This is a genomic window from Micromonospora sp. NPDC049366, from assembly GCF_044466625.1.
Taxonomy (GTDB): domain Bacteria; phylum Actinomycetota; class Actinomycetes; order Mycobacteriales; family Micromonosporaceae; genus Micromonospora.
In genome coordinates this window covers 110,388-225,730 of record NZ_JBITMV010000003.1, presented here as the reverse complement: position 1 = coordinate 225,730, position 115,343 = coordinate 110,388, and the positions used below count along the sequence as shown (strand labels likewise).

The following is a 115,343-nucleotide window of genomic DNA, read 5'->3' as shown; positions in this document are numbered from 1 at the left end:
GACGTGGTAGCAGACCACGATCGCCAGAATCGCCAACGGCACGTTGATGTAAAAGATCCAGCGCCAGTTCGTCTCGGCGAAGTACCCGCCGACCAGCGGACCGGCCACCGAGGAGATGCCGAAGACCGCGCCGAACAGGCCCTGGTAGCGGCCACGTTCACGCGGTGAGACCACGTCGGAGATGATCGTGAAGGCCAGCGTCATCAGACCACCGGCACCCAGGCCCTGGATCCCGCGGGTGACGATCAGCTGGGTCATGTTCTGCGACAACCCGGCCAGCAGCGAACCCACCAGGAACGTGCCGATCGAGAACAGGAAGACCGGACGGCGGCCGTACAGGTCGGCCATCTTGCCGTACAGGGGCGTCGACGCGGTGGACGCCAGCAGGTAGGCGGTCACCACCCACGAGTAGTGGTTGATGCCGCCCAGTTCGCCGACGATGGTCGGCAGGGCCGTACCCACGATGGTCTGGTCCAGGGCCGCCAGCAGCATGCCGGTCATCAGACCGATCATGAGCAGACGTATCTGACGGCTGTTCAGCCTCGGCGCGGCGTGAGCTTCCGTGGTCATCACGCCCTCTTTCCCACCGCACGGGGAACATGCCCCGACCAGCCGAACTCGCCCGGACGATCACGGGGCTGGCGGTCGGGAGTCCGGCCACCAACCCCGTCCGGCGGCGCCGCTCAGTGCCGACCCTCGGCGAACTCCTCGACGATCTTGGTGCAGAAGGCGGGAAGGTCGTCCGGCTTACGGCTGCTGACCAGGCCGTTGTCGGTCACGCACTCCTCGTCGACCCAGGTCGCGCCCGCGTTGGTCAGGTCGGTGCGCAGGCTCGGCCAGGACGTGATCCGGCGACCCCGCACCACGTCCGCCTCGATCAGCGTCCACGGCCCGTGGCAGATCACCCCGACCGGCTTTCCGGCGTCGAAGAACGCCCGGACGAAGCGCACCGCGTCCGCGTCGGTACGCAGGAAGTCGGGGTTCGCCACGCCGCCGGGCAGCACCAGCGCGTCGTACGCCGCGGCGTCCGCCTCGGCCGTCGTCACGTCCACGTCGTACGGCTTGGCCGGGTCGAGGTGGTTGAAGGCGCGGACGGTGCCGGGCTTCGGCGAGACCAGCTCGACCAGGGCGCCCGCCTTCTCCACCGCCTCGCGGGGCTGCACGTACTCGACCTCCTCCACCCCGTCGGCGGCCAGGAAGGCGATCCGCTTGCCGTGAAGTGTCGTCTCTGCCATCTCGATGCATCTCCTCTCCGGGGTACGTCTGGTTCCTTCCCGGAGCACCCGGGGCGAAACCGGGCAGCCGGTGACGGCCGCCACGACCCGGCTCGCCCCACCCGGCGCATCGACGGAGGCCAGGTTTGACCCCATCGGCCGGGGGGATGCGGGGAGGCATGGCAGGAGCAGCAGCGGAACAGCGCCGGCTCGCCACGGTCGTGGACAGTTGGCGGGGCCGGCCGGTCCTGGTGATCGGCGACGCCATGCTCGACGACTGGCGCTTCGCGGAGTCCGACCGACTCTGCCGGGAGGCGCCCGCGCCGGTCCTCACCCTCCGGCGGCGGATCTCCGCGGCCGGCGGCGCGGCCAACACGGCGGTGAACGTCGCCGCGCTCGGCGGGCTGGCCGTGCTGGTCGCCCCGGTCGGCGCCGACGTGGCCGGCGACGAGCTGCACGACTGCCTGGACCGGGCGGGCGTCTGGGACCGGACGGTCAACCAGCCCGGCCGGCCCACGCCGGTGAAGCGGCGGATGCTGGCCGGCAACCAGATCCTGCTCCGCGAGGACTCCGGCGAACCGGAGGACGCGCTCGACCCGGACGGGGTGAACAACCTGCTCACCGCGCTGAGCTGTGCGACCGAGGAGCTGCGCGCCGCCGCCGGTGGCGAGGCACCGACCCTGGTGGTCTGCGACTACGGCCTCGGCGCGCTGCCCGCGCCGGTGCGCGCCTGGCTGGTCGCCAACCGGGAGCGGTACGCGACGGTGGCGCTCGACGCGCACGACCTCGCCGACTGGCGGGGCCTCGCCCCGACCGTGGTGACCCCGAGCTTCGCCGAGGCGACCCGCCTGCTGGCGCGGGCCGCCGGTGCCACGCCCCGGGCCGGGGGCACGGAGCTGCACCTGGCCCACCCGGACGTGGACCCGGCCGACGGCCCGTCCGAGCTGACCGTCGGCGCCGCACCCGGTGCCGCTCGCGCGCTGCGCGAAGCCACACCGGCCAACGGCGCGCCGGCCAGCCGGGCGCCGGCCAACCGAGCGGCGGGCGGCGGCCGCTCGCGGGCAGATGACGCCGCGTCCGGCCACGATCGGGTCGGGCCGACCGCCGACACCGCCGCGCCGCCGGAGCCGGTCCCGCCCGCGGAGCGCTTCGTGCCCACCGGCGAGCCGATCCCGGGCGAGGACCGGGTCGCGATGACCGGCGACGGGCTGAGCGTGACCGGCACCGGCGTGACGGTGAACGCCGAGGCCGGCGAGGGCGTGGACCGCGCCGTGCTGGCCGAGTCGCGCCTCGCCGAGCTGCGCGAGCACACCGGCGCGGACGTGGTGGCGGTGACCCTGGACACGGACGGCGCGGTGGTCGGCGGCGCGGACGGCGAGCCCCGACGCAGCCACAGCACACCGGTGCCGGCCAGCCACGCGGTGGGGGCGGGGGACGCGTACCTGGCGGCGATGACGCTGGCGCTGGCCGCCGACGCGCCGCTGCCGACCGCCGCGCAGCTCGCCCAGCTCGCAGCGACGATCACGGTCTCCGACACCGGCACCTGCGTGTGCCGTCGGGAGGACCTGCTGAGCGCGCTGGAGGTCCCGGTGCCCGACGGTGGGCACCCGCCCGTCATCGGCGTGGACGAGCTGGCCACGGTCGTCGACGCGCACCGACGCGACGGGCGGACGGTCGTCTTCACCAACGGCTGCTTCGACGTGCTGCACCGGGGGCACGTGCGCTACCTGGAGCAGGCCCGTACGCTCGGCGACCTGCTGGTGGTCGCGGTCAACTCGGACGGCAGCGTCCGCCGGCTGAAGGGCCCGGACCGCCCGGTCAACCCGGTGGAGGATCGGGCGGAGCTGCTCGCCGCGCTCTCCTGTGTGGACCATGTGGTCGTCTTCGAGGAGGACTCCCCGGCGACCCTGATCGAGGCGCTCCGACCCGACGTGTACGTCAAGGGCGGCGACTACCCGCCGGAGATGGTCCCGGAGGCCCCGCTGGTCCGCCGCCTGGGCGGCCAGGTCCGCACCCTCGGGTACGTGCCGGACCGGTCCACCTCGCGGATCATCGAGCGGATCCGGAGGCACAGCCAGGAGCGGGAGAACGACCTGACCACGAAGCCGTCGTGAACCGGCCGCTCGACCCGGGTGCCCCGGAGCAGTTCCGCGCCGACCGGCTGGTCGACGTGCTGATCCCGACCCGTAACCGTCCCGCCGAGCTGGCGGTCACCCTCTCCGGGCTGGCCGCCCAGGAGGGCGTGCCCGGCTTCGGGGTGGTGGTCAGCGACCAGTCCGACGGGGACGCGGCGTTCCGCCACCCGGCCGCCGCCACGATGGTCCGGACGCTGCGACACCGGGGGCACCCCGTGCTGCTCACCCGCCACCTGCCGCGGCGAGGGCTGGCCGAGCACCGCGCCTCCCTGCTGGCCGCGTCGGCCGCCCGGTACGTGCTCTGCCTCGACGACGACGTCTGGCTGGAACCGGGCACCCTGCGCCGCCTGGTGACCGCCCTGACCGAGCTGGGCTGCGGGTTCGTGGGCAACGCGGTCCACGGGCTGTCCTATCTGGACGATATTCGACCGGAGACGCACGGGCACTACGAGGAGTGGATCGGCCGGCCGGAGCCGGAGCGGATCCGGCCGGGCACGCCCGCATGGGACAGGGCGCGCATCCATCCGGCCGCGAACCTGCTGCACATCACCGAGAAGCTGGCCCTGCCGGCGGGCGCCTGGCGGGCGTACAAGGTGTCGTGGATCGGCGGCTGCGTGCTGTACGACCGGGCGAAGCTGGTCGACTCGGGCGGCTTCGAGTTCTGGCGTCGGGTGCAGGAGAAGCACCAGGGCGAGGACGTCGCCGCCCAGCTCGCCGTGCTCGCCCGCCACGGCGGCGCGGGAGTCCTGCCCAGCGGGGCCTACCACCTGGAGTCGCCGACCACGGTCACCGACCGCGAGGTGGAGGCGTGGGAGGTCGTGCTCGCCGACGAGGACGCCACCCAACCCGCCTGAGACGCCGCCCGCGACGGCGGCCGTGCTGCCGTCGACGCGAGCCGGCAGTCGGGGTCAGGGCGCGCCGGGCTCGGGTCGCAGCAGCTCCCGGGCGGCTTCCACGACCTCGGCCACCGGCACGTCCGTGACGAACGAGTCGCGGTGCGGGCACTCCCCGTCGCCCGGCCGGTGCGGGTAGATGCCGGGAGTGCAGTCCACCCCGCAGACCGGGCAGTGCACCGTCCACGAGGCGATCGGGCGGTGCCGGCCGCGCAGCGGGTTCGCCACGTTGATGAGGTTGCCGACCCAGAAGATGCCGACGGTGGCGGCGCCGACAGCCGCGGCCAGGTGCAGCGGCCCGGTGTCGTTGGAGATCACCAGCCGGGCGCCGGCGTAGCAACCGGCCAGGCCGCCGAGGCTGAGGGTGCCGACCTGCGGGCGGACGGGGACACCCGCCGCCGCGACCACCCGGTCCACCACCTCCTGCTCGGCGGGCGTGCCGGTGACCAGCACCTCGTACCCGTCGGCGACCAGCTCGCGCGCGACCTCGCCGAAGCGCTCGGCGGGCCAGCGGCGGCGGGTGTCGGTGGCTCCGGGGTGCAACGCGACCCGAGGCCGATCCTCCGGGCCCAGCACCTCGGCCGCCTCGGCCCGGTCGGCGTCGGTGACGGCCAGCGCCGGCATGATCGTGGTGGCCGGCGCGCCGAGCAGTGCGGCGACCTCCAGGTAGCGCATCACCTCGTGCTGGTAGTAGACGTACCGGAGCCAGCGGTCCAGTGGCGGTGCCCCCTCGGCGCGCAGCCCGGCGGTGACCCGGGCACCGAGCGCGGCGACGAACGGGTTGGAGTTGGCGCCGCCCCCGTGCACCTGCACGGCCACGTCGAAGCGTTCCCGGCGGGCCGCGGCCAGGAAGTCGTCCATCGACCCGGGCGTCTCGCCCGGCTCCGGGGCGCGGATGCCGTCCGCCGGCGGCACCACCAGCACCCGGTCCACCGGGCCGGGCCGGTCGCGCCACAGCTTCGCGTGCCACGGCGCGCCGAGCAGCACGATCTCCGCCTGGGGGTACGCGGCCCGCAGCGCGTCCAACGCCGGCAGCACGAAGATGAAGTCTCCCAACGCGTTGGCGCGCAGCACGGCGATCCGCTCGACGTCGGGCACGCGCTCGGCGACCGGGCCGAGCAGGGACGGGGCGACCACGCGGTCCCGCTACGGCCGGTCGATCTCGCCGGCCGTGGTGTCCGGGTGGTGCAGCTCCCGGTCCGCGGCCGGGTCGACCGGCATCGGCGTACCACCGGCGAGGCCGCCGGTGCGCGGCCCGGCGCGGCCGACGGTGATGGTGCGCGGCGTCGGCCGGGCGGCGCGCGGCAACCGTACGCGCAGCAGGCCGTGGTCCATGACGGCGTCGATGGCGTCCGGGTCCACCCGGGTCGGCAGGTCCACCCGGTACTCGAAGCCCCGCGTCTCGAAGCCACCGGGGATGCCCTGGTCGGCGTTGACCTCGGCCTCGGACCGGGCCCGTACGCAGAGCTCCCGGTCGTCCACCTCGACGGCCACCTCCTCCGGCGCGACACCCGGCAGCCGGACGATGACCTCCCAGCCGTCGGCGACCTCGCTGACCTCCACGTCGGGCTGGCTCGTGCGGGAGCCGACCAGCCGGCGCAGCTCGGCGCGCAGCGACTGCAGCTCGCCCATCGGGTCCCAGCCCTGCTGCCGGCCCCGCCAGCCCCGGCCGAACCCGCCGCCCTGCTCGCTCATGCCCACGCCTCTCCACTGGTCGGGTCCGGCCTTGTCGGGTTCGGCGGTACCCCCGCGTCCGGTCCGCAAACCTCACGCTCGCCGTGCCCGCCTAGGCTGGCGAGGCGAGGGCCACGACGTGGTGGTCCCACCCAACGGTGAAACGCCCCCGGGGAGGCTCGCGTGACGGTGGAGATCACGTCGGAAGAGGAACTGCGCGAACTGCTGGGCACGCCGCACGCCCGTGCCGCCAACAAGGACCGTCCCCGGCTGCACCAACGGGACCGCGACTGGCTGGCCGCCTCGCCGTTCTGCCTGGTGGCCACCGCGGGCGCGGACGGCAGCTGCGACGTGTCGCCGAAGGGCGACCCGCCTGGGTTCGCCCTGGTGCTCGACGACGAGACGATCGCGGTGCCCGAGCGCCCCGGCAACCGGCGGGCGGACGGCTACCGCAACATCCTCGCCAACCCACACGTCGGGCTGCTGTTCATGATTCCCGGTCGGACCGACACGCTGCGGATCAACGGGCGGGCCCGGCTGGTCCGGGACGCGCCCTGGTTCGACGACATGGTCGTCAAGGGCCACCGGCCGGTGCTCGCGGTGGTGGTGGAGATCGAGCAGATCTTCTACCACTGCGCGAAGGCGTTCCTCCGCTCCGAGCTGTGGCGGCCGGAGACCTGGCAGCCGGACGTGCTGCCCTCCCGGGCCCGCCTGATCAAGGAGGTCGAGGCCCCGACCGACAGCCTCGCCGACCTGGAACACCACTACGGCCCCAACTACCTAAAAACCATCTACACCTAACTAACCCCCAACCCCCGCCCCACCCCCCGCCCCGCCCCGCCCCGCCCCGCCCCGCCCCGCCCCGCCCCGCCCCGGCGATCTTGCACTTTCGGCCCTCCGTGGGGGCGATTTGTGCTGTTCGTCAGGGCGGAAAGTGCAAGATCGCGGAGGTCAGCCGGGGGTGGGGGCGGCGGGCGGGGGGCAGCGGGTGGGGGTTGCTAAAGGTAACTTTCTAAAGATAGCTTTAGGGTATGTCGCTGCCCCATGTGAAGCTGACCGATCCGAGGGCGTTGCGCGGCTACGCCCACCCGCTCCGGATGGCCCTGCTCGGGCTGCTCCGCCAGCAGGGCCCGATGACCGCCACCCGAGCCGCCGAACAGCTCGGTGAGAGCGTCGCGAGCTGCTCGTTCCACCTCCGCCAGCTCGCCAAGTACGGGCTCGCCGAGCGGGCGCCCGGCGCCGACGCCCGGGAGCGACCGTGGCGGGCCACGGCCCGTGTCACCTCCTGGGACGACGACTCGGACGACCCGCAGGTCCGCGCGGCCACCGACGAGCTGCACGCGGCCCAGCTCGCCCTCTACACGCGACAGGCCGAGGAGTTCCTCGCCCGGCGGGTCGACGAGCCGACGGAGTGGCGGGCGGTCACCGGCTTCAGCGACCAGTCCCTCTACGTCACGGCGGAGGAGCTGGCCGAATTGACGGGCCGCATCGACGCCCTGCTCGCCGAGTACGACGACCGCATCACCGACCCGTCCCGCCGGCCGGTCGGGTTCCGCCGGGTCAGCCTCATCCAACTCGCCGTGCTCTCCGCGTCATCCGGCGGTGGTCCGGCGACCGCGGAGGCCGCCGACGAGCCGGCCGCCGACCCCGCCGACCCCGCCCCCGCCGACCCCGCCCCCGCCGCTCCCGCCGGGGCCGGCGAGGCCGACGAGCCGGGTGCCGACCGATGAGCGTCGACCCGGGCGCGACATCGACGCCGCTCGCCGTCGGCGCCACCCCGCCCGCCCTCGGCGCCACCCCGCCCACCGTCACGCCGCGCGGCCCGGCCGAACAGGGCACGACCACCACGCCGCGCGTCCCGGCCGGACCCAGCCCGACCGACCCGCCGCACCGCCCGACCGTCACGGCTCGCGGTTCGGCCGACGCGAGCCCAACCGACCTGGCCAGCGGCCCGGTCGAAACCGCCGGCACCAACGCGGCGGGCAACGGTGTCGGCGTCGACAAGACCGTCGGCGTCGGGGTCCGGCACCGCCGGCTGCCCCGGTTGTTGCGGGAGCGGACGTTCCGCCGGTACTGGTCGGCGCAGACCGTCTCGTACTTCGGCGACGAGGTCTCCACGCTGGCCCTACCGCTGCTGGCCGTACTCGTCACCGACGCCGGCCCGGCGCAGATGGGCTACCTGACCGCGGCGCTGCTCGCGCCGAACCTCTTCTTCTCGCTGCTCGCCGGGGCATGGGTGGACCGGCTTCCACACAAACGACGGATCATGATCCTCAGCGACCTCGGCCGGGCGGTGCTGCTGGCCACCATCCCCGCCGCCTACCTGCTGGACCTGCTGACCCTGACCCAGCTCTACGCGGTGGCGTTCGCGATGGGCACCCTCGCCGTGCTCTTCGAGGTCGCCCGCGGCCCGCTCTTCGTGTCGGTGGTGCGGCGCCAGGACTACGTCGAGGCGAACACCCTGCTCAACGGCGCTCGGGCGATGTCCTTCGTCGCCGGGCCCAGCATCGGTGGCCTCCTGGTGCAGTTGCTCTCCGCGCCGATCGCCCTGGTCACCGACGCGCTGTCGTACGTCTGGTCCGCGTACTTCCTCGGGCGGATCCGGCCGACGGAGCCGCCGCCCGCCCGCGGACGCGGCCTGGGGATCGCCGAGGGGCTCCGGTTCATCGCCCGTACGCCGATGATGCGTGCGACCGTGCTCGGCACCACGACGCTCAACCTTTTCAACTTCATGTTCTCCGCGCTCTTCGTGCTCTACGCCACCCGGGAGCTGCACCTCTCACCCGGTCTGCTCGGTGCGGTGCTCGGTGCCGGCGCGGTCGGTGGCCTCTTCGGCGCGGCGATAACCGGTCGGCTGACCCGCCGGTTGGGTATCGGACCGACGATGGTGGCCGGGTTCGTGCTCTTCCCGGCGCCGCTGCTGCTCGTACCGCTGGCCGGCGGGCCCAAGCCGGTGGTGCTCGGGATGCTCTTCGCCGCCGAGTTCCTCTGCGCGGTCGGCGTGATGCTGCTCGACATCGTGACCAACTCGGTCCAGACCGCGCTCACCCCCGGATCGCTGCTGGCCCGGGCCAGCGGCGTGCGGCGCACCATCAACTACGGCATCCGGCCGATCGGCGCGCTGGCCGGTGGCGCGCTGGGCGCCGCCATCGGCGTACGCGAAGCGCTCTGGATCGCGACGGCGGGGGCGTTGACCGGCGCGCTCTGGGTGTTCTTCTCGCCGGCACGCCGCCTGCGTGACCTGCCGGAGCCCGCCGCCGGGTGACCGGAACGCTGGCCGGCACCCGGTACGCGGCCGGCCCCGCTACGGCTGGTCGGCCGGGTCGATCCCGAACAGCTCCCGGCAGGCGTCCAGCCCGTCGAGGCTCACCTGTGGACGATCCCCGGCCAGCCAGTCCTGTCGGGTCAGGCGCAGCCGCTGCGAGACCCGCACCTCGGCCCCGACCGCGTCCCGGCTGATCCCGTCCGGCCGGTAACCCAGCGCCCGGGAGACCGCGAGCGGCGCCGGGTTGTCGGCGAACGACTCGCTGACGGCGTGCTCGGCGCCGAGGCCCGCGAAGGCGAGGTGCAGCATCGCCGCCCGCATCTCCCGGCCGATGCCCCGGCCCTGGTGTTCCAGGCTCAGCCAGGACGCGCTGCGCACCTCCCGGAGCACGGCGAAGTCCCGCCCGCGCACCTGCTGCACACCCACCGGGCGGCCGTCCTCGAAAACGGCCAACTCCAGCGTCCACTGCTGCGGCGTCCACAGCCCGCGGTCCCGCCAGTGCCGCTGCACGACGCCCCGCGCCAGTTCGCGGGGCGGCAGATCCGTCCACGGGGTGAGGAACGGACGCTCGTTCGGTGGGTGGACGCCCCGGGCCGCCAGGTCGGCGAGGACCGCCAACTCGTCGTCGGTGGGTAGCCGCAGCTCCAGGCGTTCGGTGCGGACGCGGAGACCCAGCAGGGGCCAGTGGTCGACGATCACGGGCCATTCTGTGGACGCCGGGCCGCCCGCCGCACCCGGATTTCGCCGCGCACCCACCGACGCGCCGGGTTTAACGGACAGGCGGTCGGGCATGCCCGCCTGACTGCGAGATTCCCTGGGAGACAGCGATGCGCGGCTCGGCACTTCGCCCCCGTGAGGACGCGATCGAGGCACGGGTGACCATCGAACGCCCGGTGGCGGACGTCTTCGGCTTCTACCGGGACTTCCAGAACCTGCCCCGCTTCCTGGGGGACGTCCTGGCCGTCGATCGGATCGGGCCGACGACCCACCGGTGGACGATCGTCGCTCCGCTCGGCGTCCGCCTGGGCTCCACGATCAGGGTGACCCGGGCCCAGGCCGGGACACACCGACGTGCGGGAGGTGCTGGCGACGCCCCTCGGCGGGCTGGGGCGAGCCGCGCTGGCCCTGGTCGGCAGACCGCCCGCCGCCGAGGTGGCCGCGAACCTGCGCAGGCTCAAGCAGATCCTGGAGACGGGCCAGGTGACCGACACCGAACACGCGGTCGCCGGCAAGTTCGACGGACGACCTCGGTGATCCGATCCACCGGACGAACCCGCCCCGGAGCCGGCAGGCTGGCCCTCGTCGCCGGCGCTGCTCTTCGCGCGCCGCCGACTGTAGGCGGACGCGCCCGGTGAGCGGAACCCGGCCGGGCCGCACGACGTCAGACTCTCCATGCGGTACAGAGGATTCGGGGCGCTGGCCGTCACGCTCCTTCTCACCGGCTGCGTGGTCCAGACGACCCCGACGGCCGCACCAACGGGTCCGCCGGCCGCGCAGCCGGCCGAGCCCGGCTCCCACGACTGCGGCACGCTCCTCCTCCGCCAGGGCCAGACGGTGCCCACCGACGCGCTGCGGTGCGTCGTCGAGGCCGCCGAGAACCGGCAGCCGGCCCGCCTCGTCGTCACCCAGCCCACCACCGAGGGCGACCCCATCACCACCACCTACGCGGTTCACGGCGACGGACGGGTGGAAGTGATCACCGACGCCCGGGCCGACCGGTTCGGCTCCGGACGCGTGGAGCGCCAGACCTGCACCGGCCCGAGCATCGAAGACGGCAGCCGGTTGAGCTTCAACACCTGCTCCAGTCCGAAGCCCGCATGAGATGTTGGTCAGCACGTCGGCCGAGCCGCACGACCGGCCGGGCCGTGACTCCTCGACGCGTACCGTCAACCGCCCGTTCCACACCGAGATCCCGTCAATCCGGACGGAGTAGCCGCCGCTGGGTCTGTTCTCCAGCGCGTTCCGTCCGTTGATGTTTGCGGATGTTTCGCAGCGTCTTCAGTGCCTTCTTGGCAGCGGTACTCACGTGCCCGCCGGTCCGCACCGTGGCGTGGTCCTCGACGGCGAGGCGCGTCAGCAGCTTCTCGGCTCGTTCGTCGCCGGTGGCACCGAGCGCCCGTGCTGCCCAGAACCGCACTTCGGGATCGTCGTGTGAGGTCGCCTGGACCAGACGGTCGAAGGTTTTGATTGCAGGGTGCGCCAGCGCGGCCGACAGGTAGCCGGCACGTACGGGCCGGCGAGGCGACTCCAGCGCAGCCCACAAGTGCTCGATCGCCTCGTCGTCACCGATGTCGGCCAGGGCGTGGGCGGCAGCTGCTCTGACGTGCTCGGCTGGGTCGTCGAGCACCTGCGCGAGAGGCGTGACCGCAGTGGGATCACGTATCTCTCCCAGAGCTTCACAGGCGCTCTCGCGGGTGAGAGCCTCCGGGTGGCGAAGGAGGTCGATCAACAGCGGCGCGGCCGTCTGAAGGCGCAGGACGCCGCAGCCGATCGCCGCCCACCTCTGGCATCCGTACTCCTCGTCGGCAAGCGCAGCAAGGAGCGCTTCGGCCAGCGACTCATCACCGAACAACGCAAGGAGATTCAACGCGCGGGAGTAGATCTCGGGGTCGAAGTTGGGGTAACCGTTCACGATCTCCCTGAGGACCTCCTTCGCGGCCTCGTCCCCTTTCTCGGCTCCAGTCACGAGCGCACGCAGTGCCTCCAGCCGAACTTCACGGTCAGGGTCAGTCAGCTCACGACATCGGTCACGCATAGGAGACAACCTAGATCCGCCAATCAGCCCGTGAATCCCTCGCAGCGCTTGGACTCGGCCTGTTGTCAACATGCGTGCCTGGATGGCGGTCACGGCGCGGGATGCGGACCATTCGCGGACGGCACGGCTCGCGATGCTGTTGTCGACCGTGAGAACGGCGAAGCCCAGGTCGATGACCTGGGCTTCGGTACCGAGCCGCCGGCCAGCCACCGGCACTCAGCGTCCCGTCGCCGCTGCGCGCCGACCGCCGGCTCGGGCGGACGCGGCCGAACTGGCGATCCCATGGTTCACTGTCGCCCGTGACATGGCGAAGGATCACGCTGGTCGTGGCGGTCGTGCTCGCGCTGGTGGCTGTCGGCGGTTGGCGCTGGTGGCACAACCACCCGCCGTACGGGCCGGAGGCGCTGGCCGTCACCTCGTCACTCACGTTCGTCTCCCCGCAGGAGGCGCGGGCCGTGCTCGGCGATAACGTGCCGGCGCCCGTGCCCAACGAGGGCGACCAACTGGTGCTCGGCCGCGTGTCCTGGGAGGCTCCGCCCGAGCCGTTCGACGGCGGATACTTCGCGATCTTCCTCATCGACAAGCGGACCAACATCAAGGTGGGAAACTTCGCCGTCTCCTCGCCGCGGCCGGAGGCGATCAGCGCCGGGAGCGCCGGAGTGGAGAACCGGATCGCCGAGCGCTATCCCTGGCTGAAAGGCGCGGGCGACATCAAGGACGGCGACACCTGGTGGAGCCACGGCTCACGCCTTGCCGTCTCCGACGCCGAGGCCTCCCCGCTGACGTTCGTCGCGCAGATCCCGTACGTGAAGAGGCCCGGACTGGCGGCGGCCAGAACGGCCACCGCGCCCATCGCGCTGTCGGACCTGCTGTTGGCTCTGGCCTACCTGGGCCCCGACGGGCAGGTGTACTGGGCGCAGCGCCTCCAGGGCTAGCGAACCACTGGCACTGTCCCCGTGAGGCTCCGCTCATCACCGCAGCGGCGGTTCGCCGAAACGGCGGGCCCGGACGAGCGCATCGGTCATGATCTCTTCGGCTGTCCAAATGTGCTCTACGAAGTCGTCCACCGCCACACCGCCCGACTGCAACAGCGCGCGAGTCAGCGCCACCATCTCTTCCCGCCGCGAAACTCGGTAGTTGACCTGAACTGCCCAGGTAGGCCGCTGGTCGACCGCACGATCCAGCATCGCCACCATGTGCGCTTCCCAGTCGACGTACAGGTGACGGTCCTCCTCCACCAACCACACGAAGACCGGCCCCGGCGCGACCCACTGACCCGGCTGAGCGTGCGCAAGAGCGCCCAGGAGCCGCATCACATCGGCCTTGGTCATGGCCGGGAACACGAAGGCGTTCTCGCTCATGCGCAGACGATACGCACCGTCAGTGAGGATGAAAGCCCTTGAATACCGCGAGCGTGGCCGGCCCGGCCCGGCCCGGTTCTGGGATCAGAGTGCCCGTGCCATTTCGATCTCGGGGCCGAGGGATCCGTCGACACTCCTCCTGGTGGCCGTGAAGCCAATCTTCTCGTAAGCGCGTTGCGCGCGGATGTTGTCCGCATGCACATAGAGACGCGCCCTCGTAAGGTCCCGCTGACGCATCCAATCCAGTGCTGCGTCGAACAAGCGCCCGATCACACCCTGGCCGCGGTGCTCCGGCTGCAGGAAAACGCCCACCACATGCCCGCCGGACTGCTCGATCGTCTCGCCCTCGAAGTCCCGCTCGCCCGCCTTCTCGACCAGTGCGACCGACGTTCCCACCCAGGTGCCGTCATCGGCGATCGCGACGAACTGACATGCCCCCGCCTCTGGTCCAGCATCGCTGGAGGAACGCTGTGCGCGCCCCCGCCAGAACTCTTCCGGCTGGGCAGCACCTTCCTCATAGGACTCGACGAAGGCCAACGGGGCAGCCTCGTCCTTCAACGCCTTCAGACGCAGCGCCCGAACCTCACGCCACTCGTCGCCCCGGATCGGGCGGACCAGGTACTCGCTCACGTGCGGGGATTATGCCAGCGCTGCGCGCGGTAGCACCGGGCCAGAGAGCGGCCGTACTCCTGATCCGTAGATTCCCAAGACCACTCCGCAGCCGTGCGGCAACGTCCGCTTCGCCCTGGCCGCCACGCTCGCGGCAACCGGATCAGTCCGGGCTCGTCCGGCTCCGTTCGCCTCGGTGGCTCCCGGCCATGGCTTTCACCGTCAGGTAACCCATCAGCGGCAGGGTGTCCGTCGCAGTTGCTTTACAGGCCGCCGCTTACCAGTCACTATCATCTCGCACCTACTGACCCAGGGCCCCGCCGACCATAACCCTTCACCAACGCCTTTAGTTCGGTCATGGACTGACGGCTTCTGGAGGTAGAGCATGCTCTTCAAAGCCATCGTTACGGTGCTGATGATTATTGCGGGGTTGACTGCCATAATCTGGATGGCCAACTGGCCCTTCAACACCCCCTGGGAGAAGGACCTCACTGCCGAGCAACGTCGCATTCAAGCCATACACAATCGGCGTCATCATCGGGGTGTGGCGCGCATTTTGCTGCCCAGCCTTGCCGTCATTTTCGGAATTGCATCGGTGGAAATTCTGTCAGGGCCGAAAAGTGATCCGTTCGCAGCGGTAGTCATGGCCGTCTGTTCGGTTGTGTGCGTCGGCGTGTTCGGCGCTCTGATCAAGAGGGGGCGCAGGCGGCGCACCTCGACACGGCGATGAACTCTCTGGACGGGACAAGGCGGAGCGGTCGAGGGGCTGCGGCTGGAAGCCCGGTGGCTCATCGGCATCGCGCTCGGGCTTCGTCAAGGTGAGGTGCTGGGCTTGCGGTGGGAAGACGTTGACCTGACGGCGGGCACGCTTCGTGTTCGTGGCCAGTTGCAGCGCGATCCGGATTCAGGTGGGCTCGTGTTCGTCGAAACCAAGACGGCTCGGTCCCGCCGGACGTTGCCTCTACCCCCCACGGTGTTGGCGGCTCTGCGTCGTCATCGGGAGAGCCAGGCCGCAGAGCGTTTTGAGTCGGACCGTTGGGTAGACCCTGGCCTCGTCTTCGCGACGAGTGTCGGTACCCCGATCCATCCACTCAACGACTGCCGCTCATTCCGATAGATCATCCGGCAGGCTGGTCTGCGGCAAGTTCGTTTGCACGACCTCCGACACACGGCGGCAAGCGTCCTGCTCGCCCAGGGCGTACCCGCCCGCGTGGTCATGGAGATCCTCGGTCACTCGCAGATCAGCGTGACCCTCAACATCTACGCCCACGTCGCGCCCGAGATCGCACGGGAAGCCGCGTCCCGCATGGAAGGGGCGCTGTGGTCGGGTGAATAGGTTGGCTGCTCGCTTGGCTGCTCGGCCCTGCGAAGGCAAGCAAAAGGCCCAGGCCATGATCGGCGATCAAGCCGGTGACCTGGGCCTTTCTATGGAGCCGCCTGACGGAATCGAACCGTCGACCTACGCATTACGAGTGCGTCGCTCTAGCCGACTGAGCTAAGGCGGCAACGATCGCCAAGTGTACGGCACGCCTCCGCGCCCGCCGAACCGGATCCCCCGCTTCGGCGAGCGGTCGGGGCGGACATCCGACGCGTTCCGGTCGTTCCTCGGACAGCGTTCGCGGCAGGGCGGTACTACGCTGCGGCGGGTGACCGACGATCACCACCGCTCCGGTAACGCCGACCCGCGCGCGGACGACCTGACCAACGGCCCGGCCAGCGAGCCGGTCGGCGAGCGGGCCGCCCGTCGACCGCGGAGCATCGACCCGCTGGAGCTGGGCTTCACGCCCCGCAAGCCGGTGCCGTGGCTCGCGCCGCTTCTGCTGATCAGCACCGGCCTGCGTACGCTGCTGGCGATGCTCTTCGGGGCTTACCTCGACAAGCGGGAGCTGCAGAACTCCCTGGACGCCCGGATCGAGCGGCAGATCGGGCCGGACGGTGGGCTCTGGCTGGACTACGTGGCCGACCTGGGCGACGGCTTCAACGCCACCTACTCGGTGGCGTACCTGCTGGCGCAGCCGGAGCTGGAGGTCGACGGGCATCGACTGCCCCGCGCGCAGACCCTGGTGATGGGCGGGGACCAGGTCTATCCGTCGGCGGCCTACGAGGCGTACGAGGACCGGTGCAAGGGCCCCTACCAGGCCGCCCTGCCGGTGACTCCGCCCCAGCGGCCGACCCTGTTCGCGGTCCCGGGCAACCACGACTGGTACGACGGCTTGACCGCCTTCCTGCGGCTCTTCGTCCGCTCCCGGGACCGCCACTTCGGTGGCTGGGCCACCGGCCAGTCCCGCTCGTACTTCGCGGTGGAGCTGCCCGCGGACTGGTGGCTGCTCGGCCTGGACGACCAGTCGGGCTCGTACCTGGACGACCCGCAGCTCGCCTACTTCGACACGGTGGCGCAGCGGCTGGGACCGCACAGCCGGGTGATCCTGGCGGTGCCGGCGCCGACGTGGGTCAAGGCCGTCGACCACCCCACGGCGTACGACTCGATCGACTACTTCATCCGTACGATCATCTCGCCCACCGGCGCGCAGGTCCGGCTGCTGGTCTCCGGTGACCTGCACCACTACGCCCGGTACGCGGGCGACGATCGGCAGCTCGTCACGTGCGGTGGCGGCGGCGCCTACCTGTACCCGACGCACAAGCTGCCGGAGCGGATCGAGGTGCCCCCGAAGGACACCCTCGCCCGGCGGTCCAGCCGCACCCGCCCGTACGACCTGAAGGCCCGCTACCCGGAGGCGGCGCGCTCCCGGCGGTACGGCTGGGGCATCTTCCCCCGGCTGCCGCTGCGCAACCCGGGCTTCACGACGCTGCTCGGCACCCTGCACACGCTGCTGATGCTGGCGATGGCCGGTGTGGCGGCGAACCGGGTGGGCACCACCGAGCAGCGACTGTTCAGCGTGCCGCTGGTGCTGATGCTGGTGGTGACGCTGCTCGGCGCCGCCTTCTTCGCCAAGCCGCCCAGCGCCGGCGGCAAGCGGCACGCCCGACACTGGATCCTCGGTGTCGCGCACGGCCTCGCCCATGTGGGGCTGGGCGCGGCCGGCACGTGGGCCTGGCTGCACCTGCCGTTCTACGACTGGTCGTGGCCGCTGCCGGTGGTCGCTGCCGCCGTGCTGTACGGGCCGGTCAGCGGGCTGGTGGCCAGCCAGTTGGTGGCGGCGTACCTGCTGGTGGCCGGCGCGTTCGGGGTGAACCTCAACGAGCTCTTCGCCGGTCAGGGCATTGAGGACTCGAAGTCGTTCCTCCGGATGCGGATCGACCCGGACGGCACGCTGACCATCTATCCCGTGGCGGTCGACCGGGTGGCCCGCGACTGGCAACTCAACCCGGACCAGACCCCCACCGCCAGTTGGCTGACCCCGAAGTCGGCCCTGACCCCTCACCTGGCCGAACCCCCCATAACCCTGACCTGACCCAACCCCTCACCGGGACCCCGTTGGCGCAACGAGGGCGGCGCGGGTTAGGGGTTGTAGTGCTGGTCGTGGGCTTGGCGGGGGGCGCAGACGGAGGCTCGGGAGCAGGAGCAGCGGGAGCCGCCCGCGTCCAGCCGGACGGTGACCGAGTCGCGGGGGACGCTGTGGCCGACCACCCGGCCGTCGCCCTCGGGCGTCGTCACCCGGCTGCCCACCGCCGGGGCGGACTCCTGGAACCGCTGGTAGAGCGGATGTTCATACTTCAGGCAGCACATCAGCCGGCCGCACGCCCCGGAGATGCGCAGCGGGTTGAGCGGCAGGTCCTGGTCCTTGGCCATCCGGATGGTCACCGGCTCGAAGTCGGTGAGGAACGTCGCGCAGCACAGGTCACGGCCGCACGACCCGATGCCGCCCTGGACGCGGGCCGAGTCGCGCGCGGAGAGCTGGCGCAGCTCGACCCGGCAGTGCAGGGTGGCGCCGAGGTCGCGGACCAGTGAGCGGAAGTCCACCCGGTGGGGGGCGGTGAAGTAGACGGTGCTGCGCTCGCCGCCCTCACCGGAGCCGAGCACGTGGTCGACGGCCACCACCTTCATCGGCAGGCCGTGCGCCCGGATCAGCCGCTTCGCGGCCACCTTCGCCTCGGCCTTGCGCCGGCGCAGCGCCTCGTCGCGGCGCAGGTCCTCCTCGCCGGCCAGCCCGACCAGCTTGGGGAAGCCGTCGGTGTCCTCGCTGACCCACTGAGCCGCCCAGACGCACTCGGCCACCTCGGGCCCGTCGTCCGTGGGCACCAGCACCTTGTCGCCGACCTGCGGGGTCAGCGCCCCCGGATCGAGGTAGTAGAGGCGCCCGTACCGGTTGAAGCTGACCGCGCAGAGCATGCCCATCTCCCCACCCTACGACGGGCCGGCGGACGGCGGCGGGTGGGGCGTCGCCGGACGACTACACCGTGCAGCCATCCATGGCGGTCGACTCGACCGACCCGCCGCCCCACCCGTCGTGTTGTTGGTCCTCGCCCGGACGGCTGAATCCGCGCCGGCACGGGCGACAAACGACCGGTGGAGGCGTTGAGTGGAGGCAGACCTGCGGGGGGTGCAGGGGGAAGGCCACGGCGTCGCCGCCGGTGCCCGGTCGACCGGGCACCCGAGCGCGACGCCGTGGGCTGTTCGGGGTCAGCCGGCGAGGCGACGCCCGGCCCGCGGGTCCACGGGCCGGAAAAGGCGCCGGGGCCTACCAGCCGACCCGGGTCGGTGCGTCGTAGCGGACCCGCCCGGCCACCGGCGGTCGCCACGTCGACTCGGCCAGGCTCGGCGCCCACTCGCGCAGCAGGGTCTCGGCCCCGTCGTACGCGACGCAGAGCACCGCCAGCACCCGGACCGCGATCTCGGCCGCCTCGGTCACCCCCGGACCGGCGGGACCCGACCGGGCGGCCGACCCGGTGACCATCGAGGTGGCGGCGACCACCGCCACCGCCTCGGCGGATCTGAGCACGTCGGCGAGCGCACGGGCCAGGGCGAGCCGGCTGCCCTCCACCCAGTCGGCGAGCGCGTCGGCATAGCCGGCGGTCGACTCGAGCCGCCCGACCAGGCTGTCCGGGCCCTCGTCCAGGTGGTGCAGCAGCGCGGCGCGGGAATGCCCGTACGCCTCGGCGGCCGGCCCCGACCACAGCACCGCGTCGGTCAGCGTCGTCGACACGTCGTCGTAGCCCCGCACCAACCGGCGCACCCCGTGACCGGCGTCGGCCAGCGGCGCGGGCCGCAGGTCGAGGAACGCCCGCACCGCCTCGCCGGGGAGCACCTGCATGCGGCGCAGCAGCGGCCACACCGGGTGCGCGTCCGGCGCGCCGGCGGCGAGCAGCGTGTCGACCCGGCGCAGCAGGTCGAGGCCGGGCTCGGCGAGCCGGTCGAGGGTGTCCATCACGCCTCCCCGGCCAGCCGCAGCCGGGCGGCGCGATCGGCGTCGGTGTAGCCGTCGGCGGCTTCGCGGACGGCGGCCGCGGCGGCGCTGAGCCGGCCGGCGGCGGCCCGGGCCTCGCGGGCCCGGTGATCGGTGGCGGCCGTCCACTGCCGGTGCAGGGCACGGCCGACCTCCCCGGCACGGCCGGGTGCGTCGACGCCGAAGGCGGCCGACCCGGGATCGTTGGCCGGGACCGTGTGGGAGAGCGTGGTCAGCACGGTGCTCGCCTGGTCGAGGCGGGCGGCGAGGGCGCGCAGGGTGTCCATGTCAGGCTCCCGCCAACGGTCGGTAGGCGGTGAACGTCTCCTTGTGCAGCTTCTCCCGCGCCCACTCGGCGGCGTCGGCCGCCGCGCTGACCGCCGCCTGCACCGAACCGGCCACGTCGCGCGGGTTGCGGGCGTGCAGCGGGCCGAGGAAACGGACGTCGGTGATCCGCCCGCCGGCGGTCACGACGACCTCGACCAGGCCGTCCGGCGACCGCACCGTGACCTCCACCGTCGACACCGCCTGGTCGAACTCGGCCTGGAGGGACTCGATGCGGCGGTAGCGCCGCACCGCCTCCTCGATCCAGGCCTCGTCGATCTCCCCCCGTGGCATCGGCGGACTCCTCCCGGGCTGGCGTCACTGAGCGTGTCGTTGCCGTCACCACGGCAGCCTCCGGACCGTACCGCACGGGAATCGGGGCTGTCGATGCCTGTGGACAGCCGGTCCGCCGGGCGGGACGGTTCGACGCGCAGGGCGGCGGCCGGTGCCGCCGCCGGCCAGGAGACCGGGTCAGCCCCGCCAGAGGGCGAGCATCATCGCCTCGACGGCGATCCGGGGCTTCACGTTCGCCTCGATCGCGGCGCGGCACTCCAGCACCGCCTCCAGCCGGCGCAGTGCCCCCTCCGCGTCCCACTTCTGCGCGCCGGCCTCCGCCATCGCGGCGGTGTCGGTGTGCACCGGCGCAACCGGGGCGCGCAGCGCCATGGTGAGCGCGTCCCGGTAGAAGCCGGCGAGGTCGACCAGCGCCCGGTCCAGCGCGTCCCGCTGGGCCCGGGTGGCCCGCGACTTCTGCCGCTTCTCCAGGTCCTTGAGCTGCCCGGCGGCCCCTCGGATGGCGCCGGCGGCGCCCCGGCCGGTGCCGCCCGCGCCGAGGGCCGTCTCCAGCGCGGCACGCTCGGTGGCGTCGGCCTCCGCGACCGACGCCTCGGCCTCCGCCTCGGCGGCCTCGATCAGCGCGGACGCCGCGTCGAACGCCGCACCGACCCCGGTCAGCCGGCGGGGCACCGCGAGCACGGCCTCCCGCCGCGCGCGGGCCTCCGGGTCGCGGGCCAGCCGGCGGGCGCGTCCGACGTGCCCCTGAGCAGCGGCGGCCGCCCACTGCGCCACGTCGGGCGCCACGCCGTCGCGGCGGATCAGCACTTCGGCCACCGCGGTGGCCGGCGGCTGCCGCAGCGGTACGACCCGACAGCGCGACCGGATCGTCACCGACACGTCGTCCGGGTGGGTGGACGGGGCGCAGAGCAGGAAGACCGTACGCGGCGGCGGCTCCTCGATCGCCTTGAGCAGCGCGTTGCCGGCGGCCTCGGTGAGCCGGTCCGCGTCCTCGATGACCACCACCTGCCAGCGCCCACCGGACGGGGTGCTGGCGGCGCGGAGCACCAGCGCGCGCATCTCGCCGACGCCGATGGAGAGCCCCTCCGGCACCACCAGCCGGACGTCGGCGTGGGTGCCGGCCATCGTGGTGTGGCAGCCGGGGCACTCGCCGCAGCCCGTGCCGTGGGCGCACTGGAGGGCCGCGGCGAAGGCGCGCGCCGCGACCGACCGTCCCGAGCCGGGCGGCCCGGTGAAGATCCAGGCGTGGGTCATGCCGGCGCCCGGGTCGGGCGCACCGCCGGCCCGGCCGGTGCCGTCGGTGCCGGCCGTCGCGGTGCCGTCCACGCCGGCCGGGACGAGCGCGGGCGTACGGTCGGCGGCAGCGTGCCGGAGCACGGCCGCGGCCGCCTCGGCGGCCCGGCGCAGCGTGGCGACCGCGTCGTCCTGCCCGACCAGGTCGGCGAAGACGTCCGGCATCAGGTGCGCTGCTCCATCGTCACCAGCTCCGCGTCGGATAACTCGGGCTGCACCGAGGTGTCCGGTCCCTGCGCCGGCCGCGGGTGCACGATGCCGCCCGGGCTGCCGAGCATCTCGTCCACCCGGCGGGCGACCTGCTGGGAGATCTCCTCGGCCGGCCGGGAGGCGTCGAGCACCAGGTAGCGCTTCGGGTCGTTGGCGGCCAGGTCGAGGAAGGCGTAGCGGACGCGCTCGTGGAAGGCGACCGACTCGGCCTCCAGCCGGTCCGGGCCCTCGGTGCGCGCCGCCACCCGGGACAGGCCGGTGTGCGGATCGACGTCGAGCAGCACCACCAGGTCCGGCTTGAGCCCACCGGTGGCCCAGGAGGAGAGCCAGGAGACCTCGTCGACCGGGAGCGTACGGCCCGCGCCCTGGTAGGCCAGGGAGGAGTCGACGTACCGGTCACTGATCACCACGGCGCCCCGGACGAGCGCCGGGCGGACCACGGTGGCCACGTGGTGGGCGCGGTCGGCCGCGTAGAGCAGCGCCTCGGCGCGCGGCGACGGGGCCTCGGTACCGGAGGTCTCCAGCAGCAGCGACCGGATCCGCTGGCCGATCCCGGTGGCGCCCGGCTCGCGGGTGACCACCACGTCCCGGCCCTGGCCGCCCAGCCGCTCGGCGAGCGCGGCCAGCTGGGTGGACTTGCCCGCGCCCTCGCCGCCCTCGAAGACCACGAAGAGGCCGTTGGAGACGAACGGCTCGGCCGGCATCAGCGGGCGGCCCCGGATGGAGCCCCACAGGTCGGCGAGGACCGGCACGCCCTTCTTGTCGTCCATCTGGCCGAACGCGCTGATCCCGGCGAAGATGCCGGCCGCGCCCGCGGCGAGCAGCAGCAGCCGCGTGGACGAGATGGAGACGCCGAGGTCGGCGATCTCAAGCTTGCGGGAGCCGCCGACGCCCGCGAGGAGGCTGCTCAGCGCGATGGCGAGGATCAGCACCAGCCGCGTGCCGATCTGCACCACGGCGAAGACCCGGCCGCGGACCTCGTCCGCGATCTCGCCGCCGAGCAGCGTGGTGCCGGCCAGGAAGGCCATGCCGGCGCCCGCGCCGACCAGGACCGCGCCGACGATCGCCATCGACAGGTGGATGGCGAAGGCCAGCGTCATCACGGCCGCGCTGGCCAGGACGATGCTCATGCCGAACCAGCGCCGGCGGGACATGTCCTTGACGATCATCGGGCCGAGCCCGATGCCGGCCGCCAGACCGATGAAGATCGAGCCGAAGAGCAGGAAGAAGGCGGCGTCACCGGCGCCGAGCGAGTTGGCGAAGAACCGGGCGGTGCCGATCACGATGCCGCCGCCCGCGAACGCGCCGAAGATGCCCAGCACCAGGCCACGGACCAGCGGGGTCTGCGAGATGAACCGCCAGCCCTCGGCGAACTGCCGGGTCATGCTCTGCTCGGTGCGCTCCTGACCGCTCGCCCGCGTACGGCTGATCTCCTTGATGCCGAAGGCCACCACGATGGCGGTCGCCAGCCGGGAGAACGCGTTGAACCACAGCGCCAGCTGCGCCGGCTCCGCCCAGCCGGGCACCTCCCCGCCGGTGGTCGCGCGGACGCTGCGGTCCAGCACCGCGATGGCGACCGCGGCGAGGACCGGGGTCAGGCCGTACGTGGTGATGAGGGTGAGCTGGTTGGCCGTCTCCAGCCGGGCGCGCGGGATCAGGTTGGGGACCGCGGCCTCCTTGGCCGGGATCCACAGCAGGGTGATCGACTCGATGAGGAACGTGGCGATCGCCGCCCAGGTGACCACCAGGGCGCCGCTGGCGCCGCTGAGGGCGTAGAGCGGGATCGAGGCGAAGAGCACGAAGCGCAGCAGGTCGCAGATGACCATCGTCCAGCGCCGGTCGAACCGGTCGGCGAGGACGCCGGCGATCGGGCCGAGCACCAGCGCCGGCAACAGCCGGACCGCGATCAGGCCGCCGAAGGCGGCACCCTTGGCCGTGCTGCCCTGCACCTGGGCGGCGGCGAAGACGGAGGTCGCGAGCAGACCCAGCCAGTCACCGAAGGACGCGGCGCCGAGCACGATCCAGAGCCGGCGGAACGGACGGATGCGCAGCACGGACCGGATCGCGCCGTAGCCCGACCGGTCGGTCTGCGGCCCGGCCGCCTGGCCGGCGCCGCCGCCGGCGGGTGCGGCGCCACCGATCTGCCCCGCGGCGCTGCCGAGCGGGGCCGAGGTGCTGCCGACCTGACCGACCGACTCGGCGGACTGAGCGGGATCGGCGCGCGTGGCGGCGTCCCCGGCCTCGGTCGGCTGGGCGGCCTCGGGCGACACGCCGGGCTGGCCGCCTGTCGGCGACACGCCGGACGACTCGCCGTACTTCTCGCTTTCGATGGCCGTACCTCCACGTGCCGGCCCATCGCTGGGCATCCCCGGTGCAACACTCTAGACCCGGTGGGGAGCCACCCCACCCGTGACATTCTCCTGCTCGTCGAGCCTAGGTCGCCGGGACCATCCACCGCACCCAGGCAGACGCGAGGGTATTTCGCATTGACCGCCGGACAGTTAGCGTGCACACGTGGCCACCGAAAGCGACAAACTTCGCGAGCGCCTGAATCGGGCGACAGCCCACCTCGACCCGCCGTACGCGGTCGTCGACCTGACCGCCTTCGATGCCAACGCAGCCGCGCTGGCCGAACGCGCCGCCGGGAAACCGCTCCGGCTCGCCAGCAAGTCCGTCCGCAGCCGCGCACTGATCAGCCGCGCCCTGGGGCGACCCGGCTGGCACGGCGTGATGGCCTTCACCCTGCCTGAGGCGATCTGGCTGGTCCGGGCCGGAGTGAGCGACGACGTGCTGGTCGCGTACCCCACCGCCGACCGGGGAGCCCTCGCCGAACTGGCGGCCGACCCGACCCTCGCCGCGGCGGTCACCCTGATGATCGACGGCACCGATCAGCTCGAGCTGGTCGACGCCGTACGCGCCCCAGGCCAGCGTCCCGAGCTGCGGGTCTGCCTCGACCTGGACGCGTCGTGGCGACCGCTCGGCGGGCGGGTGCACGTCGGGGTGCGCCGCTCACCCGTGCACAGCGCGGGCGCGGCCGGCGCGCTGGCCGCCGCCGTCGCCGGTCGGCCGGGCTATCGGCTGGTGGGCCTGATGGCGTACGAGGCACAGATCGCCGGCCTCGGCGACGCGCCGCCCGGGCGCACGGGCCGGGCACTCGGGCAGGCGATCCGGCTCGCCCAGCGCGGTTCGTACCGTGAGCTGGTGGCCCGCCGGGGCGCGGCGGTGGCCGCCGTGCGGCAGCACGCCGACCTGGAGTTCGTCAACGGCGGCGGCACCGGCAGCGTGGCCGCGACCAGCGCCGATCCCGCGGTCACCGAGGTCACCGCGGGATCCGGCCTGTACGGCCCCACGCTCTTCGACGCGTACCGCGCGTGGCAGCCCGCCCCGGCGGCGTACTTCGCCTGCTCGGTGGTCCGCCGGCCGACGGCCGACCTGGCGACCGTGCTCGGCGGCGGCTGGATCGCCTCCGGCCCCGCCGCGACGAGCCGGCTGCCCCGGCCGGTCCTGCCGGCCGGGCTCACCCTGCTCGGCGCCGAGGGCGCCGGTGAGGTGCAGACACCGCTGGCCGGCGCGGCGGCGGCGACGCTGCGGGTCGGTGACCGGGTGTGGTTCCGGCACGCGAAGGCCGGCGAGTTGTGCGAACACGTCAACGACCTGCACCTCGTCGACGGCGACACCGTCGTGGCGACCGTGCCCACCTACCGGGGCGACGGGCACGCCTTCCTCTGAGCCACCGGCCCCGGGCCGCACCCCCGGGGCCGTCCGCTCTCCCACCGCTGCCCGCCGCACCTGCGGGCCTTCGACCGATCCCGCCCGCCGCACCGCGGGCTCTTCGCTCCGCCCGCCGCACCGCGGGCCGTTCACTCCGCCCGGCGCACCCCGGGTCTGCCGCTGCCGCCGCCTCCGGTTCGCCGCCCCACTCGGCGTGGACGGCGATCGTGTCGGCCGGTCAGCCGGCCTGCGTCGCGTCGGCCGGGGCGTCCACCTGGCGGTGGAGGTAATCCCGGATCAGCGCCTTGGCCTCGACCAGCACCCGGTCGTCGCCGTCCTGCTTGCGGCGGAACGCCAGCTTGATCAGCGCGTCCGCCACCTCGACCGCAATTTCCAGATGGAAACGCAGCTCGGGCACGTCGGTCAGCCCGAAGCGTTCGGTGAGCACGCGGGCGAGCTGGTCCGCGATCACCCCGTTGTTGTCCCGCTGCTCGTCGAGCAGGTGCAGGTCGACCACGTCGCCGAAGTGGAGGGTACGGAATCCGGGGACGGTGCGGTGCATCGTGATGTACTCGTCGATGCCCGCGTCGACGCCGTCCCACCAGTGGGTCAGGTCGTCCGAGGCGAACCGCTCGTCGAGCCGCTGGAGGTAGGACTCCATCGTGCGCAGGGTCAACGCCTGCACGATCGCCCGCTTGTCCGGAAAGAACTGGTAGACCGACCCGATGGCCACCTCGGCACGCTCGGCGAGCAAGGTCGTGGTCAGCCCTTCGTACCCCACCTCGTCGACGAGTTCGGCACAGGCGTCCAGCATTCGCTGGACACGCGCGACACTTCGACCCTGCACCGGTACGCGGCGCAGCGGCCCGGTCGTGGCGGCTGGTGTGGACACTGAGGTGCCACCCCCCTTCGACAGATGAACATATCTCCACGTCACGAGGTCGTGACTATCGGTACAACGAGCGGGACTCAGTTGCGGTATTTACCAGCGACAACGTTCCTGATATGAAGTCAGTTCATATTCATATCGAGGGAGCGCCATGGTCGGCACCGCACCTCCCACCGTCCAGTGGTCGAACTGGGCCGGCAACCAGCGTGGCACCGCCACCACCATCCTCCGCCCCACGAGCACGGCCGAGGTCGCCGAGGCGGTGCGGGCGGCCCGCGCCGACGGCGCCCGGATCCGGGTCGCCGGCAGTGGGCACTCCTTCACCGCGATCGCCCTCGCGGACGACCGGCGGATGGAGCTGACCGCGCTGGACACCGGCGTACAGGTGGACACCGAGCGTCGATTGGTCACCGTACCGGCCGGGATGACCCTGCGCGCGCTCAACGACCTGCTCGCGCGTCACGGCCTCGCGCTGCCCAACCTCGGTGACATCGACGCGCAGACCATCGCCGGCGCGATCTCCACCGGCACCCACGGCACCGGCGCGGCGTACGGCTGCCTGGCCACCTTCGTCGAGGCGCTCACCCTGGTCACCGGCACCGGCGACCTGCTGCACTGCTCCGCCGACGAGCACCCCGACGTGTTCGCCGCCGCGCGGGTCTCCCTCGGGGCGCTCGGCGTGCTGGTCGACGTGACACTGCGCTGCGTGGACGCGTTCGTCCTACACGCGCACGAGCGCCCCGCCCCGCTGGACGCGGTGCTCGCCGAACTCCCCGAACTGATCGAGGCGCACGACCACCTCGAGTTCTACTGGTTCCCGTACACGGCGCGGGTGCAGGTCAAGGCCAACGACCGGGTGCCCACCCACGACCGGCCGCTGTCCCGGCTGCGCGGCTGGCTCGACGACGAGTTCCTGTCCAACACCGTCTTCGCGGGCGCCTGCCGCCTCGGCCGGGCCGTGCCCGCCCTCGCCCCGCACATCAGCGCGGTCTCCGCGCGGGCCCTCACCGAACGCCGCTACACCGGCCGCTCCGACCAGGTCTTCTGCACCCCGCGCCGGGTCCGCTTCGTGGAGATGGAGTACGGGCTGCCGCGCGAAGCCCTCGGCGAGGCGCTGGGCGCACTGCGGCGCATCGTCGACGAACTGCCGTTCAAGGTGCTGTTCCCCGTGGAGGTGCGGTTCACCGCCGCTGACGACATCTGGCTGTCGCACGGCTACGGCCGCGACTCCGCGTACATCGCCGTCCACCAGTACGTCGGCATGCCGTACGAGCCGTACTTCCGGGCGTTCGAGCAGGTCGCCGCCGGTCTGGGCGGCCGCCCGCACTGGGGCAAGCTGCACTGGCGCGACGCGGTGACCCTTGCCCCCGCCTACCCCCGCTGGGCGGACTTCCTCGCCGTCCGCGACCGCCTCGACCCCGAGCGGGTCTTCACGAACCCCCACCAAACCCACCTCCTCGGCGCCTGAGCCCCGCCCCGCCCCGCCCCGCCCCGCCCCGAGATCTTGGAAGGAAAAGGCCCTTCCAGGGGCCATAGACTTCCAAGATCCTCAGGCCGGGCCGGGCCAACCAGCGGCGCGGAGCGCGGCGCGGAGTTGGGCGAGCACCTCGTCGGGACGGCTTCGCACCGCCCACGCGGGAAATCGGAGCACCCGGTCACCCTCGACCCAGAGGTCGTTCTCCCGGCGCATGTCCGCCCACGCCGCACGCGGATCGAAGTGCTGGGCACCGTCGATCTCGACGTGCACCCGCCACTGTTCGAAGTAGGCGTCCAGGTAGCGGCGGCGTCCAGAGGCGTCGTAGCGCATCTTCTGCCGGCTGGGCTCCGGCAGGCCGGCTCGACGGACAAGACGGAGGAAGTCCAGCTCGCTGAGCGAGTGGGAGCCACCGGCCCCGTCCGTCGCCGTCCGGAGGATCAGATTCCGGCGGCGGGCGCGGGGCATGTGATCGAGGACTCGGTGCAGCTCGTCGCCCCCGACCAGGCGCTGCTGGAAACCGGCTGCCACGATGGCCCGCGCCTCGTCGTCGGTGGCCGCCCACTGGGCCGCGTCGACGATTGACCGGGCGGGCATCGTCCGCGGCGGTTGCCCGATCGTGAGCACGTCCTCCGGCGGCAGGCGTGCCGTCCGGTGCGCCAGCACCCCCTGCGGCAGCGGCCCCCGCCGACAGGTATCCGGGAGCAGGAGGTGGATGCGGCGGGTGGGGAAGCCCCGGAGCCCTCCGGCCTGCGCCGCGGTCAGCCCGCCGAGCAGTGCGAGCGGGCCGGCGGCCAGCACCGCCGCCCAGCGCAGCTGCCCAGGACCGACGGGCCCGTTGTGGGTGACGAACACCGCGCGATGGATTCGGCGCCACCGGCCGCTCGCCACCCGGTGCCGCACCGACTTGCGGGACAGGTGCCGGAGGGCCTGCTCGAAGCTGATCACCTCTTCCTGACGGAAGAGCAGCCAGGTCAGTTCGTCGGCATCGTCGGCCGGCAGTGGCCGGCGCAGAGCCGCCAGAGAAGCTCCACCACTACTCACACCCCAACCCTGCCAAGCAGGAACGCCGCACCGCCGCGCCTGTGGACAACCCGCAGATCTTGGAAGCCTGAGGCCCCTCCAGGGGCTTCAATCTTCCAAGATTCCTTGAACGGGCCTACTCCGACGTGGTTGCGGCCTTGCGGGGGGCCGCCTTCTTGGCCGGGGTGGCCTTGGCCGTCGTGGTCTTCTTGGCCGCGGTGGACTTGGCGGCCGCCGCGGTCTTCTTGGTCGCCGTGGTCTTCTTGGTCGCCGTGGTCTTCTTGGCGGCCGTCGTCTTCTTGGCGGGAGCCTTCTTCGCCGCCGCCTTCTTGCGCGGCGCCGGGCCCTTCGCCCGCTTCTCGGCGAGCATCTCGGAGGCCTCTTCGAGGGTCAACGCCTCCGGGGTCTGCCCCCGCCGCAGCGACGCGTTGGTCTCGCCGTCCGTCACGTACGGCCCGAACCGGCCGTCCTTGATCACCAGCGGCTTCTCGGTCGCCGGGTCGTTGCCCATCTCGCGCAGCGGCGGGGCGGCGGCCCGGCGCTGGCGCGTCTTCGGGGCGGCCAGCAGGGCCAACGCCTCGTCGAGCGTGACCGTGAACATCTTCTCCTCGGAGTCCAGCGACCGGAACTCCTCGCCCCGCTTCACGTACGGGCCGTAGCGCCCGTTGTTGGCCAAGACCTCGACCCCGTCCGGGGCGACGCCGACCAGCCGGGGCAGGCTGAGCAGCTTCAGCGCGTCGTCGAAGGTGAGCGAGTCCGGCGACTGCGAGCGCAGCAGCGACGACTTCCGCTCACCGCTGGCCACGTACGGGCCGAAGCGGCCGGACTTGAGCAGGATCGGCTCACCGGTGGCCGGGTCGTCACCGAGCTTGCGCTCACCTCCGCCGCCGAGGAACAACTCGTGGACCTTCTCCGGGGTCAGCTCGTCCGGCGCCAGGCCCTCGGGGATCGGGGCGCGGTCGCCGTGGCTGCCGCCCTCCTCGCCCTCGCCGGACGGCGCGGCCTGCTCGCCGGCCGGGGTCGGCTGCCCAGCGGACGGCGCGGCCCCACCGGACGGCGCGGGCTGCTCGCCCGGCAGCGCCCGCTGCAGGTAGGGGCCGTAACGGCCGACCCGGACGACGACCTCGCGGCCCTCGTCGTCGGTGAAGAGCGGGATCGAGTTGACGCTGCGCGCGTCGATCTCGCTGAGGTTCTCGGTGACCAGCTTCTTGAGGCCGCCGGCGTGGGCGATCGCCTGGTCGCCGGTGCCGTTGCTGCTGCCGAAGTAGAAGGAGGTGAGGAAGTCGACCGCGGCGTGGTCGCCGCCGGCGATCTCGTCGAGCTCGTTCTCCATGCTGGCGGTGAAGTCGTAGTCGATCAGGCGCGGGTAGTGCCGCTCCATCAGCCCGATCACCGCGAACGCCAGGAACGACGGGATCATGGCTTGGCCGCGCTTGAAGACGTAGCCGCGGTCCTGGATGGTCTGCATGATCGACGCATACGTGGAGGGGCGGCCGATGCCCAACTCCTCCAGGGCCTTGACCAGCGACGCCTCGGTGTAGCGGGACGGCGGCTGGGTGTGGTGCCCCTGCGCGGCCAGCTCATCGGCGGTCAGCGGCTGGTCCTTGACCAGGGTGGGCAGGCGACGCTCGGCGTCCTCGGCCTCGGCGTTCTCGTCGTCGCTCGACTCGACGTACGCCCGCAGGAAGCCCGGGTCGGTGATGGTCTTGCCGGTCGCGCCGAAGTCGACCTCCTCGCTGGTGGAGGAGATCGCCCGGATGCGGACCGAGACGCTGGAGCCGACCGCGTCGGTCATCTGTGAGGCGATGGTGCGCCGCCAGATCAGCTCGTAGAGCTTGAACTCCTCGGCGGAGAGCTCCTTGGCGACCTCGCCCGGGGTGCGGAAGTTGTCGCCGGCGGGGCGGATCGCCTCGTGCGCCTCCTGCGCGTTCTTGACCTTGCCGGTGTAGCGGCGGGGCTCCGGCGGCACGCTCCGCTCGCCGTAGAGCTCGACGATCTGCCGGCGGGCCGCCGCGATGGCGGTCTCCGACAGGTTCACCGAGTCGGTACGCATATAGGTGATGTAGCCGTTCTCGTAGAGGCGCTGCGCGGTGCGCATCGTCTGCTGCGACGAGAACCGCAGCTTGCGGGCCGCCTCCTGCTGGAGCGTGGAGGTGATGAACGGCGCGTACGGGCGGCGGCGGTAGGGCTTCTCCTCGACCCGGGTGACCGCGAACGGCCGCCCTTCCAGACGGGCCGCCAGCCCTCGGGCCCCACCCTCGTCGAGGTGCACCACGCCCGCCCCGGGGCGGACCCTGCCCGTGGTCGGCTCGAAGTCCTTGCCGGTGGCGATCCGGTCGCCGTTGAGGGCGACCAGGGTGGCGTTGAACGTGCGCGGCCCCTCGCCGGCGTCGGCGACGGCCAGGGTGGCCAGGATGTCCCAGTATTCGGCGGTGCGGAACGCCATCCGCTGCCGCTCCCGCTCGACCACGATCCGGGTCGCCACGGACTGCACCCGGCCGGCCGAGAGCTTCGGCATGACCTTCTTCCACAGCACGGGGGAGACCTCGTAGCCGTAGAGCCGGTCGAGGATGCGCCGGGCCTCCTGGGCGTCCACCAGGTCGCGGTCGATCTCACGCGGGTTGGCCACGGCCGCCTGGATCGCCGGCTTGGTGATCTCGTGGAAGACCATCCGCTTGACCGGCACCTTGGGCTTGAGCGTCTCCACCAGGTGCCAGGCGATGGCCTCGCCCTCGCGGTCCTCATCCGTCGCCAGGAAGATCTCGTCGACCTCCTTGGCCAGCTTCACCAGCTTGCTGATCTGCTGCTTACGGTCGGCGGAGACCACGTAGAGGGCGTGGAAGCCGTTGTCGACGTCCACCCCCAGCCGGGCCCACGGCTCACCCTTGTACTTGGCCGGCACGTCGGCGGCGTTGCGCGGCAGGTCGCGGACATGCCCGAAGCTGGCCTCCACGACGTACCCCGGGCCGAGGTAGCCCGAGATCGTCTTGGCCTTCGCCGGTGACTCGACGATGACCAGACGGGTGGTTCCAGCGTTGCTCGGCACGTCTCTCCCCGACCTCACTCCTGCTCATGGCCGCTCGCGCCCGATTCGGGCCGTGTGCGGCCCGCCGGACCCGGTGGTCCCGGATGTCCAACGTAACGCGCCGTCCACGTTTCGGGTTTCGCGGGCGGCAAACCGCACCGGCAGGGGTGGACCTGCCGGTCGGCGCCACCGTACACCGTGAGTAGGCCCCGTAGCGGGACACTGTGATGATGGCGGACCGTCGGCCGAGGCCCCACCCGCCGTTTTCCGCCCGGATCGTCCCCCCGGCTGTCCGCGACCGGACACGCGACGACGCCGGCCCGGCCGCCGCGCGCCCGCCGGTCAGGGCAGTCGGGTCGGCCAGGCGGTCTCCGGGGCGGCGGGCGGCCGGTCGCCGACCATCTCGGCGAGGCGACGCAGGCGTCGGCGTCCTGTGATCAGATACGCGGGCCCGCCCGCCTCCGCCGTGACCAGGTCACCGGCGACGCCGACCGCGGCGAGCGCCCGGCCCACCACCGCCCGGCCCTCCTCGTCCACCGGACCGAGCCGGAGCAGGAGGCCGGGCGGTTCGGGCGTCCCGGCCGCGGCCAGCCAGAGCCGTAGCCGTCGGCCGTTGAGGTGGAAGTTCGCCGGGGGCCGCTGCGCCTCCCCGCGCAGCCAGGCGGCCGCGAGCGGTTTCAGCGTCCGGGCGTACGACGTGCGGACGGCGTGTCGCTCGTCCTCGGTCGGTTCCCAGCTCGCCGCGAGCCCCCGTTGGGCCAGCTCGGCCACCAGGACGTGCACCCGCCAGGCGGCGTCGACCACGACCGAGACGCGGGCCGTCCCGCCCATTCGGACCACCTCCGCCGGGCCGGCGAGCAGCCCGGCGAGGTCGGCCAGGGTCGGCTCCGCTGTCTCGGCGCCGAAGAAGACCAGTTGCTTCCCGGCCTCCTCGGCGGCCATCCGGCGGGCCGGCGCGGCCGGGTCGGACGGGTCAGCCGGGGTAGCCGGGGTAGCCGAGGCGGCGGCAGCCGCGTCGGGCATCGGGAAGAGCGTCGGGAGCAGTTCCGCCCCCGACGTGTCGCCGCTTCCCTTCAGCGGCACTCCGGCACCTCGTCGAAGGCCCGTTTCAGCTCCTCGGAGTTGAGCTGGCTGGTGTCCAGCGCGCTGGCGTCGTACTCCTTGTTGAGGGTGTCCACGGCGGCCCGGACGCCGTCGTAGAAGGCACCTGCCTCACCGGTGCCGAGGCCGTCGATGGTGCCGCGCGCCCGGCCGTACGCGTCCCTGATCTTCGCGAGGGAGCTGCGGAAGCCGGCGGAAATCTCGTCGCCGTGCTCGGTCTCCGGCACGCCGGCCTGCTCGACCTTGCGCCGAGCCGTCTCGCTGGCCTGCTCGGCCCCGGCGAAGAGGCGGACCAGGTTCTCCTTGGCCTGCGCCGGGGTGGTCTGCGCGGTCATCTGCTGGTCGGTGCTGCTGGTCAACCTGCTGATCTCCGAACGCCACGGGGCGAGCGCGGTGCAGACCGAGGCCGCCCAGGCCTGCGGGCTGGGGCCGCCGCCGCAGCCGGAGGCGAGCAGGGCGAGCGTGGCCAGGACCACCGTGAGCTTTCCGGCGGCAGTCGCCCGGCACGTACGCATGCGTTGCAGCGTACGACCTTCGTCCAGCGCCGGCACCGCTCAGGTTTGCCGGTCCGGACGGGCGGGACCCCCGGTCGGCGACGGGCGCCGGCCGGGGGGCCACGGTGCGGTACGGGTCAGGCCGGAACGGTCTCCGACCGCTGGTCGGCGCTGCCCGAGCCGGTGCCGTCGCCGGCGTCCGAGTCGGACATGGCCACACCCTTGCGCTTGCTGAACACCACCGCCGCCACGACGATCAGCGCGGCCACCACGGCCACGGCGACCCGCAGCCCGGTGTTCTTGTCGTCGCCCACGCTCCAGGCCACCACGGCCGGCGCGATCAGCAGCGAGACCAGGTTCATCACCTTGATCAGCGGGTTGATCGCCGGACCGGCGGTGTCCTTGAACGGGTCGCCGACGGTGTCGCCGATGACGGTCGCGGCGTGCGACTCGGAGCCCTTGCCGCCGTACGCGCCGTCCTCGACCAGCTTCTTGGCGTTGTCCCAGGCACCGCCCGAGTTGGCCAGGAAGACCGCCATCAGGGTGCCGGCCCCGATCGCGCCGGCCAGGTACGCGGCCAGCGCGCCCGGGCCGAGGCCGAAGCCCACCGCGATCGGCGCCAGGATGGCCAGCAGACCGGGGGTCATCAGCTCGCGCTGCGCGTCCCGGGTGCAGATGTCGACCACCTTGCCGTACTCCGGCCGCTGGGTGCGGTCCATGATGCCGGGCAGCTCACGGAACTGCCGGCGGACCTCCATGACGACCGCGCCGGCCGAGCGGGAGACCGCGTTGATGGCCAGCCCGGAGAAGAGGAAGACCACCGCCGCGCCGATGATGAGACCGACGAGGTTGCGCGGGTTGGACAGGTTCAGCGCGTTGAGGATCTCGTTGTCGACGTTGCCGATGTTGGCGTCCGCGTACGCGGTACGCAGCGTGTCGGTGTACGAGCCGAACAGCGCGGTCGCGGCGAGCACCGCCGTGGCGATCGCGATGCCCTTGGTGATCGCCTTGGTGGTGTTGCCGACCGCGTCCAGCTCGGTCAGCGTGCGGGCGCCGTGCTCGTCGATGTCGCCGGACATCTCGGCCACGCCCTGCGCGTTATCGGAGATGGGGCCGAAGGTGTCCATCGCGACGATCACACCGACCGTGGTGAGCAGACCCGTGCCGGCCAGCGCGACCGCGAACAGCGACAGCGTGATGGAGCTGCCACCGAGCAGGAACGCGCCGAACACGCCGGCGCCGATGAGCAGCGCCGAGTAGACCGCCGACTCCAGGCCGACGCTGATGCCGGCGAGGATGACGGTGGCCGGGCCGGTCTGGGAGCTCTTGCCGATGTCCTGCACCGGGCGCCGGTTGGTCTCGGTGAAGTAGCCGGTGAGCGCCTGGATCGCGGCGGCCAGCACGATGCCGATGACCACCGCGCCGATCGCGACGACCCGCGGGTTCTCGTTGATGCCGGTGAGGCCACCCTCCAGCTCGGCGAAGGTCGCCGGCAGGTAGGCGTACGCGGCGATCGCCACCAGCACCGCGGAGATCACCGCGGAGAGGTAGAAGGCCCGGTTGATCGCGACCAGCCCGTTGCGGTCGGACGCGCGCAGCCGCGTGATGAAGACACCGACGATCGCGACGAGCACACCGATCGTGGAGATGATCAGCGGGAAGACGAGACCATCCTCGCCGAACGCGGCCCGGCCGAGGATCAGCGCGGCGACCAGCGTCACCGCGTACGACTCGAACAGGTCGGCGGCCATGCCGGCGCAGTCACCGACGTTGTCGCCCACGTTGTCGGCGATGGTGGCGGCGTTGCGCGGGTCGTCCTCGGGGATGCCCTGCTCGACCTTGCCCACCAGGTCGGCGCCGACGTCGGCGGCCTTGGTGAAGATGCCGCCGCCGACCCGCATGAACATCGCGAGCAGCGCGGCACCGAATCCGAAGCCCTCCAGCACGGTCGGCGCGTCACCCCGGAAGATCATGACGACCAGCGCGGCACCGAAGAGGCCGAGGCCGACGGTGAGGAAGCCGACCACGCCGCCGGTCCGGAAGGCGATCTTCATGGCGGACTCGCGGCCGCCCTGTCGCTCCCGGGCCGCGGCGGCCACCCGCAGGTTGGCCCGGGTGGCGAGCCACATGCCGGCGCCGCCGATGAACGCGCTGAACAGCGCGCCGACGACGAAGAAGGCCGACCGGCCGATCTTCACGGCGATCTCGCTGCCGTCGGTGTCGTGCACCGGCAGCAGGAAGAGCAGGATCACCGCGATGACGACGAAGATCGCCAGGGTGCGGAACTGTCGGAGCAGGTAGGCCGAGGCGCCCTCCTGGACGGCCCCGGAGATCTCCTGCATGTTGGTGGTGCCCTTGCCGGCCGCCAGGACCGCCCGGGTGAGGGCGGCGGCGAAGACGAGCGCCACCAGCGCGATCACCGCGGCGATGACGACGTACGTGACATTGGCTCCGGTAAGGGAAAGCCCGCCGCCGTCGGCGGCCAAGGTCTCGGACATCTGTGTCCTCCTGTACCGAACACGCGCCCGGCCGGTGGAGACGCACCGGCCGGCGCCTGGATGCGGACTCGCAAGCGCCCGCCGAGCCCACCCCTGCGGACCAGCGATGGACTCCCGTTCCCGCTGGGTGCGGGATGGATCACTTGCTGACAACCCGGGTACTGTAGCCCTCCGCAGTGTCCGAGGTCACACCGAGGGTGCACCCCCGGCCGATGATCTTCATCGCTGTGTTATGAGCGGAAATCTGATATAGGGCTAGACCCATACAACGCAGGCCGCGTTCCCTGGCGGGAACGCGGCCTAATGGTTCGCGGCACGGGTCGGCGCCCGCGGCGGACGCGGTCGCACGCGACCGGCCCGCGGCTCGGATCAGCGGCCGACCGGCCAGACCATCCGCACCTCGGTGCCGATGCCCTCGTCGACCGGGCGCACCTGGAGGTCCTCGACGAACCCGGCGAGCAGGGCGAAGCCCACACCGGTGGTGAGCGCCTCGTCGGTGAGCGACTCGTCGGCCAGCTCGTCCGGGGGCAGGGCGGCGAGACCGATGCTCGCCTCGATCGGCGCCCGGTCGATCACGCGCACCGCGTACTGCCCGGCGTCGGACATCTCGACCAGCACCGGGTCGGGCAGGCCGTACTGACGGTGCAGGGCGACCGCGCGGGTGCACGCCTCACCGATCGCCAGGCGTACCTCGTCGAGCAGGTCCTCGCGGACGCCGGCGCGGCGGGCGACCGCGACGCCGACCAGACGGGCGGTGCGAACGTGCACCGGCGCCGGCGAGAACGAGAGCCGGACCGTCGCCATCACGCGCCGGCGCCGGTCGCGGCCACCGCCGCGTCGACTGTGGGATGCAGCGGGAAGACCTGGTCCAACGCGGTGATCCGGAAGATCTTGAGCAGCGGCTCCTTGTCGCAGACCAGGGCGAACGTGCCCTCGGCCGACCGCAGCCGCTTGAGGGCGCCCACCAGCACACCGAGCCCGGTGGAGTCGAGGAAGTCGACCCGACCGAGGTCGACCACCACGTGCCGCGCGCCGCCGTCGATGAGTTCGAGGAGCCGCTCGCGCAGACGGGGGGCGGTGTAGACGTCCACCTCACCGCCGACCTCGAGCACCGTGTGCTCCCCCACGGTGCGGGTCGCCAGCGACAGCTCCATCGGTCCCTCCTCGCAAGAGCCGTAAACTCTCCTGGGCATCTAACCACTACCGCCGGAAGACGCAGTGGTCCACCGGCGGCGGCTCCCTCTTACCCCGGAGCCCGGCTTTTCATCTCCGAACACCAGTGCGAGAGTGCAGGACGTGACTTCCGACGGCTTCAGCTCGGCGCGCCTGGCGCCGCGCCACGCCCCGGAGCCGTCCCCGGTCCACCGCCGGCGTTCGCCGGCGGACCTGCTGGTCCGGCTACGGGGTCGCGGCGACGCCGACCCGGTGACCCACGTCGAGCGCGTGCCCGCCCGGGCGGGTGTGCCGGCGCCGTGGCCGCAGTGGGCCCCGGAGGAGCTGCGGGCGGCGTTCGCCCGGCGCGGGGTGGTCGCGCCGTGGCGGCACCAGGCCGAAGCGGCCAGCCTGGCGTACGACGGCCAGCACGTCGTGGTCGCCACCGGCACCGCGTCCGGCAAGTCGCTCGCGTACCAGATGCCGGCGCTGGCGACCCTCCTCACCGACCCCCGGGCCACGGTGCTCTACCTCGCGCCGACCAAGGCGCTCGCCGCCGACCAGCTGCGCGCCGTCGCCGAACTGGAGCTGGAGGGCGTACGCCCCGCCTGCTACGACGGCGACACCCCGCGCGCCGAGCGGGAGTGGATCCGCCGGCACTCACGGTTCGTGCTGACCAACCCGGACATGCTCCACCACGGCATCCTGCCCGGGCACGCGCAGTGGACGGGCTTCCTGCGCCGGCTGACGTACGTGGTGATCGACGAGTGCCACACCTACCGGGGCGTGTTCGGGTCGCACGTCGCGCACGTGCTGCGCCGGCTGCGCCGCCAGTGCGCCCGCTACGGCAGTTCGCCGGTGTTCGTCCTGGCCTCGGCGACGTCGGGGGACCCGGCCACCACCGCCGGTCGGCTCACCGGGCTGCCCGTGGCGGCGGTGACCGAGGACACGTCGCCCCGGGGCGGGGTGACCTTCGCGCTGTGGGAGCCGCCGCTGCTGCCCTCGGCCGACACCTCGTCCGACGCCGTGGACCTCGCGCCGGTCCGCCGGTCCGCGCTGCGCGAGACGGCGGACCTGCTCGCCGACACGGTCGCCGAGGGCGTACGCACCCTCGCCTTCGTCCGCTCCCGCAAGGGCGCCGAGGTGGTGGCGGCCAACGCCCGCCGGGCGCTCGACGAGGCGGTGCCCGGGCTGGGCGAGCGGGTGGCCGCCTACCGCGCCGGCTACCTGCGCGAGGAGCGCCGGGAGCTGGAACGGGCGCTGCTGCACGGCGATCTGCTCGGGCTGGCCTCCACCAACGCGCTGGAGTTGGGTGTCGACCTCGTCGGCCTGGACGCGGTGCTGATCTGCGGCTACCCGGGCACCCGGGCGTCGCTGTGGCAGCAGGCCGGCCGGGCCGGGCGCTCCGGGCAGGAGGCGCTCGCCGTGCTGGTGGCCCGGGACGACCCGCTCGACACCTACCTGGTGCACCACCCGGAGGCGGTCTTCGGGCGGCCCGTCGAGGCGACGGTGCTCGACCCGGCCAACCCGTACGTGCTGGCCCCGCAGTTGGCCTGCGCCGCCGTCGAGGCGCCGCTCACCCCCGCCGACCTGGCGCTCTTCGGTGACGGGGCGAAGGAGGCGGTGCAGGAGCTGGTCGAGGCGGGCGCGCTGCGGCAGCGGCCCACCGGCTGGTACTGGCGACACCGGGAGCGACCCGAGGTGGACCTGCGCGGCGAGGGCGGCGCACCGGTCGTCGTGGTCGAGTCGGCCACCGGGCGGCTGCTCGGCACGGTCGACGGCGGCTCCTCGCACTTCCTGCTCCACCCCGGCGCGGTCTACCTGCACCAGGGCGTCTCGTACGTGGTGGACGACCTGGACCTCGCCGACGGCTGCGCGCTGGTGCACGCCGAGGAGCCGGACTGGTCCACCCACGCCCGGGACGTCACCAACGTCTCGGTGGCGTCGGTCCGCTCGTACGTCGACGCCGGACCGGTCGGCATGTTCCTCGGTGAGGTGGACGTGACCAGCCAGGTCGTGTCGTACCAGCGGCGACGCATCGCCACCGGCGAGGTCATCGACACCCGGCCGCTGGACCTGCCGGTGCGGGAGCTGCGGACCGTGGCCGTCTGGTTCACCCTCTCCCCCGAGTCGCTCACCGCCGCCGGCGTGGAGACGGCCGACGTGCCCGGGGGTCTGCACGCCGCCGAACACGCGGCGATCGGGCTGCTGCCACTCATCGCGACCTGCGACCGCTGGGACATCGGCGGGCTCTCCACCGCCCTGCACCCGGACACCGAGGCGCCGACCGTCTTCGTCTACGACGGCCACCCGGGCGGGGCAGGGTTCGCCGAGCGGGCGTACGGCACGGCGGGCGCCTGGCTGAAGGCCACTCGGGACGCGATCGCCGAGTGCGGCTGCGAGAGCGGCTGCCCGTCCTGCGTGCAGTCGCCGAAGTGCGGCAACGGCAACAATCCCCTCTCCAAGCCGGACGCGATCCGGGTGCTGGACGTGGTGCTGGCGAACCTGCCGGCCTGACCGCCGGCCCGGTGGTCGGTCCGGATGGACAGGCATGGGAGGCGGCTCGGCCGGGAACGATATGGGAGCGCTTCCATCGAAGGTTGCGCATGTCCTCGCCGCTGCCACCCCGAGGAGGAAGTCGTGGCCGACACCATCGCCGAGACCGTCGACCTGCTCTACAACCTCGACCAGGAGAAGCTCACCGTCGACCAGCAGATCGCATTCGCGTCCGCGCTGGCCGCCCTCGCGCAGGCGGAGCGGCTGGACCGGATCGACGAGCGGTTGCGGGCCATTCACCAGGTGCTGCACACCTGGGGGCTGCGCGCCACGGCCGACATCGGCCGATGAGCTGGTCTCGGCTGTGCGAGACTCCGGCGCACACGTCCCCCAAGGAGAACGACAGATGCAACCTGACAACCTGCAGGCTCAGCAGCGGTTCCACATCCGCCAGCGACTGCGCATGATGGTCAACCAGTACGAGGTCCACTCGGTGGCTCCCGACGGCTCCGAGGGTGGGCTGCTGGCCTTCGCCCAGCAGAAGCGGCTCGCCTTCAAGGAGCAGGTGACCATTTACACCGACGACACCAAGCAGCAGCCGCTGCTCGGCTTCAAGGCGCGTCAGCGCCTCGACCTCGGCGCGACGTACGACGTCACCGACGCCGCCGGCAACCCGATCGGCCTGTTCCGTAAGGACTTCGCCCAGTCGCTGCTCCGCTCCACCTGGCACGTCGAGCAGAACGGCCTGCCGCAGGTGACCGGCCAGGAGCGCAGCCTCCCGGTGGCGCTGCTGCGCCGCTTCGTCGACTCGCTGTCCTGGCTGCCGTACCACTTCGACTTCACCGCCGGCGGCCAGCCGGTCTTCTCGGTGGTGAAGAAGTGGGGTCTCCGCGACCGGTACGTCGTCGAGATCCACCAGCCGCAGATCGACCGCCGACTGGTCATCGCGATGTCCGTCGCCCTCGACGCCCTCCAGGCCCGCTGAGGCCACTGTCGACCGATCCGCCCGGGACGCCGCCCCGACCCGCGTCCCGGGCGCGTCCGGCATCGTCGCCACGGGCGGTCGGCATTCTCGCCACGGGCGGTTCGGGACGCGTCGCCCCGCGACGGTCATCCGGTCACCGGGCCAGCGCGGGCGCTGACCGTCGCGACACGGACCAGACCGGGCAGCGGGGCGATCGTCACCTCGACCGTGACCAGCGCGTCGAGGCCGTCCAGCCGACAGGTGACCAGCCGGCCGCCGTTGCCGGCCACAAGGTCGGCGGCCCGGGCGCAGGCGATCGGCTCGCCCTCGATCGCCCGGCCCGCCCCGGCGAGCGCGCCGAAGTCCGCCGCCACCGCCGCCCGCTGGCGGGCCAACTGTGCGGCCGTGACAGCCGCCCCGAAGATCCCGAACAGCACGAACACCAACCCGACGGCGAGCACCAGGACGGTGGCTCCGCCCCGTTCCGTCTCCGCACCGGCGCCACCCGCACCGAAGTCGCACGCAGGTGTCCGGGCTGCGACGAGCCGGCCTGTCGTGCGGCCCCCGGCACGTCGGCTCATCCCCCAACCCTCGGCGCGTCGGCTCATCCCCCAACCCTCGGTACGTCGGCTCATCGTTCGGCCCTCGGCGCGTCGGTTCATCCCCCGTCCCCCGGCGTGTCGGCTCATCGTTCGATTTGCTGGGCGCCGGGCTCGACGGCGGCCACCGCCGACGCGGACACACTGAGGCGGGGCAGTCGCGCACCGAGCGTCCGCACCGGGGCTCGTACGGTGGCGCGGACCTGCTCGCCCTCCACCGAGACCGAGACCTCGGCGCCGGGCGGTGCGCCACGGCCGCCCGCGGAGCCGCCGTCGCCGCCCCGGGAGGCGGCCAGTGCCGCCTCCCGGGCCGCGTGCAGGCAGCCGGCCCGGACCCCGACCGCGTTCACCGCGGTCAGGCCGGTGAGCAGGAGCAGGAGCAGCGCCGGCAGGCCGGCCGCCAGCTCGGCGGTGAACGACCCCCGGTCACGACCGGCCAGCCGGCGCCGGATCACTTCAGCGCCCGGTCGATGACGGCGGTCAACGCGGACTGGACGTTGCCGGAGGTCAGCACCTTCAGCAGGATGCCCGCGAAGGCGACCGCCGCGAGCGTGCCGACGGCGTACTCGGCTGTGTTCATCCCCGCGTCCCCACGCAGGCGGGCGAGCAGTTTGCGCACGTCGTACCCCTTCCTCGATGGTTGTCAGAGCACGTCGCCGAGCACGGCGACGATCACCGGCACCAGGCCGGCGAGAATGAACGCCGGCAGGAAGCAGAGCCCCAGCGGCAGCACGATCAGCACTCCGGCGCGGCGGGCCGACGCCTCGGCGGCGGTGGCACGGTCGGCGCGCAGGTCGTCGGCGAGCCGGGTCAGCGCGCCCGCGAGCGCCGCGCCGCTGTTCGACGACCGGTAGGCGGCGGCCGTCAGCCGCTCCGCCGCCGGCACCCCGTTCAGCGCCGACCACGCCTCCTCGGGCCCGCCGCCGAGCCGCAGCGTGCGGCCGACCCGGCCGAGTCGATCGGCGAGCGGGCCGTCCAGGGCCTCGGCAACCGCCAGCACCGAGCGGTCCACCGGCGCGCCCGCCCGCATGGCCGCCGCCAGCAGGTCTGCCGCGAGTGGCAGGTCGGCCACCTCACGCAGGCGCCGATCCCGGACGGCGGGTGGCTCGACCCGACGGAGCAGGTGGTCGAGCACGGGCGCGGTCGGCGCGGCGGCGAGCAGGCCGACCCACCCGCCGACGACCACCGCCACGGCGATGCCCGCCAGCATCGCCGCGAGGCGGATCACGTCCGGACGCCCGAGCCATCCCGGGCGCGGCGGGTCGGCCGGTTCCCGCTCGAGACGGCGGCCGGGGCGGGTGCCGTGGAGCCGGAGTCGCGCCGGCCGGCTCTCCGCGCCCCGTCCGAGCGCGCGGAGCCGGCGCGCCGGTCGGCGCCGGGCGACGACGAGGAGCAGGGCCGCCGCCACGAGGCAACTCGCGGTGACCGCCGAGGCGGCCATCAGGCGCCCCGGCCGGGCGCGGCGGTGAGCCGTTCGGTCCAGAACAGCCCGGCCGCCTGGAGCACGAGGGTGAGCACCGCGCAGACCGCGCCGACCGGCGTGTGCAGCAGCACCGCCAGCGGATCCACCCCGATGCCGTAGCCGAGCGCGATCCCGCCGAGCGGCAGCGCCGCCAGCAGCCACGCGGTGGCGCGCGCCCCCGCCGCCTGCGCCGTCGCCGCCGCCATCCCCCGGGCGGTCGAGCGGGCATCCGCCTCGATCCGCTCCACCAACTCGGCGAGCGGCGCGCCGGTGCGGTCGGCGAGTCGTACGGCGGCGGACACCAGCCGGTCGAGCCGGTCCGTGCCCTCGGGTGGCTCGGCCGACGACTCGTTCGCCGGCACGGGCGCGGGCAGCCCGGCGCGCAGATCGGCGGCGAGTCCACAGAGCTCGTCCAACCGATGGCGTCTGATCCGCTCGGTGTGCCGGCTCGCCCGCCAGCGGAGCGCCGCCCGGACGCCCAGTGCGCCGTACCCGCCGAGCGCCGCCGCCCCCACCGGGCCGGCGACCAGCCCGCCGATCCCGGCACAGCCCAGGGCCGCCAGGACGAGCATCCGCCGGGGTGACCGGGACAGCCGCACGGACCATCGAGGTCGATCGGACGACGCCGGGCGGGCCTCGTTGCGTTGCCGCTGCACTGTGACGCGCCCGAACGGCGTCCCGCCCAACCCTGCCGGGCCACGCCTGTCGCGTCGACGAGGGGGACGCGTGGGACCCGCTGGACGCGACGGCTGGGTGGGTCCGCCCGCCGGCGCCCCGGGCCACGATGACCGAGAGCCGACGTCCCGTCCGGCCGAGACGTCCCGAGCCACCGCCTCGACGACGCTGTCCGAGGCGGACGCGCGGCTGACGGACGCGCGGCTGACGGACGCGCCGTCGAAGGCGGACCGGTGCGCGGTGGTGGCCGCCTCCGTACGCCCGCCGAGCAGCTCGGACCTCGGCCCGGCGGGACCGCCCGGGGCCCGCCCCAGCCCCAGGACCCATTCGATGAGCGCGTCGTCCGTGGACGCGGCCGGGGAGCCGCCCGAACCCACCGTCACGCGGCGGCGGACCCGGGCGGCGCGCAGCGGCCAGCCGATCAGGACGGCGGCACCGAGCAGCGAGGCGGCCGACAGCCAGATCCCGGTGGTCATGCCGGGCCCGCCGATCCGGGCCACGGCTCGCAGAGGATCGGCGGCACCGTCACACCTCGCTCGGCCAGCAGGGCGGCCAACGGGCGGGCGGCGAGGCCGAGCCCTCGTCCGCGTACCCAGGCGGGCACCACTGTGACCAGCCGCTCGGGCCCTTCGGGGAGCAACAGGCACACCGATTCGAGCACCCGACCCCGGTCGCTGCGGCGCACCTGCACCAGCACCTGGAGAGCGGCCACCACCTGGGCGTGCAACGCGGCCCGGGGCAGCCCGCCGAGCATCCCCAGCGCCTCCAGCCGGGCCGGCACGTCGGACGGGGCGTTGGCGTGCAGGGTCCCGGCACCGCCGTCATGGCCGGTGTTCAACGCGGCGAGCAGGTCCACCACCTCCGCGCCCCGACATTCACCGATCACCAGCCGGTCGGGTCGCATCCGCAGCGCCTGCCGCACGAGGTCGGAGAGCCCGACCACACCCGAACCCTCCACGTTGGCCGTCCGCGCCTGCAACCCGACGACGTGCGGATGCCGTGGCTGCAACTCGGCCGCGTCCTCCACCAGCACGATCCGCTCGGTCGACGGGACCAGCCCGAGCAACGTGTTGAGCAGCGTCGTCTTGCCCGAGCCGGTGCCGCCCGTCACCAGGTACGCGAGCCGCGCCGCCACCACGGCGGACAGCACCGGCGCCACCGGCCGCGGCACCGTCCCGTGCCGCACCAATTCGTCGAGGGTGAACGGCCGCTGCCGGAAGGTCCGCAGCGACAGGTACGGCCCGTCGGTCGCCACCGGTGGCAGCACCGCGTGCAGCCGGGTCCCGTCGGCGAGCCGCGCGTCGGCGTACGGGGAGGCGTCGTCCAGCCGCCGGCCGGCGCTCGCGGTCAGCCGCTGCGCCAACCGGCGCACCTCGTCGACCGAGCCCAGCGGCACCGCCACCTGCTGTAGACCCTGACCCCGGTCGACCCACACGCGGACACCGTTGACCAGCACATCGGTCACCTCGGGGTCGGCCAGCAGCGGCGCGAGCGGCCCGGCACCCACCAGGTCGTCGTGGACCCGGTCGGCCATCCGCAGCACGGCGGTGTCACCCAGGACGGCGGCGGTGGGCTCGGCGCGTACCGCGGAGACGATCGCCGCCGGGGTGACCGGCGTCGCGGTGGCCGCCATTCGCTGCCGCACGCGAACCGTGAGCCCGTCGTCGTCCGGCCGCCGCGTCGACGCCGGGTCCGCCGGGAGCTGCCGCGCCCCCTCGACGCTCATGCCGCACCCGCCCGGGAAGCGCCGGTCAGGTCCCCGACGATCCGCTGGCAGAGCGCGGCCAGCGGACCGCGCCCGGCCGCAGCGGGTGCCTCGCCCCGCTCCAGTCCACGGACGAGGCCCGGCTCCGGGCGCAGAGCGCCGGCCAGCGGAAGCCCGAGCGCCCGCGCCACCTCGGCGGCCTTGAGCCGGCCGGGGGCCGGCCCGCGCACGATGACCGACAGGTCGGCGCAGTGCGGGGCGGCGGTGGCCACCACCCGGGCCGCGGCGGCGGTGGCGCGCAACTCGGCGGGCACGATCACGTACGCCTGGTCGGCGCTCTGCAACGCCGTCACCGCGGCGTCGTCGAGCTGCCGGGGCAGATCGACCACGACGAAGTCACGCCCGCGCCGCGCGGCATCCACGGTGGCCGCCATGGCGGGGGCCGGCAGGGGGAACAGATCGCCGCGGTCCCACGAGAGCACCACCAGGTCACCCCGGCTGGGCAGAGCGCGGACGAGGGCGGGAGCGTCCACCCGGCCGTCCGCGCCGGTGAGCGCCGGCCACCGCAACCCCTCCAACTGCTCCCACCCGAGCACGAGGTCGAGCCCGCCGCCGAGTGGATCGGCGTCGACGAGGAGGGTGCGCAGCCGGGACCGGGCGGCGGTGACGGCGAGCCCACCCGCCAGGACACTCGCCCCGGCGCCACCCCGACCGCCGAGCACCGCGACGATCCGCGCTCCCGCACCCGGCGGGCCCTCGGCGCCGTGCTCGGCGAGGCGGTCGACCAGCCACGGCTCGGCCGCCGGCAGGGTGGCGACGTGCTCGGCGCCGATCAGCTCGGCGACCTGCCAACCGGGGTCGAGCTCGCCGGACCGGCCGACCAGCACCAGCCGTGGCCGGTGCGGCAGCCGGGCCCGCAGGCAGGGCTGCGCCTGGTCGGCGCCGAGCAGCACCAGCGGCGCGGGCAGCCAGCGGGTCCGGGCGGCAGCCGGATCGGGAGCGAGCTCCACCTCCGCGCCGCCGGCGGCGGCGAGCCGGAGCAGGTCGTCGAGCAGGTCGCCGTCGGCGGTGACGACCAGCGGTCGCCGGCCGGGCGACGGGAGTGAGGTACGAGGTGGCATCGCGGCCTCCAGCGGTCGGGCTCAGGTGCTGACCGAGACCCTGCTCGCCGGCGACCCCGTCGGCTGCCCCACCAGGCCCGCCTGTGGACAACCGGGCGGCCTGTGGACAACGCCCGTGGAGGCAGTGGATCTGCTATGCGCGGGATCCCGTTCAGCCCCGGGGATGCAGCTCCACGCCGGTGGCAGCAGCACGACGGGTTCGGCGCGTCCTCGTCGTCACCGCGTGCCGCGTCCGTGACCTTCGATGCCTAACCTGCGGCCATGCGATCCCGCGCGCCGGTTCTCGTAGCGGTGGTGCTGACCATCCCGCTCGCCCTGACCGTGTTCCTCGGCTGCCTCTACACCCTCGTGGGCTTCGCGCCCTCGGAGCCGTGTCCGGGCGACACCGGCGACACGTTCCGGCTGGCCATGGACGCCTACCGTCTCCTCAGCGGGCTGATGCTGCTGACAGCGGTGGCCTCTGTCGTCGTGACCTGGTGGGCGGTCACGCGCCGCAGGAGTCACCCCTGGCCCTGGCTCGCCCTCGCGCTGCTGGGGTTCATCGTCAGTGGCGCACTGGTGCCGGCCATCAACCGGCTGGGTTCCTGCTGAGGCGCGGCCCGGCACGCGCGGGTCGCGCCCAGCTGCCGCTGGCGGAGCTCCCGGAGAAAGGGACGACCCCCGTCGGGGGGAAAGTGACCCGACGTAGCAGCGAGTGTGATCAAGTGCCGTACCGCGTGGTCAGACGCTTCGGTCGTGCCGTCGAGCATGATCGAGTCGGACCACGCGGTACGGCGTTCGCTGACGATCCGCTGATTTCCTACGCCTTGCGCCGTACCGCGGAACCGCCATCAACCGTCACGGGCGCTATCGGCCCGGCGCCGCTCTCGCCGAAGTAGCCAGGCCGGCTTCAACCCCCCAGGCCTGCCGATGTGCTCGCACAGCTCGCGTCGACGGTAGCCACCAGGAATGCCGCGCCCAACAGCCATCCAGAACGCCTTGGCCTCGCCCAGGTGCCCGCTGCCGGTGTACCAATGCAGTCCTGGATTCTCCTCACGGAGCGCCCACAGGGCCACCGAAGCAAGGCCCTGACGCTGGTATTCCTCGGCGGTGTATGGCTTGTCGACCCAGGCTGTCCGGCAGTGCGGGCACACGATGTATTCGACGGCAAAGGCGAACTCCCCGTTGAGGGTCGCCTGCCGGCACCGCCAACCGAAGTACCTGCCTGACGCGGTGTCCTGCCAGGGCGTGTCGAGGGTCGGGAGCTGGCCGACCGAGTAGCGTGGGCGCTTGTCGATCCGCCCACGTGTGGCGTGGTACAGGGCATCGCGAAGTGGAGCCCGCCCAGACCATCGACCAACGCCGGTGAGCGCTTGGTCGCAAAGCCGCCGGACGGCTCGCCGAACCTCTTCCGTCACAGACCCAACGCTATCGGCAGCGTGGCGTGCACTCTAGGTACCGAAGCGGTCCGCCTTCGCCCGCCAGAAGCTCAGTTTGGAAGATCGTTCTCTGCTGACCTGATCTGTCCGGAACGCCTGGTCAGCGATGTTGCCGTGCTGCCCGGTCATGACCGCTACAGACCGTCGGGGACACCGGCTACTGGCACGTAGCTGGCACGGCTGCGCATGGGCGCGGTTGTCCGGCGGCGTACGGCTCACCGCCCCCGGCCTTCGGGCCGGGGGCGGCTTGCTGTGTCGGCGGCTTTCCGCGCGCCTGGACCCCGCTATCCGGTGGCAAGCCGCGAAGCGGCGCGGCAGCGATCGCCCTGCCCTCGGCGGTGCTCGGGGCTTCCGCGATCGTCACGGCCCTGCTCGGCCGGCAGACGCCGGACGCGGCCAATCCACGACAGGGCATTCCGAGGCCCCGGACTCCGGGCATCCCTGGTCGTCGCGCAGCTCCTGCCACTCTTCGTAAGCTCGATAGACCCTGCGCAGGCTGTCGTGTTCCTCTCGAAGCGCAAGGAACTCGTCCAACAGGGAGAACAGCGCGTCGAAGGCTCTGCGATCAGTCTCGGGGTCCAGCTCGCGTGGGTTCTTCGGACCGACTGGCTCGGTGAGCCTGAGGACGAGGTGCGGCCAGAAGACGTTCGACCCGCATCCCACCCGTGTGACGAGCCATTCTTGGAAGCCAGTCAGGATCGCCTCGTCGGCAACGTGGCACCCGAGCACGAAGGCGGCGCCTGAGCTGAAGTCAGGCCGAAGCAGATACATCAGGGGCCGCTTGTGCACGGATGCGAACAACTCGCGGTGGCGTCGGATCGTCGACTGCATCGTGACAGTCTCCACCGCCGTCTTCAGATCCACGTCCCGGCGCAGGGTGCCGCCCGACCTACTGGCATCGACTCCTCGAACTGACTTCGGGACCGATGGCCCGCCGCGCCGGCCGATGCCGGCCGGAGGCCGCCAGCAGGCCGAGTGCGGCGGGCGGGCCGCGCTTGCGCGGCCCCTTGATCCTGAAGAGACTGTTTCGGCAGCATGGGGCGTCGGCGCTGGTCCCGTCAGGGGACATGCTGGCACTCGCGTCCCGCCAGACGCTTAACAGGCTTGGGAAGGCACCGATGGCGACCCGCAGTGAATGGGCTTCGGGTAGCGCCTGTCGCGTCGCTCATCGGCCCCGCGGCAGCCCGAGGTGCCCAGGAGTGGGAAGAACATTTCCCAGGCGAGGACATAGCGCATCCACGGCAGCCGCATCAGGACGCTGCCCTGAGGGTGCCTACTGGCGAGGATCTGCCGACGTCTCGTCTACGAGTCCTGGGCGTGCGGGCCGGCCCGACTGCCCGTGGCCGATGTCGGACTGTTGTCCGGCAGGGCCTCGCCTGGTGCCGTCGTACGAACCGGATGCTGCCAACGCTTCTGTCAACGTTGGAAGCCAAACGTGTCAGCATTCCGACCGTTGAGGGTTATGACGCGGCACTGTACCGTCCTTGTGACCTGACATTGGGGAGAAGCGGGCACCATGCGACCAGGAATCTTTGCGAGCTTTGTCGCATTCGGCCTTGTTGCCCTTCTTTTCATGGACCCAGACGGTGGCCCCTTTGCCGTAACGAGCGGGTTTGTAACCGGGGCAGCAATCCCTTTGATCGACGCAGTGATTCAAAATCGGCGATGGCTAAGAATTTTTTGGCTTTCTCTCATCTACCGCAGGCAGACGATCCGGCTATCGATCTCGTATCTCTATAGAATCAAGGTTGATGGGCTCTACCTATTAACTAAAGGGAAGCGCTTCAGCACTTATGTGCCCGTTGGCGGCGTCTACAAATACGCTGAATCGGCAAAGCGACATCTTGACCAACTGGGAATTCTGACCGACGACTTAATTCCTGTAGACGAATCAAGCAAAAACGATCTCAGGGTTCGAGTTCCCGGAAAAAACCTCGTTGCGTTCTTTCGATGGTTCGAGTCGGGCGAGTCCAGGGAGACTTCTCCGTGGCGTGAGTTTTGGGAAGAATTGGTCGACGAAGGCGTCGTTTCCGCTGACGCTTTCCCTTGGATCTTCGAGCGTAGGATTCGACGGCATGTGACACCCATGCGCTACAGCACATTTGCGCAGAGCCGGGAAATCCTTGTGGCAGATATATATGAGCTAGAAGCAACCCCTGAGCAAGTCAAAGAACTCGAACTCCTGCGGAGTTCCGGAAACCCTTCAACGATTTGGGCGGATGCCGACCAAATTAGGCGACGTGGCGTAGTCCCTGGCAAGAAGCAAGAGTATGAGATTGGCGAGCCCGCTGAATGGGTTCTATAAGTAATTCGATTGGTCAGCTCGGCGGGGTGATGTAAGTTGTGGCTTCCGAAGATTGATCTAAGAGCTACTCTATCAACGAGTCATCAGGACCTTCTCGGCGACTGGTACCGGGATCCATGGGGATGGCCAGAGATTGACTGGGTGATTAAGCATCAGCCCTCCATTCTTCAAGCTCGCCTGAATGGCCGAGGTGCCGCAGCCTCCTGCTTGGTTGACGTGCCGAAGGAAAACTTCGCAACTCGCCCCGCGGTGGTGTTGGACCCGATTGATCGGCTGGCTTACCAGGCAATAGTCGGAAGAGTCAGCAAAACCCTGATCGGGCGGCTTAACCCAAATGTCTTCGGGTGGAGGTTGCCCCGCACTAATCCAAGGCCAGGGAAGTACGCTCGCAATGACCGCGAGTGGGAGAAATATCGCACACACATTAGTGAGTTGGCGAACCAATATGACGCCGCCTTGAAGACAGATGTTGTCTCATGTTTCGCCAGCATTCCTGTTGATCGACTGTGCGCCCAAATTGAACAGCGACTGAGCTCCGCTGGCCTCGACATCGAAGCAGACCGCCTGAATTCATTCTTGCAGTCTTGGGATAAGGTTCCTGGCCGATCCGGGATACCCCAACGCTGCCAAGCGTCCTCCGTGCTCGCGAATTTTTATCTTTCTCGCATAGACGACGTGTTGGTTGACGTAAGCAAGGAAAGATGGCCCAGCAAAGGCGGTGCACGCAGTTTTGCGCGATGGATGGACGATATCTGGATCTTCGGTGATGATGCGGGCCAACTGAGGTTGGCTCAAATCGAGATCCAAAAGGCGTTAGCGCCAATGGGCCTACACCTTAACGTGGCCAAAACGAAACTACTTGAAGGTAGCGCCGTCGTCGAGCAGGTCTTAAAACTGGAGCATAGTGCAATCGACGAAGGCTTAGCTTCATCCCCGACTGACACAGGCCCGCTGAATGCACTAATTAGAAAGATCGTTGAAGACAGGGAAACTGCTAATCGAACCACTGTCAGGTTCGTTGCGGAGAGGATGAAGACACATAAGCGTTTCCGGAAGCTGAAATCGATTCAAGATGTGTCACATCGGATGCCGCATGTCGCGGATCATCTTGGCCGCCTCTTCCGAGACTCAAGGCGGGCGGTCAGGATGCAAGACTGGTTTCTCGATTATCGCAGCTCGCCGTGGGGAAAGGTAGAATGGCCCGTTGCGCAATTCGCGACGATGTTCCCGTCTGAACGGAAATTGATGTCGAAGGGCCTGATCGACCACCTAGCAAACGAACTTGCCGGGAACGCGAAGAGCCTGCCATTGCTTGCGCTTGCTGCACAGCGCCTGGCAGCTTGGAGTCCTCGCGTGGCAATTCAAGCCATTGAGGCCGCGATCCAGCGGGTTAGCGGTCCGTTGGAGCGTCGCGTCCTGGCGCTAGCTGGCCTCAACGCTGGGGCTCCTACGTCCCAGGTACAACAGTGGCTCACTGACTTCCCGGAGAATGCGGTCACCGTAAATATGCTCAACGAGATGTCCTTCGTACCTCTCGCATACGAGCTGGATTTTGCAGGTGACTGAACCTGACGGCTTCTGCAGGCAGGTCCACTGGTGTGGTGCCTCCGGGTACCCACGCTTGTCCGCGGCGTCCGTCTCGATCGTCACCCCCAGTCGGTTCACGCAGTACCTCGCGGCACAGAAGTCAACCTCAGCCGCTCCATGCTAGATCCGCGGTACCTTCGGCGCCCATCCTCGATTGACAACTACCTCTTCCATAATTGCCTCACCGTTCTTCAGTGACAGCCACTGTTCAGCTAATGCAACCCACGCACTTGGATATTTAGCGGGATTCCCAAGGATCGGCTCGACGAGTTCTGACCTAGGGCGAGTTATGCCGCTTGGCATCTTCACGCCGCAATATGGGCCGATAACAGCCAGCGCATCAAGCAGGGTCTCGCTCCGACCCCTCATTAGTCTCACGGTGATAGCCCGGGCAACGGCCCATGCTGTAGCGTCCGGCCGCGCAAGCTGCGCCAAACCATCATCGCTCAAGGGCTCTAGCGGGTCGAAGTGATGCAGGCTGGCAGCAAAATGAGTCACGAGCAGACCGGTTCGCGGTGACCGTATCCCTACAGCAGCCAACGTCTTGGACCCCAGCCGCCGCGTTATTCCTGAAACACCTAGCCGGCTAGAGGAAGCAGCGACCGCCAAGAATTCGTTCATGGTTGCCCCTGCGAGGACCCCGTCGATCCGATCCATGAGCTCAATTACGAGGTCTTCTTTAGCGGTGGCCAAAAGCGCCAAGGCCCAAGTCCGCCGGGACAGGGAATCCTCGTACCTGTCATGGCTGTCTTTCCACCATTGCGAGTCTCGGCGGCGACGCACCTCTAGTACGAAAGTTCCGTAGTCGACGTTTGCGCCGAAAGGCTCCCCATTGGGATCAAATGAGCCGGAACCAATTCTGTCCGGTGCCGCGGCACCAATAACGGCGATCTCGGCTGCCAGCCAACAAGGTCCGTGTATACGGGAGATTTCTCTAGCCGGATTCTGCCACGGCTCGGTCGTGCCCTTCTGACCCTTGCCACGCGCATTAGCAGCCCTCTTAAGCCGCGCATACCTCTGGTCGATGCTAACAAGTTCATTCCAGGCGGATGATCGCGAGGATCGGTCCGAGGGCGTAGTCCGAAGATGCCCCGACGACAATTGAGGGATTTCCCGGCCTTGCTCTACGAGCTGCAAATACCACTGTGGCCGAGTGGCACGCAACAAACTGCCGGCCATGCTAGAGCTGGACGTAGATATATCGGAGCACCAACCGTCAAGCACTGCTTGAAGTAGCGCCTTTTCTTGCTCGGACCCTGGGTCCGGAGATGCTCCAACAGATAGGGCGGCCTGGCACGACTCAGGGTCGTCAAGGCGCAACCTGTTGGCGTCGGGCGGCAGTACTCGCGGAACGCCAAAGCGACCACCTATACTGAGCCAAGCCGTCTCCGTCGGCGTTCCAATCGCCGCTCGCATCTGCGGCAACCACCACGACACGAAGGCTTTCTGTTCGAGCGGTAGATGCCGGCGCAAAAACAGCGCCCTGACTAAGGATATGGGACTGGCAGGGGCGGACTGGATATCATGTAGAAGCAGTGCCGTCATGTCGTCGCCGCCCGACTTGGGGCTCAAGCGAGGGAAGTTTGTCGAGGCTTCTCCGGCGCTTGTTATCAGTTGCAAGCTCAGATCGTCCACAAGAAGACGTACGACGTCACGCTGCACCGGGGTCTTGTTGGCAAAAATGCCATCGTTGACCAGAGTCCAGATGGCTACACGTTCCTGGAGTGGGTGACGTCGCGCGAGTAGCACATCCTCTAGCCCGTACCGCAGGCTGGCGAGCTCGTTAGGATTAGCGAAGCCGGCATAGAACCTGGCCGTGTTCAGCCAATATGGCCGCACCACGAGTTGCCCCAACACCTCCTGCTTAGGAAGTGGATCTCGAAGGTCTTGCCCAGCAAACTCTGCCAGGAATTTCGCCGCGAAGTACTCCCGAACGGGCTGAACAGCGAATTCGAACGTGCCTTCATCTTTACTGGTCAGAGCCCAGAATCGGTCGGTGACAGCACGGAAGAGGTCCGAGACTTGGTTGCTCGGCCCTTCAGTACGACGGAAGTAGATGTAGACGGTTGTCTCAATGTTTTCTTGGGTCATCCGGCCCGCGCCGGGATCCGTCTCCACGCCGGACTGCATGTGCCAGCCAAGGAAGGAGGTTACCTCGGTGACACGAGGGACCTGGTCGCGTTCAATTTGCTTCCTGTCCACCTCCCGGCTAAGAAGAGTTTCCATATAGTCCGTGTAGAGCGGCGTGCGTGATACTGGGACCGCTTCCCCCTTCCTGCTTATCAGGAAGAGAAGAATGGTCAACTGCATGGGATTGTCGGCCAATTGTGCGATGTGGTCAATAGCCGTTCGGCTTTGGAATGTGCGATGCAGCTTCCGCCGCGCGACTCCGTGAATTTGATTTGCGTCGGCCCATTTATTGACGAACTCTCGCTGAAGTTGCTGCGTCAGTGGTTCAAGACGGAGCGTCTGGAAGATGTCCTTGTCGGGCTCTGGAAGGGCAGAAGCATTGGGACGGGAAGTAACCAGAACCTGAAAGCGACGTGTGCCGGCCTCAGCGCCCATCCGGGTCGAGGTAATGTTGATTTGCTCGACCACGACATTGCGCAAGCTTGGGTCAGCCACCTCATCTAGGCCGTCAAGCACCAGCAACGTAGGATAGCGAGCCAGCAGGCTCTGCACGTGTTCGACCGTAACAAGCCTGCCACCGCTTAGCGCCGAGCAGAAGGCCGCCAGGAAAAGGTCCAGGCTCCGCTGGTCTTTCCTGCGCAACTTCGGCTTTTTGGGCGGCTCATCGTCGCCGAACGGATCGTGGCCGGAAAGCCATTCAGCATATTCCTTTAAGTCGACGCGCAATGGCAGCTTCGGGTCAGCAATGGACTCATGCGGCGGCCTCTTGTCGCCGAGCATATCGCCAGGCAGAATTGCTGCCCGGTGAACCTGGCAAAGGTACTGGCCAAGCGTTGACTTGCCCTGCCCGGGGACACCGAGAAGATACGTGAGCGGAACCGTTGTTTTCAACATATAGTCAACGGCTCCGGCTCCCTCATGGATTCGACGGTCGTGTGAACTGACGAATCGGTCAACGGCGTTACGAGGTGCAGTCTGTTGCGATACCCTGACGTCGACGAAGAAGTCAACGAGGTTCACCCGGTCCATTTCGACCTGGGAGAACTTGATTCTAGAGTCGTCCCGCCACTGAGTTGCCATTACCTGCAGCAGAGTGTCCCGCATCTTGGCGGCGTCGCCGGAGACTTGGGACCCGTGAATGAGGTAGCGCATTGCTTCCGTGCCGGCGAGCATTTCCTGATAAGACCATTTGATTGAGTCTGGCGCAGCATCAACCTCCGCATCGATGTCGGCCTGCCACCAGCACTCAATGGGAATGCCGAATTCCTCGCTATAATCTCTCAGATCCTCGTTTAACTTCTGGATACTTCCAGTCCGCCTCGCCGTCGTAGTGCCTGCTACGGACGTCATTAGCACATAGCGTGATATCCGCCCCTGCTCTACGAGACGGGCGATGTTGGCTCGCTCCCTCTCAATCGCGGCCTTCAGCCATTGGTTTGGGTCTTGCTGGACCTTACTTGTCCATTTTACTTGGTAGACAATGGAGCCTTCCGATATTGCGTCGACACCCTCGTCGGCCATGCCGACTGGGAAGCACTGTACCGGATCATATTTGAGCCTCAATAGGGCGCCGCAAAGTTGCTGGAACTGCTTCTCACTGAGTCGCCAGTAGAGGTACTTGAAGGAGTTGCCAGGCTGCTCGGTAGGCTGCCTCCGACGCGCTTTGGGGATGGCTGATAGAGGCGGGCTCCTGCGCTGGTCGGTAGTCACTACCCAACTCTCCCCAACTGAGCAGCAGCCGCAGTACCTACTAAACGATTGTCCTGGGACACCGCGCTCCACACGTCGTCACCCACGGCTCGCCCCCCATGCTGGGCGCGCATTGGGCCGCCCTCCCCTGATTCCTGGTCTGCTTGACCCTACGGAAATTTCCTCAACTGAAGCAATGGACGCGCCGCTGCAACTGCGCCACCATCCTCACTGTCTGCCGTCGACCCGCCCTCGTCGGGAGGGCCCACCGCTCAGCCCGCCACGTCAGGAGACCTTGACGCAAGTTCGGACGCTGACGGGTCAGTGGGTGATCTGCTCGGCTTGCCCGGGTCGATGGCAGGCGGGATGGCCTACCGCAACTGCCAACAGACCCGTGCCCCGTCGATAGAGCCCCGGCCATACTGGAGCCGGAGCGTTCCCTCCCGGAGGCGCTCAAACCGCGCAACGTCCCGACCGCTGTCAGCTCACCGACGCAGTCGGCGTGCGCTCCCCTGCGCCGCACGGGATCTTGGCCGCGGCTGTCGGCCGACCACACCGCGGTCAACGGCCTGGTCAGCGGCGGCGCTCCGTCCGGGGCTTCCTGCTCTCCGCGCCAGCCGCCGCGCATCAGGCGTGACGTCCGCAGAGCGACAGCGGCAGCGACCGATACGCGCCCAGGCGTCGGCGCGTGTGCGGCCCGTTGCAGGTTGCCTTGAGCCCGTGTCGAAATCTGGACTAGAGAGCGTTGCCGTGCTCCGCATAGGTGGCGTTGCTGCTGTTGCGCGCTGCGATCGCTGTGCGGAGCCTCCGAGTGAGTCGAGGCGGTCCGTGATGGTCCAGACCATCTGCTGCCACGTAGCGCCATTCGGTCAGCTCTCCGTCGGCGAAGCGGATGGCCCGTTCCTGCTCCGTGGTGAGAGATCCGGCATCGAAGATGAAAAGGAGCTTGTCTCCCTCGTGCTCTGCCGGCGCCCAGTCAACGACGAGCATGGGGCCTAGAGCAGTGGTTAGGCCCAATTCCTCCTCAATCTCGCGCATGCACGCCGTACGCGGTGACTCGCCGGGTTCGACGTAACCACCGGGGATGTCCCAGTGCGTCTTGTAGCTGGGGCGTACGAGGAGTACGCGGCCTTCGTTGTCAAAGAAGAGGGCGCCTGCGGCGACGCGCGGGGTTGCCATGGGTGGCATCTCGTTGGCCGTCACCAGGGCAGCCTAGATGGGCTGGGCTCAGTCGAGCACCTTGAGCCGCTGGGCCAGTCCGACCAGTTGAGCCGAGGGCTTGCCGCGCTGTCGGCGAATCCAGGTCAGGGCGAGTTGTCGGCTGAGAAAGTGGTGGCGGACCTGCTCGGGTGCCATCTGCTCGGCGTCGAGTAGCACGGCTTGGGCGGCGTCGAGTCGGTTCCACGAGCTGTAGGCGCGGGCGACTTCGAGGGCGTGGCGCACGCGGCGTTCCATCGGCAAACCGGCAGTGTCGACACGTGGCCCAAGGTCGATGGCGACTTGAAGATCGCCCAACTCGGCGGCAGTGGCGACGCGGTGGATGGCGACGTTGGTCGGGCCGAATGCGGTCCAGAGATGGTTGGCGTCCGCTCCGAGCTGACCGGCGGCCTGGTCGGCAGCGACGAGGAAGGCGCGGGTGGTGCCGGCGTCGTTGGACCGTGCGGCGGCCATCGAGCCGGACAGGAACAAGGTCCCGTAGACGGAGAGCAGCGCGGGCGTGGCGTGCTTCAGGTGGGGCTCCAGGTAGCCGGCGGCGTCCTCGGTGAGGCGTACTGCTTCGGCGTAGCGGCCGGTGGCGTGTAGGGCGTGGCCGACGGAGCGAAACAGTGAGCCGGTGATGAGCGGGTCGCCAGTGGGTCGGACGGCGGCCAAGCCGCGGTCGGCGGCGATCCAGGCGAGGTCGCTTTCCCCAAGCTTGGTGAGCTGGGTAGCTGCGAGCTGGTACGCCAGACCGAGCAGGCGGCGGGCCTGGTCCTGGTCGTCGCCGTCGTGGTGGTCGGCGGCGGCCTGGGCGCGGTGGAGCAGGTCGGGTAGGCGGCCGGTGACGTACCCGAATCGTGAGTCCTGGTAGGCGTTCCAGAGGGCGCCTACCTCCTTCTTGAGCACGGTGACGCTCGGCGGCTCCGCGTCCGGGCTGCCGCCGAACGGGCCGAGGGCGCGGTAGTTCATCAGGGCGGCGCGCAGGGCGGGCACGGTTTCGGTGCCGCTGTCGCCGGTCCAGTCGAGCAGTGAAGGTTCGCCGAGTAGGTCGCCGAGGGAGATGTCCAGGACTTCGGCGAGGGACTTGATGACGGAGAGCCGGTCCAGCTCGATCCGGTTGTTCTCGATCTTGCCCAGCCAGTCGGCGGTACGGCCGATCAGTCCGGCCAGGACTTCCTGGGACAGGCCGCGTCGCCTGCGGTACCAGGCGACGCGTTCGCCGATGGTCAGGGTGTTGGTTGTCCCGCGCACCGGTTCACTGTCTCCCCTCGGTCGGCTGCGACCCCGGAAGGATTTTCCGGGTTGCTGGGCGGTATGTGCCACAACCTGTCTGCATGACGGGGCTGAACGTATCGAGCAACTGCCAATCCTGCTCGGGCGCGGGCTGGAAGTACACCCTTGCCCGCACCGCCATCCGGGGAATGGCGCGCGGGACGGAGCGAACTCGTTCCCTGGCTCGGCGGTCCTGCCTGGACTGCGCGGGTTCCGGTCGCGCGGCGACCTGCTGAGGCTGGCCCGGGGTGGGTGCTGGCGTGGGACCGCGACCCGAACGACGACCCGTTAATGGCCCGCCCACCTCGGCGCTTCGCAAGCTGGCACCGCCCCGACCGGGCGTCCCGATGCCGGGCGACCTGGTGCTGATCGACGGTCGGGCGTCGGTGCAGTTCGGCGGCGACCGCGCGCTGTGGCTGCGGGTGACCTCGGTCTGCGACAAGCCGACGTACCACGGCTGGGTGTGGCTGACCGGCTACTCCATCAATCCGGTGACCGGAAAGGCGGTGGCGCGGCGGGAGGTCTTCGCGCAGATCGCCGGGCTTCAGATCCAGCGACGCACTACCGACAACGCGCCGCCTCGCAACGTGGCGCCGGTGATGAGGAGGCGCGGTGTTTGACGTTCGGGTACGACTCGGCGCGGTGCTGACGATCGATGCAGCCGATCGTCTCCTGCCGTCGGACGGGCCGGTGACGTTGTGGGTGACCGGGGTTCGACTGGTGGCCAACCGTCCGCCGCAGGATGAGTGGATCTGGGTCGAGGGATTCAGGCTCGGTCCGTCCGGCCGGCATGGTCGGCAGGCGCAGATCCTGGTACGCGCGAGCAAGCTCCCGCCGGATGGGGCGGACCGGTGAGCGTCTACCTGTCGAAGGCGGTGCGCGACCAGCTCCGGGCGGCACAGGCGCAGCTTGACCAGCACACTCCGTCGAGCGCGGACGGGCGCTGCGCCGCATGCGGCGAGGAGGGTCCGTGCTGGCAGCGTCGGGCAGCGTTGCGGGTGTTCGGCCGGTACGGTTGCCTGCCGCGCCGGTGGCCGGGCGCGACTCGTCCAGAGTCGCTGGGAGCGCCATCGTCGTGGTCGGGATGGTTGGCCACAGCGATCGGGCGTGTGACGCCGAACGGCTGACCTTGCTTGTCCTGTCATGCAAACAACTCATAAGCTGCTGAGATTCATGCAGCGCTCATAGGTGGGGTGGCCCGCGATGGCGTACGAGATTCCGACGCCGAAATACCTGCGCGTGTTGAACACGCTGCGGAAGCGCATCGAGGACGGCGACTACGCCCCCGGTGCGGCACTGCCGTCGGAGAACCAACTCTGTACGGAGTTCGGGGTGTCCCGCCCGACGGTGCTCAAGGCGCTGGGCATCCTCAAGCAGGATGGCTGGATCGAGTCGCAGCAGGGCAAGGGCAGCTTCGTACGCGGCCGACCAGCCTCCGGCCGTACCTCTCCTGACTACGCTCGCGACGCGGTCGAGTTGGACGAGACCGGGGAGACGGAGATCCTGCATGTCGGCCCAGTGCTCGCCTCACCGCGGATCGCGGCGGAGTTAAAGATCCCGGAGGGCACGCCGGTCTACGAACGGCGCCGCCGGACCGTCTCGGAGGCGGGGCCGGTGGACCTGGTCGCCACATTCGTGCCAGTGGACATCGCGGTCGGTACCGACATCACCAGGCCGGACCCAATCGCTGGCGGCCTGCTCGACCTCATCACCCGCCACAAGGGCCTACGACCCGACTACGCCACCGAGCGAATGACCGCCCGCCGGGTAAGCGACGTCGAGGCTGAGGCCTTGGAGGTGCCGGCCGACGAGTCGGTGATGAGCGTCGTCATCACCGTCCACCAGGCCTCCGGCAGCCCGATCATGACGTCGGTGCTGGTGATGCCAGGCAGCCGCCACGAGATCGAGGACACCTACGCTCTGTCCTGATTCGCCTGCGTCGACCTCGCTGGCGGCTCAGCGGCACATCTCGCCGGCAGTCCGCGTAACTCGCCCGTCTCTCCGATCGACGCACAGTTCGCTTGTCGTGCGGTCGATCCAGTAGGTCTGCCCGCGTCCGATGAGCACTGGCTGGTCCAGGTGGAACCATCGGCCAACGGTGTCCACCAGCAACAGGCGCTCGGCTGTCTCCCGCTGCGGCATCACGTCCTCCTCCTGCTGGTCCTGGCACCCCGGGGCCGGCTCTCCACATTGTGCAATCGGTTCGCCTTCGATCTTGCTTGTACTTACAAGCTGACGTAGCTTGTTAGCTCAACCGGTTGTAAGGAAGACAACTGGCGAGGCTAGGAGGCTGCCGAAGTGGTTCCGATGACGTTGAAGGTTCCCGTCCCGTCCGAGTACGTGTTCCCCGCTGGGGCGCTCTGCCTGGGTGTGTCGCCGCAGATCGACTTTGAGCGGCGTGGTGAGGCGGACAACCAGGCGCGGGACAAGGAGACCGGCGAGCGGGTCTGGGTGGTGCGGGTGATGGACCTGGACCCGGAGGCCGGCAAGTTCGGTCGGTCGACCGAGGTGAAGGTCAAGGTGGTCGCGCCGCAGCAGCCGGTGCCGCCGCCGTCGACGGTGCCGGGTTACCCGCCTGCGGTGGAGTTCGAGGGCCTGACCCTGACCCCGTACGTGGATTCGCAGCGGTGCAAGCCGGGCCGCTCGTCGGGTGACTGCCGCTCCCGGATGGCGTACTCGCTGCGGGCTACCGCGATCCGACCGGCGTCGGCCATGCCCGGTTCGGTGGCGGCCTGACCGGTCGCTGTTTGGCGCGCGGGGCGGGTCGTTTCCCCGCCAAGAGTCCCGGCCCGTCCCGCGCTCTCCCCATCCCTCACGTGTGAAGGAGGGCGTGATGCCCACCGTAGTTCCCCCTGCCCCGAACTGCTCTGAGGGCCGCTGCTCCTCGGGGCGGTGGTCCTGATGTCCCGCACCCACATGGTCGGCCTACGCCACGCCTACAGAGAGGCGGAGGCGGCCCTCCGGTCCGTGCTGCGGTTGCCGCCGGCTTCGGCGCGGGTGTGCGCGATCCGCTGCCCCCGCTGCCAGGAGTGGGTGAAGCCGCGTCGGTTCGACCTGCGGCGCATGTCGTGCCGCGCGTGCATTGCCACCCTGGGCCGTCCTGGCAGGGGTGATGACCTGTGCCTCTGATCAACATCATTCCGGGGGACAAGATCCCGGTGGCGCCGATGAACGTGCGCCTGCCGGCGTGGCGGGTTCCGGGTTGGCTGCTGGTGTTCTGGTGGCTGACCCGGGGTCTGTTCCGCCTCACGGTGCTGGCGGTGCGGTATTGGTGGCTCACCACCCCGACCGTGGCCGCCTTGTGGGTGCGGGCGGAGTACGGGGGCCTGGTCCTCGCCGGCATCGTTCTGGCCGTCGCCGCCGGTTGCGGGGCCTGGTGGCGGTGGCACCCGTCGTCGTGGCTGCGGTTCGGCTGGTACCCGCTCGTCAGCCGCGTCCGCGCCCTGGTGGTCTACCGGCGGCGGTGGGCGTCGGTGATGGCCACGTGTGGGCTGGCGACGGCGTTTGCTGGTGACCGGTACGTGCCGCAGTTGCTGCGGGTCCGCTGCGACCGCTACGGCGATGAGTTGACCGTCCGCCTGTTGCCCGGTCAGATCCCGGACGACTGGGGGCAGGCCGCGGAACGCCTCGCCTACGCCTTTCGCCTGCGCAGCGGCCAAGCCTGCTCCACCAACCGTCCTGACCGGGTAGTGATCCGGTTCCTACGTCGTGACCCTCTGGCCAGCACAGTGACGCCACTGCCGGCGGCTGAGGTGCCGGACTTCGGCGGGCTCACGCTCGGTGTGCGTGAGGACGGGCAGCCGTACCGGCTGCGGCTGACCGGCTCGCACGTGCTGATCGCGGGGGCCACGGGGTCGGGCAAGGGATCGGTGCTGTGGTCGCTCATCCGGTCCCTGGCCGGCGGTATCCGGTCGGGCCTGGTCGAGCTGTGGGCATTCGATCCCAAGGGCGGGATGGAGTTGGCGGCTGGGGTGCCGCTGTTCGCTCGGTTCTCCTACGACGATCCGGACGGCATGGCCGGTGTCCTGGAAGAGGCTGTGAAGCGGATGCGGCTTCGGGCGGCCCGCCTGCGTGGTGTCACCCGCCAGCACACGCCGACGCCGGATGAGCCGCTCATCGTCCTGGTGGTCGACGAACTGGCGGCGTTGACGGCGTACATCACGGATCGGAAGGTCCGTGACCGGATCAAGGAAGCCCTCGGCCTGCTGCTGTCCCAGGGGCGGGCGGTCGGGGTGCACGTGGTCGCCGCACTTCAGGACCCGCGTAAGGACGTGCTGCCGTTTCGGGACCTGTTTCCGACCCGTATCGGGCTGCGGCTGACCGAGCCGGAACAGGTGGACATGGTCCTCGGCGACTCCGCGCGCGACCGGGGAGCGCTGTGCGACCGGATCCCCGAATCCGCCCCGGGGATCGGGTTCGTGGTCCTCGACGGCGTCCGCGAACCGGTCCGCGTGCGGTTCGCCTACCTCGATGACGACAAAATCCGCGAGTTGGGCCGCGACTACCGGCGGCTCTGCGACGACACCGACGACGAACAGGAGGTGACCCGGTGAAGGCGACCGCTGACCGGGTGGAGGGCGTGGTCCTGGTGCTCATCGTCCTGACCGTGGGCGGGCTGGCCGGGGCGGCGTCGTTCACCCACGTGCACGACTGGACCATGGCCAACTCGCCCGCCGGTACCGGGGACTGGTTCGGGTGGGCCAACGCCGCCATCTCCGAACTGCTGCCCCTGGCGGCGCTGCTGACCATCCGGCGGCGCCGCCGCACCGGCGGGTCGATCGGGTACCCGATGTTCCTGCTCGTCTGCGCCGTCGCCCTGTCGCTGTCGGCGCAACTCGCCGTGGCCAAGCCGGGGGTATCCGGGTGGCTGCTGTCGGCCGTTCCCGCGTTGGCGTTCCTCGGCCTGTCCAAGCTCATCTTCTCGACCACCCCCGCCGCCCCGGCAGGGGTGCCCGTCGACAAGCAGGCAGACGCCGACGGCTGGGGCGACGTCCCGCCCGGCTACAACCCGGCCGCCGACCGACCGCCCTTCAACGCCGCCGACGAGGACCAGGCGGTGAACGTCGCCGTCGTCGACGAGGGCCAGGCGGTGAACGTCGCCGTGGAGGCCACCAACGAGCAGCCTCGCCCGGCGGCTCTCCGCCCGGGTCCGGTGGTGCCGATGGAGCGACGGCCCGGACTGGTGCCCGTACCGGCGGCGGCGTTCGCGCCCCGCAACGGCAGCGTCTTCGGCCGGGAGCGTGACCGGTGAGCCAACTTGAACTCGTCCCCACGACTCCCGTCGAGCAGCCCCGGCCAGGGTCGCGGGCAGACCGGATGCGCAAGCCCCTCGCCAAGGACGCGCTCAAGCAACTCGCCGAACAGAACGGCGTCTGCGTCCGGCCCCTGGCCCTGCGCCGTACCGACACTGCCACCGGCCTGACCGAGGTCGTGGAGGTGCCCTGCGGGGCAACCCTCGCCGTCAAGTGCAAGCCCTGCGCGGAGCGAGGCCGGCGGCTACGCATCCAACAGATCCGCGAAGGCTGGCACCTCGCCGACGAACCCGCCGTCCGCCCCGACCAGCCCGGGGAAGACGTCCTCGCCCTCGTCCGGGTCCGGGCACACCTGGAGTTCGAACGCGAAGCGCTGCACTACCAGCCGATGACCCCCGACGAGCGGGCCGCCCAACTGGCCGAAATCGACGCTGCCATCGCGGAGCTGGATGAAGCGCTCGCCGAAACCAGCCTGCGCGGCCACCTGACCTCGAAAGAGCGTGACGAGCGGCCCCGGCGCAAGCGGTCGACTCGGCGGCGGCAGGACTCCCCAGACCTACCCCGCCTGCCCGTCGACCCGCGCACCGTCGGCCGCGCCTACTCCGGCAAGGCAGGTAAAACCCACCGCCCGTCAATGCTCGTCACGCTCACCCTGGGCTCGCACGGGCCGGTCCACTCCCACCTACGGCGCGGCGCCTACGTCGCCCCGTGCGAGTGCGGCACCCGTCACGGCCAACACGATGACGTGCTCGGCACTCCGGTCGACCCGATCGCATACGACTACCGGCGCGCGGCCCTGGACGCGATCCACTTCGCGCGGGTCCTCGACCGGTGGTGGCAAAACGTCCGCCGCGCCGCCGGTTGGAACGTCCAATACGCGGGCGCGGTAGAGCTGCAACGGCGGCTCGCCCCGCACGCGCACTTCGCCATCCGCGGCACACTGCCTCGCCGGCTGCTCAAGCAGATCGCGGCAGCCACCTACCACCAGGTGTGGTGGCCACCCTTCGACGAACTGGCCTACCCGGTCGACAAGCCGCCGGTCTGGGACGTCGACCAGCAGGCGTACGTCGACCCGAAGACCCGCGAGCCGCTGCCCACCTGGGGCGAAGCCCTCGACGCCCTGGAAGAACCCGACAGCCGCCCCGCCTACGTCGCCCGCCTCGGCCGCATCGACGCCCGGGGCATCGAGCAGGGCACCAAAAACGCCGAACGCTCCATCCGCTACGTGACCAAGTACGTCACCAAGGACCTGACCGACCAGGCCAAGCCACGCTCCGACGCGCAGAAGGCACACTTCGACCGCCTCCACGCGGAACTCGCCGTCCTGCCGTGCTCGCCGACCTGCGCAAACTGGCTGCTGTACGGCGTCCAGCCCGACGGGGTCAAGGCCGGCTTGACCCCCGGACGGTGCACTGGGAAGGTCCACCAACGCTCCACCCTCGGCTTCACCGGCCGACGCGTCCTCGTCTCCCGCCAATGGTCCGGCAAAACCCTCGCCGACCACCGCGCCGACAACCGGTCCTGGGTCCGCGCCATCCTCGCCGGCGGCATGGCCGACACGCCGGAGCACGACCAGGCCGCCGACGACGCGGACGGCTCGAAGCGGTACCGGTTCGAACTCGCCCGGCCCGAAGACCCCGATGTGCCGCCACTGGAACACCGACTCTTGCGCGCGATATCCGCCCGCATCCGCTGGCGCGCGGACCTCGACACCGCGCGGATACGGACAGCCGCCGCTGTTTCGGCAACCGATCAACCCGCCGCGCTCGCGGCCTGAACCCCTGGGGAGGAAATCTTGTCCATCGTCGTGCCGTTCGCGCCTCGGCAGGCCGGGCCTCGTGCTGGCGAAGTCGCCCCCGACGACTGCCCGCCTCAGCCGGTCCGAGCCGTCTACACGGTCAAGGAAGTGGCCGCGATGCTGTCCCTGTCGGTCAGCTCGGCCTATGCGCTGGTCCGGGCGGGCCAGATCCCCGCCGAGCGGCTGGGGCGGCGCTGGGTGGTGCCGCGTAGCCGTTTCCACGCCTGGCTGGACGGTGCCCCCGGTCAGCTTTCGGCAACGGGTACCGACGCGCCGCGCGGGGGCTGGTGATCGTGGGCTTCGTGAGCAAGACGCCGGCCGGTACGTACCGGGCGAACTGGCGGGACTCGGCTGACCGGCAGAAGGCGAAGACGTTCCGCACCAAGAAGGAGGCGAACGCGTTCCTGGCCGAGGTGGAGGGCGCGCTCAACCGGGGCACGTACGTCGACCCGCACGCGGGGCGACTCCGGTTCGGCGAGTTCGTGACGCGGTGGCTCGCCGGGCGGTCGGTGGAGGCTCGGACAGCCGAGCGGACGGATTCCATGCTGCGGGCCCACCTGCTGCCGCAGTGGGCGGACTGGCCTTTGGCGAAGATCGACTACCTGGCGGTACAGGAGTGGGTGACCAACCTTGGCCGGACTCTGGCACCGTCGACGACAGCGAAACACCTCGGGATGCTGTCGATGATCATGCAGACGGCGATCCGGGCACGCCTGATCGCGGTGAACCCGTGCGAGGGGGTGCGGGTGCCGCGTAACCGGGCGCGGGAGGCTCGCGCCGGAACGATCAGCCGGAAGGCGTTCTTCGGCCGGCTGCTGCCCGCCGTGCCGGCCGAACACCGGGGCATCGTCTGCGCTGCCGCCGGGGCGGGACTGCGCTGGGGTGAGTGCGCGGGCCTGCCGTGGGAGGCAGTCGACCTCGACCGGGGGTTGCTGCACGTCGCCCAGGTGGCGGTGGAGACGCACGGCGGGATCGTGCTGCGGACGTACCCGAAGACTCGGGCCGGCGTGCGAACGGTGCCGATGCCGCCGTTCCTCGTCGACGAGCTGCGGCGGCGGCGCGGGGCCGCGGTGCCGGACGGGCGGGCGTTGGTCTTCGCTGACCGGGACGGCGGGCCGCAGCGGCGGTCGAACTTCCGGCGGCGGGTGTGGCTGCCGTCGTTGGTGCGGGCCGGGTTGCTCGGTCGGGTGGCCGAGGTGGCGCCGGGCCGGTGGGTGGCGTCGTGGCCGGACCGGGACGGCCGGGAGGATCGGGCGGAGTTCGCCGACGAGGCGGCGGCGGTGGCGCACGCGGCGGCCTCGGCGTTCGGCGGGCTGCGGTTCCACGACCTGCGGCACTCGTACATCACCTGGCTCGTGACGGACGGGGTGCCGGTCAACGTGGTGCGGCGGGTGGTGGGGCACGAGAAGGCGTCAACGACGCTCAATCGTTATACGCACACCCCGGACGACTACGCCGACCGGGTCCGGCTGACGTTCGCTGACGATTCGCTGACTTTCCGCCCGGCACCCCGGCCGACCGACCTCGGAGAAGTGCCTCTACCAGGTCGGGAGCGCTTCCGGGAAAGGGACGACCCCCGTCGGGGGGAGACGGGGGTCGTCGGGAGGTTCGGCTCCGGGGGGGTCGAGCCGAACCAACTCAGCGGTCACGGGGGGTGCAACCGCTGAGGGTCTGTCTGTTGTGCGAGATATGGATACTCGCCGTGCGGACAAGTCTGCCTGAGCGGACCTGTTACGTCGAGTGGTGTGCGCTCCACTCCCCGCGAATTGTTTTCGCAGAGTGTGACCCCGATCACTGTGAGCGGCGATGATCGGCTCGGCCAGCGGGTCTGGGGATCACCGGACCCCGGGCACCCGCCGACCATAGACCATCCGACTAGACTTTCGCGCCGTGGGCCGAGGTGCCGCTTTCTTCGATCTGGACAAGACCGTCATCGCCAAGTCGAGCGCGTTGGCGTTCGGTCGGCCGTTCTACCGGGACGGGCTGATCACACGGCGTGACGTGGTCAAGTCGGCGTACGCGCAGCTGATGTTCCGGCTGGGCGGCACCGACGAGCAGACCATGGCGCGTACGAGGGACTACTTGGCCACATTGTGCAAGGGCTGGCAGGTCGAGCAGGTCCGTCAGATCGTCGCGGAGACACTCCACGAGCTGATCAACCCGTACGTCTATGCCGAGGCGGCCGCCCTCATCGAGGAGCACCGGGCCGCCGGCCGGGACGTGGTGCTGGTGTCCGCGTCCGGCGAGGAGATGGTCCGGCCCATCGGCGAGCTGCTCGGCATCACCGACGTGATCGCCACCCGGATGGCGGTCAAGGACGGCCGCTACAGCGGCGAGGTGGAGTTCTACGCGGCCGGCCCGAGCAAGGTCGACGCGGTCCGGGAACTCGCCGAGGAGCGCGGCTACGACCTCGACGAGTCGTACGCCTACTCCGACTCGTACAGCGACCGGCCGCTGCTGGAGTGCGTCGGTCACCCGACCGCGGTGAACCCGGACCGGCAGCTGCGCAAACTTGCGGTGGAGAACGCCTGGCCGGTGCTCGAGTTCCGGCACCCGATCCCGCTGGGCCGCCGCCTGCGAGAGCGGCCGGCCGTTCCGGTGGCCGCCGCCGCGGCGGCGGTGGGCGTCGGGGTCGCGATCGGCATCGCCTGGTACGGCCGGCACCGCCGAACCCGAGCAACCTCCGCGACCGCCTGACCCGGTACCCCACCGGAACCGGTCGAGACCCCAACTTCTCGGATGTTGTTGCCTCCGCGCCCATCGGAGGCAACAACATCCCGGAAACTGCGCGGATCTTGAGGCCGGGCGGTCCGGGCGGGCCGGGCGGTCCGGGCGGGCCGGGCGGCCCCCGCAGGCGCGACGGGCGCGGCAAGTCCCCGCGCGACGCGGCGGGCGGGGCAGGCGCGGCGCGCGGTCAGGAGGCGGCGAGGACCTCGTCGCCGATCAGGGTGAGCTGGTCGGCTGCCACCTCCACCGCCGTCATGTAGTGCCGCAGCCAGGAGCGCAGCCCGTCGGGGGTGCCGGTGGCGAAGGCACCGGCCGAGCCGACGTACTCGGGTTCGCGTTCGTGGTGTCCGACGTCGACCGCCAGCAGGCCACGCGGGTCGGTGCCGCTGGCGAGCAGCACCAGTCGCGCCGCACCCCGGGCGACGACGCCGGACGGCCCGGCGAACGGCCGCAGCGCCAGCAACTCGCCGTGGACCACGGCCGCGAGCACCAGCGGGGAGACCTTCGTGCCGCCGGTCACCAGGTTGGCGAGGCCGTCGAGCCGGGCGCCGACGAGCGGGTCGGTGACGGGCCGGCCGAGCTCCGGTTCGGGTACGACGTCCCGGGCGGCGAGCACGTGCAGCCGGGCGAGCGCCTGCCGGGGCGCCTTCGGCCAGAGCTCGGTCAGCGTGGGCAGCGACCCGGCCACCCGCAGCGCGCCCTGGAGCACCGGGTCGGTGACCGTGCCGGCGCGGACGGCCTCGCGCTCGTGGGCGTACCCCTCCAGGGCGGCGCTGGCCACCGCGGACCGCAGGCTGACCTCGGCGGCGACCTGGCCGCCGTGCCGGCGGAGGGCGCGGTGCCGCAACGCCTGGTCGAACCGCTCGCGGGCACGCTCGACGGCGGGCGCGACGTCGGTGAGCGCGAGCAGCGGCGCGAGCGGGTCGGTGGTCATTGCGCCACCGTAGCGACCCGACGGGTGGACGCACCGGCCAGCCGTGCGGATGGCGACTGACGCCACCGCCGCCGCCCGGGGCCCTCGGGGCACGGGCCGGCACGAACCCCCTCACCCCGGAACGCCCCGGCCGGCACCGCCGTCGGGTCGGCCACCGTCGACGGCGCGACGGCCGCGGCGCACCGGGTAGCCGAGGGGGTACGCGTGCAGCTTGGCGCGCGCGGCCGTCCGCTCGGCGCGGTGGAAGCGGGCGGCGGTCGCCCGACCTGGCCGGCGAGGCTAACCTCTCCCCCAGACGAGACGCAGGTCACCACCCCGAGCGACGAGGAGTCACGGATGAGCGAGGCATTGGCCAATCTGCTGAACGAGACGCGCCAGTTCCCGCCGCCGGCCCAGCTCGCCGCCGAGGCCAACGTCAAGGCCGACGCCTACGACGAGGCGGCGGCCGACCGGCTGGCGTTCTGGGAGCGGCAGGCCGGGCGGTTGGCCTGGTCGAGGCAGTGGGACGAGGTGCTGGACTGGTCGAACCCGCCGTTCGCGAAGTGGTTCGTCGGCGGCGAGCTCAACGTGGCGTACAACTGCCTGGACCGGCACGTGGAGGCCGGTCGGGGCGACAAGGTGGCGATCCACTGGGAGGGCGAGCCCGGTGACACGCGCACCCTCACGTACGCCGACCTGCACCGGCTCACCTGCCAGGCGGCGAACGCGCTGACCGACCTGGGCGTCACCGCGGGCGACCGGGTGGCCATCTACCTGCCGATGATCCCGGAGGCCGCGGTCGCGATGCTGGCCTGCGCGCGGATCGGCGCCACGCACAGCGTGGTGTTCGGTGGCTTCTCGGCCGACGCGTTGACCAACCGGATCCAGGACGCCACCGCCAAGGTGGTCATCACGGCGGACGGCGGCTTCCGGCGGGGCAAGCCGTCGGCGCTGAAGCCGACCGTGGACGAGGCCGTGGCGAAGTGCCCGTCGGTGGAGCACGTGCTGGTGGTCCGCCGCACCGGCGAGGACGTCGCGTGGTCGGAGAAGGACCACTGGTGGCACGAGACGGTGGAGACGGCCGCGGCGGAGCACACCGCGCAGCCGTTCGACGCCGAGCATCCGCTCTTCATCCTCTACACGAGCGGCACGACGGCCCGCCCGAAGGGCATCCTGCACACCACCGGCGGCTACCTGACGCAGGCGTCGTACACCACGCACGCGGTCTTCGACCTGAAGCCGGAGACGGACGTCTACTGGTGCACCGCCGACATCGGCTGGGTGACCGGGCACTCCTACATCGTGTACGGCCCGCTCTCCAACAGCGCCACCCAGGTCATGTACGAGGGCACCCCGGACACCCCGCACAAGGGCCGCTTCTGGGAGATCGTCGACAAGTACCAGGTGAGCATCCTCTACACGGCCCCGACGCTCATCCGCACGATGATGAAGTGGGGCGAGGACATCCCGGCCGGGTTCGATCTGTCCTCGCTGCGACTCCTCGGCAGCGTCGGCGAGCCGATCAACCCGGAGGCGTGGATGTGGTACCGGCAGCACGTCGGCCGGGGCGAGCTGCCCGTGGTGGACACGTGGTGGCAGACCGAGACCGGCGCCATCATGATCTCCCCGCTGCCCGGCGTGACCGCGGCCAAGCCGGGCAGCGCGATGACCCCGCTGCCGGGCATCGTCGCCGACGTGGTGGACGACCAGGGCCAGGCGGTGCCCAACGGCGGGGGCGGCTACCTGGTGCTCAAGGAGCCGTGGCCGTCGATGCTGCGCACGATCTGGGGCGACGACAACCGGTTCCTCGAGACCTACTGGTCGCGGTTCGGGGCCGGCGCCAACTCCGGCGATGAGTGGGTCTACTTCGCCGGTGACGGGGCGAAGAAGGACGACGACGGGCACATCTGGCTGCTGGGCCGGGTGGACGACGTGATGCTGGTGTCCGGCCACAACATCTCGACCACCGAGGTGGAGTCGGCGCTGGTGTCCCACCCGTCGGTGGCCGAGGCGGCGGTGGTCGGCGCGACCGACCCGACCACCGGTCAGGCGATCGTCGCGTTCGCCATCCCGCGCGGCAGCGCGGAGACCACCGGCGAGGCGGGCGAGCAGCTCATCGCGGACCTGCGCAACCACGTGGCGAAGACGCTCGGCCCGATCGCCAAGCCCCGGCAGATCATGCTGGTGCCGGAGCTGCCGAAGACCCGCTCCGGCAAGATCATGCGGCGGCTGCTGCGGGACGTGGCCGAGAACCGTTCGCTCGGTGACGTCACGACGCTCCAGGACTCGTCGGTGATGGAGCTGATCTCCGCCGGCATGAGTGGCGGCAAGTCCGACGAGGACTGACGGCTCGCGTACACAAGGGAGGGTGGCGGTCCGACGGGCCGCCACCCTCCGTCACGTATGACGCATCGACACTCATAGAGACGCTCGCTGTCATATCGGTCGGTCGGTGGAATCGAAGGCGGCTGAACGGACAAGGCGGCCCTGGACCCCTGTCGCTGCGGGTCGGTCGTGATTTAGGTTCACGCAGGCCGGGCCGGTTCGAAGGGCATCACTTCGAGGACCGCCGGTCGCCAACTCCTCCGCCATGCCCGAGAAATGGAGCGGCATGAACAGATTATCCAGGGCCGGGAAGCGTCGACGCCTACTCGTCGCGCTGCCCGCCGTCGCCCTCGCGGCTACGTCACTGACCGTGGCGAGCAGCGCGTCGGCCGAGACCTCCGCCGCTCCGCGCGCGGTGATCGGGGCCGACGAGTACTACATCAACTACGCCGAGCCCGAGGTCCAACCGGACTCGCACGGCCGCGAGGTCAAGGGCAAGGACGGCGTCTACACCACGCCGGCCGACGAGGCACGGGCGTTCGACCGCAAGTACGCGCGTGGCAACCCGGTGACCGCCAAGCAGCTGGCCAAGATCGAGGCGAAGTCGATCCGGACCAAGTTGAACCCGCGCAAGATCAAGCAGGCGCCGAGCACGCAGACCGCGAAGCTGCTGACCCTGCTGGTCGAGTTCAACGACCAGGCCAACGACGACTTCACCAACGTCATGGTGCCGCGCACGGTCTTCGACGACCGCACCTGTGTCCCCGGCACGGTGCAGAACGGGCCGAAGCACAACAACATCCCGAACCCGGCCACCCTCGGGTACGAGGACAACAACTCGATGTGGGTGCCGGACTTCTCGCCCACCCACTACGACAAGATGCTCTACACCAAGACGGGCATCACCGAGCGGGTGCGCAAGGACCTGAAGGGTCCGGACGGCAAGAAGGGCATCGACCTCTCCGGCCGCACCATGCACAACATGTACCTGGAGATGTCCAAGGGCGCCTACACCGTCGACGGGCAGGCCAGCCCGTGGATCACGGTGCCGCACTCGGAGGCCTGGTACGGGGCGAACCGCTGCTTCCAGGACGAGAACGGCAACTGGGTCGCCGGTCGTCAGCAGTCGATGAACGGCCACCCGGACAACCCGGCCGGCGCGGGCCGCCTCGCCACCGACGCGATCAGCACGCTGGCCGCCACCAACCCGAACTTCCCCTGGGCCGACTACGACATCGAGGACCAGGGCGACCGGGACGGCGACGGCAACTTCTTCGAGCCGGACGGTGTGATCGACCACCTGGTGCTGGTGCACGCCGGCAAGGGCAAGTCCAGCGGTGGCGGCGCGCAGGGCCCGTACGCCATCTGGGCCCACTCCTCCTCGGTGGTGGGTGGCTACACGATCCCGGGCACCAACCTCCAGGTGTCGAACTACATCGTGCAGCCGGAGGACGCCGGCGTCGGCGTCTTCGCCCACGAGTTCGGCCACGACCTCGGTCTGCCGGACCTCTACGACACCTCCGGCAACGCCGACTCGGACGTCGACTTCTGGGACCTGATGGCCTCGGGCTCGCACTCCGGTGAGATCTTCCAGGCGCTGCCGACCCACATGGGCATCTGGGACAAGTGGGTGCTCGGCTGGGCCGACCCGCTGACCATCGCGCCGGGCACCCGCCCGCGTGACGTCGAGCTCGGCCAGACCTCGCGCACCCCGGTCCGCACCGAGGACGGCATCAAGGTCGACCTGCCCGACAAGGTCACCACGCTGGCCACGCCGCACAGCGGCGCGAACATGTGGCACAGCGGCAACGACCAGGACTGGGCCGACGTCAAGCTGAGCCGCTCCGTGGCGGTGCCGGCGGCGGCGGACGCCAAGTTCTGGATGTGGAACAACTACGTCATCGAGGCCGACTGGGACTACGGCTTCGTCGAGATCTCGACCGACGGCGGGACCACCTGGTCCGAGCAGAAGGTCTACGACGAGGCCGGCAACGTGGTCACCACGCCGGACAACTACCCGGACCCGAACGGCCGGATGAACGACTTCGGCGGCAAGAAGTACGGTCTGACCGGTAGCACCAACGGCTGGCGGCACGACTACGTCGACCTGTCGGCGTACGCCGGGACGACGATCCAGCTGCGGCTGCGTCAGGCCACCGACGAGGCGTTCGTCGAGCGTGGCTGGTTCGCCGACGACTTCTCGGTCACCGGCGGCGGCGCCACCACCTGGAGCGACGACGTCGAGGGCGGCGCCAACGGCTGGACCGCCACCACCGGCACCTGGGTCGACACCACGGGCGCGGGTTGGAAGATCGACGGCGGCACCCGGACCAGCGCGCACTACTACCTGGCCGAGTGGCGCAACTTCGACGGCTTCGACGAGGGCCTGAAGTACACCTACGACACGGTGTACTCGCGTGACGCCTGGAAGGTCGACCGGATCTCGTACAACGCGCCGGGCATGCTGGTGTGGTACCGGGACACCGAGCTGGGCGACGTCAACCACGTGACCGGTCAGCTGACCGCGCTGCCGAGCTACGGCGCGAAGGGCGGGTTGCTCATCGTCGACTCGCACTTCGACCCGCTGCGGCGCACGGGCACGGCGGCGGTGAAGGACCCGTCGGTGACGGACAACCTGCCGAGCCGTCCGCAGTCGTCGAACGCGGCGTTCTCGCTGAACAAGACGTACCCGTTCCAGGAGTGCCTGGAGGCGGCGGGCGAGCCGTACAGCTCGTACTGCACCCAGTTCAAGGCGCAGCCGGGCGTGAAGTCGTTCACCGACGCCCAGGGCTGGTACCCGGGCATCGAGATCCGGGACGGCGCCGCGTACGCCCGGGACAGCGACGCCTCCGTGGTGCTGCCGTCGCGGAACAACACGCCGTACACCACCCGGGTGACCAACCCGGACGGCACTCCGGCGCCGGAGTTCTACGGGGTGACGCTGGGCGGCGGTGCGATCGTGCTGGGCACCGGTAACCCCGGTGACCTGGGCGTCAACTTCGGCGTCTCGCTCACGATCAAGAAGGCCAAGAAGGACAACACCTCCGCCACGATCCACGTGACGCCGGCGAGGAACTGATCCGGACCCGTCACCACGGCGGGATGGTCGAGGGGCGGCCCGTCCGAAGCGCAGGCTTCGGGCGGGCCGTCCGCCGTTGTACGACCACCGCGCCGGAGCCGCCGAGTCGATGGCCGGCCCACGGCGGCAACCCGGCGGTGTGACGTTTCCGGTGCCCGAGGCGCTTTGTCGCGGGGCACTCCATAACCTCGACCAACTAGATGATCGTGGCCGAAACGTGACGTAAACGGTTGCCCCAGGCTACGGCCCAGTCGTGCCTATATGTCGCCATAAGAGCGCTCAAATCTCCGGGAGCAGGCGGGCAATTGGCTCGTGACAACTGCTGATCTCTCTGCGAGGGTGGTGACGCATCTCATGACAGTGCCGACCAGATACGGCACCTGTCTTGTAACAGGTCCACAAAGGAGGAGACCTTTGAGGAGACGAGTCACAGCCGGCCTGGCCAGCGCCACGGCCGCGCTGCTGGCGGCGGGAGTCGTGGCGACGCCGGCCTCCGGCGCCCCGGCGGCGGGCCCGACCCCCGGATCCGACAAGGCGAAGCACGGCCGCGACAACCTGCCCGACCCGCGGGCGGACCAGCAGCGCGAGCTGCGCAAGCAGGCCATCGCCGACCTGCTGTCCGGCAAGGCCAAGCTTTCCAAGCGCAACGGTTCGAAGGTCATCCAGGTCAAGGACGACCTGTTCGTCGAGTACCAGCAGGCCCCGAAGGTCGACCCGATCTTCACGATGCTGGTGAACTTCGGCGACAAGACCGACCCCCGCACCGGCGGCACCGCCGGCCCGGTCGTCAACCAGATCACCCAGCCGGACCGCAAGTGGGACGGCAACGCCACCGATGACAACAGCACGCTGTGGCGGCCCGACTTCCACCGTGAGCACTACCTCGACATGTTCTACGGTGACGGCGAGTCGATGCGGGACTTCTACCTGAAGCAGTCCGGCGGCCGCTACACCGTCGGCGGCGACGTGACCGACTGGGTCACCGTGCCGTTCAACGAGGCGCGGTACGGCAGCAACGCCATCTCCGAGGCCGACGGCTCCTGGAACTTCATCAAGGACAGCGCCACCGCCTGGTACGACAGCGAGGTCGCGGCCGGGAAGACGCCGGCCCAGATCAAGGAGTACCTGGCCCAGTTCGACGTGTGGGACCGGTACGACTACGACGGGGACGGCGACTTCAACGAGCCCGACGGCTACATCGACCACTTCCAGGCGGTGCACGCCGGTGAGGGCGAGGAGGCCGGCGGCGGCGCCCAGGGCGAGGACGCCATCTGGTCGCACCGCTGGGGCGCGTTCACGAACCTGGAGGGCGTCGCCGGGCCGGCCGGCAACCTCGCGGGTGGTGTGCAGATCGGTGACACCGGCCTGTGGATCCGCGACTACACCACCGAGCCGGAGAACGGCGGCCTGGGCGTCTTCGCCCACGAGTACGGGCACGACCTCGGCCTGCCGGACCTCTACGACACCGCCGGCGGCGACAACGGCGTCGGCTTCTGGAGCCTGATGGCCTCGGGTTCGTGGCTGAGCCACGGCACCGACGACATCGGGTCGACCCCGGGCTACATGGACCCGTGGTCGAAGCTCTACCTCGGCTGGCTGAACTACAGCACCGTCGAGGAGGACAGCGGCGCCACCAAGGTGACGCTCGGCCCGGCCGGCGACAGCGACGGGCCGAAGGCCCAGGCGGTCGTGGTGAACCTGCCGGCGCAGACCCAGACCACCGAGTACAACACCCCGTTCGGGGGCTCGTACGAGTGGTGGAGCGGCAGCGCGGACGACCTCAAGAACTCGCTGACCCGCACCCTGGACCTGACCGGGGCGACCACCGCGTCGATCAGCGCGAAGGCCCAGTACGACATCGAGGAGGACTACGACTTCCTCTACGCCGAGGTGTCCACCAACGGTGGCGCCAGCTGGACCTCGCTCACCAACGAGCTGGTCGACGCCGCCGAGACCGGGGTCGACGGCTCCAGCAACGGCGAGTGGGTGGACCTGACCTACGACCTGTCCGCGTACGCCGGGCAGACCGTGCAGTTCCGCTACCGCTACGCGACCGACGGCGGCGTGCACTTCGCGGGCGCGTTCCTGGACGACATCACGCTGACCCGTAACGGCGCCGTCGCGTGGACGGACAACGCCGAGACCCTGGCCGCCGAGTGGACCGTGAAGGGCTTCACCCGGATCGACGGCTCGGTCACCGACGTCTACCCCCGCTTCTACATCGCCGAGAACCGCACCTACTTCGGGTACGACGACGCGCTGCGGACCGGCGGGTACAACTACGGCTACGGCAACACCCGGCCGCACTTCGTGGACCGGTTCGCGAACCAGCCCGGCATGCTGGTCTGGTACGTGAACTACGCGTACGGCGACAACAACACGTCCGAGCACCCGGGCTACGGCCTGAACCTGCCGGTCGACGTCCGCCCCGGGCCGATCACCATCCCCGGCCAGGGCACCATCACCAACCGGCGCAACGGCTACGACGGCGCGTTCAGCACCAAGAACAAGCCGGCGCAGACGTTCCGCCTCAACGGTGTGGCGGTCAACGTGCCGAAGCTGAAGGCCAACAAGGTCTTCGACGACAGCGTGGTGGACCGTTACTGGTCGCCGCAGAACGAGCAGAACTCGGTGAAGGTCGCCGGCACCGGCACCCAGATCGAGATCGTCAAGCAGGGCACCAAGCCGACCGACGAGATGGTCGTGAAGGTCACCAACTGATTCATCGATCAATCGTGGGGCCGGTGGCGGGGACGCCATCGGCCCCACTTTTCGTACCTCGGGTCATTTGATCGAAATGCACCGCTGCATGTGCGGGCGCGACACACACGCCCTGCTCATCGACCCTTGTCGAGGCGTCGAAGTATGACGGCCGAAGACGGGGCCAACAAAATCTTGCAACAAATCGACGCGCCTATCTTCCCACCCGTCTCGGCAGTGTCTATGTTCACCAATGGCCCCCTGGTCGGGGGCCGCTCACCGGCCCGTACCCCCGTAGGGCCGGTTCCCTCACACCGGAGGTACCACGTGCGCAAAGTCGCAGTGGGTCTGCTCGGGCTTTCGCTGACGGCGACAGGGCTGGTGACGGGCACGTCCGCCAGCGCGGCGCCGCCGGCGAACGGGCCGGCCGCCGCTCCGTCGGTCGCCGAGCCCGCCCACGCGGACCACGACCTGCCCAACCCGTTGGAGGACAAGCGGCGTGCGCTGCGTCAGGAGGGCCTGACCGAGGTCCTCACCGGCGCGTCGAAGCCGCAGAAGATCAACGGCAGCACCGTCGTCAAGGTCGGCGAGAAGGCCGCGACGGGCGCCAAGGCGGGTCGCGCCGCCAAGAGCACCAAGACCGGCCCCGGCCCGACCGAGCACCAGTACGTCGAGCTCTCCCGGGAGCAGACGGACAAGATCTTCGTGATCCTCGCCGAGTTCGGCAACCAGCGGCACCCGAACTTCCCGGACCAGGACACCGACCCGGACACCCCGGGCCCGGCCCGGTTCGACGGACCGCTGCGCAACCAGATCCCGCAGCCCAACCGGGCGGTGGACAACTCCACCGTCTGGCAGGCGGACTACAGCGCCGACCACTACCGGGACCTGTACTTCGGCACCGACCCCGGCGACGAGTCGCTGAAGCAGTACTACGAGGCCCAGTCCTCGGGTCGCTACAGCGTCGAGGGCGAGGTCACCGAGTGGGTTAAGGTGCCGTACAACGAGGCGCGCTACGGCCGCTCCGGCGGCTACCCCTGCGCCTCGAACGTCTGCACCAACACCTGGGCGCTGGTCCGCGACGCCGCCAACCAGTGGGTCGCCGACCAGAAGGCCGCGGGCAAGACCGACGCGGAGATCGCCGCCGACGTGCAGTCCATGGACCAGTGGGACCGCTACGACCACGACGGCGACGGCAACTTCAACGAGCCGGACGGTTACATCGACCACTTCCAGATCGTCCACGCCGGCGGCGACGAGGCCGACGGTGACCCCTGGCAGGGTGAGGACGCCATCTGGAGCCACCGCTGGTACGCCTACGCGTCCGACCAGGGTCGCACCGGCCCGCCGGCCTTCCCGGCGGGTGGCACCCAGATCGGCAACACCGGCATCTGGATCGGTGACTACACGATCCAGCCGGAGAACGGCGGCCGGAGCGTCTTCTACCACGAGTACGGCCACGACCTCGGTCTGCCGGACGACTACAACGTCGTCAGCGGCGGCGACAACAACAACGAGCACTGGACCCTCATGGCCCAGAGCCGGCTCGGCGCCAAGAACGACGGTGGCATCGGCGAGCGGGGCGGCGACCTCGGCGCGTGGAACAAGCTCCAGCTCGGGTGGCTCGACTACGAGGTCATCCCGGCCGGGCAGAAGCGCACGCTGACGCTCGGTCCACAGGAGTACAACTCCAAGGACGCACAGGCCGCCGTGGTGGTCCTGCCGCCGCGGGAGTACACGTTCGACAACGGCGCGCCGTTCGAGGGCACCAAGCAGTTCTTCTCGGGCAACGAGGACGACCTGAACACCACGATGTCCCGGACGATCGACCTGACCGGGAAGACCAGCGCCGCGGTCTCCCTCAAGGGCCGCTACTCGATCGAGGCGGACTTCGACTACCTCTTCTTCGAGGCGTCCACCGACGGTGGCCAGACCTGGGGCACGCTGCCGGGCACCGCGAACGGCCAGCCGCTCAAGGAGATCTCCACCGGCCGGTACGCGCTCGACGGCTCCAGCAACGGTCAGTGGGTCGACATTAGCATCCCGCTGAACTCGCTCGTCGGGAAGGCCGTGCAGTTCCGGCTGCGCTACCAGACCGACGGCGGTGTGTCCGAGGGCGGCTTCTACGGTGACGCGATCACCGTGACCGCCGACGGCCAGACGCTCCTCACCGACGGCGCCGAGAGCGGCGCGGCCGGCTGGACCCTGGCCGGCTGGACCATCGAGGAGGCGACCTACACCCGGGAGTTCGCGAACTTCTACATCGCCGGCAACCGGTCGTACGTCTCCTACGACAAGTACCTGAAGACCGGCCCGTACTTCTTCGGCTACGCGAACACCCGCCCGGACTGGGTGGACCACTACGCGTACCAGGAGGGTCTGCTGATCTCCTACTGGAACACCCGGTGGGCCGACAACGACACGTTCGCCCACCCGGGCGAGGGTCGTAACCTGTACATCGACGCCCACCCGCGGCCGATCTACAACCTGACCGGTGCCCCCTGGCGGGCTCGCGTCCAGGTCTACGACGCGCCGTTCAGCCTGAAGAAGGCCGACTCGTTCACGCTCCGCCTCAACAGCCAGCCGCAGTACATCCGCGGCCAGGACGCGGAGCCGCTGTTCGACGACACCAAGAAGTACTGGTACGAGGAGCTGCCGAACCACGGCGTCAAGCTCCCCGCCGCCGGTGTGAAGATCAAGGTCCAGGAGCAGGACGGCACCTCGATCAAGGTGAAGTTCTCCTGATCCACTGATCGACGGCACCACGCGATGCCCGGGCAGGTCACCTGCCCGGGCATCGCCCTTTTCGCAGGACGGAACCGCGTGGCCGTCCGCGCCGTCGCACCACCGTGACGTACACCCGCACCGCCACCGCGCTCGCCGTGCTGCTGGCCCTCGCCGCCGCCGGCTGCGCCCCGGCGGAGAACGGAGACAGCGTGCCCGAGCGACCGGGGACCTCGGCCACCCCGCCGGAGAGCAGCCGGCCGCCGACCGGCCCGACCGGCGGCGGCGAGCCGACCGGTCCGACCCCCGGAGGCGGCGGTCCGTCAACCGGACGTCCCTCCCCGCCGCGCGGCCTGCCCACGCTACGACCGCCGACCGGCCCGCCGGACAAGCCCAGCGACCTACGCCGCTCCGATCTCCTCGCCGGCCGGATCAGCCGCGGCGGCTCCGGCCCGTGTTACGGCCTGACCACCGACGACGGCACGGAGTACGCGCTGCACGGCGAGAACATGGGCACCTGGCCGACCGGTAGCTGGGTGCGGGTGACCGTCGGACCGGCCGGCGGTGCCGCCGACTGCGGCCCGGGGATCCGCAAGAGCCTCCTCACCATCACGCGCGTCAGTTGACCGCCCCCGTCCCGCTCGGCACGCGGCCGGTGCCGGGGCGGCCCCCAGGGCCCGCGCAGGTCACCTCGACCGCGCCAGGCCCGAGGGTCCTAGGCTGGGGCGCATGACCGAGCAGCACGGCGAGACCGTCGACGAGTCCTGCGTCCTCACCGAGGGGCCGTGGACGCACCGGTTCGTCGGGGCGAACGGCAGCCGGTTCCACGTGGTCGAGGCCGGGACGGGGCCGATGGTGCTCTTCCTGCACGGCTTCCCCGAACACTGGTGGGCGTGGCACGAGATGCTGCCCGCCGTCGCCGACGCCGGTTTCCGGGCGGTCGCGGTGGACCTGCGCGGCTACGGTGCCAGCGACAAACCACCCCGGGGGTACGACGGCTACACGCTCGCCGCCGACATCGCCGGGCTGATCCGCGCCCTCGGCGAGCGCTCCGCGACCCTGGTCGGCGCCGGAGCCGGCGGAATGGTCGCGTGGACGGCCGCCTCGTTCCACCCGTCACTCGTCCGCCGGCTCGTCGTGCTCGGGGCCCCCCACCCGCTGCGGCTGCGCGCGGCCATCTTCGCCGACCCGCGCGGACAGTTCGCCGCCGCCACACCGACGTTGAAGTTCCAGCTGCCCCGCTACGAGCACGTGCTGACCCGGGACGGCGCCGCGGGTGTGGAGGAGCTGCTGCGCCGCTGGGGCGGGCCGGACTGGGTGGCCGGGCCGCACTTCGCCGCGTACGCCCAGCGCTGTCGGGAGGCGATGCGGATCCCGCAGGCGGCGTTCTGCGCCCTGGAGGGCTACCGCTGGGCGTTCCGGTCGGCACTGCGGCTGCACGGCTACCGCTTCGTCAAGCTGATGCAGAAGCCCCTGGTCACGCCCACCCTGCAACTGCACGGCGCGCTGGACGTCGCCGCGCTGCCGCGCACCGCCCAGGGCTCCGGTCGCTACGTCGTCGCGCCCTACGAGTGGCGGCTGCTCGACGGCGTGGGGCACTTCCCGCACGTCGAGGCGCCCGAGATCGTGCTCGGTGAGGTGCTGCGCTGGACGAAGTCCTGAGCCGTCAGCGTCGCCGCCGCCCCGGTCGAGCGGGCCGCGGAGGTCACCGCCGCTGCTCGCGCAGGTCGGTGACCTCCGCGGCCGGCGCCCAGCCCTGGTAGACCCCGAAGTCGAACGCCTCCAACCGCATGGCCTGCGCCACCGGCCACCGCCCGCCCGTGTACTCCACCCGCAGCCAGCCGTCGTGCTCGCCCAGCACGATGAACGGCTGCCCCTGCCAGGTGCAGGTCGTCCGTACGTACGCCAGGTCCTCCACCTCGGTGGCGGGCAGCACCCGCACGTACCGGCCGGGTCGGACCTCGTCGAAGCCCTCGGCCGGTTCCGGCTGGTAGAGGCGGACGTCGTCGCCGTCTGGGCTGGCCTGGTACTCCCGACCGCGCCAGCGGGCCACATAGCCGTCGCGGATCATTCGGCACCCACCTCACGCCAGCTCACGGTGTCGGCGTCCAGGACGGCCACCACCCGCTCGCTGCCGTCCGCGCCCAGCCGCAGCAGCCGCGCGCCGTGCGGCAGCCGCGCGCTGTCCACCTTGAACTCGGCCACCACGTCGCTGCTCTCGCCCGGCGCGAAGCCGTTGCCCCGGAACGGGGCCCGCTCGATCACCCAGCCCTCCATGGCCCGCATGGCGGCCTCGTTCTGCCCCCCGTACGGGATGCGGTAGATGCTCGGGCGGTGCGCCGGCCAGCGCAGCACGTAGATCTCCTCGGCGTCCCGGGAGAAGGGCGAGTCGGGATAGCCGAGCCCGAGAGCGTCGTACAGCTCCGCCGGGCTGGTCAGGTGGGCGAGCTCGTTGGCGCGGTGCACGAAGCCGGACACCCGGTCGTAGCCCCGCTCCAGGTAGTAGGCGAGCTGACTCGGGGCGATGGCCTTCTGCATCAACACCGGACGGGACGGGTCGACCGCCTTCGGCGTGTGCCGGGGCCGCTCGGCCGGCGCGGGCGCCTCCTCGATCTCCCCCTCGTCGCCCAGGCCCACCTCGGCGGCCCAGCTCGCCAGCGCCACGATCTGCTCACCGGGCAGCTTCGCACCGACCGGGCTGCCCGGGTTGACCGCGAACGACCACGCGTCGTCGGGCCAGCGACGGATCAGCTGGACGAACTTGACGCCTACCGTCTCGACCTCGCCGTCGGCGTGGTCCGCCAGGCGCTCCGGCGAGGTGTACACCACGACGAAGGTCTCGCCGTCCAGCTCCTGCGTACGCCACACGAAGCCGGTGTCACCGGGCCGGCTGCCGGGAGTCGAGTCGGGGGCCACCGGCAGCAGGACCCGGGCCAGCAGCAGCGTGGAGAGAAAGGTGTCCGTGCTGCCGGCACCGGCGGCGGAGAGCAGGTCCTCCTCCACCGCGTTGGCCGGCTGGAAGTCGACCGGCGGCTCGTCCACCGGCGTAGCGCCGGCGTCCGTTCCCTCGGCCGGCTCGGCCACGGGCCGGGGCGGGGCGGATCCGCCGCGCGGGTCGGCCGGGGCTTCCGCAGGCCCGGCCGCGGTGCCCGGGACCCCGGTCTCGGTGCCCAGGGGGGCGGTGGGCCCGCCCGCGGACCCGGTGAACGGGTTCGCGAATCCGGTCGACATGCTGCCGACGCTCGTCGACGCGCTCGCGGACCCGGCCGACGGTCTGGTTGACTCGGACGCGCCGAGCCCGCTGAAGGGCTCGGCGGATCTGGCCACGGGAAACGCTGTCGTCGCTTCGGCGGCACCGCCGGCCGGGATACCGACAGTCGGGTCGGTGGACCCGGCCGCGGCGAACGCCGAGGCGTCGACGGAACCGCCTGCCGCCGTGCCGCCGCCGGACGTCGACACGCGACCCGCCCGGGGCGTCCACAGGTCGGCGTCGTCACCGGACGTCGTGCTGCTCTCACCCGGCCGGCGGGTGGTGCCCCACAGGCCGGTGTCGCCCTCGGTACGCCCGTTCCCGCCTGTCGCCGACCGACCGGGCCGGGTCGCCGTGGCCTCGTCGGCCGGCCGGTCGGACGCCCAGAACGGCCCCGGCGTCGGGGGACCGATCTCGTCCTCCGGATGGTCGGGCAGGTCCCGGGACGCGATGATCGTGCCCTCGATCACGATGGGCTTGAAGCCCTGCCGGGGCGCGGGCGGCGCGGAGACCGGCTCCGCGACGGACGGTGGCAACTCCTCGACCGACTCGGTGTGGCGGGGCGGCAGCGGCTGGGTCCGGTCCGCCTCCGTGCCTGCCCAGGAGGGGCGCCCCGCCGATCGGTGCGGGCCCACCGAGGCCCGGAAGGCGCGGGTGACGTCCTCGGCCGACGGCTCTGGACGCGGCAGCGGCTGCGTCGCCTCGACCCCGGGCATCGGGTGCCGACCGCCCGGCGGGTCGGTCACGGGCGCGCGGGGCGCCGGAGTCGGCTCGCGGCCGGGCGCCAGGAACGCCTGGGTGGGCTCGGCCCCCGCCGGACCGTGGAACGGGCGACGTCGGGGGAACGGCTGCTCTCCCCTGGCGAAGCGCGACGGCGGCACCGCCCGGTCGGCCGGTCCGGCCGGGTCGCCGAGGGATCCGGACCGACGCCCGGAGGCCGGCTCGAAGAAGGACCGCCGCGGCTCGGCCCCGTCCCCCGGCACGCGGGTGGCCGGCTCGTCGTGCCTGCCCGGGCCCTCGGCCGCACCGGCCTCGCGGCCGGCGGTCGCCCGCCCGGAATCGCCAACCGCCCCGGGGCGGGGCGGGGCGGGCCAGCGGGACGCGGCACCGGGCCGGTCGTCCTCCGGGGCGGCCGGCATGAACGGTGGCGGCGCCGGCCGGCGCGCGAGCACCGAGTCGGTCGAGGCCGCCGAGCCGTTGCCGGACGACGTCGACGCATTGTGGACCGTGGCCCCCGGTTGCGGCCCGGCGGAGGGTACGTCCCCGGCACCGGCGGTGGGTTCACTCGACGCGTCCCGACCCCCTCCGGCGGCACGGGCCCGGGCGAGCGACTCGGCCCGCTCCAGGCGAGCGCGGGCACCGAGGGTGCGCCCGGGCAGCCGGACGTCACCCCGGGAGAGCTGCGTGACGAACCACGCCGGCAGGTAGCCCTCGACCGGCAGCCCCGGGTTCACGGCGAGCCACCACTCGGGATTCGGCCAACCGCCGGCCAGCTCCGTGTACGGGGTGCGGCGCGTCGGGCCGGCGTTGTCGCCGAGGCAGGCCCGGAGCGCGGCGCTGGAGGTGAACGCGAGCACGTGGGTGCGACCGCCCGTGGTCCAGGTGCCCCAGCCCGCCGCGGCGGGCTGGGCCGACTGGGCGGAGACCGGGAGAAGAAGCTCGGTCCGAGCCAGGATCCGGAAGTAGAGCCCTTGGTCGTTGGCGCGGAGCGCGTCACGCATCGCCGCCTCGGCCTCCGTGGCCGGCTCCCATTCGGTCACGGCCACCTCTCCTCCCGAGAACAGGCCACAGGCATCGCCTAACAACCTACAAGGTAGAAGCAAGATCACAATGGCAGGCCGTCGGCGGTGCGCCGCGCCGGCGGCGAGCCGATAACATCCCGTCCCGGAGCCGACACGATACGGAGGCGGTCGATGTCCTGGTCGACGACGCGCCCGGTCCTGACGACCCTGGCGGCTGCCCTGTTGACCGGCGTGTCCGCCGTCCCCGGTGTCTTCGCCGACCCCGGGCGCGCCGGATCGGGTGTGCCCCGCAGCACAACCCGGCACGAGCCGACGTCGGCGCGTCCTGCGGCGCCGCCCGGCGCGCGGCTGGTCCGGACCGCCGCCGTGCGCGCCGGCCAGCTCCCGGCGCCGAACTGCGCGACGCCGCTGGCCCCGGCCCGACCGGTCGCCGCCACGCCGTGGCCCCAGCAGCGGTACGCGCCCGAACGGCTGGCCCCGCTCGCCACCGGCGCCGGGGTGACCGTGGCCGTCGTCGACTCCGGTGTCGACCGGGACCATCCCCAGCTCGGCGACCGGGTGCTCGACGGCACGGACCTGCTCGACAACGGTGGCGACGGACGCCGAGACTGCGCCGGTCACGGCACCGGCGTGGCGAGCATCATCGCCGCCGCGCCCCACCCCGGTGTGGCGTTCCGCGGCCTGGCACCGGGCGCCCGGATCCTGCCCGTCCGGGTCAGCGAACAGCAGGTCGTGGAGGGGCGGGAGTCGGGGCGTACGGTCAGCGCCGGCGGGTTCGCCCGGGCCATCCGTTGGGCGGTGGACCACGGCGCCGACGTGCTCAACCTCTCCGTCGTGCTGTACGTGGACGACCCGGCCGTCCGGTCCGCCATCGGATACGCGGTGGCCCGGGACGTGGTGGTCGTCGCCGCCGCCGGCAACCTCCACGAGAGCGGGGATCCCCGGCCCTATCCCGCCGCGTACGACGGGGTGCTCGGGGTCGGTGCGATCGCCGCCGACGGCACCCGCGCCGCCTTCTCGCAGATCGGCCCCTACCTCGACCTGGTCGCCCCGGGGAGCGACGTGCTGATGGCGGCACCGGGGCGGGGGCACAACCGCGCCGAGGGGACCAGCTACGCGGCTCCGTTCGTCGCCGCCACCGCGGCGCTGCTGCGCGAGTATCGCCCCGAGTTGACCGCCGCGCAGGTGGCGGAGCGGATTCTCGCCACCACCGATCCGGCACCGGACGCCGGGCGTGGCGGTGGGTACGGCGTGGGCGTGCTGAACCCGTACCGTGCGGTCACCGAGACCGGCGGCGCGAGCGGGCGGACCGGCGCGGTGACGGCGCTGGCCGAGGAGGCACCCGACCCGGCTCGAACGGCCCGGCAGGCGCGACGGGACGCCGCCGAGGTGCGGGCCCTGGTGCTGGCGAGCGTCGGCGGCGCGGCGGCCGGTGTCGCGGTGTTGCTCGCGCTGGTGCTGCCACGTGGCACCCGCCGAGGCTGGCGCCCTGCCGACCCCACGTGACGGCGACGGCCCGCCGCCGGCGGTCCGCAGACGGCAGCCCACCGCCCCCGGGAACGGCGGCGCCGCGGGAACGGCGCCACCCCGGACACGGCGGCGCCCGGGGCCGGTCGCCGGCCCCGGGCGCCCCGGCTCACTGGAACAGGCCGACGTTCTTCTTCTCGGTGTCCAGGTAATCGGCCGCGGAATCGTCCACCGCGAGCTTGATGTCACGCAGCATCGCCTGCAGGTCCTGCGAGGCCGCGCGCCAACGCGACTGCCGCTGCTCGTAGGCCTGTCGTGCCTCACCGTTCCAGCCGGCCACCAGCGGCGCGGCGTCGCGCTCCAGCTGGCCGAGTTGCGCGTCGAGCGTGTTCAGCGCCTTCTGGATGTCCACGCCCGCCTGCTGCAGCGCGGCGAAGTTGACGACCAGCACACCGTTGTCCATCTACGGTCTCCCTCCCCCTGGATCGGCTGGCTCAGAGCGGCAGCTGGATGCCGCCGCGGTTGGTGCCGGCGACGCGGCCGGCTGCCTCGGTGTCCGAGGCGTCGTAGTGCTGGCCGGCGGTGCGGAGCGCACCGGCGGTCTCCCGCAGGGCGCGCTGCAACGCCGCCTGGTCCTGCGCCCACTGCTGCTTGACCTGCTCGAACGACCGCCCTCCGGCGCCGCGCCAGGCCTGCTGCAACACCTCCAGCTCGGCCATCAGGCTGCTGAGCATGGATTGCAGCGACTGGTCCACCTGCTCGAACTTCGCGGCGGTCTGCTGCATCACCGCGGCTTCCGCCTGGGTCTGGGACACTGTCGGACCTCACCTCGTCTCGTCGGTCGTGGCTGGCCGTCGGCGCGCCCGCCGGGGGAACGCACCGCTCGCGCGCCCGGTCAAGGGGCTGGGCGGGCACGGGGGTCAGCGGATTTCGTGGCTGACGGTAGTCGCCTCGTTGCGCTTCTGCTACCCCGCTCGGCTCCCCTGTGGACAACGCGGATCCATCGATTCGCTTACGATGTGCGGCAGTCGAGTAGCAGGCAGTGATCGGACGGGAGGCGCGGTGACGCTGACGACCGCGAACGACGCCCGCCCGGCCACCCGCACGTCACCGGGCAACCCGCCCGGCCCTCCCGACCCGGCGGCGGGAGCCGACTCCACGTTCGCGGTGCGCGCGGTGTCGCCGACGTGGGTATCGGGCCGACGTCGACCACACGGCGTACGGGCCGGTCAGATCGTCACCGCGCAGGTGGCGGTGGCACTGCCGCTGGCCGCGCTGGGTCGCGGTGCCGGGGCCCTGGCGGGGGCGCTGCTGGCCGCAGCCGTCCTGCTGCCGCTCGCCTGGGTACGGGTGCGGGGGCGCTGGCTGTTCGAGTGGGCCGGCCTCGGCCTCGGCTACCTGACCCGACGTCGGGTGCTGCCGGCGGGCGCCGGACCGGCCGCACTGCTCGACCTCGTGGCTCCGGGCGTGGTGGTCCGCCCGGCGGGGCTGGCCGGGGCACCGGGCGCGGTGCTGGACGACCCGGCTGGCCTGGTCGCGCTGCTGGAGATCGCTGAGCCGGGTGAGCTGCTCGGCGACGGTCCGCGGCCCCTGCCCAGCCCGACGGCGCTGCTCCCACCGGCGACGACGGCCGGTCCGCCGGTCCGGATCCAGTTGCTGCTCGCTCACACGTCGGCGCCGGCACCGACGTCGGGCGCCACGGCCGGCACGTCGTACCGGCAGCTGACCGACGGGCGGCTGGCCGGTCGGGAGCAGGTGGTGCTCGCCGTCCGGGTGCTCCGGGTCGACGGCTGGTCGGCGGCGGAGGCGCGGCAGGCCCTCACCGGCACGGTGCGGCGGATCGTTCGGCGGCTCGGGCGGCTCAACGCGCGACCCCTCGGCGCGGACGCGGTGCGGCGCGTGCTCAGCGAGCTGGCCCACCACGACGGGACGCCCCTGCGCGAGTGCTGGTCGGCCGTGCGCGGCGGTGACCTGTCGCAGACGACCTTCCGGCTGACCCGCTGGCCGGACCTGCACGGCGACGGCGGTCGACGACTCGTGAGTCGGCTGCTCGCGCTGCCGGCGACCGCGAGCACCGTGTCACTCTCCGCCGGCCCGCCGTCGGCGTCGGCCGAGTTGACCGTACGCCTCACCGCCCGGTCGTCGGCGGAGCTGGCCCTGGCGACGCAGGCGCTACACCGACTGGTCACCACGCTGGGCGCGGAGGCCTGCCGGCTGGACGGCGACCAGCTCGCCGGCCTGACGGCTTCCCTACCGTTGGCCCCACCGGAGGGTCCGGGGCAGCCCGCTGCCGCGCTCGACGGGCTTGAGCTGGTGGTCGGCGACGCGGGGTTGATGCTCGGGACGAACCGGCACGGCGCGGCGGTCACCGTCCGACTGTTCCGCCCGGACGCCACCCGGGTGCTGCTCGTCGGCGGCGTGCCGGCCGCGCAGCTCGTGGCGGTGCGCGCGATGGCGCTCGGCGCGCGGGTGCTCGTGCAGACCACGCGGCCGCAGGTGTGGGAGCCGTTCGTCCGGGGCGTCGGGGCACCGGGCACGACGATACCGCTGCTGCCGCCCGGCCGTCCGCTTCCGGAGGGACCGCCGACGCCGCTCTCGCCGACGCTGATCGTGGTCGACGTGGGGCCGGTCGCGGTCGAGCCGGAGCCCGGGCCGCCGTGGCAGTCCACTCTGGTGGTCCGCGATCAGCTCACCCCGGCCGACGTGGATGCCCTGAGCCGGGCCGACCTGGCCGTGCTCCAGCCACTCGATCCGGGCGAGGCCGCGCTGGCCGGGGCGGCACTGGGGCTCGGCGAGTCCGCCGAGTGGCTGACCCGCATCCGCGACGACATGGTCGCCGTGGTCAACCGGCGTGCGCTGCGCTGGGCGCTGCTCGCCACCACCCCGATCGAGTCCCAGCTGATCGGCCGCCCGTCCCGCCGCTGACCCCCACCGGCGGGATGCCGGCACCACCGGTGGCGTTGGCCCCTTCATCGGCTGGGGAGACACCAACACTCTCGAAGTTGCGCGGTTCATGACCCGGCGCGGTGCCCGCGTGCGGCGGCGCGAGGCGCGGGTTGCCGTGCGGGTGTGCGGGGAGTTCGCCGATCTCCACGGGTTCCCCCATTGATCAGTCCGTGGCACGATCCCCGCCATGGATTTCCTGAAGGGCCTGCTGATCCGGCTGGCCACCACAGCGCTGGCCTTCTGGTTGGCCACACTGATCATCCCGGGCATTCGGCTGGAGTCGGACTCCGTCGTGCAGACGGTGACCACCCTGGTCCTCGTCGCGGTGATCTTCGGTGTGGTCAACGCGGTGCTCCAGCCGATCATCAAGACCGTGGGTTGCGGCTTCTACCTGCTGACCCTCGGTCTGATCGCGCTGGTCGTGAACGGTCTGCTCTTCCTGCTGACCGGCTGGATCGCCGGTGAGGCGGGGCTGCCGTTCGAGGTGGACGGTTTCTGGCCGTCGGCGGTGCTGGGCGCGCTCTTCGTCAGCATCGTCACCTGGGTACTCGGCGCGATCCTCGACCGCGACTGATCCGCGCGGGAGCGGGACACGCGACGATGATCGCGCAACCTCCGGGAAGTAGTGGTGTCACCGCACGTCGGAGGCCACTACTTCCCGGAACCTGCCCTGCGGCGGTACGAGCGGGCGCCCGGACCAGAGTGCGGGAATCGGCCGGCGCGCCGGCTGGGGGCGAGGGTTAACGTCAGGGACGTGTTCACCCTGTCCCGCGCCGACGGTTACCTGCTCAGCACCGATCCGCAGCGCCTCGACCTGCCTCGGGTGCACGCCTGGCTCAGCACGGACGCGTACTGGGCGCTCGGGCGGGACCGGGCGACGGTCGAGAACGCCTTCGCCGGCTCGATCGCGTACGGCGTCTACCGGCCGGGCGACGGCCAGCAGGTCGCGGTCGCACGGGTGGTCACCGATCGCGCGACCTTCGCGTGGCTCTGTGACGTCTACGTGGACCGGGCGGAGCGGGGCAACGGGCTGGGCACCTGGCTGGCCGCGGCCGTACGCGACCATCTCGCGACGCTCGGCGTGCACCGGATCCTGCTGGCCACCCTCGACGCGCACGGGGTGTACGCGAAGGTCGGCTTCGCGCCGGCGGCGGCGGACCGCTTCATGGAGCTGGACCGGCGCGACCAGGCGCCGCCCGGCCCCGAGCTGGACCGGCGCGACCAGGGGACACGTCCGGTGACCCCGGTCACTGGAAAGGAGCATTGAGGTCCGTCACCCCTTACGGTGGAGGGGTGACCCCGCTCCGCCTGGGATACCTGTACGGCTTCGGCGCCTACCTGCTCTGGGGCTTCTTCCCGCTGTACCTCAAGCTGCTGCGCCCGGCCGGGCCGCTGGAGATCCTCGCGCACCGGATCGTCTGGTCGGTCGTCTTCGTGGCGTTGCTGCTCGCCGCGCTGCGCAACATCGGCTTCCTGCGGGCGCTGGCCCGCCGGCCCCGGGCGCTGGCCGGGATCGGTGTGGCGTCCGCGCTGATCGCCGTCAACTGGGGCACCTACATCTACGGCGTGAACTCCGACCGGGTGGTGGAGACGGCGCTCGGCTAATTCATCAACCCGCTGGTGGTCGTGCTGCTTGGGGTGACCGTCCTGCGTGAGCGGCTGCGGCCCGCGCAGTGGGTGGCCCTGAGCATCGGCGCACTCGCCGTCGCGGTGCTCACCGTCGACTACGGTCGGCTGCCCTATCTGGCGCTCACCCTGGCCCTCAGCTTCGGCGGGTACGGCCTGGTCAAGAAGCGGCTCGGGTTGCCGGCGGCGGAGGGCCTGTTCGTGGAGTCGGCCGTGCTGGCGCTGCCCGCCGTCGGCTACCTGGGCTGGCTCGCGGCGAGCGGCGAGGCCGCGTTCGGGCACGTCTCGGCGGGGCACACCGTGCTGCTGGTGCTGGCGGGAGCCGCCACCGCGATTCCGCTCCTGCTCTTCGCCGGGGCGGCCAACCGGCTGCCCCTCACCAACCTCGGCATGATCCAGTACCTCGCGCCGATCCTTCAGCTCGCCTGCGGTGTCCTCATCTTCCACGAGCCGATGCCGCCGGCCCGCCTCGCCGGCTTCGCCCTGGTGTGGCTCGCGCTGATCGTCTTCACCGCCGACGCGATCCGCAACGCCCGCCGCACCCGGGCCCACGCCCGCTCCGCGCCCCTCCGCGATCTCGCGGTCAGCGCCCGCGAGATGGGCTGACCGTCCCGAGTTCGCGGGGCCATCGGGTGGAGGCGGGGCGGGTCAGCGGACGTCGTAGCCCAGGACGGGGGTTCCGTCGGCGCGCAGCAACTCCAGCCGGACCAGCTCCGCGTCGGTGAACCGGGTCGCGCCGGAGAACCGTACGTCGTCGCCGGGTGCGGCCAGCCACGAGCCGATCTGCTCGATCGCGCCGTCGGGACCGTGCGCCACCAGGCGGAACGTGTACGCCTTGCCGTAGCCGGCGCGCGCCTCGTAGCCGCAGTGCATGGTCACCTCGGTGCCCCAGTCGGTGCCGGTCAGGCCGATCTCGGCGTGCACCGGCACGCTGCCGCCGACCGGCTGCATGGCCACCATCCGCACCTGCACGGGTGTCGGTGCGGTCTCGCGGGGCAGCACGGCGGCGGTGCCGACGCCCACCACCAGGGCCAGCGCCGCCGCCGCGAGCCCGATCAGCGCATAGCGTCGGCGGGTCGCCGCCCGCTCGCGGCGCCGGCTCCGGCGGGCCTCGTCGAGCAGCGCCGGCAGCGCCGGACCCGACGGGGGCGGCAGGAACTGCTCCAGCCCGGCCGGGTCGAGCCGCCCGAGCAGGCCGGGCAGCACCGCGATCTCGGCCACCGCGTCCCGGCACTCGGCGCACCCGGACAGGTGCCGCTCGTACGCGGCGCGTTCGGCGGGAGCGAGCGCACCCAGCACGTACGCGCCGTCGTCGTGCGCGAACTCACACCGGGTCATCCGGTCACCCCCATCTCGGCCAGGACCAACCGTAGTGAGCGCAGGGCGTAGTGCGTCCGTGACTTGACCGTGCCCGGCGGCACCCCCAGCCGCGACGCCGCCTCGGCCACCGAGCGCCCCTGGTAGAAGCACTCCACCAGCACCTCCCGATGAGTGGGGCTGAGCCGGTTGAGGGCCTCGGCGACGGTCCACGCCTCCACGGCGCGCTCCGCCTCGTCCACCACCTCGGGCGGCTCCGGCAGCTCGTCGGTGTAGATCTCACCGACCCGGGTGGACCGTCGCCGCCACGCGTCGATGGCCAGGTTGCGGGCGGTGGTGAAGAGCCACGCGCGGACGGAGCCGCGCCGCGGATCGAGCGACTCGGGGTGCCGCCACGCGCGCAACAGGGTCTCCTGCACCAGGTCCTCGGCCCGTTGCCGGTCGCCGTTGACCAGTCGCAGGGCGTGCGCGTACAGCGCCTCCGCGTGCTCGTCGTGCAGCGCGCGGAGCAGTTGGGCGTCGTGGTCGGTGATGGCGGTCTCCTCGCTTCCGGCGCGAGTCGCGGCGGGGCGTTCAACCCGGGAATACGCACGGCCACCGTCAATGGTTCAGCCCGAGCTCAGTGGCGCTTTGCCCGGTCCCGCCCGGGCGAGGTGTTCATGCCGGGTTCACACTCCGGCCGACGGTCGCTCACCGGGTCCTCCTAGCGTCCGGCACGTATGCGCGCCCGACCCCACGGTCCCGCGCCACCACACCGACCCAGGAGGCTCCCCCCCATGAGCGACCGTCCCCGGATGCTGCCGCTGCTGGGCTCCACCCGCCACGGCAGCCGCGACGCGATGACCTGTCTCTACCGCTGCGGCAACGCCTGCGACCACCCGGTTCCGAACACCTCCGACAACGCGTACTTCGGTGACGTCGTGAACGGCGAGATCACCCGGCGGGGCGTCGTCCGGGCCGGCGCGGTCGGCGCGCTGGTGCTGGGCTTCGGTGGCGCGGCCGCCGGCGCGCTGGCCGGCGCGGCGCCCGCCGCGGCCGCCGCGGAGACGCCGGTGGTGCCCGAGGCCACCGAGTTCGCCCGCCCGCCGAAGGGCATCGGCAGCGGCGCGCTGACGTTCAAGCCGATTCCGCCGAACAAGCTGGACACGCTGGTGGTGCCGAACGGCTACGACCACGCCGTCGTCATCAAGTGGGGTGACGAGGTCGTTCCCGGCGCGCCGACGTTCGACGTGCACCGGCAGACCGCCGCCGCGCAGGCCAAGCAGTTCGGCTACAACAACGACTTCGTCGGTGTGCTGCCGCTGGACAAGCAGGGCCGGCGGGCGCTGCTCGTGGTCAACCACGAGTACACCAACGAGGACCTGATGTTCCCGGCCTTCCCCGGCCTGGACAACCTCTCCGTCGAGCAGCTGCGGGTCGCGATGGCCGCGCACGGCATGTCCGTGGTGGAGCTGGAGCGGGTCGACGGCACCGGACAGTGGCGGCCGGTCGACCACGGCCGCCGGCCGTACAACCGGCGGGTCACCGCACTGGCCACCAAGTTCGACCTGACCGGGCCGGCCGCCGGTTCGGCGTGGCTGATGACCGCCGCCGACCCCAAGGGCCGTACCGTCATCGGCACGCTGAACAACTGCGCCGGCGGCGTGACCCCGTGGGGCACGGTGCTCTCCGGTGAGGAGAACTTCAACCAGTACTTCGTGGGCGGCGACGGCGCCCCGGCCGAGCTGAAGGCGAAGCTGGAGCGGTACGGCATCCCCACCACCACCCGCTACCCCAGCGGCAGCCGCAAGTGGGACCGCGCGGACGAGCGGTTCGACCTGGCGAAGAACCCGAACGAGGCGCACCGCTTCGGCTGGATCGTCGAGATCGACCCGTTCGACCCGGAGGCCCGCCCGCGCAAGCACACGGCGCTGGGCCGGTTCAAGCACGAGGGCGCGAACGTCATCGTCACCAAGGACGGCCACGTGGTCGCGTACATGGGCGACGACGAGCGGTTCGACTACCTGTACAAGTTCGTCTCGGACAAGAAGTTCATGAAGGGCAACTCCTGGGCTGCCCGGAAGCACAACCTGACCCTGCTGGAGTCCGGCACCCTCTACGTCGCGAAGCTGGACCAGACCAGCGCCGACGAGATCGACGGCTCGGGCAAGCTCCCCTCGGACGGCGCCTTCAACGGCCGGGGCCGCTGGATCAAGCTGGTCAGCGGCAACCGCTCGTACGTCGACGGGATGACCGCCGCGGACGTGCTCACCTTCACCCGGCTCGCCGGTGACAAGGTCGGCGCGACGAAGATGGACCGGCCCGAGGACGTCGAGCCGAACCCGCTCACCGGCAAGGTGTACGTGGCGCTGACCAACAACACCAACCGGGGTGTCGGCAGCAACCCGAAGGCCGACGAGGCCAACCCGCGCAACGCCAACAAGCACGGGCAGGTCCTGGAGCTGGTCGAGGAGCGCGGCGACAACGCCGCCGAGTCGTTCGCCTGGTCGCTGCCGATCGTCTGCGGCGACCCGGCCGACGCGTCGACCTACTTCGCCGGGTACGACAAGACCCAGGTCTCCCCGATCTCCTGCCCGGACAACGTCGCCTTCGACGCCACCGGAAACCTCTGGATCTCCACCGACGGCAACGCGCTGGGCAGCAACGACGGCCTCTTCGCGACCGCGCTGGAGGGCCCGGAGCGGGGTCACCTCAAGCAGTTCCTGACCGTGCCGCTCGGCGCGGAGACCTGCGGCCCGTTCATCACCGGCGACAACCGTTCGGTGTTCGTGGCCGTGCAGCACCCGGGTGAGATCACCGGCGCGTCGGTCGAGAAGCCGGCGTCGAACTGGCCGGACGGCGACTTCGCCAAGCCCGGCGTGGTGGTCACCTGGCGTCTCGACGGCGGCCCGGTGGGCAGCTGACGTTTCCCCGGCGGTCCGGAGCCGACCGCCGTCGTGGGGCCCTCTCCCAGCCTGGGTGAGGGCCCCACGTCGTGTGCGGGCGCCGGCACCGCCGGAGCGGACGCACCGAGCCGGAGGCGCCGGCCGGAAGCCCCGGCGATCAGTGTTCGGTGGCGATGCCGTCGGCGACGGCCCGGGCGACGGTGAGCAGCTTCGCGCGGACCACCCGGGCGGAGGTCATCATCTCGCTGGCCGGTAGCGCGCAGGCGAGCACGACCCGACGCTCCATGTCCTTGTCCGGGCTCACCAGCACCGAGGCGCACGCCACGCCCTGCCGGAACTGCCCGAGCTCCAGCTGCATGCCCCGCCGCTCGCCGGCGGCCAGGTCCGCCTCGAACGCCTCGGCGGTGGTGAGGGTGGCGCTGGTGAACGGGCGCATGCCGTACTCCCGCAGGTAGCGGAAGCGCTGCTCCGCGGTGAGCGTGGCGAGCAGGCTCTTGCCGAGCGCGGTCGCGTGGGCGCCCTCGTCGAAGCCGGGGACCAGCTCCTCCATGTACGGCGAGCGGGAGCCCTCGGCGACCGCGGTCACCGCGACCTGGCCGCCCACGAACCGGCCCAGGTAGTGGCTGTAGCCGGTGTCGACGGCGGCCCGGCGCAGGGTCTCCCCGACGGCCGGCGGGCCCCGGAACGCGGTCACCAGCTCCCGGTAGCGGTCCGCGACCTCCAGCCCCACGATGTACGTGCCGTCCTCGCGGCGGATCACGTAGCCCTCGTACGCCAGGGTGCGCACGAGGTGGTAGGTGGTGGCCACGGTCAGCTCGCACCGCCGGGCGATCTGTTTCACGGTCAGCCCCTTGGGGGCACGGCCGACCGACTCGAGCACGCGTAGCGCGCGGGAGACGCTACGGATCAGGTCCGAAGGTTCCGCCAAGGGGTCGCGCACAACCACCTCCGCCGCCGGGGACTTACACCATATGAAATCCAGGCCCCACGCGGAACGCCTGTTCGGGTCGAGGATGCCAGACCGTCATCAACAGCTCGTGAACCAACGGACACGAAACGTGCTGGTCACCGCCGAGGCGTAGGTTTGCCGGGCCATGACCGAAAGCACTCTCACCTCTGCCCCGGCGCCCGTCCCGACCCGGCCCGTCCGCGCCGCCGCCAGCGCCATCGTCGTCACCATCGCCTGCGTCCTGCCGGTGTTCCTGGTCGGTGGTCTCGCCGTACAGCTGGAAGCCGACCTCGGCTTCTCCCCCGCCGGGCTCGGCCTCGCCGTGTCGCTCTACTTCGGCGTCGGCGCGCTGGCCTCGGTGCCCTCCGGGGCCCTCGCCGAGCGGTACGGGCCGGCGGTGGTCGCCCGCACCGGCATCCTGCTCTCCGCCGCCTGCCTGCTCGCCGTGGCCGTGCTGGCCCGGTCGTACGCGGTGCTGCTCGGCCTGCTGGCGCTCGCCGGAATCGCGAACGCCCTCGGCCAGCTCGCCAGCAACGCCGCGTTGGCCCGGCACGTCCCGCCACGGCGGCAGGGGCTGTCGTTCGGCATCAAGCAGGCCGCCATCCCGGTCTCCACCCTGCTGGCCGGCGCGGCGGTGCCCACCATCGCGCTCACCGCCGGCTGGCGTTGGGCGTTCGCCGTCGCCGCCTGCGTCGCGCTGGCCGCCCTGCCGGCCGTACCCCGACGCGAGGCCCGGCCCGACCGGCGCGCGGGCGGCGCGCGGGCCGGCAGGGGCACCGGCGCGCTCGTGGTCATCGGCGTGGCCGCCACGCTGGCCGCGGGCGCTGCCAACGCGCTGGGCACGTTCGTGGTGGACTCGTCGGTCGACCGTGGGCTGGCCCCGGGGCTGGCCGGCCTGACGCTGACCCTGGGCAGCGCGGTCTGCGTCGCGGCCCGGGTGGGCGCCGGTTGGCTCGCCGACCGCCGCTCCGGCGGCCACGTCGCCCTCATCGCCGGCATGCTGGTCGTCGGCGCGGGCGGTTTGGGGCTGCTCGCGGTGGCCGGCCCGGTGTCGCTGGTGGTCGGTGTGGTGCTCGGCTTCGGCCTGGGCTGGGCCTGGCCCGGGCTGATGAACTTCGCCGTGGTCCGGCTGCACCCGCAGGCCCCGGCCGCCGCCACCTCGATCACCCAGACCGGGGTGTACGCGGGCGGCTGCCTCGGCCCGCTCTGCCTCGGCGCGATCGCCGCCCGGATCGGCTACTCGGCAATGTGGAGCACGGCGGCGGTGTCCATGATCGTGGCCGCCGCGCTCATGCTCACCGGCAGCCGCCTCCTGGCGCGTCCCTGACCGACCAGCTGGGTCGCGGCGCTCCCGCCGGATTCGGTCGAGACCAGCCTCGGACGGTCAGCTGGTGCGGTCGGCCACGAAGTCGCAGAGCGACTCCAGCGCGCCGCGAGCCGGATTGTGCGGCAGCGGCGCGAGCCGGGCGCGGGCGTCCTCGGCGTAGCTGCGGACGGTCTCCCGGGCCCGCTTCAGGGCCGGGCTCTCCCGCAGCAGGCCGAGCGCCTCGGCGTGCAACGCGTCGTCGGTGACCGCGCCGGCGGCGAGGATCTCCCGCAAGCGCACGGACGCGGCGTCGGAGTCGTCACCGGCCTGGGCGTAGAGCACCGGCAGCGTGGGCACCCCCTCGCGGAGGTCGGTGCCGGGTGTCTTGCCCGACTGGACCGACTCGGAGGCGATGTCGAGCAGGTCGTCGGAGAGCTGGAAGGCGACCCCGATGGTCTCGCCGTAGCCGGCGAGCGCCTCGATGTGCTCCGGCGCCGCCCCGCCGAACATCGCGCCGAAACGGGCCGAGGTGGCGATCAGGGAGCCGGTCTTGCCGGCGATCACCTCGAGGTAGTGCCGCACCGGGTCGTCGCCGGGGCGCGGCCCGACGGTCTCGGCGATCTGCCCGTGCACGAGCCGGGCGAAGGTGCGGGCCTGCAGGCGTACGGCCTCGGTGCCCAGGTCGGCCGCCAGGTCGGCGGCGCGGGCGAAGAGGTAGTCGCCGACCAGGATGGCCACCGAGTTGGTCCAGCGGGAGTTGGCGCTCGGCGCACCCCGGCGCACGGCGGCCTCGTCCATGACGTCGTCGTGGTAGAGGGTCGCCAGGTGGGTGAGCTCCATCACGACCGCGGCGGGCACGACCGGCCCCGCCGTCGGATCGCCGAACTGGGCGCCGAGGGCGACCAGCAGCGGGCGGAACCGCTTGCCGCCGGCCTCGAGCAGGTGGCGGGCGGCCTCGGTGACGAACGGGTCGGCGCTGGCCACACTGGCCCGCAGCTCGACCTCCACTTTGTCGAGCACTGCCAGCACGGACGCCTCGAGCGCCGGATCGGCGAGGTAGAGGCCGAGATCTCCGAACTGCCCCGTGCTCTGCCGGCTCCGGCGGCCGCCGGAGCCGGTGGCACCTGTACGCTCGCCAGCCGGATTCACCACGCCTCCACCATGCCACACCCGTTCGACCTGCCCCGGACGGGGGCGACGTGCGAACGGGCCCCGGACACGGTACGGGGCCGGTACGCCGTGGCGTACCGGCCCCGGTTGGCCGAGGAGACGGTCTATCTGACGAATTCGGCCGCTCCGGTGGCGAGGTCGAGCAGCGGCGCCGGCGCGACACCGAGGACCAGGGTGGCCACCACCCCGATCATCAGGGCGGCCGAGGTGAGCCCGCCGGGCACCGTGACGGTCGGCGTGGACTCGCCCGGCTCGGACAGCCACATCATCACGACGACCCGCAGGTACGGGAAGGCCAGCACCATGCTGGTGAGGACACCCGCGATCACCAGCCAGGCCCGACCGTCGGCCAGCGCCGGCCCGAAGACCGCGAACTTGCTGGTGAAGCCGCTGGTCAGCGGGATGCCGGCGAAGGCGAGCAGGATGAAGGTGAAGACGGCGGCGTAGAACGGGGAGCGGCGCCCCAGCCCGGCCCAGCGGGACAGGTGGGTGGCCTCCCCGTCGGCGTCGCGGACGAGGGTCACCACGGCGAACGCGGCGAGCACCGAGAAGCCGTACGCCACCAGGTAGAACATCGTGCCGGAGAGCCCGTCCTTCGACGGTGCCAGCACGCCGACCAACAGGTAGCCGGCGTTGGCGATCGACGAGTAGGCGAGCAGCCGCTTGATGTCGGTCTGGGTCACCGCGAGCACCGCGCCGACCAGCATGGTCAGCACCGCCACGGCGCCGAGCACCGGGGTGAAGTCCCAGGTGGCGCCGGCGAATGCGACGTGGAAGACCCGCAGCAGGGCACCGAACGCGGCGACCTTGGTGCAGGCGGCCATGAAGCTGGTGACCGGGGTCGGCGCGCCCTGGTAGACGTCGGGCGTCCAGACGTGGAACGGCGCCGCGGCCGCCTTGAACAGCAGGCCGATCGCGAGCAACGCCATGCCGGCGAAGAGCAGCACCCGGCTGGCCGGCGACTCGCTCACCGCCGCGTTGATGGTGGCGAAGTCCACGTTCGCCGAGCGGCCCGGGATGCCGGCGGTGAAGCCGTAGATCAGGGCCACCCCGAACAGGAAGAACGCGGAGGCGTACGCGCCGAGCAGGAAGTACTTCATCGCCGCCTCCTGGCTCAGCAGGCGCCGGCGACGGGCCAGCGCGCAGAGCAGGTAGAGCGGCAGCGAGAAGACCTCGAGCGCGATGAACATGGTGAGCAGGTCGTTCGCCGCGACGAAGATCAGCATGCCGCCGATGGCGAACGAGGTCAGCGGGTACACCTCGGTGGCGCCGTTGCGCCCCTCGGCCTGCCGCCGGTCCTCCACGGACTCGGCGGTGATCGCGGCCTGGGCGACGAACGCACCGCCCCGCTCCACCGTGCGCTCGCCGATCAGCAGCAGCGCCATCGCCGAGAGCACCAGGATCGCGCCCTGCAGGAAGAGCGTCGGCCCGTCCACGGCGATCGCCGAGCCGGCGGTGATGAGCCGGTCGTCGGCGTTGAGGACCACCATGGTCAGCGCGCCGAGCACGGCGAGCAGCGCCACCGACAGCTGCGTCACGTGCCGCGCCCGTCGCGGCACGAACGCCTCGACGAGGACGCCGGCCAGGGCCGCGCCCAGCATGATCAGGATCGGGGCGAGCGCCGCGTAGTCAATCGAGGGCAGCTTCAACTCGGTCATTTCGCGGCCTCCTGGACGGTGCCCACCGACGGGGCGGGGTCGGTCCTGCCGATGTCGTCCATGGTCGCCTGGACGGCGGGGTTGATCACGTCGGTGACCGGCTTCGGGTAGAAGCCGAGCAGCACGATCAGCGCGATCAGGGGTGCGACCACGACCTTCTCGCGCAGGTTGAGGTCACGACGCATCCCGTCGACCTCGGTGAGCGCCGGGTTGAGCGTGCCCTGGGTGGTGCGTTGCACCATCCACAGCACGTACGCGGCGGCGAGGATGATGCCGAGCGTCGCGATGATCGCGACCGGCTTGTTCACCGTGAACGTGCCGATCAGCACCAGGAACTCGGAGATGAAGGGCGCGGTGCCGGGCAGCGCCAGCGAGGCGAGACCGGCGAAGAAGAGCACCCCGGCCAGCACCGGGACCAGCTTGCCGGCGCCGCCGAAGTCGCTGATCAGCGCCGAGCCCCGGCGGGCGATCAGCATGCCCACCACCAGGAACAGCAGGCCGGTGGCGAGACCGTGGTTGACCATGTAGAGCACGGCGCCCGTGCCGGCCTGGGTGGTGAAGGCGAAGATGCCCACGCCGATGAACCCGAAGTGGGCGATCGAGGTGTACGACACCAGCCGCTTCAGGTCGTTCTGACCGACCGCCAGCAGCGCGGCGTAGATGATGCCGATCAGGCCGAGCGCCAGCGCCCAGGGCGCGAACCACTTGGCCGCGTCCGGGAAGAGCGGCAGGCAGTACCGCAGGATGCCGAACGTGCCGACCTTGTCGAGCACGCCCACCAGCAGCGCCGCCGCGCCGGCCGGGGCCGCGCCACCGGCGTCCGGCAGCCAGGTGTGGAACGGGAAGAACGGCGCCTTGATCGCGAACGCGAGGAAGAAGCCGAGGAAGAGCCAACGCTCGGTGCCGGTGGAGATGTCCACCTGGGACAGCGCCTGCCAGTCGAACGTCTTCCCGCCGACGACCCAGAGACCGATCACCGCGGCGAGCATGAAGAGGCCGCCGACCAGCGAGTAGAGGAAGAACTTCACGGCCGCGTACTGCCGCTGGTGGCCGCCGTAGCTGCCGATGAGGAAGTACATCGGCACCAACATGACCTCGAAGAACACGTAGAACAGGAAAACGTCGGCGGCCGCGAAGACGCCGATCATCGTGCACTCGAGGACGAGCAGCAGCGCGAAGTAGACCGGCACCGAGCGCTTCGAGGACTCGGCGTCGTGCCAGGACGCCAGGATCACCAGCGGCACCAGCACCGCGATCAGCATCAGCATGACCAGCGCGATGCCGTCGGCGGCGAAGGTGAAGTTGACGTCCCAGTTCGGGATCCACGGGTACGACTCGCGGAACTGGAAGCGGTCACCGCCGACCTTGAAGGTGATCCACATGACCACCGAGAGCACCAGGACCAGCAGCGACCAGACGAACGCCACCTGCTTGGCCAGCTCCGGCCGGTGGCGTGGCAGGAGGGCCACCACCAGGGCGCCCACCAGCGGCGCCACGGTCAGCACCGAGAGGAACGGGAAGTTGGACATTATGCGGCCTTACCTCCGTCGTCACTGCGTGGCCCGCCGGCGGGGGCGGCCGGGAAGAGGTCGATCACGCCAGCCACCCCGCCTGCACGGCCAGGAACGCCGCCACCACGAGCAGCGCACCGGTCAGGATCGAGGTCGCGTACGACCGGACGAAGCCGGTCTGCAGCCGCCGGAGGCGACCCGAACCACCGCCGACGCCGGCGGCGAGGCCGTTCACCAGGCCGTCGACGCCCCGGTTGTCGAGGAAGACCAGCGCCCGGGTGAGGAAGATGCCCGGCTTCTCGAAGACCGCCTCGTTGAAGGCGTCGGCGTAGAGGTTCCGCCGGGCGGCGGTGACCAGCACACCGGCGGGCTGCGGCGCGGTGGCCGTCCCGTCCCGGAACAGGAACCAGGCCAGCCCGGCGCCGAGCACGGTGACCAGGATCGACAGGATCGTGATCACGGCGTGGGAGAGCACCGGGTGGTGCGCGGCCTCCTGGCCGCCCAGGCCGGCGGTGGCGGTCAGCCAGTCCGGCACCGAGGTGGAGAGCAGGTAGCCGGCTCCGATCGAGCCGACCGCCAGCAGGATCAGCGGGACGGTCATCAGCTTCGGCGACTCGTGCGGGTGCTCGATGTCCTCGGTCCAGCGGGCCGGGCCGTGGAAGGTGAGCACGAAGAGCCGGGTCATGTAGAACGCGGTCAGCCCGGCGCCGAGCAGGGCCGCCCCGCCGAAGAGCCAGGCGGTCCAGTCCTCCCGCTCGAAGGCCGCCACGATGATCGGCTCCTTGGAGAAGTAGCCGGACAGGGGCGGGATGCCGATGATGGCGAGCCAGCCCATCATGAAGGTCAACCAGGTGATCTTCATGTGCTTGGACAGCGCGCCGAAGCGGCGGATGTCCACCTGGTCCTTCATGCCGTGCATGACCGAGCCGGCGCCGAGGAACATGTTGGCCTTGAAGAAGCCGTGCGCCAGCAGGTGGATGATGGCCAGGGCGTACGCGCCGCCACCGAGCCCGACGCCGAGGAACATGTAGCCGATCTGACTGACCGTCGACCAGGCCAGCACCCGCTTGATGTCGTCCTTGGCCGCGCCGATGATGCAGCCGATCAGCAGCGTGAGCGCGCCGACACTGACCACCACGAGCTGGAGCGTCGTGTTGGCCGAGAAGATCGGGTTGGACCGGGCGATCAGGTAGACGCCCGCCGTGACCATGGTCGCCGCGTGGATGAGCGCCGACACCGGGGTCGGGCCCTCCATCGCGTCCGGCAGCCACGCCTGGAGCGGGAACTGGCCGGACTTGCCGGTCGCGCCGAGCAGCAGCAGGAGGCCGAGCAGCAGCACGGTGGTGGCACCGATCGCGCCGACGCCGTTGAAGACCTCGTCGTACTGGGTGGTGCCGAGGGTCGCGAACATGATGAAGATCGCGATGGCCAGCCCGGCGTCGCCGACCCGGTTCATCAGGAACGCCTTCTTGCCCGCGGTGGCCGCGCTCGGCCGGTCGTACCAGAAGGAGATCAGCAGGTACGACGCGAGACCGACGCCCTCCCAGCCGACGTAGAGCATCACGTAGTTGTTGCCGAGCACCAGCAGCAGCATGGCGGCGACGAAGAGGTTGAAGTAGCCGAAGAACCGCCGGCGACCCGCGTCGTGCGCCATGTACTCGACCGCGTAGAGGTGGATCAGGAAGCCCACCCCGGTGATCAGCAGGACGAAGACAGCGGCCAGCGGGTCGAAGAGCAGACCGAAGTCCACCTGGAACCCGCCGACCGAGATGAAGTCCCACAGGCTCAGCTCGACCGACTTGTTCTCCAGGCCCCGCAGCTGGAAGAACGAGGCCAGGCCGAGCACGAAGGAGACGCCGATCGCGCCCACGCCCAGCCAGTGTCCCCACCGGTCCGCCCGCCGGCCGAGCAGCAGCAGGATCGCCGCGCTGACCAGCGGGACGGCCACCAGCAGCCAGACGCTGCCGAGCAGGCCGTCCGCCGTCGCGTAGGTGACGGCCCCCGCCGGCTCGGCCGGGGCGTTCGTCAGAATCTCTCCCACCGCAGGCCCCTCTTAGTACTTGAGCAGGTTGGCGTCGTCGACGCTCGCCGAGCGCCGAGTCCGGAAGATCGCCATGATGATCGCCAGCCCGACCACGACCTCGGCCGCGGCCACCACCATCACGAAGAACGCCATGATCTGACCGTTGAGATCACCGTTGATCCGGCTGAAGGTGACCAGCGTCAGGTTGGCCGCGTTGAGCATCAGCTCGACGCACATGAACAGCACGATCGCGTTGCGGCGGATGAGCACACCGGCGGCACCGATGGTGAAGAGCACCGCCGCCAGCACCAGGTAGTAGTCAGGTGTCACTTCTCCGTGCCCTTCAGGGAGGTCTCCTGAGCGGTCAGCTCGCGGACCGGCAGGATGTCCGGCGTGCTCCGCTCGGTGAGGCGGCCGTCCGGCAGGCGGGCCGGCGTGGCCACCGAGGAGGAGGTGGCGAAGACACCCGGGCCGGGCTTCGGGCCGGGGTAGTTGCCGGGGCGGAAGCGGGCTCGCATGGTCGCCGGCTGGTCGAGCCGGTCCTCCTTGCGCCGCTCGATGTGCGCCAGCACCATGGCGCCGACCGCCGCGGTGATGAGCAGCGCCGAGGTGAGCTCGAAGGCGAAGACGTACTTGGTGAACAGCAGTCGGGCGATGCCCTGCACGTTCCCCTCGGCGTTGGCCTGGTCGAGACCGGCCCCCGTGGTGCCCTCCAGGGCCCGGTAGAGACCGCCGCCGACCAGGCCGGCGAAGCCGAGGCCGAGGGCGATCGCGGCCGCCCGCTGCCCGCGCAGCGTCTCGATCAGCGAGTCGGACGCGTCCCGGCCGACCAGCATCAGCACGAAGAGGAAGAGCATCATGATCGCGCCGGTGTAGACGATGATCTGCACCATGCCGATGAACGGGCCCGCCTGGAGAACGTAGAACACGCCGAGGCAGAGCATGGTCAGCACCAGCCACAGCGCCGAGTGCACGGCGTTGCGCGCGGCGACCATCCCGATCCCGCCGAGCAGCGCGAGCGGGGCGAGGATCCAGAAGGTGACCGCCTCGCCGGTGGACACCGCACCCGCCGCGGCGAGCACCGTCTGCGTGGTCATGCCGAGCCTCCCTTGCCCGCTTCGGCCCGCTGGGCCGCCTGCTCGGCGCCCGGGAACGTCACGCCGGGGTGCTCCTCGACCGCGTAGCGGCCGGGGCCCATCGGGGAACGCTCGGCGCCCGCCGAGGTGCCCGGGTTGGTCAGCGACCCGACGTAGTAGTCCTTCTCGCTCTCGCCCAGCCGCATCGGGTGCGGCGGCTGCTCCATGCCCGGCAGCAGCGGCGCGAGCAGCTGCTCCTTCGTGAAGATCAGGTCCTGCCGGTTGTCCCGGGCCAGCTCGTACTCGTTGCTCATGGTCAGCGAGCGGGTCGGGCAGGCCTCGATGCAGAGCCCGCAGAAGATGCAGCGGGCGTAGTTGATCTGGTAGACGCTGGCGTACCGCTCACCCGGCGAGAAGCGCTGCTCGTCGGTGTTGTCGCCACCCTCCACGTAGATCGCGTCGGCCGGGCAGGCCCAGGCGCACAGCTCACAGCCGATGCACTTCTCCAGCCCGTCCGGGTGCCGGTTGAGGATGTGCCGCCCGTGGTAGCGCGGCGCCGACACCGGCGGCTTGAACGGGTAGTCGGTGGTGACGACCTTCCTGAACATGTGCGAGAAGGTGACCCCGAAGCCCTTGAACGTTCCGGTGATCGCGCCCACGTCACACCTCCCTGGAGTCCGAGCCGGCGGCGATGTTGGCCGGCTCCCGCTCGGCGACCACGCGCATGGTGCGCGGGCTCGGTGGTACCTGAAGATCCATCGGCGGCAGCGGGAAGCTGCCGTGCGGCCGGCTGTCGACCTGCTCCTGGACGGTCGGCTTCGGCTGCGGCTTCCGGCTCGGCCAGACGAGCGTGAGGATCAGCAGCACGCCGGCCGGGATGCCGACCGCGATCACCTTGCCCTGGGTGTCCCAGTCCTCGATGGAGCGGAGCCCGCTCAGCACCAGGATCCAGACCAGGTTGATCGGCAGCAGCACCTTCCAGCCGAACCGCATGAACTGGTCGTAGCGGAGCCGGGGCAGCGTGCCGCGCAGCCAGACGAAGACGAAGACCAGCGCGATGACCTTGCCGAAGAACCAGAGCATCGGCCACCAACCGGAGTTGGCCCCCTCCCAGAGGGTGATCGGCCAGGGCGCGCGCCAGCCACCGAGGAAGAGCGTCGTGGTGACCGCGGACATGGTCACCATCGCGACGTACTCGGAGAGCATGAACAGCGCGAACTTCAGCGAGCTGTACTCGGTCATGAAGCCCGCGACCAGCTCGGACTCCGCCTCGGGCAGGTCGAACGGCGCCCGGTTGGTCTCACCGACCGTGGCGATGAAGAAGATGATGAAGCTGGGGAGCAGCAGGATCGCGTACCAGCCCGGCGCGGGCAGGTCGACGCCGCCGATGCTGAGCTGCGTCCCGTGGGCCTGCTTCGCGACGATCCCGCTGGTGCTCATCGTGCCGGCGGTCATGAACACCGCCACGATGCTCAGCCCCATCGCGACCTCGTACGAGATCATCTGGGCGCTGGAGCGCAGACCACCGAGGAGCGGGTAGGTCGAGCCGGACGCCCAGCCACCGAGGACGATGCCGTAGACGGACAGCGACGAGCAGGCCAGCAGCACCAGCACCGCCACCGACACGTCGGTGACCTGCAGCGGCGTCCGGTGGCCGAAGATGCTCACCAGCGGGCCGAAGGGCACCACCGACAGCGCCGTCACCGCGCAGACCACCGAGATGACCGGCGCGAAGAAGTAGACGACCTTGTCCGCGGCCTTCGGCAGGATGTCCTCCTTGAAGGCCATCTTCAAGCCGTCGGCCAGGGTCTGGAGCAGGCCGAACGGGCCGACCTGGTTGGGGCCGGGCCGCACCGCCATCCGGCCGACGACCCGCCGCTCGAACCAGACCCCCAGCAGGGTGGCCAGCACGGCGAAGACGAACGCGAAGGCGACCTTGATGAGGACCAGCCACCACGGATCCTTGCCGAAGTCGGCCAGGGTGGGGTCCTGGGCCAGGTAGACCACGTTCACCGGACTTCCCCTCCGTTCGCGACCACCGGGGCGGCCGAGACCCGTACGACGCTGCCGGAGGTCGCGCCCAGGCTGCGCCGGACGGTCGAGCCGGGCGAGTTGGTCGGCAACCACACGACGCCGTCCGGCATCTCCGTGATCGCCGCGGGCAGGGTGACCGCGCCCCGATCGGTGCCGACCGTCACGGGGTCGCCGTCCGCGACGCCCAGCGCCTCGGCGGTGCCCTTGCCCAGCCGGACCAGCGCCGCCCGGGCCGTCCCGGCCAGGTGCTCGTCGCCGTCGGTGAGGCTGCCCAGGTCGATCAGCTGGTGCCAGGTGGAGAGCACCGCCTCGCCGGCCCGCGGCTGCGGCACCGTCGCCGCCGCCACGGACGGGGCGGCCGGGCGCTCGGTGCGCGACGGCGGCAGGCCACCCAGTTCGCGGCGGACGGTGAGCACGTCGCCCGTCCCGAGCCGCACACCGAGCTGAGCGGCGAGCGCGTCCAGCACCCGACCGTCGTTCATGGCGGTCGTCTGCAGCACCGCGTCGAAGGTGCGCAGCCGGCCCTCCCAATCCAGGAAGCTGCCGGCCTTCTCCTGCGTCGGGGCGACCGGGAGGACCACGTCCGCCCGGCGGGAGACCGCGCTGTTGCGCAGCTCCAGGCTGACCAGGAACGGCACCGTGTCCAGGGCCTGCTCGGCCAGTCGCGGGTCGGCCAGGTCCGCCGGGTCCACACCGGCCACGACGAGCGCGCCGAGCCGGCCCTCGGCGGCCGCCGCCACGATGCCGTCGGTGTCCCGGCCGGCCTGGCTCGGGATCACCCCGGCCGCGATGTCCCACGCCTCGCCGAGCTCCGCCCGGGCCGCCGGCTCGGTGACCAGCCGGCCACCGGGGAGCAGGTTCGGCAGGCAGCCCGCGTCGACCGCGCCGCGGTCACCGGCGCGCCGCGGCACCCAGGCCAGCTTCGCGCCGGTACGCCGGGCGACGTCCGCGGCGGCCGACAGGCCGCCCGGCACCTCGGCGAGCCGCTCACCGACGATGAGGATCGCGCCCTGCTGGCTCAGCGCCTCGGCGACGGTGGCGTGCTCGGCGAGCACGCTGGCCTCCTCGCCCGGCACGACCCGCGCCAGCTTGGCACCGAGCTTCTCCAGGCCGCGGGTGGCGAACGGCGCGATCGCGTACACCGTCAGGGTCCGCTTGAGGTACGCCTTGCGCAGCCGCAGGAAGAGGATCGGGCACTCCTCCTCCGGCTCCAGGCCGACCAGCACGACCGCCGGGGCCTTCTCCACGTCGGCGTACGTCACGTCGGTGACGCCGGCGACCGAGCTGGCCAGGAAGTCGGACTCCTCACGGGAGACCGGCCGCGCCCGGAAGTCGATGTCGTTGGTGTTGAGCGCGACCCGGGCGAACTTCGCGTACGCGTACGCGTCCTCGACGGTCAATCGGCCGCCGGTGAGCACCGCCGTGCCCTGCCCGGAGTCCCGGGCGGCCCGCAGCCCCTCGGCGGCGACGTGCAGCGCCTCGCTCCAGGACGCCTCCCGCAGCTCGCCGGTGCGCTGGTCGCGGACCAGCGGCGTGGTGAGCCGGTCGAAGGCGCGGGTGTACTGGAAGCCCCACCGCCCCTTGTCGCAGTTCCACTCCTCGTTCACCGCCGGCTCGTCGCCGGCCAGCCGGCGCAGCACCTTGCCTCGCCGGTAGTCGGTGCGCTGGGCGCAGCCGGCCGAGCAGTGCTCGCAGACACTCGGGGTGGAGACCAGGTCGAACGGGCGGGCCCGGAAGCGGTACTGGGCCCCGGTCAGCGCGCCCACCGGGCAGATCTGCACGGTGTTGCCGGAGAAGTACGAGTTGAACGGGACGTCGCCCTCGTCGCCCTCCGCGCCGTACGCGTCGTCCCGGTAGATGTTGATCTCCTCGGCGGACGACCGGCCCATCAGGTCGATGAACTTGTCGCCGGCGATCTCCTCGGAGAACCGGGTGCACCGCTGGCAGAGGACGCAGCGCTCCCGGTCCAGCAGCACCTGGCTGCTGATCGGCAGCGGCTTCGGGTACTCCCGCTTGTGCTCGTGGAACCGCGAGTCGGTGCGGCCGGTGGACATGGCCTGGTTCTGCAGTGGGCACTCGCCGCCCTTGTCGCACATCGGGCAGTCGAGCGGGTGGTTGAGCAGCAGCAGCTCCATGACCCCCTCCTGCGCCTTCTTGGCGACCGGGGAGGTGAGCTGGGTGCGGACCACCATGCCGTCCGCGACGGTCTGGGTGCAGGAGGCGACGGGCTTGCGCTGCCCCTCCACCTCGACGAGGCACTGCCGGCACGCGCCGGCCGGGGCCAGCAGCGGGTGGTCGCAGAACCGGGGGATCTCGGTGCCCAGCTGCTCGGCGACCCGGATCAGCAGCGCCCCCTTGGGGGCGGTGACCTCGACGCCGTCGATGGTGAGGGTGACGGTCTCGGTCTGCTTTGCTACGTCGGTCATTAGTGGGCTCCCACCAGCTGCTTGTCCGACAGCTTCGGCGCGGTACGTCCCTCGATGTAGTCGAGGTAGTCCTGCTTGAAGTACTTCAGCGAGGAGGTCACCGAGCTGGTGGCACCGTCACCCAGACCACAGAACGAGCGGCCGAGGATGTTGTCGCAGGTGTCGAGCAGGGTGTCCAGGTCCTCGTGGGTGCCCTGGCCGGAGAGGATCCGCCGGTAGACCCGCACCATCCAGTAGTTGCCCTCCCGGCAGGGAGTGCACTTGCCGCACGACTCGTGGTGGTAGAACTCCAGCCACCGGTAGGTCGCGTAGACCGGGCAGTCCTGGTCGGAGAAGATCTGCGTGGCCGTGGTGCCGAGGATCGAGCCAGCCGCCGCGACCGACTCGAAGTCCAGCGGCACGTCCAGGTGCTCGGCGGTCAGCAGCGGGGTGGACGAGCCACCCGGGGTCCAGAACCGCAGGTTGTGCCCCGGCTGCATCCCGCCGGCCAGCTCCAGCAGCTCGCGCAGCGTGACGCCCATCGAGCACTCGTACTGGCCCGGGTTGGCGACCCGCCCGGAGAGCGAGTAGATCATCGGGCCGGAGGACTTCTCGGTGCCCATGGTCTTCCACCAGTCGGCGCCACCCAGCACGATGTACGGCACGCTGGCGATGGTGCCGACGTTGTTGACCACGGTCGGGCTGGCGTACAGGCCGTGGGTCGCCGGGAACGGCGGGCGCAGCCGGGGCTGGCCCCGGAACCCCTCCAGCGAGTCCAGCAGCGCGGTCTCCTCGCCGCAGATGTACGCCCCGGCACCCGAGTGCACCACCAGTTCCAGGTCGAACCCGGAGCCCAGGATGTTCGTGCCCAGGTAGCCCTTGGCGTACGCCTCCTGCACCGCGTTGCGCAGTCGCCGGGCGGCGTGCACGGCCTCGCCGCGGATGTAGATGTACGCCCGGTTGGCCCGGATCGCGTACGAGGCGATGATGACGCCCTCGACCAGCGAGTGCGGGTCGTGGGTCATCAGCGGCAGGTCCTTGCAGGTGCCGGGCTCGCCCTCGTCGGCGTTGACGACGAGGTAGTGCGGCTTGCCGTCGCCCTGCGGGATGAAGCCCCACTTGAGACCGGTGGGGAAGCCGGCGCCGCCGCGACCGCGCAACCCGGAGTCCTTGATCAGCTGGATCAGGTCGTCCGGGTGGGCCTTGACCGCCTTGCGCAGCGCCGCGTAGCCGTCGAGCTTCTCGTAGGTGCCGATCCGCCAGGCGTCCGGCGACAGCCAGCGCTTGGTGAGCACCGGCGTCAGCTTGGCCAGCGTCTCCGGCCGAGGAGTGGTCACTTCTGGACCCCCGTTTCGCTCGCCACGGCGGAACCGGACCCGCCGGAGCCCGCCGACGCTTCGTTGAGGTTGCGCTCCTGCGCGCCGGCGTCGTCGCCGGCGGGCTTGCCGTCACCGGCCGCCGGGTTCGCCGCCGCGCCCGCGGCCTCCGCCTCCTGCGCGTCGCGCGGAGCCGGGGCGGCCGGGTCGGTGGGGACCTTGGTGCCGGGGGCGTCCGGGACCGCGGTCGCGGCGTCCGGCTGCCGGGTCTCGGCCGCCCGGATCTCCGGCGACTTGTCGTCCGGCGCCTTCACGTCCGGGGCGGTGCTGCCGGTGGCGCTCTCCGGCGCGGCCGGCTCGCCGACCCCGGCGTTGCCGGGGACACCGGTCGGGGCGGACGCGCCGTCGCCACCCCTGGTCACCGTGGCTGCGGGTGCCGCCTTGGCGGCCTCGGCCTTCGCGGCAGCCGCCTTCTCGGCCTCGGCCTTCGCCTTCGCCTCGGCGGCGGCCCGGTCGGCCTCCGCCTTGCTGCGGATCGGCGTCTTCGGGTCGAAGCCCGGCACGGAGACACCGTGCTGCTGGGCCAGCCGCAGACCACGCAGGCTCGGCTCGCCCGGCCCCCCGTCGGCGACCGCACCGTCGCGCTCGTCGGCGAAGCCGGCGAGCTGGATCGCCATCTCCTTGAGCGTGCAGAGCCGGGCGCCCCGGGTCGGCATCGGCCGTCCGCCGGCGCGCAGCTCGTCGACCACGCCGACCGCGGTCTGCGGGTCGACACCGTCGAAGAAGTCGTAGTTGACGGTCATGACCGGCCCGTAGTCGCACGCCGCCAGGCACTCGGCGTGCTCCAGGGTGATCGTGCCGTCCGGCGTGGTCTCGTCGTGGCCGACGCCCAGGTGCTCGACGAGGGTGTCGTAGACCTCCTGGCCGCCGAGCACGTTGCACATGGTGTTGGTGCAGACGCTGACCAGGAAGTCACCGGTCGGCTTGCGCTTGTACATGGTGTAGAAGGTGGCCACCGCGCCCACCTGGGCCTTGTTCAGGCCCAGGACCTCGGCGCAGAACTCCACCCCGGCCGGGGAGACGTAGCCCTCCTCCGCCTGCACCAGGTGCAGCAGCGGCAGCAGGGCCGAGCGCGACCGGTCGGCCGGGTAGCGGGCGATGATCTCCCGTGCCCGGGCCCGGGTCTCTTCAGTGAAAACGGTCATCAGAGTCGCCTTCCGTTCGCGACCTGCGGGGCTCGCAAGCTCACTCCTCGCGCTCACCTGTCACACCCACCCATGACGGGGTCCAGCGAGGCGCCACCCGCGATCACGTCGGCGATCAGGCCGCCCTCGGCCATCGCCGGAAGGGCCTGCAGGTTGACGAAGCTCGGCTCCCGGTAGTGCACCCGGTAGGGGCGGGTGCCCCCGTCGGACACCGCGTGGACGCCCAGCTCGCCGCGGGGCGACTCGATGCCGACGTACACCTGACCCGGCGGGACCCGGAAACCCTCGGTGACCAGCTTGAAGTGGTGGATCAGCGACTCCATCGACTGGCCCATGATCTTGGCGACGTGCTCCAGCGAGTTGCCCATGCCGTCGACGCCGATGGCCAGCTGCGCCGGCCAGGCGATCTTCCGGTCGGCCACCATCACCGGACCCGGCTTCGCGAGCCGGTCCAGAGCCTGCTCGACCAGCTTCAGCGACTCGCGGATCTCGGCGAGCCGGACCAGGTAGCGGCCCCAGACGTCGCCGTCGGTGTGCGTCGGCACGTCGAACTCGTAGGTCTCGTAGCCGCAGTACGGCATGGTCTTGCGCAGGTCCCACGCCAGACCGGCGGAGCGCAGCACCGGGCCGGTCACGCCGAGCGCGACGCACGCGGTCACGTCGAGCACCGCGACGTTCTTGGTCCGCTCGATCCAGATCGGCTGGCCGGAGAGGAGGTTCTCGTACTCCTTGAGCTTCTTCGGCATCAGCTTCAGGAAGTTGCGGATCTTGACAATCGCGTCGTCCGGAACGTCCTGCGCGACGCCACCGGGCCGGACGTACGCGTGGTTCATCCGCAGGCCGGTGATCGTCTCGAAGATGTCGAGGATGTGCTCCCGCTCGCGGAAGCCGTACAGCATCATGTTGATCGCGCCCAACTCCATGCCGGTGGTGGCCAGCCAGACCAGGTGCGACGAGATGCGGTTCAGCTCCATCATCAGCACGCGGATGGTGGTGGCGCGCTCGGTGATGTCGTCGGTGATGCCGAGCAGCTTCTCCACCGCCAGCGCGTACGCCGTCTCGTTGAACAGCGGGGAGAGGTAGTCCATCCGGGTCACGAAGGTGCTGCCCTGGACCCAGTTGCGGTATTCCAGGTTCTTCTCGATGCCGGTGTGCAGGTAGCCGACGACCGAGCGGGCCTCGCGGACCGTCTCGCCCTCCAACTCCAGGATGAGCCGGAGGACGCCGTGGGTGGACGGGTGCTGCGGGCCCATGTTGACGACGATGCGCTCGTCGTTGATGGGGTCGGTGCCGGAGACGACGCTGTCCCAGTCCCCACCGGTGACGGTGAAGACCCTGCCCTCGGTGGTCTCGCGCTCGGTGGCGTAGTTGGACGTGGTCACTGGTAGGACCTCCTCCGGTCCGGCGGCGGGATCTCGGCGCCCTTGTACTCGACGGGCACGCCGCCGAGCGGGTAGTCCTTGCGCTGCGGGTGCCCCTCCCAGTCGTCCGGCATGAGGATGCGGGTCAGGCTGGGGTGGCCGTCGAAGACGATGCCGAACATGTCGTACGCCTCGCGCTCCTGCCAGTCCGCCGTCGGGTAGATCGACGTGACGCTCGGCAGGTGCGGGTCCTCGGCGGAGACCGCGGCCTCCAGCCGGACCATCCGGCGGTAGGTCATCGAGGTGAGCTGGTAGACGACGTGCAGCCGACGGGTCTCCGCGCCGAGATAGTCCACACCGGACACCGAGGAGCAGAGCTCGAAGCGCAGGGCCAGGTCGTCGCGCATCACCTGGCAGACCTCGGCGATCCGCTCCGGGCGTACGTGCAGGGTCAGCTCGCCGCGGTCCACCACCACCTTCTCGATCGCGTCGCCGAAGGCCGGGTAGGCCTCCTCCAGCGCGTCGTAGACCTCGTCGAAGTACTCCCCGAACGGCCGGGCGGCGGCCTCGACGGGTCGGCGCTGGCGGACCAGGCCGCCGTAGCCGGAGACGTCACCCGAGCCCTGGTTGCCGAACATGCCGCGGCCGGCGGGGCTGGCCGGCGGCTGCTCGGCGGGGGCGCCGCTGCTCGCGCCGGCAGGGGTCACCGGTACCGGTACGCCGCCGTCGGTAGGCTTGTCGTCAGTCACTTGATCCCCCCGTGCGGGTGGAGGTGGTTCTGGGCCTTCATCCAGTTCTCGATCCGCAGCTGCTCCTCGCGGCCCTCGCGGACCGCCTGGGTCCACTCGGCACGCCGGGCCTTGTCACTGCGGTACGACGACGGCATCGAGCCGTAGGGCACGACCGGTACGTCGCCGCGCTCCTTGCGCGCCTCGAGCATCTTGCGGCCGTTCGGACCGAGGGGCTCGTGCATGATCTTCTCGCGCAGCTTGAGGACCGCGTCGATGAGCATCTCGGGGCGGGGCGGGCAGCCGGGCAGGTACATGTCGACCGGCACCACGTGGTCGACGCCCTGCACGATCGCGTAGTTGTTGAACATGCCGCCGCTGCTGGCGCAGACGCCCATGGAGAGCACCCAGCGGGGCTCGGCCATCTGGTCGTAGATCTGCCGCAGGACCGGCGCCATCTTCTGACTCACCCGGCCGGCCACGATCATCAGGTCCGCCTGCCGGGGCGAGGCCCGGAAGACCTCCATGCCCCACCGGCCCATGTCGTAGTGCGGGCCACCGGCGGCCATCATCTCGATGGCGCAGCAGGCCAGGCCGAAGGTGGCGCCCCAGACGGACGACTTCCGGGACCAGTTGACCAGCTTCTCCACCGAGGTGAGCAGGACGCCGGCGGGAAGCTTCTCCTCGATGCCCATCTGACGTTCCTTCCTCAGTCCCAGTCCAGGCCGCCGCGCCGCCAGACATAGGCGTACGCGACGAAGACCGCGACGATGAACAGGACCATCTCCACGAAGCCGAAGATCGGCAGGGCGTCGAACGAGACCGCCCAGGGGTACAGGAAGATGATCTCGATGTCGAAGACGATGAAGAGCATCGCCGTCAGGTAGAACTTGATCGGGAACCGGCCGCCGCCGACCGGCTGCGGGCTGGGCTCGATGCCGCACTCGTACGCCTCGAGCTTGGCCTTGTTGTATCGCCGGGGACCGGCGAAGCGGGCGGCGGCCACGGAGAACAGCGCGAACGCCGCGGCGAGGGCGAACAGCCCGATGATGGGTGCGTAAGGCGAGAGCGACATCTTCTTCTCCTGCTCGTCCTTCCCTGCCCTCGTGGTTGACGAAAATCACGATATTCACGTCCCCCACGACGACCTCCGGCGGGGGTCGATCTCTTGGTCCGTCCGCTCCCGTCGCCGGTCGCGGTCGGGGTCTATACCGCGGGCGCCACCTTCGTCATCGCGTTGATGACCCGGTCCATCGCGTCCCCGCCCCGCGGGTCGGTCAGGTTGGCCAGCAGCTTGAGCACGAAGCGCATGAGTGTCGGGTGTGGCATCCCGTGTCGGGTGGCCATCCGCATGACCTCCGGGCGGCCGATCAGCTTCACGAAGATCCCGCCGAGCCGGTAGTAGCCGCCGAAGCGGGCCTTCAGCTCGACCGGGTACGCCTGGAGCGCACGCTCACGCTCCACACCGGCCGGTCGGGCCAGCGCCTGCACCGCGATCTCCGCGGCCAGCTCGCCGGACTCCATCGCGTACGCGATGCCCTCGCCGTTGAACGGGTTCACCATGCCGCCGGAGTCACCGACCAACAACACGCCGCGGGTGTAGTGCGGGACCCGGTTGAAGCCCATCGGCAGCGCGGCGCCGAGGATCGGCCCCTCCGCGTTGGCCTCGTCGGTCATCCCCCAGTCCTCGGGGGTGTTCGCCAGCCAGTCGGTGAGCAGCCGGCGGTAGTTGGTCTTGCCGAACGCGGACGACGAGTTGAGCACCCCGAGACCGACGTTGACCCGACCGTCGCCCAGCCCGAAGATCCAGCCGTAGCCGGGCAGCAGGTTGTCGCCGCTCTCCTTGCTGCGGAGCTCCAGCCAGGACTCCAGGTAGTTGTCGTCGTGCTTGGCCGGGGAGCGGTAGTAGCGCCGGACGGCCACGCCGATCGGCCGGTCCTCGCGCTTGGCCAGCCCGAGCGCGAGCGGGAACCGACCGGAGACCCCGTCGGCCGCGACGACCAGCGGGGCGTGGAAGGCGGCGGGGGCCTTGTCCGGCCCGACCTCGGCCTCGACGCCGATCACCCGGCCGTCCGCGTCGAGCACCGGCCCGGTGACGTTGACGCTGGTGCGCAGCTCGGCGCCGGCGGCGACGGCCTGCTGGGCGAGCAGCTCGTCGAAGTCCAGCCGGGTGCGGACCAGGCCGTAGTTGGGGAAGCTCGCCAGGTCGGGCCAGTCCAGCTCCAGCCGGACGCCGCCGCCGATCACCCGCAGGCCACGGTTGTGCAGCCAGCCCGCCTCGGCGGAGGTGTCCACACCCATCCGGATGAGCTGTCGAACGGCGCGCGGGGTCAGCCCGTCGCCGCAGACCTTCTCACGTGGGAACTCGGTCTTCTCCAGCAGCAGCACCCGCGCCCCGTGCCGGGCGAGGTGGTACGCGGTCGCCGACCCACCGGGACCGGCGCCCACGACGATCACGTCGGCGTCGTTCTCCACCGCGGTCATTCGC

General features: G+C 71.3%; 98 protein-coding genes, 1 tRNA gene and 2 pseudogenes (1 of these 101 only partly in view). 42 read left to right on the top strand and 59 right to left on the bottom strand.

The features are described from left to right. Positions 1-570, bottom strand: the beginning of a protein-coding gene (locus ACIBTV_RS07055; protein WP_396703092.1) for an MDR family MFS transporter. The gene continues 1,107 nt to the left of window position 1, outside the view; the window shows 570 of its 1,677 coding nt (coding positions 1-570); its start codon is at positions 568-570; its stop codon lies off the left edge, out of view. A gap of 113 nt (positions 571-683) precedes the next feature. After that, positions 684-1,235 (bottom strand): type 1 glutamine amidotransferase domain-containing protein, encoded by a 552-nt coding sequence (locus tag ACIBTV_RS07050; protein WP_396703091.1) that lies wholly within the window; start codon positions 1,233-1,235, stop codon positions 684-686. Positions 1,236-1,393: 158 nt separating this feature from the next. Between ACIBTV_RS07050 and rfaE2 the strand changes: the two genes are divergently transcribed. Together rfaE2 and ACIBTV_RS07040 are read left to right on the top strand one after the other, a co-directional pair. Continuing rightward, positions 1,394-3,328, top strand: a complete 1,935-nt coding sequence (rfaE2, locus tag ACIBTV_RS07045) for a D-glycero-beta-D-manno-heptose 1-phosphate adenylyltransferase (RefSeq protein ID WP_396703090.1) — start codon at positions 1,394-1,396, stop codon at positions 3,326-3,328. Then, the gene (locus tag ACIBTV_RS07040; protein WP_396703089.1) at positions 3,325-4,203 is read left to right on the top strand and encodes a glycosyltransferase family 2 protein; all 879 of its coding nucleotides are present in this window, start codon (positions 3,325-3,327) and stop codon (positions 4,201-4,203) included. The genes rfaE2 and ACIBTV_RS07040 overlap by 4 nt, the downstream gene beginning before the upstream one ends. A 54-nt stretch (positions 4,204-4,257) precedes the next feature. Here the strand turns inward: ACIBTV_RS07040 and ACIBTV_RS07035 are convergent, their stop codons facing one another. Both ACIBTV_RS07035 and ACIBTV_RS07030 read right to left on the bottom strand, forming a co-directional pair. Further along, positions 4,258-5,379, bottom strand: a complete 1,122-nt coding sequence (locus tag ACIBTV_RS07035) for a glycosyltransferase family 9 protein (RefSeq protein ID WP_396703088.1) — start codon at positions 5,377-5,379, stop codon at positions 4,258-4,260. 9 nt (positions 5,380-5,388) lie between these two features. Next, the gene (locus ACIBTV_RS07030; RefSeq protein WP_396703087.1) at positions 5,389-5,937 is read right to left on the bottom strand and encodes an Hsp20/alpha crystallin family protein; all 549 of its coding nucleotides are present in this window, start codon (positions 5,935-5,937) and stop codon (positions 5,389-5,391) included. A 162-nt stretch (positions 5,938-6,099) separates the two neighbouring features. Between ACIBTV_RS07030 and ACIBTV_RS07025 the strand changes: the two genes are divergently transcribed. The 3 genes from ACIBTV_RS07025 to ACIBTV_RS07015 all read left to right on the top strand — a co-directional run bounded on the left by ACIBTV_RS07025 (position 6,100) and on the right by ACIBTV_RS07015 (position 9,181). Further along, entirely contained in the window at positions 6,100-6,717 is a 618-nt protein-coding gene (locus ACIBTV_RS07025; RefSeq protein WP_396703086.1) for a pyridoxamine 5'-phosphate oxidase family protein, read from the top strand. A 230-nt stretch (positions 6,718-6,947) separates the two neighbouring features. After that, the gene (locus ACIBTV_RS07020; RefSeq protein ID WP_396703085.1) at positions 6,948-7,646 is read left to right on the top strand and encodes a winged helix-turn-helix domain-containing protein; all 699 of its coding nucleotides are present in this window, start codon (positions 6,948-6,950) and stop codon (positions 7,644-7,646) included. Next, positions 7,643-9,181, top strand: a complete 1,539-nt coding sequence (locus ACIBTV_RS07015) for an MFS transporter (RefSeq protein WP_396703084.1) — start codon at positions 7,643-7,645, stop codon at positions 9,179-9,181. Before ACIBTV_RS07020 ends, ACIBTV_RS07015 begins: the two co-directional genes overlap by 4 nt. Before the next feature lie 39 nt (positions 9,182-9,220). Here the strand turns inward: ACIBTV_RS07015 and ACIBTV_RS07010 are convergent, their stop codons facing one another. Then, positions 9,221-9,880 (bottom strand): GNAT family N-acetyltransferase, encoded by a 660-nt coding sequence (locus ACIBTV_RS07010; protein ID WP_396703083.1) that lies wholly within the window; start codon positions 9,878-9,880, stop codon positions 9,221-9,223. A gap of 372 nt (positions 9,881-10,252) precedes the next feature. Between ACIBTV_RS07010 and ACIBTV_RS07005 the strand changes: the two genes are divergently transcribed. After that, on the top strand, positions 10,253-10,435 hold the full coding sequence (locus ACIBTV_RS07005; RefSeq protein WP_396703082.1) for a hypothetical protein: 183 nt from the start codon (positions 10,253-10,255) through the stop codon (positions 10,433-10,435). 138 nt (positions 10,436-10,573) lie between these two features. Next, entirely contained in the window at positions 10,574-11,002 is a 429-nt protein-coding gene (locus ACIBTV_RS07000) for a DUF4362 domain-containing protein (protein ID WP_396703081.1), read from the top strand. Between the two features lie 94 nt (positions 11,003-11,096). On the opposite strand, the gene ACIBTV_RS06995 is transcribed toward ACIBTV_RS07000, so the two are convergent. After that, the gene (locus ACIBTV_RS06995; protein WP_396703080.1) at positions 11,097-12,146 is read right to left on the bottom strand and encodes a HEAT repeat domain-containing protein; all 1,050 of its coding nucleotides are present in this window, start codon (positions 12,144-12,146) and stop codon (positions 11,097-11,099) included. Between the two features lie 89 nt (positions 12,147-12,235). Here ACIBTV_RS06995 and ACIBTV_RS06990 point away from each other — a divergent pair, with 89 nt between their 5' ends. Beyond that, complete coding sequence (locus ACIBTV_RS06990) at positions 12,236-12,871, top strand: hypothetical protein (protein WP_396703079.1); 636 nt, start codon at positions 12,236-12,238, stop codon at positions 12,869-12,871. A gap of 36 nt (positions 12,872-12,907) precedes the next feature. Here the strand turns inward: ACIBTV_RS06990 and ACIBTV_RS06985 are convergent, their stop codons facing one another. Together ACIBTV_RS06985 and ACIBTV_RS06980 are read right to left on the bottom strand one after the other, a co-directional pair. Beyond that, positions 12,908-13,297 (bottom strand): hypothetical protein, encoded by a 390-nt coding sequence (locus ACIBTV_RS06985; protein WP_396703078.1) that lies wholly within the window; start codon positions 13,295-13,297, stop codon positions 12,908-12,910. 84 nt (positions 13,298-13,381) lie between these two features. Next, entirely contained in the window at positions 13,382-13,927 is a 546-nt protein-coding gene (locus ACIBTV_RS06980; protein WP_396703077.1) for a GNAT family N-acetyltransferase, read from the bottom strand. A 364-nt stretch (positions 13,928-14,291) separates the two neighbouring features. On the opposite strand from ACIBTV_RS06980, the gene ACIBTV_RS06975 reads away from it, so the two are divergent. After that, positions 14,292-14,636 (top strand): hypothetical protein, encoded by a 345-nt coding sequence (locus ACIBTV_RS06975; RefSeq protein WP_396703076.1) that lies wholly within the window; start codon positions 14,292-14,294, stop codon positions 14,634-14,636. 387 nt (positions 14,637-15,023) lie between these two features. After that, positions 15,024-15,242 (top strand): tyrosine-type recombinase/integrase, encoded by a 219-nt coding sequence (locus ACIBTV_RS06970; protein WP_396703228.1) that lies wholly within the window; start codon positions 15,024-15,026, stop codon positions 15,240-15,242. 92 nt (positions 15,243-15,334) lie between these two features. Here the strand turns inward: ACIBTV_RS06970 and ACIBTV_RS06965 are convergent. Then, a tRNA-Thr gene (locus ACIBTV_RS06965) sits at positions 15,335-15,411 on the bottom strand. Positions 15,412-15,603: 192 nt separating this feature from the next. Here ACIBTV_RS06965 and ACIBTV_RS06960 point away from each other — a divergent pair. Continuing rightward, the gene (locus ACIBTV_RS06960) at positions 15,604-17,319 is read left to right on the top strand and encodes a metallophosphoesterase family protein (protein ID WP_396703227.1); all 1,716 of its coding nucleotides are present in this window, start codon (positions 15,604-15,606) and stop codon (positions 17,317-17,319) included. Positions 17,320-17,366: 47 nt separating this feature from the next. Here ACIBTV_RS06960 and ACIBTV_RS06955 read toward each other — a convergent pair whose 3' ends face one another. The 6 genes from ACIBTV_RS06955 to tmk all read right to left on the bottom strand — a co-directional run bounded on the left by ACIBTV_RS06955 (position 17,367) and on the right by tmk (position 23,738). Further along, positions 17,367-18,203, bottom strand: a complete 837-nt coding sequence (locus ACIBTV_RS06955; RefSeq protein ID WP_396703075.1) for a stage 0 sporulation family protein — start codon at positions 18,201-18,203, stop codon at positions 17,367-17,369. Between the two features lie 343 nt (positions 18,204-18,546). Then, positions 18,547-19,233 carry a hypothetical protein gene (locus tag ACIBTV_RS06950; RefSeq protein ID WP_396703074.1) on the bottom strand — a complete coding sequence of 229 codons (687 nt, stop codon included), beginning with the start codon at positions 19,231-19,233 and terminating at the stop codon, positions 18,547-18,549. Beyond that, on the bottom strand, positions 19,233-19,538 hold the full coding sequence (locus ACIBTV_RS06945) for a hypothetical protein (RefSeq protein WP_396703073.1): 306 nt from the start codon (positions 19,536-19,538) through the stop codon (positions 19,233-19,235). Before ACIBTV_RS06945 ends, ACIBTV_RS06950 begins: the two co-directional genes overlap by 1 nt. Position 19,539: 1 nt before the next feature. Further along, positions 19,540-19,869, bottom strand: coding sequence for a YbaB/EbfC family nucleoid-associated protein (locus tag ACIBTV_RS06940; protein WP_396703072.1), 330 nt, complete (start codon positions 19,867-19,869; stop codon positions 19,540-19,542). A 177-nt stretch (positions 19,870-20,046) separates the two neighbouring features. Further along, complete coding sequence (locus tag ACIBTV_RS06935) at positions 20,047-21,327, bottom strand: DNA polymerase III subunit delta' (RefSeq protein WP_396703071.1); 1,281 nt, start codon at positions 21,325-21,327, stop codon at positions 20,047-20,049. Beyond that, the gene (gene tmk / locus ACIBTV_RS06930; RefSeq protein WP_396703070.1) at positions 21,327-23,738 is read right to left on the bottom strand and encodes a dTMP kinase; all 2,412 of its coding nucleotides are present in this window, start codon (positions 23,736-23,738) and stop codon (positions 21,327-21,329) included. Before tmk ends, ACIBTV_RS06935 begins: the two co-directional genes overlap by 1 nt. 148 nt (positions 23,739-23,886) lie before the next feature. Between tmk and ACIBTV_RS06925 the strand changes: the two genes are divergently transcribed. Further along, entirely contained in the window at positions 23,887-25,101 is a 1,215-nt protein-coding gene (locus tag ACIBTV_RS06925) for an alanine racemase (protein ID WP_396703069.1), read from the top strand. Between the two features lie 220 nt (positions 25,102-25,321). Here ACIBTV_RS06925 and ACIBTV_RS06920 read toward each other — a convergent pair whose 3' ends face one another. After that, the gene (locus ACIBTV_RS06920; RefSeq protein ID WP_396703226.1) at positions 25,322-25,897 is read right to left on the bottom strand and encodes a TetR family transcriptional regulator; all 576 of its coding nucleotides are present in this window, start codon (positions 25,895-25,897) and stop codon (positions 25,322-25,324) included. A gap of 226 nt (positions 25,898-26,123) precedes the next feature. Between ACIBTV_RS06920 and ACIBTV_RS06915 the strand changes: the two genes are divergently transcribed. Continuing rightward, entirely contained in the window at positions 26,124-27,440 is a 1,317-nt protein-coding gene (locus ACIBTV_RS06915) for a D-arabinono-1,4-lactone oxidase (protein ID WP_396703068.1), read from the top strand. An 81-nt stretch (positions 27,441-27,521) separates the two neighbouring features. Here ACIBTV_RS06915 and ACIBTV_RS06910 read toward each other — a convergent pair whose 3' ends face one another. The 7 genes from ACIBTV_RS06910 to ACIBTV_RS06880 form a co-directional block, all read right to left on the bottom strand. Continuing rightward, positions 27,522-28,490, bottom strand: a complete 969-nt coding sequence (locus tag ACIBTV_RS06910) for a DUF559 domain-containing protein (RefSeq protein ID WP_396703067.1) — start codon at positions 28,488-28,490, stop codon at positions 27,522-27,524. A 115-nt stretch (positions 28,491-28,605) separates the two neighbouring features. Further along, positions 28,606-31,515, bottom strand: a complete 2,910-nt coding sequence (gene topA / locus ACIBTV_RS06905) for a type I DNA topoisomerase (protein WP_396703066.1) — start codon at positions 31,513-31,515, stop codon at positions 28,606-28,608. A gap of 321 nt (positions 31,516-31,836) precedes the next feature. Beyond that, on the bottom strand, positions 31,837-32,577 hold the full coding sequence (locus tag ACIBTV_RS06900; RefSeq protein WP_396703065.1) for a hypothetical protein: 741 nt from the start codon (positions 32,575-32,577) through the stop codon (positions 31,837-31,839). Further along, complete coding sequence (locus tag ACIBTV_RS06895; protein WP_396703064.1) at positions 32,568-33,110, bottom strand: hypothetical protein; 543 nt, start codon at positions 33,108-33,110, stop codon at positions 32,568-32,570. The genes ACIBTV_RS06900 and ACIBTV_RS06895 overlap by 10 nt, the downstream gene beginning before the upstream one ends. A gap of 116 nt (positions 33,111-33,226) precedes the next feature. Further along, positions 33,227-35,587, bottom strand: coding sequence for a sodium-translocating pyrophosphatase (locus tag ACIBTV_RS06890; protein WP_396703063.1), 2,361 nt, complete (start codon positions 35,585-35,587; stop codon positions 33,227-33,229). Between the two features lie 369 nt (positions 35,588-35,956). Next, a complete protein-coding gene (locus ACIBTV_RS06885) occupies positions 35,957-36,394 on the bottom strand; it encodes an ATP-binding protein (protein WP_396703062.1) in 438 nt (145 codons plus the stop codon). Continuing rightward, entirely contained in the window at positions 36,391-36,741 is a 351-nt protein-coding gene (locus ACIBTV_RS06880) for an STAS domain-containing protein (RefSeq protein ID WP_091593163.1), read from the bottom strand. Before ACIBTV_RS06880 ends, ACIBTV_RS06885 begins: the two co-directional genes overlap by 4 nt. Before the next feature lie 142 nt (positions 36,742-36,883). Here ACIBTV_RS06880 and ACIBTV_RS06875 point away from each other — a divergent pair, with 142 nt between their 5' ends. The 3 genes from ACIBTV_RS06875 (at position 36,884) to ACIBTV_RS06865 (ending at position 40,220) form a co-directional block, all read left to right on the top strand. Then, entirely contained in the window at positions 36,884-39,256 is a 2,373-nt protein-coding gene (locus ACIBTV_RS06875) for a DEAD/DEAH box helicase (protein WP_396703061.1), read from the top strand. Positions 39,257-39,379: 123 nt separating this feature from the next. Continuing rightward, positions 39,380-39,586, top strand: a complete 207-nt coding sequence (locus tag ACIBTV_RS06870) for a hypothetical protein (RefSeq protein WP_396703060.1) — start codon at positions 39,380-39,382, stop codon at positions 39,584-39,586. A gap of 55 nt (positions 39,587-39,641) precedes the next feature. Next, positions 39,642-40,220, top strand: coding sequence for a hypothetical protein (locus tag ACIBTV_RS06865; protein WP_396703059.1), 579 nt, complete (start codon positions 39,642-39,644; stop codon positions 40,218-40,220). 125 nt (positions 40,221-40,345) lie between these two features. Here the strand turns inward: ACIBTV_RS06865 and ACIBTV_RS06860 are convergent, their stop codons facing one another. From ACIBTV_RS06860 to ssd, 7 genes are all read right to left on the bottom strand, one after another. Further along, on the bottom strand, positions 40,346-40,780 hold the full coding sequence (locus tag ACIBTV_RS06860; RefSeq protein WP_396703225.1) for an Rv3654c family TadE-like protein: 435 nt from the start codon (positions 40,778-40,780) through the stop codon (positions 40,346-40,348). Between the two features lie 104 nt (positions 40,781-40,884). Then, complete coding sequence (locus ACIBTV_RS06855; RefSeq protein WP_396703058.1) at positions 40,885-41,253, bottom strand: TadE family type IV pilus minor pilin; 369 nt, start codon at positions 41,251-41,253, stop codon at positions 40,885-40,887. Further along, complete coding sequence (locus ACIBTV_RS06850; RefSeq protein ID WP_208418639.1) at positions 41,250-41,378, bottom strand: DUF4244 domain-containing protein; 129 nt, start codon at positions 41,376-41,378, stop codon at positions 41,250-41,252. The genes ACIBTV_RS06855 and ACIBTV_RS06850 overlap by 4 nt, the downstream gene beginning before the upstream one ends. 63 nt (positions 41,379-41,441) lie before the next feature. Beyond that, the gene (locus tag ACIBTV_RS06845; protein WP_396703057.1) at positions 41,442-42,239 is read right to left on the bottom strand and encodes a type II secretion system F family protein; all 798 of its coding nucleotides are present in this window, start codon (positions 42,237-42,239) and stop codon (positions 41,442-41,444) included. Next, positions 42,239-43,411, bottom strand: a complete 1,173-nt coding sequence (locus ACIBTV_RS06840) for a type II secretion system F family protein (RefSeq protein WP_396703056.1) — start codon at positions 43,409-43,411, stop codon at positions 42,239-42,241. Before ACIBTV_RS06840 ends, ACIBTV_RS06845 begins: the two co-directional genes overlap by 1 nt. After that, positions 43,408-44,661, bottom strand: a complete 1,254-nt coding sequence (locus ACIBTV_RS06835) for a TadA family conjugal transfer-associated ATPase (protein WP_396703055.1) — start codon at positions 44,659-44,661, stop codon at positions 43,408-43,410. The genes ACIBTV_RS06840 and ACIBTV_RS06835 overlap by 4 nt, the downstream gene beginning before the upstream one ends. Continuing rightward, positions 44,658-45,761, bottom strand: coding sequence for a septum site-determining protein Ssd (ssd, locus tag ACIBTV_RS06830; protein WP_396703054.1), 1,104 nt, complete (start codon positions 45,759-45,761; stop codon positions 44,658-44,660). Before ssd ends, ACIBTV_RS06835 begins: the two co-directional genes overlap by 4 nt. A 261-nt stretch (positions 45,762-46,022) precedes the next feature. Between ssd and ACIBTV_RS06825 the strand changes: the two genes are divergently transcribed. Beyond that, a complete protein-coding gene (locus ACIBTV_RS06825; RefSeq protein WP_396703053.1) occupies positions 46,023-46,352 on the top strand; it encodes a hypothetical protein in 330 nt (109 codons plus the stop codon). A gap of 1,187 nt (positions 46,353-47,539) precedes the next feature. Here the strand turns inward: ACIBTV_RS06825 and ACIBTV_RS06820 are convergent. Next, positions 47,540-48,043: a hypothetical protein gene (locus tag ACIBTV_RS06820; protein WP_396703052.1), complete on the bottom strand. Its 504-nt coding sequence runs from the start codon at positions 48,041-48,043 to the stop codon at positions 47,540-47,542. 652 nt (positions 48,044-48,695) lie between these two features. On the opposite strand from ACIBTV_RS06820, the gene ACIBTV_RS06815 reads away from it, so the two are divergent. Both ACIBTV_RS06815 and ACIBTV_RS06810 read left to right on the top strand, forming a co-directional pair. Next, positions 48,696-49,484 carry a hypothetical protein gene (locus ACIBTV_RS06815; protein ID WP_396703051.1) on the top strand — a complete coding sequence of 263 codons (789 nt, stop codon included), beginning with the start codon at positions 48,696-48,698 and terminating at the stop codon, positions 49,482-49,484. Between the two features lie 141 nt (positions 49,485-49,625). Next, positions 49,626-51,050, top strand: a complete 1,425-nt coding sequence (locus ACIBTV_RS06810) for a reverse transcriptase domain-containing protein (RefSeq protein WP_396703050.1) — start codon at positions 49,626-49,628, stop codon at positions 51,048-51,050. A gap of 141 nt (positions 51,051-51,191) precedes the next feature. Here ACIBTV_RS06810 and ACIBTV_RS06805 read toward each other — a convergent pair whose 3' ends face one another. From ACIBTV_RS06805 to ACIBTV_RS06795, 3 genes are all read right to left on the bottom strand, one after another. Then, positions 51,192-54,722 carry an NACHT domain-containing protein gene (locus ACIBTV_RS06805; protein ID WP_396703049.1) on the bottom strand — a complete coding sequence of 1,177 codons (3,531 nt, stop codon included), beginning with the start codon at positions 54,720-54,722 and terminating at the stop codon, positions 51,192-51,194. 903 nt (positions 54,723-55,625) lie between these two features. Beyond that, positions 55,626-56,093 (bottom strand): NUDIX domain-containing protein, encoded by a 468-nt coding sequence (locus tag ACIBTV_RS06800; protein ID WP_396703048.1) that lies wholly within the window; start codon positions 56,091-56,093, stop codon positions 55,626-55,628. Positions 56,094-56,117: 24 nt separating this feature from the next. Further along, positions 56,118-57,341, bottom strand: coding sequence for a helix-turn-helix domain-containing protein (locus ACIBTV_RS06795; RefSeq protein ID WP_396703047.1), 1,224 nt, complete (start codon positions 57,339-57,341; stop codon positions 56,118-56,120). Positions 57,342-57,709: 368 nt separating this feature from the next. Between ACIBTV_RS06795 and ACIBTV_RS06790 the strand changes: the two genes are divergently transcribed. The 3 genes from ACIBTV_RS06790 to ACIBTV_RS06780 all read left to right on the top strand — a co-directional run bounded on the left by ACIBTV_RS06790 (position 57,710) and on the right by ACIBTV_RS06780 (position 59,291). Continuing rightward, positions 57,710-57,982 (top strand): hypothetical protein, encoded by a 273-nt coding sequence (locus tag ACIBTV_RS06790; protein ID WP_396703046.1) that lies wholly within the window; start codon positions 57,710-57,712, stop codon positions 57,980-57,982. 22 nt (positions 57,983-58,004) lie between these two features. Further along, positions 58,005-58,217 (top strand): hypothetical protein, encoded by a 213-nt coding sequence (locus ACIBTV_RS06785; protein ID WP_396703045.1) that lies wholly within the window; start codon positions 58,005-58,007, stop codon positions 58,215-58,217. A gap of 348 nt (positions 58,218-58,565) precedes the next feature. Beyond that, positions 58,566-59,291: a GntR family transcriptional regulator gene (locus ACIBTV_RS06780; RefSeq protein ID WP_396703044.1), complete on the top strand. Its 726-nt coding sequence runs from the start codon at positions 58,566-58,568 to the stop codon at positions 59,289-59,291. A 27-nt stretch (positions 59,292-59,318) separates the two neighbouring features. On the opposite strand, the gene ACIBTV_RS06775 is transcribed toward ACIBTV_RS06780, so the two are convergent. Continuing rightward, on the bottom strand, positions 59,319-59,504 hold the full coding sequence (locus ACIBTV_RS06775) for a hypothetical protein (protein ID WP_396703043.1): 186 nt from the start codon (positions 59,502-59,504) through the stop codon (positions 59,319-59,321). A gap of 165 nt (positions 59,505-59,669) precedes the next feature. Between ACIBTV_RS06775 and ACIBTV_RS06770 the strand changes: the two genes are divergently transcribed. From ACIBTV_RS06770 to ACIBTV_RS06740, 7 genes are all read left to right on the top strand, one after another. Next, the gene (locus ACIBTV_RS06770) at positions 59,670-60,098 is read left to right on the top strand and encodes a hypothetical protein (RefSeq protein WP_396703041.1); all 429 of its coding nucleotides are present in this window, start codon (positions 59,670-59,672) and stop codon (positions 60,096-60,098) included. A 383-nt stretch (positions 60,099-60,481) separates the two neighbouring features. Then, a complete protein-coding gene (locus tag ACIBTV_RS06765) occupies positions 60,482-61,915 on the top strand; it encodes an FtsK/SpoIIIE domain-containing protein (RefSeq protein ID WP_396703040.1) in 1,434 nt (477 codons plus the stop codon). Beyond that, entirely contained in the window at positions 61,912-62,613 is a 702-nt protein-coding gene (locus ACIBTV_RS06760; protein WP_396703039.1) for a DUF2637 domain-containing protein, read from the top strand. Before ACIBTV_RS06765 ends, ACIBTV_RS06760 begins: the two co-directional genes overlap by 4 nt. A 65-nt stretch (positions 62,614-62,678) precedes the next feature. Further along, positions 62,679-64,391: a replication initiator gene (locus tag ACIBTV_RS06755; RefSeq protein WP_396703038.1), complete on the top strand. Its 1,713-nt coding sequence runs from the start codon at positions 62,679-62,681 to the stop codon at positions 64,389-64,391. An 18-nt stretch (positions 64,392-64,409) separates the two neighbouring features. Next, a complete protein-coding gene (locus ACIBTV_RS06750; protein ID WP_396703037.1) occupies positions 64,410-64,703 on the top strand; it encodes a helix-turn-helix domain-containing protein in 294 nt (97 codons plus the stop codon). 11 nt (positions 64,704-64,714) lie between these two features. Beyond that, entirely contained in the window at positions 64,715-66,079 is a 1,365-nt protein-coding gene (locus ACIBTV_RS06745; protein WP_396703036.1) for a tyrosine-type recombinase/integrase, read from the top strand. Between the two features lie 223 nt (positions 66,080-66,302). After that, positions 66,303-67,109 carry an HAD family hydrolase gene (locus ACIBTV_RS06740; protein ID WP_396703035.1) on the top strand — a complete coding sequence of 269 codons (807 nt, stop codon included), beginning with the start codon at positions 66,303-66,305 and terminating at the stop codon, positions 67,107-67,109. Positions 67,110-67,326: 217 nt separating this feature from the next. Here ACIBTV_RS06740 and ACIBTV_RS06735 read toward each other — a convergent pair whose 3' ends face one another. After that, complete coding sequence (locus ACIBTV_RS06735; RefSeq protein WP_396703034.1) at positions 67,327-68,073, bottom strand: oxidoreductase; 747 nt, start codon at positions 68,071-68,073, stop codon at positions 67,327-67,329. Positions 68,074-68,409: 336 nt separating this feature from the next. Between ACIBTV_RS06735 and acs the strand changes: the two genes are divergently transcribed. The 6 genes from acs (at position 68,410) to ACIBTV_RS06705 (ending at position 80,542) form a co-directional block, all read left to right on the top strand. Continuing rightward, positions 68,410-70,398 carry an acetate--CoA ligase gene (gene acs, locus ACIBTV_RS06730; protein WP_396703033.1) on the top strand — a complete coding sequence of 663 codons (1,989 nt, stop codon included), beginning with the start codon at positions 68,410-68,412 and terminating at the stop codon, positions 70,396-70,398. 265 nt (positions 70,399-70,663) lie between these two features. Beyond that, the gene (locus ACIBTV_RS06725; protein WP_396703032.1) at positions 70,664-73,456 is read left to right on the top strand and encodes an immune inhibitor A domain-containing protein; all 2,793 of its coding nucleotides are present in this window, start codon (positions 70,664-70,666) and stop codon (positions 73,454-73,456) included. 414 nt (positions 73,457-73,870) lie between these two features. Next, a complete protein-coding gene (locus ACIBTV_RS06720) occupies positions 73,871-76,177 on the top strand; it encodes an immune inhibitor A domain-containing protein (protein WP_396703031.1) in 2,307 nt (768 codons plus the stop codon). 321 nt (positions 76,178-76,498) lie between these two features. After that, the gene (locus ACIBTV_RS06715; protein ID WP_396703224.1) at positions 76,499-78,901 is read left to right on the top strand and encodes an immune inhibitor A domain-containing protein; all 2,403 of its coding nucleotides are present in this window, start codon (positions 76,499-76,501) and stop codon (positions 78,899-78,901) included. 104 nt (positions 78,902-79,005) lie between these two features. Further along, positions 79,006-79,506, top strand: a complete 501-nt coding sequence (locus ACIBTV_RS06710; protein WP_396703029.1) for a hypothetical protein — start codon at positions 79,006-79,008, stop codon at positions 79,504-79,506. A 103-nt stretch (positions 79,507-79,609) separates the two neighbouring features. Then, a complete protein-coding gene (locus tag ACIBTV_RS06705; RefSeq protein ID WP_396703027.1) occupies positions 79,610-80,542 on the top strand; it encodes an alpha/beta fold hydrolase in 933 nt (310 codons plus the stop codon). Between the two features lie 43 nt (positions 80,543-80,585). Here the strand turns inward: ACIBTV_RS06705 and ACIBTV_RS06700 are convergent, their stop codons facing one another. Continuing rightward, entirely contained in the window at positions 80,586-80,951 is a 366-nt protein-coding gene (locus ACIBTV_RS06700; protein ID WP_396703026.1) for a hypothetical protein, read from the bottom strand. Beyond that, positions 80,948-83,890, bottom strand: a complete 2,943-nt coding sequence (locus ACIBTV_RS06695) for an SseB family protein (RefSeq protein WP_396703025.1) — start codon at positions 83,888-83,890, stop codon at positions 80,948-80,950. The genes ACIBTV_RS06700 and ACIBTV_RS06695 overlap by 4 nt, the downstream gene beginning before the upstream one ends. 153 nt (positions 83,891-84,043) lie before the next feature. On the opposite strand from ACIBTV_RS06695, the gene mycP reads away from it, so the two are divergent. Further along, complete coding sequence (mycP, locus tag ACIBTV_RS06690) at positions 84,044-85,378, top strand: type VII secretion-associated serine protease mycosin (RefSeq protein WP_396703024.1); 1,335 nt, start codon at positions 84,044-84,046, stop codon at positions 85,376-85,378. Positions 85,379-85,508: 130 nt separating this feature from the next. Here mycP and ACIBTV_RS06685 read toward each other — a convergent pair whose 3' ends face one another. Together ACIBTV_RS06685 and ACIBTV_RS06680 are read right to left on the bottom strand one after the other, a co-directional pair. After that, positions 85,509-85,802: a WXG100 family type VII secretion target gene (locus tag ACIBTV_RS06685; protein WP_396703023.1), complete on the bottom strand. Its 294-nt coding sequence runs from the start codon at positions 85,800-85,802 to the stop codon at positions 85,509-85,511. A gap of 31 nt (positions 85,803-85,833) precedes the next feature. Then, the gene (locus ACIBTV_RS06680; RefSeq protein WP_396703022.1) at positions 85,834-86,154 is read right to left on the bottom strand and encodes a WXG100 family type VII secretion target; all 321 of its coding nucleotides are present in this window, start codon (positions 86,152-86,154) and stop codon (positions 85,834-85,836) included. 202 nt (positions 86,155-86,356) lie between these two features. Between ACIBTV_RS06680 and eccE the strand changes: the two genes are divergently transcribed. The 4 genes and pseudogenes from eccE (at position 86,357) to rarD (ending at position 90,517) form a co-directional block, all read left to right on the top strand. Next, positions 86,357-88,264, top strand: a complete 1,908-nt coding sequence (eccE, locus tag ACIBTV_RS06675; RefSeq protein ID WP_396703021.1) for a type VII secretion protein EccE — start codon at positions 86,357-86,359, stop codon at positions 88,262-88,264. Between the two features lie 208 nt (positions 88,265-88,472). Then, positions 88,473-88,859, top strand: coding sequence for a phage holin family protein (locus tag ACIBTV_RS06670; RefSeq protein ID WP_396703020.1), 387 nt, complete (start codon positions 88,473-88,475; stop codon positions 88,857-88,859). Positions 88,860-89,039: 180 nt separating this feature from the next. Beyond that, positions 89,040-89,552 carry a GNAT family N-acetyltransferase gene (locus ACIBTV_RS06665; RefSeq protein ID WP_396703019.1) on the top strand — a complete coding sequence of 171 codons (513 nt, stop codon included), beginning with the start codon at positions 89,040-89,042 and terminating at the stop codon, positions 89,550-89,552. A gap of 26 nt (positions 89,553-89,578) precedes the next feature. Further along, positions 89,579-90,517 (top strand): annotated as a pseudogene (gene rarD / locus ACIBTV_RS06660) (EamA family transporter RarD). Between the two features lie 42 nt (positions 90,518-90,559). Here the strand turns inward: rarD and ACIBTV_RS06655 are convergent. Then, the gene (locus ACIBTV_RS06655; protein WP_396703018.1) at positions 90,560-91,249 is read right to left on the bottom strand and encodes an anti-sigma factor family protein; all 690 of its coding nucleotides are present in this window, start codon (positions 91,247-91,249) and stop codon (positions 90,560-90,562) included. After that, positions 91,246-91,740, bottom strand: coding sequence for a sigma-70 family RNA polymerase sigma factor (locus ACIBTV_RS06650; protein WP_231922451.1), 495 nt, complete (start codon positions 91,738-91,740; stop codon positions 91,246-91,248). Before ACIBTV_RS06650 ends, ACIBTV_RS06655 begins: the two co-directional genes overlap by 4 nt. A gap of 264 nt (positions 91,741-92,004) precedes the next feature. On the opposite strand from ACIBTV_RS06650, the gene ACIBTV_RS06645 reads away from it, so the two are divergent. Then, a complete protein-coding gene (locus ACIBTV_RS06645; RefSeq protein ID WP_396703017.1) occupies positions 92,005-94,131 on the top strand; it encodes a PhoX family protein in 2,127 nt (708 codons plus the stop codon). 139 nt (positions 94,132-94,270) lie between these two features. Here the strand turns inward: ACIBTV_RS06645 and ACIBTV_RS06640 are convergent, their stop codons facing one another. Beyond that, positions 94,271-95,053, bottom strand: a complete 783-nt coding sequence (locus tag ACIBTV_RS06640; protein ID WP_396703016.1) for an IclR family transcriptional regulator — start codon at positions 95,051-95,053, stop codon at positions 94,271-94,273. Between the two features lie 154 nt (positions 95,054-95,207). Here ACIBTV_RS06640 and ACIBTV_RS06635 point away from each other — a divergent pair, with 154 nt between their 5' ends. Continuing rightward, complete coding sequence (locus tag ACIBTV_RS06635; RefSeq protein WP_396703015.1) at positions 95,208-96,389, top strand: MFS transporter; 1,182 nt, start codon at positions 95,208-95,210, stop codon at positions 96,387-96,389. 57 nt (positions 96,390-96,446) lie between these two features. On the opposite strand, the gene ACIBTV_RS06630 is transcribed toward ACIBTV_RS06635, so the two are convergent. The 16 genes and pseudogenes from ACIBTV_RS06630 to ACIBTV_RS06555 all read right to left on the bottom strand — a co-directional run bounded on the left by ACIBTV_RS06630 (position 96,447) and on the right by ACIBTV_RS06555 (position 115,339). Then, the gene (locus ACIBTV_RS06630) at positions 96,447-97,520 is read right to left on the bottom strand and encodes a polyprenyl synthetase family protein (protein ID WP_396703014.1); all 1,074 of its coding nucleotides are present in this window, start codon (positions 97,518-97,520) and stop codon (positions 96,447-96,449) included. A 122-nt stretch (positions 97,521-97,642) separates the two neighbouring features. Beyond that, positions 97,643-99,196, bottom strand: coding sequence for an NADH-quinone oxidoreductase subunit NuoN (nuoN, locus tag ACIBTV_RS06625; protein WP_396703013.1), 1,554 nt, complete (start codon positions 99,194-99,196; stop codon positions 97,643-97,645). Further along, positions 99,193-100,725 (bottom strand): NADH-quinone oxidoreductase subunit M, encoded by a 1,533-nt coding sequence (locus tag ACIBTV_RS06620; protein ID WP_396703012.1) that lies wholly within the window; start codon positions 100,723-100,725, stop codon positions 99,193-99,195. The genes nuoN and ACIBTV_RS06620 overlap by 4 nt, the downstream gene beginning before the upstream one ends. Before the next feature lie 64 nt (positions 100,726-100,789). After that, positions 100,790-102,748 carry an NADH-quinone oxidoreductase subunit L gene (gene nuoL, locus ACIBTV_RS06615; RefSeq protein ID WP_396703011.1) on the bottom strand — a complete coding sequence of 653 codons (1,959 nt, stop codon included), beginning with the start codon at positions 102,746-102,748 and terminating at the stop codon, positions 100,790-100,792. A gap of 12 nt (positions 102,749-102,760) precedes the next feature. Then, positions 102,761-103,060, bottom strand: coding sequence for an NADH-quinone oxidoreductase subunit NuoK (gene nuoK / locus ACIBTV_RS06610; protein WP_091593220.1), 300 nt, complete (start codon positions 103,058-103,060; stop codon positions 102,761-102,763). Then, a complete protein-coding gene (locus tag ACIBTV_RS06605; protein WP_396703010.1) occupies positions 103,057-103,827 on the bottom strand; it encodes an NADH-quinone oxidoreductase subunit J in 771 nt (256 codons plus the stop codon). Before ACIBTV_RS06605 ends, nuoK begins: the two co-directional genes overlap by 4 nt. Continuing rightward, on the bottom strand, positions 103,824-104,465 hold the full coding sequence (gene nuoI, locus ACIBTV_RS06600) for an NADH-quinone oxidoreductase subunit NuoI (protein WP_091593225.1): 642 nt from the start codon (positions 104,463-104,465) through the stop codon (positions 103,824-103,826). The genes ACIBTV_RS06605 and nuoI overlap by 4 nt, the downstream gene beginning before the upstream one ends. Before the next feature lies 1 nt (position 104,466). Next, positions 104,467-105,813: an NADH-quinone oxidoreductase subunit NuoH gene (gene nuoH / locus ACIBTV_RS06595; protein WP_396703223.1), complete on the bottom strand. Its 1,347-nt coding sequence runs from the start codon at positions 105,811-105,813 to the stop codon at positions 104,467-104,469. Positions 105,814-105,815: 2 nt separating this feature from the next. Beyond that, positions 105,816-108,266, bottom strand: coding sequence for an NADH-quinone oxidoreductase subunit G (locus tag ACIBTV_RS06590; RefSeq protein ID WP_396703008.1), 2,451 nt, complete (start codon positions 108,264-108,266; stop codon positions 105,816-105,818). Further along, entirely contained in the window at positions 108,266-109,582 is a 1,317-nt protein-coding gene (gene nuoF, locus ACIBTV_RS06585) for an NADH-quinone oxidoreductase subunit NuoF (RefSeq protein ID WP_396703007.1), read from the bottom strand. Before nuoF ends, ACIBTV_RS06590 begins: the two co-directional genes overlap by 1 nt. 433 nt (positions 109,583-110,015) lie before the next feature. Then, positions 110,016-110,766, bottom strand: a pseudogene (gene nuoE, locus ACIBTV_RS06580) (NADH-quinone oxidoreductase subunit NuoE); the annotation flags it as partial. A 53-nt stretch (positions 110,767-110,819) separates the two neighbouring features. Continuing rightward, positions 110,820-112,148, bottom strand: coding sequence for an NADH-quinone oxidoreductase subunit D (locus tag ACIBTV_RS06575; RefSeq protein WP_091593234.1), 1,329 nt, complete (start codon positions 112,146-112,148; stop codon positions 110,820-110,822). Next, positions 112,145-112,876: an NADH-quinone oxidoreductase subunit C gene (locus ACIBTV_RS06570; protein WP_396703006.1), complete on the bottom strand. Its 732-nt coding sequence runs from the start codon at positions 112,874-112,876 to the stop codon at positions 112,145-112,147. The genes ACIBTV_RS06575 and ACIBTV_RS06570 overlap by 4 nt, the downstream gene beginning before the upstream one ends. Continuing rightward, entirely contained in the window at positions 112,873-113,550 is a 678-nt protein-coding gene (locus ACIBTV_RS06565) for a NuoB/complex I 20 kDa subunit family protein (protein ID WP_396703005.1), read from the bottom strand. Before ACIBTV_RS06565 ends, ACIBTV_RS06570 begins: the two co-directional genes overlap by 4 nt. Positions 113,551-113,564: 14 nt before the next feature. Further along, a complete protein-coding gene (locus ACIBTV_RS06560) occupies positions 113,565-113,930 on the bottom strand; it encodes an NADH-quinone oxidoreductase subunit A (RefSeq protein ID WP_076469129.1) in 366 nt (121 codons plus the stop codon). Between the two features lie 131 nt (positions 113,931-114,061). Next, entirely contained in the window at positions 114,062-115,339 is a 1,278-nt protein-coding gene (locus tag ACIBTV_RS06555; RefSeq protein ID WP_396703004.1) for a geranylgeranyl reductase family protein, read from the bottom strand. Between the last annotated feature and the right edge of the window lie 4 nt (positions 115,340-115,343).

Excerpts from the sequence above, each read along its gene's own strand:
- ACIBTV_RS06950 (WP_396703074.1), bottom strand. The coding sequence starts at position 19,233 with ATGGACACCCTCGACCGGCTCGCCGAGCCCGGCCTCGACCTGCTGCGC.
- ACIBTV_RS06915 (WP_396703068.1), top strand. The coding sequence starts at position 26,124 with ATGGTCGGCACCGCACCTCCCACCGTCCAGTGGTCGAACTGGGCCGGC.
- ACIBTV_RS06790 (WP_396703046.1), top strand. The coding sequence starts at position 57,710 with ATGCCGGGCGACCTGGTGCTGATCGACGGTCGGGCGTCGGTGCAGTTC.
- ACIBTV_RS06780 (WP_396703044.1), top strand. The coding sequence starts at position 58,566 with ATGGCGTACGAGATTCCGACGCCGAAATACCTGCGCGTGTTGAACACG.
- ACIBTV_RS06840 (WP_396703056.1), bottom strand. The coding sequence starts at position 43,411 with ATGACCACCGGGATCTGGCTGTCGGCCGCCTCGCTGCTCGGTGCCGCC.
- ACIBTV_RS06735 (WP_396703034.1), bottom strand. The coding sequence starts at position 68,073 with ATGACCACCGACCCGCTCGCGCCGCTGCTCGCGCTCACCGACGTCGCG.
- ACIBTV_RS06565 (WP_396703005.1), bottom strand. The coding sequence starts at position 113,550 with ATGGGCATCGAGGAGAAGCTTCCCGCCGGCGTCCTGCTCACCTCGGTG.
- eccE (WP_396703021.1), top strand. The coding sequence starts at position 86,357 with ATGTGCGGCAGTCGAGTAGCAGGCAGTGATCGGACGGGAGGCGCGGTG.
- ACIBTV_RS06945 (WP_396703073.1), bottom strand. The coding sequence starts at position 19,538 with ATGGACACCCTGCGCGCCCTCGCCGCCCGCCTCGACCAGGCGAGCACC.
- ACIBTV_RS06705 (WP_396703027.1), top strand. The coding sequence starts at position 79,610 with ATGACCGAGCAGCACGGCGAGACCGTCGACGAGTCCTGCGTCCTCACC.
- ACIBTV_RS06835 (WP_396703055.1), bottom strand. The coding sequence starts at position 44,661 with ATGAGCGTCGAGGGGGCGCGGCAGCTCCCGGCGGACCCGGCGTCGACG.
- ACIBTV_RS06850 (WP_208418639.1), bottom strand. The coding sequence starts at position 41,378 with ATGAACACAGCCGAGTACGCCGTCGGCACGCTCGCGGCGGTCGCCTTC.
- ACIBTV_RS07015 (WP_396703084.1), top strand. The coding sequence starts at position 7,643 with ATGAGCGTCGACCCGGGCGCGACATCGACGCCGCTCGCCGTCGGCGCC.
- ACIBTV_RS07030 (WP_396703087.1), bottom strand. The coding sequence starts at position 5,937 with ATGAGCGAGCAGGGCGGCGGGTTCGGCCGGGGCTGGCGGGGCCGGCAG.
- ACIBTV_RS06725 (WP_396703032.1), top strand. The coding sequence starts at position 70,664 with ATGAACAGATTATCCAGGGCCGGGAAGCGTCGACGCCTACTCGTCGCG.
- ACIBTV_RS06880 (WP_091593163.1), bottom strand. The coding sequence starts at position 36,741 with ATGGAGCTGTCGCTGGCGACCCGCACCGTGGGGGAGCACACGGTGCTC.
- ACIBTV_RS06685 (WP_396703023.1), bottom strand. The coding sequence starts at position 85,802 with ATGGACAACGGTGTGCTGGTCGTCAACTTCGCCGCGCTGCAGCAGGCG.
- ACIBTV_RS07000 (WP_396703081.1), top strand. The coding sequence starts at position 10,574 with ATGCGGTACAGAGGATTCGGGGCGCTGGCCGTCACGCTCCTTCTCACC.
- ACIBTV_RS06755 (WP_396703038.1), top strand. The coding sequence starts at position 62,679 with ATGCGCAAGCCCCTCGCCAAGGACGCGCTCAAGCAACTCGCCGAACAG.
- ACIBTV_RS06920 (WP_396703226.1), bottom strand. The coding sequence starts at position 25,897 with ATGCTGGACGCCTGTGCCGAACTCGTCGACGAGGTGGGGTACGAAGGG.
- ACIBTV_RS07050 (WP_396703091.1), bottom strand. The coding sequence starts at position 1,235 with ATGGCAGAGACGACACTTCACGGCAAGCGGATCGCCTTCCTGGCCGCC.
- ACIBTV_RS06845 (WP_396703057.1), bottom strand. The coding sequence starts at position 42,239 with ATGGCCGCCTCGGCGGTCACCGCGAGTTGCCTCGTGGCGGCGGCCCTG.
- ACIBTV_RS06635 (WP_396703015.1), top strand. The coding sequence starts at position 95,208 with ATGACCGAAAGCACTCTCACCTCTGCCCCGGCGCCCGTCCCGACCCGG.
- ACIBTV_RS06605 (WP_396703010.1), bottom strand. The coding sequence starts at position 103,827 with ATGACCACGCAGACGGTGCTCGCCGCGGCGGGTGCGGTGTCCACCGGC.
- ACIBTV_RS06560 (WP_076469129.1), bottom strand. The coding sequence starts at position 113,930 with ATGTCGCTCTCGCCTTACGCACCCATCATCGGGCTGTTCGCCCTCGCC.
- ACIBTV_RS06700 (WP_396703026.1), bottom strand. The coding sequence starts at position 80,951 with ATGATCCGCGACGGCTATGTGGCCCGCTGGCGCGGTCGGGAGTACCAG.
- ssd (WP_396703054.1), bottom strand. The coding sequence starts at position 45,761 with ATGCCACCTCGTACCTCACTCCCGTCGCCCGGCCGGCGACCGCTGGTC.
- ACIBTV_RS06805 (WP_396703049.1), bottom strand. The coding sequence starts at position 54,722 with ATGGCCGACGAGGGTGTCGACGCAATATCGGAAGGCTCCATTGTCTAC.
- ACIBTV_RS06865 (WP_396703059.1), top strand. The coding sequence starts at position 39,642 with ATGCAACCTGACAACCTGCAGGCTCAGCAGCGGTTCCACATCCGCCAG.
- ACIBTV_RS07020 (WP_396703085.1), top strand. The coding sequence starts at position 6,948 with ATGTCGCTGCCCCATGTGAAGCTGACCGATCCGAGGGCGTTGCGCGGC.
- ACIBTV_RS06940 (WP_396703072.1), bottom strand. The coding sequence starts at position 19,869 with ATGCCACGGGGGGAGATCGACGAGGCCTGGATCGAGGAGGCGGTGCGG.
- ACIBTV_RS06825 (WP_396703053.1), top strand. The coding sequence starts at position 46,023 with ATGCGATCCCGCGCGCCGGTTCTCGTAGCGGTGGTGCTGACCATCCCG.
- ACIBTV_RS06895 (WP_396703064.1), bottom strand. The coding sequence starts at position 33,110 with ATGCGTACGTGCCGGGCGACTGCCGCCGGAAAGCTCACGGTGGTCCTG.
- ACIBTV_RS06860 (WP_396703225.1), bottom strand. The coding sequence starts at position 40,780 with ATGAGCCGACGTGCCGGGGGCCGCACGACAGGCCGGCTCGTCGCAGCC.
- tmk (WP_396703070.1), bottom strand. The coding sequence starts at position 23,738 with ATGCCCAGCGATGGGCCGGCACGTGGAGGTACGGCCATCGAAAGCGAG.
- ACIBTV_RS06935 (WP_396703071.1), bottom strand. The coding sequence starts at position 21,327 with ATGCCGGACGTCTTCGCCGACCTGGTCGGGCAGGACGACGCGGTCGCC.
- nuoN (WP_396703013.1), bottom strand. The coding sequence starts at position 99,196 with ATGACCGAGTTGAAGCTGCCCTCGATTGACTACGCGGCGCTCGCCCCG.
- ACIBTV_RS06890 (WP_396703063.1), bottom strand. The coding sequence starts at position 35,587 with ATGTCCGAGACCTTGGCCGCCGACGGCGGCGGGCTTTCCCTTACCGGA.
- ACIBTV_RS06955 (WP_396703075.1), bottom strand. The coding sequence starts at position 18,203 with ATGGGCATGCTCTGCGCGGTCAGCTTCAACCGGTACGGGCGCCTCTAC.
- ACIBTV_RS06645 (WP_396703017.1), top strand. The coding sequence starts at position 92,005 with ATGAGCGACCGTCCCCGGATGCTGCCGCTGCTGGGCTCCACCCGCCAC.
- ACIBTV_RS06770 (WP_396703041.1), top strand. The coding sequence starts at position 59,670 with ATGACGTTGAAGGTTCCCGTCCCGTCCGAGTACGTGTTCCCCGCTGGG.
- ACIBTV_RS06655 (WP_396703018.1), bottom strand. The coding sequence starts at position 91,249 with ATGACCCGGTGTGAGTTCGCGCACGACGACGGCGCGTACGTGCTGGGT.
- ACIBTV_RS06815 (WP_396703051.1), top strand. The coding sequence starts at position 48,696 with ATGCGACCAGGAATCTTTGCGAGCTTTGTCGCATTCGGCCTTGTTGCC.
- mycP (WP_396703024.1), top strand. The coding sequence starts at position 84,044 with ATGTCCTGGTCGACGACGCGCCCGGTCCTGACGACCCTGGCGGCTGCC.
- acs (WP_396703033.1), top strand. The coding sequence starts at position 68,410 with ATGAGCGAGGCATTGGCCAATCTGCTGAACGAGACGCGCCAGTTCCCG.
- ACIBTV_RS06985 (WP_396703078.1), bottom strand. The coding sequence starts at position 13,297 with ATGAGCGAGAACGCCTTCGTGTTCCCGGCCATGACCAAGGCCGATGTG.
- ACIBTV_RS06670 (WP_396703020.1), top strand. The coding sequence starts at position 88,473 with ATGGATTTCCTGAAGGGCCTGCTGATCCGGCTGGCCACCACAGCGCTG.
- ACIBTV_RS06620 (WP_396703012.1), bottom strand. The coding sequence starts at position 100,725 with ATGTCCAACTTCCCGTTCCTCTCGGTGCTGACCGTGGCGCCGCTGGTG.
- ACIBTV_RS06555 (WP_396703004.1), bottom strand. The coding sequence starts at position 115,339 with ATGACCGCGGTGGAGAACGACGCCGACGTGATCGTCGTGGGCGCCGGT.
- ACIBTV_RS06975 (WP_396703076.1), top strand. The coding sequence starts at position 14,292 with ATGCTCTTCAAAGCCATCGTTACGGTGCTGATGATTATTGCGGGGTTG.
- ACIBTV_RS06775 (WP_396703043.1), bottom strand. The coding sequence starts at position 59,504 with ATGCCGCAGCGGGAGACAGCCGAGCGCCTGTTGCTGGTGGACACCGTT.
- ACIBTV_RS06590 (WP_396703008.1), bottom strand. The coding sequence starts at position 108,266 with ATGACCGACGTAGCAAAGCAGACCGAGACCGTCACCCTCACCATCGAC.
- rfaE2 (WP_396703090.1), top strand. The coding sequence starts at position 1,394 with ATGGCAGGAGCAGCAGCGGAACAGCGCCGGCTCGCCACGGTCGTGGAC.